The 112880-nt window shown below is 72.8% G+C and carries 105 protein-coding genes and 4 tRNA genes (2 of these 109 running past the window's edge); 53 read left to right on the top strand and 56 right to left on the bottom strand.

Features of this window, described 5'->3' with window-relative positions; genetic code table 11:
* Positions 1-1397, bottom strand: the 5' portion of a protein-coding gene (dacB, locus tag O7598_RS23910; RefSeq protein ID WP_269693522.1) for a D-alanyl-D-alanine carboxypeptidase/D-alanyl-D-alanine endopeptidase. It extends 187 nt beyond the left edge of the window; the window shows 1397 of its 1584 coding nt (coding positions 1-1397); it begins with the start codon at positions 1395-1397; its stop codon lies beyond the left edge, outside the window.
* Between the two features lie 63 nt (positions 1398-1460).
* A complete protein-coding gene (locus O7598_RS23905) occupies positions 1461-2177 on the bottom strand; it encodes an MIP/aquaporin family protein (RefSeq protein ID WP_091063435.1) in 717 nt (238 codons plus the stop codon).
* 244 nt (positions 2178-2421) lie between these two features.
* Between O7598_RS23905 and O7598_RS23900 the strand changes: the two genes are divergently transcribed.
* Complete coding sequence (locus O7598_RS23900) at positions 2422-2703, top strand: iron-sulfur cluster biosynthesis family protein (protein WP_269693521.1); 282 nt, start codon at positions 2422-2424, stop codon at positions 2701-2703.
* 1 nt (position 2704) lies between these two features.
* Here O7598_RS23900 and O7598_RS23895 read toward each other — a convergent pair whose 3' ends face one another.
* On the bottom strand, positions 2705-3808 hold the full coding sequence (locus tag O7598_RS23895; protein ID WP_269693520.1) for a beta family protein: 1104 nt from the start codon (positions 3806-3808) through the stop codon (positions 2705-2707).
* Positions 3809-3997: 189 nt separating this feature from the next.
* Between O7598_RS23895 and O7598_RS23890 the strand changes: the two genes are divergently transcribed.
* A complete protein-coding gene (locus O7598_RS23890; RefSeq protein WP_269693519.1) occupies positions 3998-5338 on the top strand; it encodes a cellulose binding domain-containing protein in 1341 nt (446 codons plus the stop codon).
* Positions 5339-5390: 52 nt separating this feature from the next.
* Here O7598_RS23890 and O7598_RS23885 read toward each other — a convergent pair whose 3' ends face one another.
* From O7598_RS23885 to O7598_RS23875, 3 genes are all read right to left on the bottom strand, one after another.
* Complete coding sequence (locus O7598_RS23885) at positions 5391-6014, bottom strand: PepSY domain-containing protein (RefSeq protein ID WP_269693518.1); 624 nt, start codon at positions 6012-6014, stop codon at positions 5391-5393.
* Between the two features lie 279 nt (positions 6015-6293).
* Positions 6294-7589, bottom strand: a complete 1296-nt coding sequence (locus O7598_RS23880; RefSeq protein WP_269693517.1) for a sensor histidine kinase — start codon at positions 7587-7589, stop codon at positions 6294-6296.
* Positions 7586-8278 (bottom strand): response regulator transcription factor, encoded by a 693-nt coding sequence (locus O7598_RS23875; protein WP_269693516.1) that lies wholly within the window; start codon positions 8276-8278, stop codon positions 7586-7588. Before O7598_RS23875 ends, O7598_RS23880 begins: the two co-directional genes overlap by 4 nt.
* A gap of 105 nt (positions 8279-8383) precedes the next feature.
* On the opposite strand from O7598_RS23875, the gene O7598_RS23870 reads away from it, so the two are divergent.
* The 3 genes from O7598_RS23870 to O7598_RS23860 all read left to right on the top strand — a co-directional run bounded on the left by O7598_RS23870 (position 8384) and on the right by O7598_RS23860 (position 10058).
* Positions 8384-8848 (top strand): septum formation initiator, encoded by a 465-nt coding sequence (locus tag O7598_RS23870; RefSeq protein WP_269693515.1) that lies wholly within the window; start codon positions 8384-8386, stop codon positions 8846-8848.
* Between the two features lie 168 nt (positions 8849-9016).
* The gene (locus O7598_RS23865) at positions 9017-9421 is read left to right on the top strand and encodes a hypothetical protein (RefSeq protein WP_269693514.1); all 405 of its coding nucleotides are present in this window, start codon (positions 9017-9019) and stop codon (positions 9419-9421) included.
* 244 nt (positions 9422-9665) lie between these two features.
* Positions 9666-10058 carry a cupin domain-containing protein gene (locus tag O7598_RS23860; protein WP_091063455.1) on the top strand — a complete coding sequence of 131 codons (393 nt, stop codon included), beginning with the start codon at positions 9666-9668 and terminating at the stop codon, positions 10056-10058.
* A 58-nt stretch (positions 10059-10116) separates the two neighbouring features.
* Here O7598_RS23860 and O7598_RS23855 read toward each other — a convergent pair whose 3' ends face one another.
* Positions 10117-11280, bottom strand: a complete 1164-nt coding sequence (locus O7598_RS23855; protein ID WP_269693513.1) for a threonine synthase — start codon at positions 11278-11280, stop codon at positions 10117-10119.
* A gap of 8 nt (positions 11281-11288) precedes the next feature.
* Positions 11289-12323, bottom strand: a complete 1035-nt coding sequence (locus O7598_RS23850) for a DNA polymerase ligase N-terminal domain-containing protein (protein WP_269693512.1) — start codon at positions 12321-12323, stop codon at positions 11289-11291.
* 70 nt (positions 12324-12393) lie between these two features.
* On the opposite strand from O7598_RS23850, the gene O7598_RS23845 reads away from it, so the two are divergent.
* Positions 12394-13176 (top strand): aldo/keto reductase, encoded by a 783-nt coding sequence (locus O7598_RS23845; RefSeq protein WP_269693511.1) that lies wholly within the window; start codon positions 12394-12396, stop codon positions 13174-13176.
* A gap of 62 nt (positions 13177-13238) precedes the next feature.
* On the opposite strand, the gene O7598_RS23840 is transcribed toward O7598_RS23845, so the two are convergent.
* Complete coding sequence (locus O7598_RS23840; protein ID WP_269693510.1) at positions 13239-14375, bottom strand: GH12 family glycosyl hydrolase domain-containing protein; 1137 nt, start codon at positions 14373-14375, stop codon at positions 13239-13241.
* Positions 14376-14597: 222 nt separating this feature from the next.
* On the opposite strand from O7598_RS23840, the gene O7598_RS23835 reads away from it, so the two are divergent.
* Positions 14598-15704, top strand: coding sequence for an FAD-dependent monooxygenase (locus tag O7598_RS23835; protein WP_269693509.1), 1107 nt, complete (start codon positions 14598-14600; stop codon positions 15702-15704).
* Between the two features lie 128 nt (positions 15705-15832).
* Entirely contained in the window at positions 15833-17590 is a 1758-nt protein-coding gene (gene ctaD, locus O7598_RS23830) for an aa3-type cytochrome oxidase subunit I (RefSeq protein ID WP_269693508.1), read from the top strand.
* Positions 17591-18016: 426 nt separating this feature from the next.
* Here ctaD and O7598_RS23825 read toward each other — a convergent pair whose 3' ends face one another.
* Genes O7598_RS23825 through O7598_RS23810 form a run of 4 tightly spaced genes read right to left on the bottom strand, consistent with a single transcriptional unit; the run spans position 18017 to position 23873 of the window.
* Positions 18017-19261, bottom strand: coding sequence for an MFS transporter (locus O7598_RS23825; RefSeq protein ID WP_269693507.1), 1245 nt, complete (start codon positions 19259-19261; stop codon positions 18017-18019).
* A 39-nt stretch (positions 19262-19300) separates the two neighbouring features.
* On the bottom strand, positions 19301-19882 hold the full coding sequence (locus O7598_RS23820) for an isochorismatase family protein (protein WP_269693506.1): 582 nt from the start codon (positions 19880-19882) through the stop codon (positions 19301-19303).
* Positions 19883-19897: 15 nt separating this feature from the next.
* Positions 19898-21184 (bottom strand): nicotinate phosphoribosyltransferase, encoded by a 1287-nt coding sequence (locus tag O7598_RS23815; protein ID WP_269693505.1) that lies wholly within the window; start codon positions 21182-21184, stop codon positions 19898-19900.
* 16 nt (positions 21185-21200) lie between these two features.
* Positions 21201-23873, bottom strand: coding sequence for a LuxR C-terminal-related transcriptional regulator (locus tag O7598_RS23810; protein ID WP_269693504.1), 2673 nt, complete (start codon positions 23871-23873; stop codon positions 21201-21203).
* A gap of 197 nt (positions 23874-24070) precedes the next feature.
* Here O7598_RS23810 and O7598_RS23805 point away from each other — a divergent pair, with 197 nt between their 5' ends.
* The 9 genes from O7598_RS23805 to rdgB all read left to right on the top strand — a co-directional run bounded on the left by O7598_RS23805 (position 24071) and on the right by rdgB (position 30866).
* On the top strand, positions 24071-25633 hold the full coding sequence (locus tag O7598_RS23805; RefSeq protein ID WP_269693503.1) for a hypothetical protein: 1563 nt from the start codon (positions 24071-24073) through the stop codon (positions 25631-25633).
* A 115-nt stretch (positions 25634-25748) separates the two neighbouring features.
* Entirely contained in the window at positions 25749-26039 is a 291-nt protein-coding gene (clpS, locus tag O7598_RS23800) for an ATP-dependent Clp protease adapter ClpS (protein WP_091063492.1), read from the top strand.
* Entirely contained in the window at positions 26036-26539 is a 504-nt protein-coding gene (locus O7598_RS23795; RefSeq protein ID WP_269693502.1) for a DUF2017 domain-containing protein, read from the top strand. Before clpS ends, O7598_RS23795 begins: the two co-directional genes overlap by 4 nt.
* A 55-nt stretch (positions 26540-26594) precedes the next feature.
* Positions 26595-27083 carry a M67 family metallopeptidase gene (locus tag O7598_RS23790; RefSeq protein WP_269693501.1) on the top strand — a complete coding sequence of 163 codons (489 nt, stop codon included), beginning with the start codon at positions 26595-26597 and terminating at the stop codon, positions 27081-27083.
* Between the two features lie 72 nt (positions 27084-27155).
* Positions 27156-27503 (top strand): MoaD/ThiS family protein, encoded by a 348-nt coding sequence (locus tag O7598_RS23785; protein ID WP_091063498.1) that lies wholly within the window; start codon positions 27156-27158, stop codon positions 27501-27503.
* 9 nt (positions 27504-27512) lie between these two features.
* Complete coding sequence (locus tag O7598_RS23780) at positions 27513-28478, top strand: PLP-dependent cysteine synthase family protein (RefSeq protein ID WP_091063502.1); 966 nt, start codon at positions 27513-27515, stop codon at positions 28476-28478.
* A gap of 226 nt (positions 28479-28704) precedes the next feature.
* Positions 28705-29451 carry an MBL fold metallo-hydrolase gene (locus tag O7598_RS23775; protein WP_269693500.1) on the top strand — a complete coding sequence of 249 codons (747 nt, stop codon included), beginning with the start codon at positions 28705-28707 and terminating at the stop codon, positions 29449-29451.
* A 66-nt stretch (positions 29452-29517) separates the two neighbouring features.
* Positions 29518-30246 carry a ribonuclease PH gene (gene rph, locus O7598_RS23770; RefSeq protein ID WP_269693499.1) on the top strand — a complete coding sequence of 243 codons (729 nt, stop codon included), beginning with the start codon at positions 29518-29520 and terminating at the stop codon, positions 30244-30246.
* On the top strand, positions 30243-30866 hold the full coding sequence (rdgB, locus tag O7598_RS23765) for an RdgB/HAM1 family non-canonical purine NTP pyrophosphatase (protein ID WP_269693498.1): 624 nt from the start codon (positions 30243-30245) through the stop codon (positions 30864-30866). The genes rph and rdgB overlap by 4 nt, the downstream gene beginning before the upstream one ends.
* Positions 30867-30868: 2 nt before the next feature.
* On the opposite strand, the gene hutH is transcribed toward rdgB, so the two are convergent.
* From hutH to O7598_RS23735, 6 genes are read right to left on the bottom strand one after another with little or no spacing between them, the layout of a single operon-like run.
* Complete coding sequence (gene hutH, locus O7598_RS23760; RefSeq protein WP_269693497.1) at positions 30869-32407, bottom strand: histidine ammonia-lyase; 1539 nt, start codon at positions 32405-32407, stop codon at positions 30869-30871.
* The gene (hutI, locus tag O7598_RS23755) at positions 32404-33567 is read right to left on the bottom strand and encodes an imidazolonepropionase (RefSeq protein ID WP_269694955.1); all 1164 of its coding nucleotides are present in this window, start codon (positions 33565-33567) and stop codon (positions 32404-32406) included. The genes hutH and hutI overlap by 4 nt, the downstream gene beginning before the upstream one ends.
* A complete protein-coding gene (locus O7598_RS23750; RefSeq protein WP_269694954.1) occupies positions 33567-34913 on the bottom strand; it encodes a formimidoylglutamate deiminase in 1347 nt (448 codons plus the stop codon). Before O7598_RS23750 ends, hutI begins: the two co-directional genes overlap by 1 nt.
* Positions 34910-36109 (bottom strand): allantoate amidohydrolase, encoded by a 1200-nt coding sequence (locus tag O7598_RS23745; protein WP_269693496.1) that lies wholly within the window; start codon positions 36107-36109, stop codon positions 34910-34912. Before O7598_RS23745 ends, O7598_RS23750 begins: the two co-directional genes overlap by 4 nt.
* Positions 36102-37766 carry a urocanate hydratase gene (hutU, locus tag O7598_RS23740; protein ID WP_269693495.1) on the bottom strand — a complete coding sequence of 555 codons (1665 nt, stop codon included), beginning with the start codon at positions 37764-37766 and terminating at the stop codon, positions 36102-36104. The genes O7598_RS23745 and hutU overlap by 8 nt, the downstream gene beginning before the upstream one ends.
* 12 nt (positions 37767-37778) lie before the next feature.
* Positions 37779-38627 carry a MurR/RpiR family transcriptional regulator gene (locus O7598_RS23735; RefSeq protein ID WP_269693494.1) on the bottom strand — a complete coding sequence of 283 codons (849 nt, stop codon included), beginning with the start codon at positions 38625-38627 and terminating at the stop codon, positions 37779-37781.
* 251 nt (positions 38628-38878) lie between these two features.
* Here O7598_RS23735 and O7598_RS23730 point away from each other — a divergent pair, with 251 nt between their 5' ends.
* From O7598_RS23730 to O7598_RS23705, 6 genes are all read left to right on the top strand, one after another.
* Entirely contained in the window at positions 38879-39289 is a 411-nt protein-coding gene (locus O7598_RS23730; RefSeq protein ID WP_269693493.1) for a VOC family protein, read from the top strand.
* Positions 39290-39348: 59 nt separating this feature from the next.
* Positions 39349-40110, top strand: coding sequence for a hypothetical protein (locus O7598_RS23725; RefSeq protein WP_269693492.1), 762 nt, complete (start codon positions 39349-39351; stop codon positions 40108-40110).
* Positions 40107-42581 (top strand): leucine-rich repeat domain-containing protein, encoded by a 2475-nt coding sequence (locus O7598_RS23720; RefSeq protein WP_269693491.1) that lies wholly within the window; start codon positions 40107-40109, stop codon positions 42579-42581. The genes O7598_RS23725 and O7598_RS23720 overlap by 4 nt, the downstream gene beginning before the upstream one ends.
* A 79-nt stretch (positions 42582-42660) precedes the next feature.
* On the top strand, positions 42661-43455 hold the full coding sequence (locus O7598_RS23715; RefSeq protein ID WP_269693490.1) for a class I SAM-dependent methyltransferase: 795 nt from the start codon (positions 42661-42663) through the stop codon (positions 43453-43455).
* Between the two features lie 20 nt (positions 43456-43475).
* Positions 43476-43685, top strand: coding sequence for a hypothetical protein (locus O7598_RS23710; RefSeq protein ID WP_269693489.1), 210 nt, complete (start codon positions 43476-43478; stop codon positions 43683-43685).
* A 290-nt stretch (positions 43686-43975) separates the two neighbouring features.
* Positions 43976-45151: a hypothetical protein gene (locus tag O7598_RS23705; protein ID WP_269693488.1), complete on the top strand. Its 1176-nt coding sequence runs from the start codon at positions 43976-43978 to the stop codon at positions 45149-45151.
* 18 nt (positions 45152-45169) lie between these two features.
* Here the strand turns inward: O7598_RS23705 and O7598_RS23700 are convergent, their stop codons facing one another.
* Positions 45170-46786, bottom strand: a complete 1617-nt coding sequence (locus tag O7598_RS23700; protein WP_269693487.1) for a hypothetical protein — start codon at positions 46784-46786, stop codon at positions 45170-45172.
* 129 nt (positions 46787-46915) lie between these two features.
* On the opposite strand from O7598_RS23700, the gene O7598_RS23695 reads away from it, so the two are divergent.
* The gene (locus O7598_RS23695) at positions 46916-48562 is read left to right on the top strand and encodes an O-antigen ligase family protein (protein ID WP_269693486.1); all 1647 of its coding nucleotides are present in this window, start codon (positions 46916-46918) and stop codon (positions 48560-48562) included.
* A gap of 137 nt (positions 48563-48699) precedes the next feature.
* Here the strand turns inward: O7598_RS23695 and O7598_RS23690 are convergent, their stop codons facing one another.
* The 8 genes from O7598_RS23690 to rfbA all read right to left on the bottom strand — a co-directional run bounded on the left by O7598_RS23690 (position 48700) and on the right by rfbA (position 56667).
* Positions 48700-50004 (bottom strand): acyltransferase family protein, encoded by a 1305-nt coding sequence (locus O7598_RS23690; protein WP_269693485.1) that lies wholly within the window; start codon positions 50002-50004, stop codon positions 48700-48702.
* A gap of 3 nt (positions 50005-50007) precedes the next feature.
* Complete coding sequence (locus tag O7598_RS23685; RefSeq protein WP_269693484.1) at positions 50008-50868, bottom strand: glycosyltransferase family 2 protein; 861 nt, start codon at positions 50866-50868, stop codon at positions 50008-50010.
* Positions 50868-51782 (bottom strand): glycosyltransferase family 2 protein, encoded by a 915-nt coding sequence (locus tag O7598_RS23680; RefSeq protein ID WP_269693483.1) that lies wholly within the window; start codon positions 51780-51782, stop codon positions 50868-50870. The genes O7598_RS23685 and O7598_RS23680 overlap by 1 nt, the downstream gene beginning before the upstream one ends.
* Positions 51779-52855 carry a glycosyltransferase family 4 protein gene (locus tag O7598_RS23675; protein WP_269693482.1) on the bottom strand — a complete coding sequence of 359 codons (1077 nt, stop codon included), beginning with the start codon at positions 52853-52855 and terminating at the stop codon, positions 51779-51781. Before O7598_RS23675 ends, O7598_RS23680 begins: the two co-directional genes overlap by 4 nt.
* Complete coding sequence (locus O7598_RS23670; RefSeq protein ID WP_269693481.1) at positions 52852-53703, bottom strand: glycosyltransferase; 852 nt, start codon at positions 53701-53703, stop codon at positions 52852-52854. Before O7598_RS23670 ends, O7598_RS23675 begins: the two co-directional genes overlap by 4 nt.
* A 1-nt stretch (position 53704) precedes the next feature.
* Positions 53705-54973, bottom strand: coding sequence for a hypothetical protein (locus O7598_RS23665; RefSeq protein WP_269693480.1), 1269 nt, complete (start codon positions 54971-54973; stop codon positions 53705-53707).
* Between the two features lie 123 nt (positions 54974-55096).
* A complete protein-coding gene (locus O7598_RS23660; protein WP_269693479.1) occupies positions 55097-55759 on the bottom strand; it encodes a dTDP-4-dehydrorhamnose 3,5-epimerase family protein in 663 nt (220 codons plus the stop codon).
* A complete protein-coding gene (rfbA, locus tag O7598_RS23655; protein WP_269693478.1) occupies positions 55756-56667 on the bottom strand; it encodes a glucose-1-phosphate thymidylyltransferase RfbA in 912 nt (303 codons plus the stop codon). Before rfbA ends, O7598_RS23660 begins: the two co-directional genes overlap by 4 nt.
* A gap of 35 nt (positions 56668-56702) precedes the next feature.
* Between rfbA and rfbB the strand changes: the two genes are divergently transcribed.
* A complete protein-coding gene (rfbB, locus tag O7598_RS23650) occupies positions 56703-57701 on the top strand; it encodes a dTDP-glucose 4,6-dehydratase (protein ID WP_269693477.1) in 999 nt (332 codons plus the stop codon).
* Complete coding sequence (rfbD, locus tag O7598_RS23645; RefSeq protein ID WP_269693476.1) at positions 57698-58594, top strand: dTDP-4-dehydrorhamnose reductase; 897 nt, start codon at positions 57698-57700, stop codon at positions 58592-58594. The genes rfbB and rfbD overlap by 4 nt, the downstream gene beginning before the upstream one ends.
* Here the strand turns inward: rfbD and O7598_RS23640 are convergent.
* The gene (locus tag O7598_RS23640; protein ID WP_269693475.1) at positions 58542-59987 is read right to left on the bottom strand and encodes a sugar transferase; all 1446 of its coding nucleotides are present in this window, start codon (positions 59985-59987) and stop codon (positions 58542-58544) included. The two genes, rfbD and O7598_RS23640, sit on opposite strands and share 53 nt — an antisense overlap.
* A gap of 26 nt (positions 59988-60013) precedes the next feature.
* Complete coding sequence (locus O7598_RS23635) at positions 60014-61081, bottom strand: LCP family protein (RefSeq protein WP_269693474.1); 1068 nt, start codon at positions 61079-61081, stop codon at positions 60014-60016.
* A gap of 159 nt (positions 61082-61240) precedes the next feature.
* Here O7598_RS23635 and O7598_RS23630 point away from each other — a divergent pair, with 159 nt between their 5' ends.
* Both O7598_RS23630 and O7598_RS23625 read left to right on the top strand, forming a co-directional pair.
* Positions 61241-61537, top strand: coding sequence for a hypothetical protein (locus O7598_RS23630; protein ID WP_269693473.1), 297 nt, complete (start codon positions 61241-61243; stop codon positions 61535-61537).
* Between the two features lie 54 nt (positions 61538-61591).
* Positions 61592-62602, top strand: a complete 1011-nt coding sequence (locus O7598_RS23625; protein WP_269693472.1) for an expansin EXLX1 family cellulose-binding protein — start codon at positions 61592-61594, stop codon at positions 62600-62602.
* Positions 62603-63005: 403 nt separating this feature from the next.
* On the opposite strand, the gene O7598_RS23620 is transcribed toward O7598_RS23625, so the two are convergent.
* The 4 genes from O7598_RS23620 to bcp all read right to left on the bottom strand — a co-directional run bounded on the left by O7598_RS23620 (position 63006) and on the right by bcp (position 64739).
* On the bottom strand, positions 63006-63545 hold the full coding sequence (locus O7598_RS23620) for a GNAT family N-acetyltransferase (RefSeq protein WP_269693471.1): 540 nt from the start codon (positions 63543-63545) through the stop codon (positions 63006-63008).
* 65 nt (positions 63546-63610) lie between these two features.
* A tRNA-Leu gene (locus O7598_RS23615) sits at positions 63611-63696 on the bottom strand.
* A 13-nt stretch (positions 63697-63709) separates the two neighbouring features.
* Positions 63710-64237 carry an HNH endonuclease signature motif containing protein gene (locus O7598_RS23610; protein WP_269693470.1) on the bottom strand — a complete coding sequence of 176 codons (528 nt, stop codon included), beginning with the start codon at positions 64235-64237 and terminating at the stop codon, positions 63710-63712.
* Between the two features lie 31 nt (positions 64238-64268).
* Entirely contained in the window at positions 64269-64739 is a 471-nt protein-coding gene (bcp, locus tag O7598_RS23605; protein ID WP_269693469.1) for a thioredoxin-dependent thiol peroxidase, read from the bottom strand.
* A 124-nt stretch (positions 64740-64863) separates the two neighbouring features.
* Here bcp and O7598_RS23600 point away from each other — a divergent pair, with 124 nt between their 5' ends.
* From O7598_RS23600 to O7598_RS23585, 4 genes are read left to right on the top strand one after another with little or no spacing between them, the layout of a single operon-like run.
* Positions 64864-65583 carry an energy-coupling factor ABC transporter permease gene (locus tag O7598_RS23600; protein ID WP_269693468.1) on the top strand — a complete coding sequence of 240 codons (720 nt, stop codon included), beginning with the start codon at positions 64864-64866 and terminating at the stop codon, positions 65581-65583.
* Positions 65580-66038 carry a PDGLE domain-containing protein gene (locus O7598_RS23595; protein ID WP_269693467.1) on the top strand — a complete coding sequence of 153 codons (459 nt, stop codon included), beginning with the start codon at positions 65580-65582 and terminating at the stop codon, positions 66036-66038. The genes O7598_RS23600 and O7598_RS23595 overlap by 4 nt, the downstream gene beginning before the upstream one ends.
* Before the next feature lie 16 nt (positions 66039-66054).
* Positions 66055-66825, top strand: a complete 771-nt coding sequence (cbiQ, locus tag O7598_RS23590; protein ID WP_269693466.1) for a cobalt ECF transporter T component CbiQ — start codon at positions 66055-66057, stop codon at positions 66823-66825.
* Positions 66822-67589, top strand: coding sequence for an energy-coupling factor ABC transporter ATP-binding protein (locus O7598_RS23585; protein WP_269693465.1), 768 nt, complete (start codon positions 66822-66824; stop codon positions 67587-67589). Before cbiQ ends, O7598_RS23585 begins: the two co-directional genes overlap by 4 nt.
* Positions 67590-67802: 213 nt before the next feature.
* Here O7598_RS23585 and O7598_RS23580 read toward each other — a convergent pair whose 3' ends face one another.
* The 4 genes from O7598_RS23580 to O7598_RS23565 are packed head-to-tail and all read right to left on the bottom strand — an operon-like array spanning position 67803 to position 70734.
* A complete protein-coding gene (locus tag O7598_RS23580; RefSeq protein WP_269693464.1) occupies positions 67803-68891 on the bottom strand; it encodes a hypothetical protein in 1089 nt (362 codons plus the stop codon).
* On the bottom strand, positions 68888-69604 hold the full coding sequence (locus tag O7598_RS23575; RefSeq protein ID WP_269693463.1) for a DsbA family protein: 717 nt from the start codon (positions 69602-69604) through the stop codon (positions 68888-68890). Before O7598_RS23575 ends, O7598_RS23580 begins: the two co-directional genes overlap by 4 nt.
* On the bottom strand, positions 69591-70115 hold the full coding sequence (locus O7598_RS23570; protein ID WP_269693462.1) for a MauE/DoxX family redox-associated membrane protein: 525 nt from the start codon (positions 70113-70115) through the stop codon (positions 69591-69593). The genes O7598_RS23575 and O7598_RS23570 overlap by 14 nt, the downstream gene beginning before the upstream one ends.
* A 31-nt stretch (positions 70116-70146) precedes the next feature.
* The gene (locus O7598_RS23565) at positions 70147-70734 is read right to left on the bottom strand and encodes a sigma-70 family RNA polymerase sigma factor (RefSeq protein WP_269693461.1); all 588 of its coding nucleotides are present in this window, start codon (positions 70732-70734) and stop codon (positions 70147-70149) included.
* A 221-nt stretch (positions 70735-70955) separates the two neighbouring features.
* Here O7598_RS23565 and O7598_RS23560 point away from each other — a divergent pair, with 221 nt between their 5' ends.
* The 3 genes from O7598_RS23560 to O7598_RS23550 all read left to right on the top strand — a co-directional run bounded on the left by O7598_RS23560 (position 70956) and on the right by O7598_RS23550 (position 73964).
* Positions 70956-72623 carry a copper resistance CopC/CopD family protein gene (locus tag O7598_RS23560; RefSeq protein WP_442929889.1) on the top strand — a complete coding sequence of 556 codons (1668 nt, stop codon included), beginning with the start codon at positions 70956-70958 and terminating at the stop codon, positions 72621-72623.
* 17 nt (positions 72624-72640) lie between these two features.
* Positions 72641-73372: a YcnI family copper-binding membrane protein gene (locus O7598_RS23555; protein ID WP_269693459.1), complete on the top strand. Its 732-nt coding sequence runs from the start codon at positions 72641-72643 to the stop codon at positions 73370-73372.
* Positions 73373-73511: 139 nt separating this feature from the next.
* Positions 73512-73964, top strand: a complete 453-nt coding sequence (locus tag O7598_RS23550; protein WP_269693458.1) for a hypothetical protein — start codon at positions 73512-73514, stop codon at positions 73962-73964.
* A gap of 103 nt (positions 73965-74067) precedes the next feature.
* On the opposite strand, the gene O7598_RS23545 is transcribed toward O7598_RS23550, so the two are convergent.
* Positions 74068-75351, bottom strand: a complete 1284-nt coding sequence (locus tag O7598_RS23545; RefSeq protein WP_269693457.1) for a glycosyltransferase 87 family protein — start codon at positions 75349-75351, stop codon at positions 74068-74070.
* Positions 75352-75424: 73 nt separating this feature from the next.
* Between O7598_RS23545 and orn the strand changes: the two genes are divergently transcribed.
* Both orn and O7598_RS23535 read left to right on the top strand, forming a co-directional pair.
* Positions 75425-76015, top strand: a complete 591-nt coding sequence (gene orn, locus O7598_RS23540; RefSeq protein WP_091063613.1) for an oligoribonuclease — start codon at positions 75425-75427, stop codon at positions 76013-76015.
* A gap of 89 nt (positions 76016-76104) precedes the next feature.
* A tRNA-His gene (locus O7598_RS23535) sits at positions 76105-76180 on the top strand.
* Positions 76181-76230: 50 nt separating this feature from the next.
* Here O7598_RS23535 and O7598_RS23530 read toward each other — a convergent pair.
* Positions 76231-77529: a L,D-transpeptidase gene (locus O7598_RS23530; RefSeq protein ID WP_269693456.1), complete on the bottom strand. Its 1299-nt coding sequence runs from the start codon at positions 77527-77529 to the stop codon at positions 76231-76233.
* 190 nt (positions 77530-77719) lie between these two features.
* Positions 77720-78991, bottom strand: coding sequence for a L,D-transpeptidase (locus tag O7598_RS23525; RefSeq protein WP_269693455.1), 1272 nt, complete (start codon positions 78989-78991; stop codon positions 77720-77722).
* 187 nt (positions 78992-79178) lie between these two features.
* On the opposite strand from O7598_RS23525, the gene O7598_RS23520 reads away from it, so the two are divergent.
* The 3 genes from O7598_RS23520 (at position 79179) to O7598_RS23510 (ending at position 82851) form a co-directional block, all read left to right on the top strand.
* Positions 79179-79254, top strand: a tRNA-Lys gene (locus O7598_RS23520).
* Between the two features lie 254 nt (positions 79255-79508).
* Positions 79509-82208, top strand: coding sequence for an RICIN domain-containing protein (locus tag O7598_RS23515; RefSeq protein ID WP_269693454.1), 2700 nt, complete (start codon positions 79509-79511; stop codon positions 82206-82208).
* Positions 82209-82233: 25 nt separating this feature from the next.
* Complete coding sequence (locus O7598_RS23510; protein ID WP_269693453.1) at positions 82234-82851, top strand: rhomboid family intramembrane serine protease; 618 nt, start codon at positions 82234-82236, stop codon at positions 82849-82851.
* A gap of 60 nt (positions 82852-82911) precedes the next feature.
* On the opposite strand, the gene O7598_RS23505 is transcribed toward O7598_RS23510, so the two are convergent.
* From O7598_RS23505 to O7598_RS23490, 4 genes are all read right to left on the bottom strand, one after another.
* Complete coding sequence (locus tag O7598_RS23505) at positions 82912-84489, bottom strand: cellulose binding domain-containing protein (protein ID WP_269693452.1); 1578 nt, start codon at positions 84487-84489, stop codon at positions 82912-82914.
* Between the two features lie 22 nt (positions 84490-84511).
* Positions 84512-85636, bottom strand: a complete 1125-nt coding sequence (locus O7598_RS23500) for a polysaccharide deacetylase family protein (protein ID WP_269693451.1) — start codon at positions 85634-85636, stop codon at positions 84512-84514.
* 150 nt (positions 85637-85786) lie between these two features.
* Positions 85787-86257 carry a DUF3291 domain-containing protein gene (locus O7598_RS23495; RefSeq protein ID WP_269693450.1) on the bottom strand — a complete coding sequence of 157 codons (471 nt, stop codon included), beginning with the start codon at positions 86255-86257 and terminating at the stop codon, positions 85787-85789.
* A 21-nt stretch (positions 86258-86278) separates the two neighbouring features.
* Positions 86279-86896, bottom strand: a complete 618-nt coding sequence (locus O7598_RS23490; protein ID WP_269693449.1) for a helix-turn-helix transcriptional regulator — start codon at positions 86894-86896, stop codon at positions 86279-86281.
* An 84-nt stretch (positions 86897-86980) separates the two neighbouring features.
* Here O7598_RS23490 and O7598_RS23485 point away from each other — a divergent pair, with 84 nt between their 5' ends.
* The 3 genes from O7598_RS23485 (at position 86981) to O7598_RS23475 (ending at position 90603) form a co-directional block, all read left to right on the top strand.
* On the top strand, positions 86981-90058 hold the full coding sequence (locus tag O7598_RS23485) for a VWD domain-containing protein (RefSeq protein ID WP_269693448.1): 3078 nt from the start codon (positions 86981-86983) through the stop codon (positions 90056-90058).
* Positions 90059-90121: 63 nt separating this feature from the next.
* A tRNA-Lys gene (locus tag O7598_RS23480) sits at positions 90122-90197 on the top strand.
* Between the two features lie 133 nt (positions 90198-90330).
* Positions 90331-90603: a DUF4326 domain-containing protein gene (locus O7598_RS23475; protein WP_269693447.1), complete on the top strand. Its 273-nt coding sequence runs from the start codon at positions 90331-90333 to the stop codon at positions 90601-90603.
* Here the strand turns inward: O7598_RS23475 and O7598_RS23470 are convergent.
* A complete protein-coding gene (locus O7598_RS23470; protein WP_332367387.1) occupies positions 90593-91483 on the bottom strand; it encodes a hypothetical protein in 891 nt (296 codons plus the stop codon). The genes O7598_RS23475 and O7598_RS23470 overlap by 11 nt on opposite strands.
* A 78-nt stretch (positions 91484-91561) precedes the next feature.
* On the opposite strand from O7598_RS23470, the gene O7598_RS23465 reads away from it, so the two are divergent.
* Complete coding sequence (locus O7598_RS23465; protein WP_269693445.1) at positions 91562-93163, top strand: DUF885 domain-containing protein; 1602 nt, start codon at positions 91562-91564, stop codon at positions 93161-93163.
* A gap of 31 nt (positions 93164-93194) precedes the next feature.
* On the opposite strand, the gene O7598_RS23460 is transcribed toward O7598_RS23465, so the two are convergent.
* Positions 93195-93551, bottom strand: a complete 357-nt coding sequence (locus tag O7598_RS23460; protein ID WP_269693444.1) for a VOC family protein — start codon at positions 93549-93551, stop codon at positions 93195-93197.
* Positions 93552-93674: 123 nt separating this feature from the next.
* Here O7598_RS23460 and O7598_RS23455 point away from each other — a divergent pair, with 123 nt between their 5' ends.
* Positions 93675-95330: a glycoside hydrolase family 44 protein gene (locus O7598_RS23455; protein WP_269693443.1), complete on the top strand. Its 1656-nt coding sequence runs from the start codon at positions 93675-93677 to the stop codon at positions 95328-95330.
* 22 nt (positions 95331-95352) lie between these two features.
* On the opposite strand, the gene O7598_RS23450 is transcribed toward O7598_RS23455, so the two are convergent.
* The gene (locus O7598_RS23450) at positions 95353-96093 is read right to left on the bottom strand and encodes an SDR family oxidoreductase (protein WP_332367386.1); all 741 of its coding nucleotides are present in this window, start codon (positions 96091-96093) and stop codon (positions 95353-95355) included.
* Between the two features lie 57 nt (positions 96094-96150).
* On the opposite strand from O7598_RS23450, the gene O7598_RS23445 reads away from it, so the two are divergent.
* Entirely contained in the window at positions 96151-96717 is a 567-nt protein-coding gene (locus O7598_RS23445) for a TetR/AcrR family transcriptional regulator (RefSeq protein ID WP_269693441.1), read from the top strand.
* A gap of 20 nt (positions 96718-96737) precedes the next feature.
* On the opposite strand, the gene O7598_RS23440 is transcribed toward O7598_RS23445, so the two are convergent.
* A complete protein-coding gene (locus tag O7598_RS23440) occupies positions 96738-96992 on the bottom strand; it encodes a hypothetical protein (RefSeq protein ID WP_269693440.1) in 255 nt (84 codons plus the stop codon).
* A 77-nt stretch (positions 96993-97069) separates the two neighbouring features.
* On the bottom strand, positions 97070-98746 hold the full coding sequence (locus O7598_RS23435) for a Na+/H+ antiporter (RefSeq protein ID WP_269693439.1): 1677 nt from the start codon (positions 98744-98746) through the stop codon (positions 97070-97072).
* Positions 98747-98797: 51 nt separating this feature from the next.
* Here O7598_RS23435 and O7598_RS23430 point away from each other — a divergent pair, with 51 nt between their 5' ends.
* Together O7598_RS23430 and O7598_RS23425 are read left to right on the top strand one after the other, a co-directional pair.
* A complete protein-coding gene (locus tag O7598_RS23430) occupies positions 98798-99700 on the top strand; it encodes a ParA family protein (protein WP_269693438.1) in 903 nt (300 codons plus the stop codon).
* A gap of 13 nt (positions 99701-99713) precedes the next feature.
* Positions 99714-100121: a Rho termination factor N-terminal domain-containing protein gene (locus tag O7598_RS23425; protein ID WP_269693437.1), complete on the top strand. Its 408-nt coding sequence runs from the start codon at positions 99714-99716 to the stop codon at positions 100119-100121.
* Here O7598_RS23425 and O7598_RS23420 read toward each other — a convergent pair.
* Positions 100093-102246: a HelD family protein gene (locus O7598_RS23420; protein WP_269693436.1), complete on the bottom strand. Its 2154-nt coding sequence runs from the start codon at positions 102244-102246 to the stop codon at positions 100093-100095. The two genes, O7598_RS23425 and O7598_RS23420, sit on opposite strands and share 29 nt — an antisense overlap.
* Positions 102247-102550: 304 nt before the next feature.
* Here O7598_RS23420 and O7598_RS23415 point away from each other — a divergent pair, with 304 nt between their 5' ends.
* The 4 genes from O7598_RS23415 to O7598_RS23400 all read left to right on the top strand — a co-directional run bounded on the left by O7598_RS23415 (position 102551) and on the right by O7598_RS23400 (position 107876).
* Positions 102551-103894, top strand: coding sequence for a ricin-type beta-trefoil lectin domain protein (locus tag O7598_RS23415; protein WP_269693435.1), 1344 nt, complete (start codon positions 102551-102553; stop codon positions 103892-103894).
* Positions 103895-104018: 124 nt separating this feature from the next.
* Entirely contained in the window at positions 104019-106379 is a 2361-nt protein-coding gene (locus O7598_RS23410; RefSeq protein ID WP_269693434.1) for a ricin-type beta-trefoil lectin domain protein, read from the top strand.
* Between the two features lie 78 nt (positions 106380-106457).
* On the top strand, positions 106458-107066 hold the full coding sequence (locus tag O7598_RS23405) for a DUF4760 domain-containing protein (RefSeq protein WP_269693433.1): 609 nt from the start codon (positions 106458-106460) through the stop codon (positions 107064-107066).
* Positions 107067-107138: 72 nt separating this feature from the next.
* Complete coding sequence (locus O7598_RS23400) at positions 107139-107876, top strand: Clp protease N-terminal domain-containing protein (protein ID WP_269693432.1); 738 nt, start codon at positions 107139-107141, stop codon at positions 107874-107876.
* A gap of 48 nt (positions 107877-107924) precedes the next feature.
* Here the strand turns inward: O7598_RS23400 and O7598_RS23395 are convergent, their stop codons facing one another.
* From O7598_RS23395 to O7598_RS23385, 3 genes are all read right to left on the bottom strand, one after another.
* Positions 107925-108443 (bottom strand): hypothetical protein, encoded by a 519-nt coding sequence (locus tag O7598_RS23395; RefSeq protein ID WP_269693431.1) that lies wholly within the window; start codon positions 108441-108443, stop codon positions 107925-107927.
* A gap of 372 nt (positions 108444-108815) precedes the next feature.
* Entirely contained in the window at positions 108816-109838 is a 1023-nt protein-coding gene (locus O7598_RS23390; RefSeq protein WP_269693430.1) for a sensor histidine kinase, read from the bottom strand.
* Entirely contained in the window at positions 109831-110526 is a 696-nt protein-coding gene (locus tag O7598_RS23385) for a response regulator transcription factor (RefSeq protein WP_269693429.1), read from the bottom strand. The genes O7598_RS23390 and O7598_RS23385 overlap by 8 nt, the downstream gene beginning before the upstream one ends.
* 106 nt (positions 110527-110632) lie before the next feature.
* Here O7598_RS23385 and O7598_RS23380 point away from each other — a divergent pair, with 106 nt between their 5' ends.
* Positions 110633-111295 (top strand): GNAT family N-acetyltransferase, encoded by a 663-nt coding sequence (locus O7598_RS23380; protein ID WP_269693428.1) that lies wholly within the window; start codon positions 110633-110635, stop codon positions 111293-111295.
* A gap of 172 nt (positions 111296-111467) precedes the next feature.
* Here the strand turns inward: O7598_RS23380 and O7598_RS23375 are convergent, their stop codons facing one another.
* Together O7598_RS23375 and O7598_RS23370 are read right to left on the bottom strand one after the other, a co-directional pair.
* Positions 111468-112142 (bottom strand): TetR/AcrR family transcriptional regulator, encoded by a 675-nt coding sequence (locus tag O7598_RS23375; RefSeq protein WP_091063731.1) that lies wholly within the window; start codon positions 112140-112142, stop codon positions 111468-111470.
* Between the two features lie 88 nt (positions 112143-112230).
* Positions 112231-112880, bottom strand: partial view of a glycoside hydrolase family 3 N-terminal domain-containing protein gene (locus O7598_RS23370; RefSeq protein ID WP_269693427.1) — the end only. The gene runs 805 nt beyond the window's last position; 650 of the gene's 1455 nt are visible here — the last part of the coding sequence; its start codon lies beyond the right edge, outside the window; its stop codon occupies positions 112231-112233.

The raw sequence follows: 112880 nt of genomic DNA, 5'->3' as shown, positions 1-112880 counted from the left end.
AAGGCCAGCAGCCGGCCGTCGGCGTCGGTGACGTAGCCGGAGAGGCCGGAGGCGCCGGTCAGGCTGCCGGTCTTGGCGTGCACGTTGTTCGCGGCGGCGGTGCCGGCCATCCGGCTGCGCAGCGTCCCGCCGACGAAGCGGTCGGCGTTGCCGGCCACCGGCAGCGCGGCGTACCAGGTGTCGAACCAGGGCTCCGCGCGGACGGCCGAGAGCAGCGTGACGAACTGGGCCGGGGGGATCAGGTTGCGGCGCGAGAGGCCGGAGCCGTCGCGCTGGCGCAGCGTGCCGGTGTCCATCCCGGCGTCGCCGACGTACTCGCCGATCGCGGTCAGGCCGGCGGACCAGGAACCGGAGCCGGAGAGCACCCGACCCAGCTCCTTGGTGAGCACCTCGGCGTGCCCGTTGTTGGACAGCTTGAGGAACGGCACCATCAGGTCGGACAGCGGCATCGAGTCGTGCCGGGCCAACGGCCGGGCGCTGTCCGGGGTCGCGGTGCCGAGCACCGTGCGGCCCAGCACCCGCACGCCGTGCCGGCGCAGCGCGGACCGGAAGACGTCGGCGGCGTACCCGGTCGGCTCCCAGACCGTCACCCAGTCGCTCTCGGTGGCCTGCCCGACGGCGATCTGGCCGGTCACCACGACGGTGTTGCCGCCGTGCTCCCGCTCGATCGAGATGGTGGTCTCGCCGCCGGCGACCGTCTCGGCCCGGTTGTCGATGCGCAGCCAGCCGTTGTCCGGGGTCATCGAGATCTTCGGTCGGGCGCCGGCCCGCGCGCCCGGCGTCGCGTTGACGATCACGGTGCCGGCGTCGTAGTCGGTGTCCGGCGCGACGGTCAGCGCGGACACCTGTGCGGCGTAGTAGTAGGGCTCGTCGTCCCAGGTCCAGTCCGGACCGAGCCGGCTGCGGTCGTAGCGGGTGTCGTCGGCGACCAGGTCACCGGTCACCACCCGTACGCCCGCCGCGGCGACCTGCCCGGCGAGCCGGTCGTAGTCCGCCGCGAGCATGGTCGGGTCACCCCCGCCGCGCAGGTAGAGGTCGCCGGAGAGCAGCCCGGCGCGGCGTGGCCCGTCGGCGCTGACGTCGGTGGTGAAGCGGTGGCCCGGACCGAGCAGTTCCATCGCCGCGGTCGAGGTGAGCAGCTTGGTGTTGGAGGCGGGGACGAGTCGCCGGTTGGAGTTGCGGTCGTAGAGCGTGCGGCCGGTGGCGGTGTCGACCACGACCACACCCGCCTGCGCCCCGTCGAGCCGGCTGTCCGCGAGGACCGCGTCGATTGTCGCGTGCAGCCGGGTCTGCGCCGGGGTGGGCGCCTCGGCCGTCGCGGTGGGGGCGCCGGCGGTGGCCGCGGTGGCGACCAGCACCAGCGCCGCGAGTGCCCGGGGAAAGAGACGACGATGCATGTGCCGATGCTGCCATGGCGCTTTCCTGCGGGATAGATCTCAGAGCGAAAGTTTTCGTCAGGCTCACGGTCGTGGCGTGGCCACCCGCTCGGCCGGCCCGCGCCCGCCCGCGCCCGGCCGCAGGATCAGCGGCGCGACCAGGGCGGCGAGCGCGCCGCCCAGCAGCGGGAAGACGATGAAGACCCAGAGTTGGCGCAGCGCGGACCCGCCCTCGAACAGGGCCGGGCCGAACGAGCGCGCCGGGTTGACCGAGGTGCCGTCCAGGGTCAGGCCGACCAGGTGCGCCGCGGCCAGGGCGAGACCGATCGGCACCCCGGCGAACGCGGCGTGCTCACCGCGACCGGTCACCACCAGCACCACCAGGACGAAGAGGAACGTCAGCACCGTCTCCAGCACGGCGGCGCCGCCCAGGTTGATGTGCGCGCCGTAGCCGTTGGTGCCGAGCGCCCCGGTCTGGTCGACCACGTCACCCCAGCGGGTGAGCGCCCAGATCACGAACGCGGCGACCGTCGCGCCGGCGAACTGCGCGATCCAGTAGGCCACCGCGCCCAGCGGGGAGATCTTCCCGGAGAGCAGCACGCCCAGCGTCACCGCCGGGTTGATGTGACTGCCGGAGAGCGGCCCCATCGTGTACACCAGGGCCAGCATGGTGAACCCGAAGGCCAGGGCGACCACCACCACGCCACCCTGGACGCGGGCGAAGACCGCGCTGCCCACCCCGAAGAAGATCAGCAGAAGCGAGCCGAGGAACTCGGCGACGTACCTGCGCGGGTCGTCCATACCCCGAGCTTAGGGAGCCGCACGCCGCCTGGAGGGGAAAACGCCTGTTCAGCCGGCCGCAGCCGATCACCTGGCTCTATTTGACGGATCCACCGGCAGCGGGCACGGTGGGTGGGGAGGGGCCGTCGACCGCCCCGCTCCCGTGCGACGAAACACCGTTTCGTCCGCTTCCCGGTCGCGAGCCGACCGCGTGGGCCGAGTCGCCCGCGATCCTTCCGAAACCCCAGCCATGAGGAGTTCCGCCATGCTGACCATGACCGACAACGCCGTTCTGGTGATCCGCGACCTCGCCGCCCAGCAGGACCTCGCCGAGGCGGGCGGGCTGCGGATCGCCGCGGACACCGACGCCGGGTCGCTCTCCATCGAGCTGGTGCCCGAGCCGGTGCAGGGTGACCAGGTGGTGGACACCCAGGGGGCCCGGATCTTCCTGGACACCGACGCCGCCGAGCTGCTCAACGACACCGCGGTCGATGCCGTCGTCGACGACGAGGGCGTCGTCCAGTTCGGGTTCACCGAGAAGGAGTGACTCAGCCGGCGCGGCGGGACTCCCCGCCGCGCTGCGGCCGGCCGGTGCGCCCCCGCTCCGGGGCGACCGGGTCGGCCCGCCAGGAGCCGCCGCGTTGTTCGCGGTCCGGTCGGGCCAGCGCGGCCAGCACGTGCGCCAGGTGGTGCGAGGTGCTCCAGGCGATCCAGTTGGCCTCCGTGCCGGCGCCGGCGCCACGCCGGGCCCGACGGAGCACCTCGTGGTCGCCCCACGAGAAGCCCGCCCCGGCCGCCGGCCAGTGCGGGGCCGCCACCAGCGTGCGGCACAGGTCGGCGAAGCGTTCGTCACCCCGCCCGCCCCGCCGGGACCAGCGGTAGATCCACCACGCGCCACCCGCCGCCCAGCGCAGCGTCGGCAGCCGGTCACCCGGCGCGTCCGCCGCGCGCACCGCGCAACCCACGCCGTAGTCGCCGTAGCCCAGCCGCAGGTCGCCCAGGCGTTGCCAGAGCAGCCAGTCGAAGCGGTCCAGGCGGACCGGTTCGTCGGTGGGGAGCCGGGACAGCGCCGGCGGCATCCCGCCCGCCGCCACCGTCACCGACCGCCAGGCGTGCCGCCGGGCCCACTCGGCCGCGCGCCGCACGCGCGGCTCGGCCAGCCGGACGTCGGCCAGGCAGCACACGTCTCCCGCGTCCAGCAGCAGGTCGCACTGTTCCGGCACCAGCCCGGTCGACCGCCACACCCGTTCCACGGCAGCGGTGGTGGCGTCCGGCCCGGCGCGGTCCGGGCCGGTCCGCAGCCGGACCACCGCCCGGCCCGCCCAGGCCCGCGCCGCCGCGCCGTGCGCCGCCAACCGTCGGTCACTCTCCGCGAGACCGATCACCGGCACCAGAGGTACGCCCCAGCGGAACGGGTCGTGTTCCGGGGTGTCCGGCAGCGCCGACACGTCGACGGCGGGCAGGATCCCGCCGGGGAGCCGCCCGAGTGCGTCCGGCGCCCCGGAGGTGGCCGAGGTGACGTCGACGATCGGCGCGATCAGGCCGACGGCGGTGTCGTCGAGGTGGGTCAGCGCCTCGAGTTCGCCCCGGCGAGCGGCCAGCACGGGACGGTAGACCGGGTCCGGCGGCCGGGCGTCGGTAACGTGCACCATACTTCAATGTAGCGACTCGATCGCTCTGCGTCACCATGGCCGTCGCCCGAGCGCTCGGCCGCACCATTGACAGCCCGCGCGTCCCGGTGGTGGCATGGTCTCCGCGGGCACGGCCGGGCATGGACGGGCAACCATGACCACCCCTGAGCCGCCCCGTGCCCGGGTCGGCCCACCCGGAAGGCCGATCCCATGACCCCGCAGTCCCGCCTCCGGCTCGTCGCGGCCCTGGCCGCCGGCGCGGCCGCGTTGCTCGTCGCCGGTCAACTGCCCGCGCTCGCGGTCGACGACCCGCCCGCGCCGGTGACCGGCAACGCCACCCACTTCGACGGTCTCGGCTCCCCGTACGGCGGCTGCGGCCTGCCGCAGTCCGAACTGGACTCACCGGACTTCGTCGCGCTCAACGTCTACGACCTGCCCGGCGACTACACGTCCTATCCGGTCCGGCCGCTGCCGCCGGCCCAGGCGGACCGGATCGGCCTGTGGAACAACGGCCTCAACTGCGGCCGGTTCGTTCGGGTGACCATCGGCGACCGCTGCACCGGCACGAACGACGGCGCGCCGGGGCAGCCGTTCTGCCGCAACGGATCGTGGGTCGCCGACGGCTACAACGGCGCCACGCTCACCATGGTGGTCGCCGACTCCTGCGGCGACGGCAACGCCTGGTGCCGGGACGACCGCAACCACCTGGACCTGTCCACCGGCTCGCTGAACCGGTTCGCGCGCGCCGGCGTCCCGGTCGGGGACCTCTACCCGAATCACTGGAACAACCGGCGGGTGTCCTGGTCGTTCGTGCCCGCGCCGGACTACTCCGGAGACATCCGGATCGCGTTCCTGCGGGGCGCGCAACGCTACTGGCCGGCCATCGCGGTCTCCCACCTGGCCAACGGCATCCACGGGGTGGAGTACCTGGCCGACGGGGTGTGGCGGGCCGCCACCATGAACAGCGACATGGGCCAGTCGTACATCCTGGGCGCCACCACCGCGGGCGGCACGGACTTCCAGATCCGGGTGCGCGACGTCACCGGCGCGCTGGTCAACGGTGGCCGGGTGTACCGGTTCGGGCTGCCGGCCTCGTGCGGCGGCACCTGCTCGGCCGCGTACACGCCGGTCACCTACACCACTGCGGACGGCTCGACGGCGTCACCGACGGCCTCGCCCAGCCCGACCGGCTCGCCCAGCCCGACGGTGTCGCCCAGCCCGACGCCCACCGGCACGCCGCCGCCGTCCGGCGCGGGCTGCACGGCGACCTGGGCGGTCACCGGCGCGTGGGCGGGCGGCTTCCAGGCCGAGGTGACCGTCCGCAACACCGGCACGGCCGCCGCCACCGGCTGGAGCAGCGAGGTCGTCTTCGCCGGCGGACAGCGGCTGGTGAACGCGTGGAACGCGGGCGCGACCCAGTCCGGCGCGCGGGTCACCGCCACGAACGCCGCCTGGAACGGGGCGCTGGCCGCCGGTGGCGTCACCAGTTGGGGCCTGGTCGCCTCCGGCGACAACCAGCCGCCGGCCGAGCTGCGCTGCACGCTGCGGTGAAAACCGGAGGGCCGGGCGCGGAGTCTCCGCACCCGGCCCTCCGGTCGCCACGTCAGTCGTCGTCGCCGCGACCGCGGCCGTGGTCGTCGCCCCGGTCGTCGCGTCCGCCCCGGTCGTCGCGTCCGCCCCGGTCGTCCGTGCCGGCCCGCTGCCGCTCGGCCTCCAGCACCGCCCCGGTGCTCCGGTCGACCTTGATCTCGTGCCGCCGTCCGTCGCGCACGACCTTGACGCTCCACGCCGGACGGCCGTGCTCGGTCTCCGCCTCGACCTCGGTGACCCTTCCGCCTCCGGCCCGGGCCAGCGCCACCTCGGCGGCCCGCTGCCGGCTCACCGTCCGGCCGGCCGGCGGGGCGGTGCCCGTGCCGTCGTCGTCTCGGCCCAGCCGGGCCGGGTTGTCCTCGCCGCTGACGGCCGCCGGAGCCGCGGCGTCGTCGGCCGTCGAACGGGCCGGGTCGTCCTCGCTGCCGTCCGCCGACCGGGCCGGGTTGTCCTCGCCGGACGTCGGCCCGGCCGAGTCGTCGCCGGCGGCCCGGGCCGGGTTGTCCTCCACCGTCACGGCGGCCGGGGCGGAACGTCCGCTCGACTGGTCCGCCGCGACCACGCCGAGCGCCGCGCCGGTCACCGCCAACACGGCCACGCCACCGGCCGCCGCCAGCATCAGGGAAGTACGTCGCATCGTCGTCACCTTTCCTCGATTCCTGTCCACGACGATGCGCGCCGGCCGGTCAGCGCCGCGCTAGCCGAACGCCAACGCCGGGTTAAGGCGGCTGCGCGAACCAGACATGCCACCCGGGAACCTGGCCGGACGCGCACCGCAGACACCCGTGGCGTTCCACCCACCCGCGACCCGGCCCGCGAGTGGAACGTCATGGGTGCGTCAGGGCACCGCAGACACCCGTGGCGTTCCACCCACGCCTCACCCGGGCGATCGCGCAGCGCAGAGGTCGCCCGGGTGTCAGGCGTTCACGGCGGGACGCGCGGGTGGGCCGGCGGCGAGCCGGAGCACCACGCGGGCCCCGCCGCCGGCACCGGTCGACAGCTCCAGCCGGCCACCGCCCGCGCCGGCCGCCCGCTCGGCGATGTCCAGGCCCAGCCCGGTCGACCCGGCCCGGCTGACGCCCCGCCGCACCGGCCCCGGCGGTAGCCCCGGGCCGGCGTCCGCCACGGTCAGCGCCACCTCGTCCGCCTCCGCCGCCAGGCGCACCGTGAACGGGGTGCCGTCCGGCGTGTGGGCGAACACGTTGCCCAGCAACGCGTCCACGGCGGCGGCCAGCTCGTCGCCGCCGAGCCGGACCGGCAGCGGGCCGGGGGCGAGGTCGAGCGTCACGGTCCGGCCGGTGTCCTCCGCGAGCACCGACCAGAACGTCACCCGCTCGCCGACGACGACGGCGGCGTCGCAACTGCCCTCGGCGGCGGCCGCGCTGCGCCACCGGGCCCGGCGGATCACGCCGGTCACCGCCCGCTCCAGGCCGTCCACCGCGGCGGTCAGGCGGGCGGCGTCGTCCGGGTCGCGCAACGACTCGGCCTCCAGCCGGAGCGCCGTCAACGGGGTACGCAGCCGGTGCGACAGGTCGGCCACCTGCTCGCGCTCCTCCCGCAGCAGGACCTGGATCCGTCCGGCGAGGTGGTTCAACGCGCCTGCGACCTCCCGCAGCTCGGCCGGGCCGGCCGGTTCGACGCGGGCGTCCAGCTCCGCGTTCGCCAGCCGGTGGGAGACCGCCGACAACGCCGCGATCGGCCGCACCAGCGCGCCGGCCAGACGGTCGGCGACCACCAGGCCGACCACCACGAGCAGCGCGCCGAGCAGCGCCAGCACCAGCCAGGCGCGGGTCACGCCGGCGCTCAGCTCGGCCGGCGGCACGACCGTGCGGATCACTCCGGTGCCCTCCGGCCGGCCCTGCACCGCCACCACCACCTCCCGCCCGGCGGCCGACTCCACGGTCAGGCTCTGCCCGCGCGCGGCCAGGACGACGGCGGGGGTACGGGCCGCCCGCGCGCCGAGCACCGTGCCGTCGGCGAGGAAGACGGTCACCTCGCGGCCGGTGTCGGTGGCGAACTGGTCCACGGTCAGCCGGACGGTCTCCGGCGCGGCGGTGCCGACCACCGCCACCAGCCGCTGCACGTCGGCGGTGGCCCGGGCGGTGGCACGGTCCGCGGCGACGGTGCGCACCAGCACGGCCAGCGGCACCAGGAACGCGACCATGACGAGCACGCCGACCGCCGCGACCAGCAGCGTCAGCCGGCCCCTCACCGGTCCCGTCCCGGCACGTCGAGCCGAACCCCGATCCCGCGTACGGTGTGCAGGTAGCGCGGCGCCTGGGCGTTCTCGCCGAGCTTGCGGCGCAGCCAGGACAGGTGCACGTCGACCGTCTTGTCGGCCCCGCCGTACGGGATCCGCCACACCTCGGTGAGCAGTTCCCGCTTGGTGACGACCTGCCCGGGGCGGCCGGCGAGGTGGTGCAACAGGTCGAACTCGCGGGGGGTCAGCTCCACCGGAACGCCGTCGAGCGTCACCTGACGGGCCCGCGGGTCGATCCGCAGTCCGCCGACGACGAGCGCGGTCTCCGTCGCGCCGCCGGCGGCCGAGCGGCGCAGCACCGCGCGGACCCGCGCGTCGAGTTGCGCGGCGGTGAACGGCTTCACCAGGTAGTCGTCGGCGCCGGCGTCGAGCAGGCGCACGATCTCGACCTCGTCGTCGCGGGCGGTCGCCACCACCACCGGTACCGCGCTCACCGCGCGCAGCATCCGCAGCAGCTCGCCACCGTCCAGATCGGGCAGTCCGAGGTCGAGCACGACGAGGTCGGGCCGGTCGTCCAGGGCGTCACGCAGCCCGTCCAGCGCGGTGGACGCCGCGGCCACCGCGTGCCCGTAATCCCGGAGGGCGCGCAGCAGTGGGGTGCGGATGGTCAGGTCGTCCTCGATGAGCAGCAGGCGCGCCACGCAAGGCACGATAGCCCCTGCCCGGACGGGTGGCCGGGTCTCTTAACCGGACCTTAGCGTCGCCCTAGGAGCCGGCCGACCCGATCGCGGGGCACACTCGGGGGCATGGACCGCCGTACCCTCCTCGCCGTCACCGGCTGGCTGGCCACGACCGCCGCGGCGACGCTCGTCGGGCTCGCCGCCGTCGACCTGGTGGGCGCGGACATCACCGGCACGGCCGGCGGGGTACGCACCGAACAGGACGTGGCACGCGCGCTCGCCGTACCCGAGCCGGGGCCGAGCGGCGCGGACGCGAGCCCGGCCGCGACGCCGACCGGCGCGGCGTCGGGCACCCCGGCGTCGACCGGCGCCCGGCGCGGCTTCGTGACGGCCGGCGGCAGCGTGCTCGCCGAGTGCGGACCCGACGGCGTGCGCGTGGTGACCTGGTCCCCGGCGCCCGGCTATCGGACGAAGGATGCCGAGCCCGGGCCCGACGATCACGTCGAGGTGCGCTTCGTCGGCGCCGTGCAGGAGTACGAGCTTCGACTGCGCTGCCGCGACGCGGTGCCGGTCAGGGACTCGAACGACTGACGTTTCCGCAGCTCAGAGGCGCTTACTGTCAGTGATCGGACAGTCCTGCCGCTGGTTGCCGGGCGGTGGCGCGGCATAGCTTCGGTAGCAAGGAGAGTGATCGCCGCTGATCGCCGGGACGCACCACGAACGCCTCCTGCCGGCGTACCGGTGGGAGAGAGGACCACCATGGCCAGCCCCAGACCGAGGAGGGGACTGACCGGCCAGCCCGCTCCGAGCGCACCCGAGGCCGCGCGCGTCGACACCGAGATCGACTCGTGTTCGGCGGCCGGGCTGCCGGCCACCGCGCGCGTGCTGTTCGCCGTGGTCGACGCGAACGGCACCCTCGTCCGTGGCCTCGGCGCCACCTCGTCCACCCGGCTCGCCGCCGGGATGTACCAGGTCGCCTTCGACCAGGACGTCGCCCGGGCGGCGTACGTCGGGACGGTGGGCCCGGCCACCGGCGGCGGGCTCGCGCAGCAGGGCGTCATCACGGTGGCGCCGCGGGCCGGGATCGCGAACGCGGTCTTCGTCGAGACGCACGCCGCCGGCGGGCACGTGGACCGCCCGTTCCACCTGGCGGTGCTCGCCTGACCGGCACACGAGCGCGCGGCGCCGCACGACCCGGAGGTCGAAGCGTCGCCGCGCTCTGGCCGTCTCCCACCGGCGCAGCCGTACGGCGGTACGTCAGCGGGGACCTGGCTCGACCGGTCCAGCCGCACCGGTCTTGTCGCCTGCAGATGCCCCTTCCGGGCGCGGTCAAACCCGGACCGGGTGGGGAATTCCACCATCTGCCACTCCCGGCGTGGCGGGCGCGCGAACGGGGTATGAGCGGGCCATGGAGCATTTCACGATCGCGACCGTCGCCGAGAAGAGTCCCGACTTCCGCCGCGTGCTCTGGACCGGTGAGCACACGCAGCTGGTCATCATGACCATTCCGCCGGGCGGCGAGATCGGCGAGGAGGTCCACGAGGGCATCGACCAGATCCTCACCTTCGTCAGCGGCACCGGCGAGGCGCGCGTGGCCGGGGAGAAGAAGGACGTCGTCGCCGGCGACCTGGTGGTCGTGCCGTCCGGCACGAAGCACAACTTCGTCAACACCGGGCCGAACCCGCTGGTGCTCTACACCGTCTACGGCCCGCCGGAGCACGCCGACGGCGCGGTGCACAAGACGAAGGAGGAGGCGGACGCCGCCGAGGAGGCCGGCGAGGACGAGCCGCCCACGTCCTGAGTGCGCGTGGTGAGAAGGGGCCCCTTCTATGCCTCAGGCGTTAAGCGGGGGCCCCTCCTTACACCAGGCCGGGGTACTTGATGCCGGCGCCGGTGTTCAGCACGACGACCCGCTCCCCGGGCCGGATCCACCCGCCGGCGCGCAGGTGCCGGGCCGCGGTCAGGCAGGCCGCGCCCTCCGGGCACAGCAGCAGCCCTTCCCGGGCGGCGAAGTCGCGCAGGTCGGCGAGGATCTCCGCGTCGTCCACCGCGATCGCGGTGCCGGAACTCTCCCGCAACGCGTCCAGGATCAGCTCGTCACCGAGCGGGGCGGGGACGGTGATGCCGAACGCGACGGTCTGCGCGTCCGCCCACGGGGTGGCCCGCGACTCCCCGGCCGCGAACGCCCGCACGATCGGCGCGCAGCCGGTCGACTGCACCGCCACCAGCCGGGGCAGCCGGTCCTCCACCCAGCCCAGCTCGCGCAGCTCGTGCAGCGCCTTGTGGATACCGATCAGCCCGACACCGCCGCCGGTCGGATAAATGATCACGTCGGGCACCTGCCAGCCGAGCTGCTCGACGATCTCGTACCCCATCGTCTTCTTGCCCTCCAGGCGGTAGGGCTCGCGCAGCGTGCCGGCGTCGAAGACCCGCCCGCCGGACGCGGCCACCAGCGCCGCGATCTCCCGGCCGGCGTCGTTGATCAAACCGTCGATCAGCCGCAGGTCCGCCCCGGCGGCGAGGCACTCCTGCCGGCAGATGGTCGGCGCGGCCAGCGGCATGGCGATCGTCGCGCCCATCCCGGCCCGGGCCGCGTACGTTGCCCAGGCCGCACCGGCGTTGCCGTTCGTCGGCATGGCGATCCGCTCGACGCCCAGCTCCCGGGCCCGGCTCACGCCGACCGCCGCGCCCCGGGCCTTGAACGACCCGGTCGGCGTCAGCCCCTCGTCCTTGACGATCAGCTCGTCCACGCCGATCTCGTGGCCGTACGCCGGGGCGTGCCACAGCGGCGTCCAGCCCTCGCCCAGCGTGGTGACGAACCGGGGATCGGCCACCGGCAGCAGCTCCCGGTAGCGCCACAGGTCGGCCGGGCGGAGCCCGAACTGCTCCGGGGTCGTCGTGGCGGCCACCGCCGCCAGGTCGTAGCGGGCCAGCAGCGGGGACCCGCACCCGCACAGGTTCTGCGGTTTGTCGGCCGGGTGGTCCAGGCCGCAGCGCGGGCACTCCAGGTGCGTCAGGTGCACGGTGGTCCTCAGCTCGCGTCGATGCTCAGCCAGTGCCGGCTGCGCCGGCCCGGTTCGTACTCCGAGTCGAGGCGCTTCGCCACCACTCCCGGGAGCCCCTGCTCACGGGCGGCCCGCAGGGCGTCCGCGCCGACTCCCGGGAACCACGGCGGAGTCTGCCAGTGCGGGCCGGCGAGCGCCAGCGAGTCGAGCAGCTCGCGGCGTTGCGCGTACGGCACGTCGAGGCTGGTCACGCCCTCCAGCCAGAGCAGGTCGACGGCGAGGAACTGGCCGTCGCGCCGGGTCGGCGGGTGGAGCCGCCCGGCCGGGTCGATCCGCACCAGCACCCCGTCCAGCACCACCTCGGTGGGCGCCAGTTCCTCGGCCATGGCCCGCAACCAGGGGTACGCCCCGGTGACGTCCGCGTCGTCGCCGTCGCGCAGCCGCAGCCGGCCGCCGGAGACGTACGCCATCGCCCGTACGCCGGTCCAGCGCGGTTCGTACCCCCAGGCGTCGGCGTCGCGCGGCAGCCGCCCGCCCTCGGCGGGCCGCATCGGGCGGATCAGCTCCGGCATGGGCGTCCAGCCCGGCGGCGCCGGGTCGGTGCGTCGGACCATCCAGTCCCGGCCCCGGCCGCCGGTGGCGAACAGGACGTAGCGGCCCTTCGTGCGCTCGCCGTCCAGCACCACGATCACCTCGTCGTCGCGCCACTTCTCCGCGCGGTAGGTGCCGGTGTCGTGGACGATCATCCGCCCGCCGCCGTACTCCCCGGCCGGGATCTCCCCGGAGAACGTCAGGTATTCCATCGGGTGGTCCTCGGTGTGCACGGCCAGGTGGTTGCGGCCCGGGTCGCGGGGCAGCCCACGGGGGACCGCCCAGGAGGCCAGCACGCCGTCGTGCTCCAGTCGCAGATCCCAGTGCAGGCTCCGAGCATGGTGCTGCTGGATCACGAAGCGGGGCGCGCGCCCCGCCGTCCGCTTCCGGCGCGGCGCCCCCGCCGGCACCGGTTCCGGGGTACGCGCCGCGTCCCGCTTGCGCCGGTAGTCCTCCAGCCGGTCCGCCACGCCCGTATTCTCCGGCATGCCCGGCCCGAGCGCCGGCATGGCGGCGGCGATCAGGGGTAGAACCGTCGGCATGGACCTCGACCAGCCCACCCTCCCGCTCACCGGCGACGTCCGGATCCCGCTGCTCGGCTTCGGCACCTGGCAGGCCACCGGCGAGGACGGCTACCAGGCCGTGCTCGCCGCGCTGGACGCCGGCTACCGCCACCTCGACACCGCCACCATGTACGGCAACGAGAAGGAGGTCGGGCGCGCGGTCAAGGAGAGCGGGCTGCGCCGGGAGGACCTCTTCATCACCACCAAGCTGCCCCCGGACCGGGTCGGCCGGGAACGGGAGACCATCGAGGCGAGCCTCGACGCGCTGGACACCGAGTACGTCGACCTGTGGCTGGTGCACTGGCCGCCGTCCGCGCCCGGCGACAGCATCCCGGTGTGGCGCGAGATGCTCGCCGCCCGGGACGAGAACCTGGCTCGCACGGTCGGCGTGAGCAACTACTCGATCGCGCAGCTCGACGAGCTGATCCAGGCCACCGAGGAGACGCCCGCGATCAACCAGATCCGGTGGAGCCCGTCGCTGTACGACCGGCAGACGCACGTCGCCCACCGGGACCGGGGGGTGGCGCTGGAGGGCTACAGCCCGTTCAAGACCAGCGACCTCTCCGACCCGGTGCTGGTCCGTATCGCCCAGGCGCACGACGTCTCGCCCGCGCAGGTGGTGCTGCGCTGGCACGTCGACCACGAGATCGTGGTGATCCCGAAGTCGGTCACGCCGGAGCGGATCCGGGCCAACGCCGACGTGTTCGGGTTCTCGCTGACCGCCGAGGAGATGCGCGACATCGACGCGCTCGGCGGCTGACGCCGCGTACGCGAAGAAGGGGCGCGGTCCGGTGCGGACCGCGCCCCTTCCCGTCCGGCTGGTCAGCCTCGGGCGCAGGTGGCGCCGTTGAGGGTGAAGCTGCTCGGCGCGGAGAAGCTGCCGTTCAGCGTGGCCTGGTAGCCGAAGTTGGTCGAGGCTCCCGGGGACAGGGTGCCGTTGTAGGCGACGTTCCGCGCGGTCACCGCCGAGCCGCTCTGCGTCACGGTGGCGTTCCACGCGCTCGTCACGTTCTGCCCGGAGGGCAGGTTGTAGTTGAGCGTCCAGCCGTTGATCGTGCTGTTGCCGGTGTTCTTCACCGTCACCTCGGCGGTGAAGCCGTTGTTCCACACGTTCGTCGCCTTGTAGGTCACGGTGCAGGCCGTGTTGCCCGAGGGCGGCGGCGTGGTGGTCGGCGGCGTGCTGGTGGGCGGCGGGTTGCTGCCGGTGTTGACGCTCTGCGAGAACGAGTTCACCGCCAGGCCGACGCCGCCCTGCCACGGCTCGAAGCCGGCCTGGATGCTGGTCAGGTACCAGTCGTTGGTGATCGCGCCCCGGTTGCGGGTGTCGTTGATGAACGCCATCGCGTCGAAGCTGAAGCTGGGGATCGCGGACGGCGCCACGTACGAGATGACGTTGTTGGAGCCGTTGCTGCCCCGCCAGACCTCCCAGGTCCGGCCGGCGATGCTGGCGTTGCCGACCGGGGAGCCGATGGGCTGGATGGAACCCTGCCGGTTGAGCCAGATCATGATCTCCATCTGGTTCACGCCGTCCTTCTTGGGCGACGGGTCGAGCCAGATGTCGTACGCGGCGTCGTAGATCGCGCCGCCGACGTAGTTGTAGCTGATGCTGGCCGGCGCGCTGCTGATGTTCTTCACCTGGACCGGCAGGTTCGTGCCGGGCGAGCAGTTGGTGTAGTGGCAGCCCACGAAGATCGACGGGTAGGAGACCGGCGCCCCGTTGGTCGGCGCGGAGCCGTCCGCCCGGGTGATGGAGAAGCCGGTCGAGGTGACGTTGATGCACTGCTGGGCGCTGGTGCCCCAGCGGTTGTTCTGCACCACGTACTTGCCGCCGATGGTGGTGGAGCCGTACTGCTCGCAGATCTGCGTGTCGGCCGAAGCGGTGCCGCCGAGCGCGACGGCGACGATGCTGCCGGCGGCCAGCAGGCCGGCCGCGGCGAGGGCTCTGAGTGAACGCTTCATGATGCTCCTTGGTTCGGCGCGGGGGCGCCGGGACTGTCGGGGGGTACGTGCGGGAGCGCTCCCAAGTTGGCCAGAACACATTTACATGTTTGAAACCATTGCGCAACTGAACCGGTTAAGGAGGGTGCGGACGGGGTCCGCGGGCACTTCCGCCGCCTGATTGCGGCGAGTAGTGTCTTGCCTCCGACGCGTTCCGACCCCCTCCCGGAGGCGTACCCCACGATGGGTGGTTCTCCCCTGCGCATCCTCGTCGTCGGCGCGGGCATCGCCGGCCTCGCCGTGGCCCGGGCGCTGCGCCTGGCGGGGTTCCGGCCCGACGTCACCGAGCGGCTGCCACCCACCGAACACACCGACAGCGGCCTCTACCTGCCCGGCAACGCGGCCCGGGCGATGCGCCGGCTCGACCTGGACGGCCCGCTGCGGCCGCTCGGCGAGGTGATCCACCGTCAGCGCTTCCTCGACGCCGCCGGTGCGCCGCTGTGCGAGGTGGACCTCGACGCGCTCTGGGCCGGCGTGGGGGAGTGCCGCGCCCTGCCCCGGGCCGAGCTGCACCGGGTCCTGCTCACCGGGGCCGGCGGCGCGGTCCGGCACGGTGCCGAGGTGAGCACCGTCGAGCCGCTGCCCGGCGGTGTCGCGGTCGGCTTCACCGACGGCACCGGCGGGGAGTACGACCTGGTCGTCGGCGCGGACGGGCCCCGCTCCGCGGTACGCACCCTGGCCGCGCTCGGTGGCCCGCCGCGCGCCGCCGGGCAGGTGGTCTACCGCGCCGTGGTGCAGGGCGGCCCGCGGGTCGCCGACTGGACCGCACTGCTCGGCCAGCGGGCCGGCTTCCTCGTGGTGCCGCTCGGCGCGGGCCGGCTCTACTGCTGTGCCGACGAGGCCGGGAGCGTCCTGCCGGCCGACCCGCTGGCCCGGCTGCACGAGCTGTTCGGCCACTACGGCGGCCCGGTGCCGGAGGTGCTCGCCGCGCTGGAGACGGTGCACGTGGAGCGCACCGAGGAGGTCGAGCTGGGGCGCTGGTTCCACGGCCGGGTGCTGCTGGTCGGTGACGCCGCTCACGCCGTCGCGCCGACCCTCTCCCAGGGCGCCGCGATGGCCCTGGAGGACGCCGTCGTGCTCGCCGAGTCGCTGCGCGCCGCCGGCAGCGTCGACGCCGCGCTGATCGCGTACGAGAGTCGCCGCCGGCCGCGTACCCGCTGGGTGCGGGACCGGACCCGGGACCGCAACCGCACCCGCGACGTGCCGCCGGCGCTGCGCGACCCGGTGCTGCGCGGGCGCGGCGGGCGGATCTTCGGGGAGCACTACCGGCTCCTCACCGGTCCGCTGTAGCGGGTCGAAGATCGTAGCCGCCCACCCCACGCGGCGGGGCCACCTACCGGGGACTATCCTCCTTGCGGATGACGGCTGCGCCGATGACCAGCGCACCGAGCGGGACAACCCAGAACCGGAGGCCACTCGTGACCACCGTCGCACCCAAGCCGGTCGTGACCCGGCCCTGGCCGGTCCGCGAGCCGGTCAAGGGGTCGGCCATCGCGCGGCTGCTGCGCACCACGGACGCGAAGCAGATCGGGATCATGTACATGGTCACCGCGTTCGCGTTCTTCATGATCGGTGGCCTGATGGCCCTGATCATGCGCGCCGAGCTGGCGCGACCGGGGCTGCAGTTCCTGTCGCCCGAGCAGTACAACCAGCTCTTCACCATGCACGGCACGATCATGCTGCTGTTCTTCGCGACGCCGATCGTGTTCGCCTTCGCGAACTACGTGGTGCCGCTGCAGATCGGCGCGCCGGACGTGTCGTTCCCCCGGCTCAACGCGTTCGCCTACTGGCTCTACCTCTTCGGTGGCACGCTCGCCGTGGCCGGCTTCATCAGCCCCGGTGGCGCGGCCGACTTCGGCTGGACGGCCTACACGCCGCTGAGCACCGTCGAGCACTCGCCGGGCGTCGGCGCCAACATGTGGGTGGTCGGCCTGGCCATCTCCGGTCTGGGCACCATCCTCGGCGCGGTCAACCTGATCACCACGATCCTGACCCTGCGCGCGCCCGGCATGACCATGTTCCGGATGCCGATCTTCACCTGGAACATGCTGGTCACCAGCCTGCTGGCGATCCTGGTCTTCCCGCTGCTGGCCGCCGCGCTGTTCGCGCTCGCCGCGGACCGCATCATCGGCGCCCACGTGTACGACCCGGCGACCGGCGGACCGATGCTGTGGCAGCACCTGTTCTGGTTCTTCGGGCACCCCGAGGTCTACATCGTGGCGCTGCCGTTCTTCGGCATCATCACCGAGATCATCCCGGTCTTCTCCCGCAAGCCGATCTTCGGCTACAAGGGTCTGGTCGCCGCCACCGTCGCCATCGCCGCGCTGTCGATGAGCGTCTGGGCGCACCACATGTTCGCCACCGGCCAGGTGCTGCTGCCGTTCTTCAGCTTCCTGAGCTACCTGATCGCCGTGCCCACCGGTATGAAGTTCTTCAACTGGATCGGCACCATGTGGCGGGGGCAGATCACCTTCGAGACGCCGATGCTGTGGGCGATCGGCTTCCTGGTGACGTTCCTCTTCGGTGGTCTCACCGGCGTGCTGCTGGCCAGCCCGCCGATCGACTTCCACCTGCACGACTCCTACTTCGTGGTGGCGCACTTCCACTACGTGCTCTTCGGCACCATCGTGTTCGCCGTCTTCGCGGGCATCTACTTCTGGTTCCCGAAGATGTTCGGCCGGATGCTCGACGAGCGACTCGGCAAGATCCACTTCTGGCTGACCATGATCGGCTTCCACACCACGTTCCTGGTCCAGCACTGGCTCGGCGCCGAGGGCATGCCCCGCCGGTACGCCGACTACCAGGCCGACGACGGCTTCACCGGGCTGAACATGGTCTCCACCATCGGGGCGTTCATCACCGGCATCTCGACCCTGCCGTTCATCTGGAACTGCTGGAAGTCGTACAAGACCGGCCCGGTGGTCGAGGTCGACGACCCGTGGGGCCACGGCAACTCGCTCGAGTGGGCCACCTCCTGCCCGCCTCCGCTGCGCAACTTCGACCGGATGCCGCGGATCCGCTCCGAGCGGCCCGCCTTCGACGCGAAGTTCCCCGATCTGGCCGCCGGGCAGAGCGTGGCCGGCCCGCCGGAGGGCGGCGCCAAGCCGCTGACCAGCGAGGTCAACGGTGGCGCCAGCTACCAGGAGGACACCGCCGGCAACCTCGACCAGCGCTGACCGAGTAGCCAGTCGGACGGGCGCCGCACCCCACCCGGGGTGCGGCGCCCGTTGCGTTCCGCCGCCGGGCCCGGCCGACGGGTCCGGGTCGCCCACGCGTTGATGGCCGAGCACGGCGTGGTGCGCAGTGCTCGGACCAGCCCGCGGCGCTCGGCGAACGCATCTGCTCGGCGCTCGCGCACGGAGCGTGACGCGACCGGAGAAGGCATTACTTTTCAGCGGTATACCCCTCGGGCATATTTATGCCTTGGAGGCATACCGCTGAAGGGCAGACCCTTCTCCGGCGTCGGCCCGCGCGCGTCGGCCCGCGCGCGTCGGCCCGCGCACGCCGGCCCGCGCACGCCGGGCGGCTCGGCGGGTACTCGGCCCCGCGCTCGCGCGACGCTGCTCCGCCCGCGCCCGCGCGGAAAGGTGGCGGGGGAGGCGTCAGGGGGTGGCGGGAGCCAGATCGGGGTCAGCGGTGACGACGGCGGGCGGCGGGGTGCGGCGGTGGCGCAGCTCGACCGGGAGCACGGCCAACGCCACCAGGCACCCGATCGCACCGGTGACCGCGAACCCCCAGGCCGGTGCCGACGCGTCGATGACCGCGCCGGCCAGCGGTGCGCCCAGGGCGATGCCGACGGTGACCGCCGAGCCGTGCAGGCCCATCGCCATCCCCCGCACGCCGGCCGGGGCGAGCCGGCTGACCGCGTCGGCGGTGGCCGCGATGGTGGGTGCGCAGAGCGCACCGGTTGGGATCAGCGCGAGGCTGAGCAACCACCAGTGCGAGCCGCCCAGCCCGACCGGGATCGTGGTGACGCTGAGCGCCGCCATCAGCGCCAGCGGCGAGAACGAACGGCGTACCGCGCCGTAGGCGAAGCCGCCCACCAGCGAGGCGACCGCCCAGGCGGCCAGCACCGCGCCGGTCCAGCCGACCTCGCCGCCGGCTCGGAGCACCGCCACCACTGCCACGTCGGTGCCGCCCAGCACCAGCGTGGCGGCCAGGCTGACCGCCAGCACGGCGAGCAGGCGCGGGGTGAGCCACTCGCGGCGCGGCACCGGGCGTTGCGGCCCGGTGGGCTCGCCGGCCGCCCGGGTCGGCGGGTTCAGCAGCCAGAAGCAGATGCCGGAGGCGACGATGCCGGCGCCGACCGCCCAGAGCGTCAGGCGCGGCGTGACGGTGGTGGCCAGGGCCACCGCGAGGGCGGGGCCGACCATGAACGACAGCTCCACCGACATCGAGTCCAGCGCGTACGCCGGGCGGCGTCGCTCCGCCGGCACCAGCGCGGCGATCGACTGGCGGACCACCGAGAAGACCGGCAGCGCGAGCAGCCCGGCCAGGAACGCGGTGGGCAGCAGCACCGGGTAGGACAGGCTGGGCGCGGCGGCCCAGAACACGCCCTCGGCGACGGTGCAGAGCAGCAGCACCGGCCGCAGCCCTCGACGATCGACCAGCCGGCCGAGCAGCGGCGCGCCGAGCGCGGCGCCGATCGTGGACGCGGCGCCGACCAGGCCGGCCGCGCCGTAGCCCCGACCGAGGTCGAGCACCACGTAGAAGGTCAGCGTCACCCCGACCGCGGTCAGCGGGACGCGGGCCAGCACCGACACCAGCAGCAGCGACCGCAGGCCGGGCAGGGCGAGCGCCTCCCGGTAGGGCTTCAGGTTCACGACGGGCCGTACCTCCCGCGCCATCCTGGGCGCAGGGTATGACAACGGCAAGCGATTACCTGGTCAAGCGGTACTGATCACAGGCTCGCCCACCAACTGCACCCCGGCACCGTCCAGCGCCCGCAGCGCCACGTCCAGCGTCTCCGGCGCGACGGCGGCGGTCAGCTCCAGCAGCACCGTGGTGCGGAAGCCCTCCCGGGCGGCGTCCAGCGCGGTCGCCCGCACGCAGTGGTCGGTGGCGATGCCGACCACGTCGACCCGGTCCACGTCGTGGCGGCGCAGCCAGTCGGCCAGGCACTCGCCGTCGGGCGCATGCCCCTCGAAGCCGGAGTATGCCGCCGCGTGCTCGCCCTTGTGGAAGATCGCCTCGACCCGGCCGGTCGCCAGCTCCGGGTGGAACTCGGAGCCGGACGTGCCGACCACGCAGTGCCGGGGCCAGGAGTCGACGTAGTCCGGCGGGTCGCCGAAGTGCGCCCCCGGGTCCACGTGGTAGTCCTTCGTCGCGACCACGTGGTCCCACCGGTCGGGCTCGGCGGCGAGCAGCCGGGAGATGCCACCGGCCACCCCGGCCCCGCCGCCGACCGCGAGGGAACCGCCCTCGCAGAAGTCGTTCTGCACGTCCACGATGATCAAGGCGTTCGCCATCTGGTCGGTCCCTTCTCAGGTCGCGGGTACGACGGTCACCGGCACGGCCGGGTCGCCGGCGGAGAGCTTGAGCCCCTCCCACGGGATGGAGATCAGGCACTCTCGCAGGTGTTCCCGGGACTCGTCCAGCGTCGGCAACGCCACCGGCTCGCCCGACACCACGTACGAATGCTGGAGCAACCGGTCGTTGGGCTGCCGGTCCGGCACGCCCTGCGGCACGATGACCTCCTCGGTGGCGGTGCCGGTCGGCTTGTGCCGCCGGACGGCCACCTTCCGGCCGCCGATGGTGGCCTTGTGCTCGGAGCGCTTGACCACCGGGCGTCCCTCCACCTCGACCAGCTTGTAGACCAGGCCGGCGGTGGGCGCGCCCGAGCCGGTGACCACGGCGGTACCGGCGCCGTACATGTCGACAGGCTCGGCGGCGAGCGACGCGATCGCGTACTCGTCCAGGTCGCCCGAGACGATGATCTTCGTCTCGGTGGCGCCGAGCGAGTCGAGCAGCTCGCGGGACTGCTGGGCGATCACCGCGAGGTCACCCGAGTCGATCCGGACCGCCCGCAGCTCCGGGCCGGCCACCGCGATGGCGTTGCGGATGCCCTGGGCGATGTCGTACGTGTCGACCAGCAGCGTGGTGTCCTTGCCCAGCGTGGCGACCTGGGACGCGAACGCCGCCCGCTCGTCGTCGTGCAGCAGGGTGAAGGCGTGCGCGGCGGTGCCCGCGGTCGGGATGCCGTAGCGCTGCCCGGCGGCCAGGTTGGAGGTGAACCGGAAGCCGGCCAGGTAGGCCGAGCGGGCGGCGGCCACCGCGGCCTCCTCGTGCGCCCGGCGCGAGCCCATCTCGATCAGCGCGCGGCCCCGGGCGGCGGTGACCATCCGGGCCGCCGCGGCGGCGACCGCGCAGTCGTGGTTGAGCACCGACAACACCAGCGTCTCCAGCAGCACGCACTCGGCGAACGTGCCGGAGACGGTGAGGATCGGCGAGCCGGGGAAGAACAGCTCGCCCTCGGCGTAGCCGTCGACGTCACCGGTGAAGCGGTAGTCGGCGAGCCACTGCGCGGCCCGGTCGTCGGCCACGCCGGTGCGGCGGAGGAAGTCGATCTCGGCCGGGTCGAACCGGAAGTCGCGGATCATGTCGACGAGTCGGCCGGTGCCGGCGACCACACCGTATCGCCGGCCGGCCGGCAGCCGCCGGCTGAACACCTCGAAGACGCAGCGGCGGTCGGCCGTGCCGTCCTGCAGCGCGGCGCTGACCATGGTCAGCTCGTATTGGTCGGTCAGCAGCGCGGGGCGAAGGGTGCTCACCGCCCCAGCCTAGAGTTCAGGCCGGATCCGTGCCGTCGTGCCCCGGCATCGACCGCAGCGCGGCCCCCAGCTCGCTACGGCGGGTGACGCCCAGCTTGCTGTAGACCCGCTGGAGGTGGTTCTCCACGGTACGGGTGGAGAGGTAGAGCCGCTCGGCGATGGCGCGGCTGGTCAGCCCCTCGGCGGCCAGGTGGGCGATCTCCCACTCCCGGTCGCTGAGCGCCGGGCGCAGCAGCCGCAGTGCCGGGGTGGAGATGTCGTCGCAACGGCGCAGCAGGTCGGCGAGGCGCTCCCGGGCCGGCCCGGTAGCGCCGGCCCGCGCGTCGCGCATCCGGCACAGCGCCATCGCGGTCGCCTCGGCCGCGTAGACGACCAGCTCCCGGTCGGCGAACCCGTCGGCCACCGCGAGCAGGTCGTCCGGTGAGCCGTCGAGCGCGGCCCGGCCGTAGCGGGCGACCAGCGGCGGCAGCACGCCGTCGACCTGCTCGGAGAGCTCCGCCAGGCGCTGCGCCACGCTGCGCCGGCCTCCGTCGGTGCAGGTCGGCCCGACCGGCGCGGCGGCCTGGTCGAGCCGGACCAGGTCGAGCAGGACGAGCAGCTCGTGGCCGGCGAGGCCGTCCTCGCGCAGCCGGTCGGCCAGCGCGCAGAGGTGCTTGGTGGCGCCCGGCAGGTCGCCGGCCGCCGCCTGCGCCGCGCCCCGGGCCTGCTCCAGCCACGGATAGAGGACGGCCATCCCGGGCGCGTGCGTCCGGTCCGCCTCGGCCATCGCCTCGGTCGCGTGGACCGCGTCGCCGCGCAGCGCGGCGGCCTGGGCGCGTTCGGCGTGGGCCAGGCCGGCGTACACCCGGCTGGTGGCGAGCACCGCGCAGGCGCCCAGGCTGGTCTTGAGCGCCTCGTCGCCGCGCCCGCGCAGCCGCGCCGCGTACGCCTGGAGGATGGCCAGGTAGCCGGTGCCGAGCCGGAAGTCGCCGGCGCCGGCGAGGTCGGCGAACTCGTCGGCGACGATCGCGTCGATGCCGGTCAGGTCGCCGGAGAGCGCCAGCCGGGTGCCCCGGGCCAGCTCCATGGCGAGCTGGAGGTAGGGCATGTCGGACCGCCAGCACGCCGCCTCGGCCTGCACCCGGGCGATCGCGGTGGCGCTGCGCCGGTATTGTCCCTGGCCGGCCTGCAGGTGGGCGAGGGTGCAGCGGGCCAGTTCCCGGGCCGCCATCGGGGCGGCCGGGCGGTCCAGCACCTCCTGGGCCAGCCGCACCGCGACGTCGACGTCCAGCCGGTGCAGCCGCATGATGGCCTCGAAGGCGCGGACCCGGGCCCGGTCGGCGGGATCGGTCAGTTCCTCGCCCCGGGCGGCGATCTCCTCCACCGTGGACTCCCGGTTGAGCCCCCAGTAGCTGACCATGCCCCGGACGGTCAGCCAGCGGCTGCGTCGCCGGTCGTCGCGGATCTCCCCGGCGACCTGGTCGAGCACGCGGAGCGCTTCCTCCGGACGATCGCCGAACATCAGGATGGTGGCGAGCAGCTCCGCCGCGTCCGTGCCGCCGCCGGCCTCCAGCGCGGCCCGGGCCAGCCGGGTGGCCAGCGGCACGTCGTACCGGCCGAACGCCTGCACGGCCGCGTCGAGCAGCAGCGCGACGTTCTGCGCCGTACCCGAGTCGAGCCGCCAGACCGCGACCCGCAGCAGGTCGTCGCGGCGGCGCTTGCCGACCTGCTCCAGCAGCCCGGCGAGGGTGGCCTGGAGCCGCCGGGTGCGGCTGACCGGGCACTGGCGGCGCATCACCTCGCCGTAGAGCGGGTGGGCCAGGCGGACGTTGAGCCGCCGGTCGTCGCGGACCATCGCGATGAGCCCGCGTTCCTCGGCGACCTCCACGTCGGTCGGCTCGACCGCCTTCTCCAGCAGTTGCAGGCCCAGCGGCTCGCCGAAGGCGACCAGCTCCACCACCGCCCGCACGCCGGGGGTGAGCTGGCCGATCCGGGTGTCGATCAGGTCGGTGAGGCTGGGTGCCAGCTCCAGCCGGCCGGTCCACTTCCAGATCCCGTACGTGCGCCGGAGCTCGCCGTCGGCGGCCAGCACCAGCTCGCGCAGCAGCAGCGGGTTGCCGGCGGAGAGCCGGAACAGCCGGTCGGAGGAGCCGGCGTCGACCGGGCCGCCGAGGATCGCGGCGAGCAGGCCGGTGGTCTCGCTGCGGCCTAGCGGTCCCAACTCGACCAGCTCGACCAGGTCGTCGGTCCACAGGGCGCGGATCGGCAGCGGGATCTGCTCGCCGTTGCGCAGCGTCCCGATGACCGTGGCGTTCTCCGAGCGGGCGATCAGGTGCACCAGCGCGGCCGACGGCGGATCGAGCAGGTGCGCGTCGTCGACGGCGAGCACGATGGGCCGACCGGCGGCCTGCTCCTGGAGCAGGTCCACCGCCCAGCGCAGGATCCCGGCGGGGGACAGGCCCTGCGGCTGCGCGGCGGGAAGCACCTGGACCAGCCCGCCGAACGGCAGGGCGGCGGTGGTGGCGCTGGCCGCGACCGACCAGATCGCGTGTCGCTCGGGGGAGAGCGCGGCCACCCCCTCCCGCAGCAGCCGGCTCTTGCCGACGCCCGCGTCGCCGCTGAAGAACAGCCCGCGCCCGTCCGGGCCACCGACCGCCGACAACAGACGGTTGAGTTCATCCGTTCGGCCGACGAACTCCCACCTGGTCATCGGTGCAGCATATCGATGGGATGCCGTCCGCGTGCGCGTCGTCACGCAGTGAAGTTGAGTAATCTGTCCCTTACTCGTGAGTACCGGATGTGTTCGTTGTCGGATGCACGACACCCGTAGGCTTCCGGCATCCCCTTTGGCCAGGGAAAATCCGCGACCGGGCTGATGCGCCGGCCGCCTGACCGGGAGGCCACCTGATGAAGCCAGGTCCACTCCCCTCGGTCGACGTGCCCGATCCGGGCGGGCGCGCCGAGCCGTCACGGTGCGCCCCGCTGCCGGCCCGGCTCGGTCTGACCGACCCGGGGCCGGGCGAGCCGCTCGCCGTCGTCGTGGCCGGCCCGGCCGGCGCGGGCCGGCGTGAGCTGATCGCCGGCCTGCTCGGGGCGGACCCCGGCACGCTCGTCGTGCCCGCCGGGAGCTACCTGCTGGTCAACCACGCCAAGGTCGCCACCCGCGCCGCGTACGTGCCCGGCTACCGCCAGCCGCACGCCTACGGCGCCGATCCGCTCGCCGCCGGCCCGGCGCTGGCCCGACCGCCGCGGCGGGTCGAACTCAGCCTGCCCGACCCGCTGCTGCGGCACTTCGCGGTGCTCGACCCGCCGGACACCGCCACCCTCGGCGTGGCCGGCGGCCTGGTGCTGCGCGACGCCGTGGGCCGGGCCGGCGCGCTGCTCTTCGTGATCTCCGCCGACCAGGCCTTCAGCGCGGCCGAGCTGCACCTGCTGGCCGAGGTGGCGCGGGCCCGCGTCGCGGTGTTCTTCGCCGTCACCCCCGGCGTGACCGGCTGGGCGGCGCCGGCGGACGGCGCGACGGCGGAGGGCACGGGGGCGTCCGTGCCGTCGCCCGCCCGATCCGGCCCGCCCGGCCCCGCCGGTCGGCTCGACCCGGTGGCGGTCTCCATCGCGGCCCACCGTGCGGCGTTGCTGGCCGCGGTTCCCGCGCTCGCCTCGGCCCGGTGGTTCGCGGCCCGGCGGGCCGAGCTGCCGAACCTGCGCCGCGCGCTGGTCGGGTGGGCCGCCGACGAAGGGCTGCGCCGGGCCAGCGCCCGGCCGCCCGAGCCGCCCGGCGCGCACGGCCGGGTGCCGGTGCTGGCCGGCGTCGACCCGGCCGACCTGGCCGACCGGATCGACCGCCAGGCCCGGTCCTGCGCCCAGCGGATCCGCCAGCACCTCGCGCTGGAGCTGGCCAACATCCACCTCCGGGTGGTGCAGGAGATCGTCTTCGGGGTCGGCTGCGCCGGCCTGCCGCAGCTGCTCGACCGCGAGCTGGAGGCAGTGTCGATGCTCGCCACCGCGCAGTGCGACGAGGCGGTCCGCGGCATCGTCGACGACGCCGCCGCGCGGGTCTTCGGAGCGCCGCTCGCCGAGGGCGTGCGCCTGCGGATCACCCGCGCGGTGCGCTTTGGCCTCGCCGACCACCCGGACGGTCAGGAGCTGGACCGCGTGCTCCTGGTCACCAGCACGGCCGGAGTCGCCGGGCTGACCGGCACCGGCGCGCTGGACGCGCTGGCCGGGCTGCCCGCCGCCGAGCGTGACGAGGCGCTCCCACCGATCGGTGTGGCGCTCAACGGCGGGTGCTGGCAGCACTGGCGGGCACCCGGCAACGACGACCCGAACGTGGCCCGGTCCTGGGCGCAGCGCGCGCTGCGCGAGGTCGAACTCGAACTGTCCCGCGAGGTGTCCCGCCGCTTCGAGGTGATCCGTCTCTCGCTGGGCGTGGTGCTCGCCGATGCTGTCGACCACGGCATCCTGCTGGCCTGAGACCGGGGCCCCCGCGCGGGGTCCCGGTCCCGCGCGGGCGGTCCGGGCGGGCGATCCCGACCGCCGCGCCGTTCCGGTTCATCGGTTCCCCGGATCCGGTGGCACGATGGGGGGCATGGCGGCTCCACAGGTTGCGCCGGTCGAGACGCCGGACACCGAAGAGGTGCCGGTCTCCGACCGGCCATGGGTGACCATCGTCTGGGACGATCCGGTTAACCTGATGACGTACGTGACCTGGGTTTTCCAGAAGCTGTTCGGATACAGCCGGGAGAAGGCGGAGCAGCTCATGCTGGACGTGCACCACAAGGGCAAGGCGGTGGTCTCCAGCGGGGCCCGGGAGCGGATGGAGCACGACGCGGCGCAGTTGCACGCGTACGGGCTGTGGGCGACCGTGGAGAGGTCATGAGCATGTTCCGCCGTCGGGGCGACCGCTACGTGGCCAGTTTCGCCGTCGACGAGGTGCGGGTGCTGCGCAAGGTCGCCACCGAGGTGGTCGGCCTGCTGACCGACGGCTTCGACCACGGCGACCCGGTGGTCGGCCGGCTCTTCCCCGAGGTCTACCCGGACGACGGCGACAGCACCGCCGAGTTCCGCCGCTACACCGAGGGCGACCTGAAGACCGCGAAGATCGACCAGGCCGGCGCGATCCTCGCCGCGCTGCCCGACGGTGACGCCGGCGGCGAGGTGCGGCTCGACGCGGAGGCGGCCGAGGCGTGGCTGCGGGCGCTCAACGACGCCCGGCTGGCGATGGGCGTCCGGCTGGAGATCAAGGACGGCACCGACCTGGGCGAGGAGCTCGACGATGCGGTCGCCAGCGACCCGGCGTCGTCCCGGGTGTTCCAACTGTCGGTCTACGCCTATCTCGGATATCTGCAGGAGTCCCTGCTCAACGCGCTCATCGACTGAGTGGTGACGGTCGCCACCTCGCCGCCCGGGACAGCCAGGCGCTAGGCTGGTCGGCGTGCTGAGCATCGACCGGTCGATCATCGACGCGATCGTCGCCCACGCGCGTCGGGACCACCCGGACGAGGCGTGCGGCGTGGTCGCCGGCCCCGCCGGCGGCAACACCCCGACCCGGCACATCCCGATGGAGAACGCCGCCCGCTCGATGACGTTCTACGAGTTCGACTCGATGGAGCAGCTGCGGGTGTGGCGCGAGATGGACGACCGCGACGAGGAACCGGTCGTCATCTACCACTCGCACACCGCGACGGAGGCCTACCCGTCCCGCACGGACATCTCCTTCGCCGGCGAGCCGGGTGCGCACTACCTGCTCGTCTCGACCCGCGAGCCCGACACCGAGGAGATCCGGTCCTTCCGGATCATCGACGGCGTCGTGGCCGAGGAGCCGGTCGAGATCGTGGACGCCGCCGTGGATCCGAACGCCGTCCAGTCCTACATGTTCGGGCAGAGCCCGGCGACGGTCGACTACGAGTGTTCCGGCCGCTGACCCCCAGCGCACCGGCACACCCTCTTCCTTCCCGTCACCCGGCACGATCCTGAACGAGGAGCACCAGACACCATGGCCATCGAGGTTCGCATCCCCACCATCCTGCGCAGCTACACCGGCGGCGCGAAGGTCGTCGAGGGCAGCGGCGACACGCTCGCCGACCTGCTCACCGACCTGGACTCCCGGCACGCCGGCCTGCGCGGCCGGCTGGTCACCGACGCCGGCGCGCTGCACCGGTTCGTCAACGTCTACGTCAACGACGAGGACGTCCGCTTCCTGGGCGCGCTCGACGCGAAGCTCAACGACGGCGACAGCGTGACCATCCTGCCGGCGGTGGCCGGCGGCGCGTTCGGCTTCGCCGCGGCAGCGGCGATCGCCTCGCACGCGGTCTCGGCGCGCGCCACCGCCGCCGCCCGCTAGGGGGCCGGCGTGGCGCGGTACGACAGCCTGCTCGACGCGTGCGGCGGCACCCCGCTGGTCGGCCTGCCCCGGCTCTCCCCGACGGTGCCCGACGGCGCGCCGCCGGTGCGGCTCTGGGCGAAGCTGGAGGACCGGAACCCGACCGGCAGCATCAAGGACCGCGCGGCCCTGTTCATGGTGCGGGCGGCCGAGGAGGCCGGCCGGCTGCGCGCGGGCGACACCATCCTGGAGCCGACCAGCGGCAACACCGGCATCTCGCTGGCCATGGTGGCGAAGCTGCGTGGCTACCGGCTGGTCTGCGTGATGCCGGAGAACGTCTCCACGGAGCGGGTGCAACTGCTCCGGATGTACGGCGCGGAGATCATTTTCTCGCCGGCCGCCGGCGGCTCGAACCAGGCCGTCGCCACCGCGAAGCAGATCGCCGCCGAGCACCCGGACTGGGTGATGCTCTACCAGTACGGCAACGAGGCGAACGCGCGGGCGCACTACGAGACGACCGGGCCGGAGCTGTTGCACGACCTGCCGGGCGTCACCCACTTCGTGGCCGGGCTGGGCACCACCGGCACGCTGATGGGCACCGGTCGTTACCTGCGCGAGAAGGTCGACGGCATCCAGATCGTGGCGGCCGAGCCGCGCTACGGCGAGCTGGTCTACGGCCTGCGCAACATCGACGAGGGCTACGTCCCCGAGCTGTACGACGCCGGGGTGCTGTCCCGGCGCTTCTCGGTGGGCACGCGGGACGCGGTGCTGCGTACCCGGCAGCTCGTCGAGGTGGAGGGGATCTTCGCCGGGTTCTCCACCGGCGCGATCCTGCACGCCGCGCTGGCCGTGGCGCACGAGGCGGTCCGCGACGGCCGGCGCGCCGACGTGGCGTTCGTGGTCTGCGACGGCGGGTGGAAATACCTGTCCACCGGGGCGTACGGCGGCACGCTCGCGGACGCCGAGGACGCGCTGGACGGTCAGCTCTGGGCCTGACGGCCCGCGGCGGTCCGGCCGGTGGGGGCGCCCCGCCGGCCGGATCGCCGCGTTGTCCCGCATCCGGACGTGTATGGGTGTCACGTTGATGACAACTTCCGGTAGATGATTCTTGCCCGACCGGGCCGCCGCGTAGGCTGCGCAGCGTGGCGAGCGCGTCGGTGGAGATCAACGGCGGGGCGGCTGCCGATGCGTCGACTACCCAGTGTGAGATCGAGGCAACCGGATGCGACTGACCGTCCTCGGCTGCGCGGGCAGCTTCCCGGGCCCTGAGTCCCCCTGCTCCGCCTACCTGCTCGAGGCGGACGGCTTCCGCCTTCTGATCGACTTCGGTCCGGGCTCGCTCTCCACGCTCCAGCGCTACGTCGGGCTGCACTCGCCCGACGCCGTGCTCCTCACCCACCTGCACTGCGACCACATGCTCGACGCGGTGTCGTACGTCGTGGTCCGCCGCTACGCGCCGGACGGCCCCTACCCGCCGCTGCCGATGTACGCGCCGTCCGGCGCGCCGGACCGGCTGGCCGCCGCGTACGGGCAGGAGGACGCCACGGTCGAGGACGTCTACCAGTTCTACGGCCTGCAGCCGGGCACGTTCCCGATCGGCCCGTTCACCGCGACCGTCGACCGGATGAACCACCCGATCGAGACGTACGGGGTGCGGCTGGAGCACGGCGGCCGGGTGTTCTGCTACTCGTCGGACACCGCGCCCTGCGAGGCGCTGCTGCGCCTGGCCCAGGGCGCCGACGCGTTCCTCTGCGAGGCCAGCTACATGGACGGCGTGGACAATCCGCCCGACCTGCACCTGACCGGCCGGGAGGCCGGCGAGGCGGCCACCAAGGCGGGCGTGGGCCGGCTGCTGCTCACCCACCTCGTCGCGGCCTGGGGCAGCGAGTCGCACACCGTCGAGTCGGCGACCGGGGCGTACGCCGGGCCGATCGAGGTGGTCCGCGCCGGCGCCGGCTACGACGTCTGACGGCACGGTCGACGCCGGGCGGGCACCGGCAGGCGGCACGATCGGCGCACCGCATAGGGTGCAGGCATGGCGCGACCTGACGGGCGGCAGCCCGACCAACTCCGACCGGTGACCCTGACCCGGGGCTGGAGCACCCACCCGGAGGGTTCGGTGCTCGTCGAGTTCGGCGCGACCCGGGTGCTGTGCACGGCGAGCGTCACCGAGGGGGTGCCGCGCTGGCGCAAGGGTTCCGGGCTGGGCTGGGTGACCGCGGAGTACGCGATGCTGCCCCGGGCCACCAACACCCGCTCCGACCGGGAGAGCGTCCGGGGCAAGGTCGGTGGCCGGACGCACGAGATCTCCCGGCTGATCGGTCGCAGCCTGCGGGCCTGCGTCGACCTCAAGGCGCTCGGCGAGAACTCGATCGTGCTCGACTGCGACGTGCTCCAGGCCGACGGCGGCACCCGCACCGCGGCCATCACCGGCGCGTACGTCGCCCTGCACGACGCGGTCACCTGGCTGGCCGAGCGCAAGTCGCTCACCGGCAGGGTGGAGAAGGTGATGCACCGGTCGGTGGCCGCGGTCAGCGTCGGCGTGATCGGCGGCGAGCCGATGCTCGACCTCTGCTACGCCGAGGACGTGACCGCCGAGGTGGACATGAACGTGGTGTGCACCGGCACCGGCGACTTCGTCGAGGTGCAGGGGACGGGCGAGGCCGGTGTCTTCGCCCGCGACCAGCTCGACGCGCTGCTCGACCTGGGCGTGGCGGGCTGCCTGGAACTGGCCGACGTGCAGCGGAAGGCGCTGAACCTGTGACCGACAACAAGGTGCTCCTGGCCACCCGCAACCGCAAGAAGCTCGTCGAGTTGCAGCGGATCCTGGACGGCGCGCTCGGTGCCCACCGGGTCGCCCTGATCGGCCTCGACGACGTCGAGGAATATCCGGAGCTGCCGGAGACCGGTCTCACCTTCGGCGAGAACGCGCTGATCAAGGCCCGGGAGGGCTGCCGGCGCACCGGCCTGCCGACCATCGCCGACGACTCCGGCATCGCGGTGGACGCGCTCAACGGGATGCCCGGCGTGTTCAGCGCCCGCTGGTCCGGCCGGCACGGCGACGACCGGGCCAACCTTCAGCTCCTGCTGGACCAGGTGGGCGACGTGCCGGACGAGCACCGCGGCGCGGCCTTCGTCTGCACGGTGGCGCTGGTGCTGCCCAACGGCAAGGAGCACCTGGTCGACGGCCGGCAGCCCGGCCGGCTGCTGCGCGCGCCGCGCGGCGAGGGCGGCTTCGGCTACGACCCGATCTTCCTGGGCGACGGGCAGGAGCGGACCAACGCCGAGCTGACGCCCGACGAGAAGGACGCGGTCAGCCACCGCGGCAAGGCGTTGCGGGAGCTGGCCAAGCTGGTCGCCAAGGTGCTCCCGCCCGCCGCCTGAGCTCAGCCCAGCGGGCCGATCTGCCGCTCGATCGCGGCCCGCAGTTCGGGGCCGCCGACGACGGCCCGCGCCGTCTCCATCAGCGGGGCGAGGAACACGTCCGGCCCCGGCTCGCCGATCGTCTCACCGAGCGCGTCCAGCGCCGCCCGGCCGGCCGGGGACGGCTCCAGCGGCGCGCGCAGCTGGAGCCCGCGTACGGCCGCCAGCAGTTCCACCGCGAGCAGGCTGGTCAGGTTGTCCAGCACGGTGCGCAGCTTCTTGGTGGCCGACCAGCCCATCGAGACGTGGTCCTCCTGCATGCCGCTGGTGGGCAGCGAGTCGACCGAGGCGGGCGCGGCCAGCCGGCGGTTCTCCGCGACGATGCCGGCGGCGGTGTACTGGGCGATCATCAGCCCGGAGTTCACCCCGGCGTCGGGGGAGAGGAACGCCGGGAGGTCCCGGTTGCGGGTGACGTCGAGCAGCCGGTCCACCCGGCGTTCCGCGATCGCGCCGACCTCCGACGCGGCGATGGCCAGGTAGTCGGCGGCGAAGCCGAGCGGCGCGCCGTGGAAGTTGCCTGTCGACTCGACCCGGCCGTCCGGCAGCACCACCGGGTTGTCCACCACCGACAGCAGTTCCCGGCCGGCCACCACCTCGACGAAGTCGAGCGTGTCCCGGGCCGCGCCGGCCACCTGCGGGGCGCAGCGCATCGAGTACGCGTCCTGCACCGCGTGGGCCAGGTCGTCGCGGTGCGAGTCCATCACCGCCGAGCGCTGGAGCAGCCGGTGGATGTTGGCGGCGGAGGCGGCCTGGCCGGGGTGCGGGCGGATGGCGTGCAGCTCGGGCAGGAACGGGCGTTCCGAGCCGAGCATCGCCTCGATGGCCAGCGCGGCGGTCACGTCGGCCATGGCGAACAGGTGCCGGGCGTCCGCCACGGCGAGCAGCAGCATGCCGAGCATGCCGTCGGTGCCGTTGATCAGCGCCAGCCCCTCCTTGGCGGCCAACTCGACCGGTGCCAGGCCGACCCGGCGCAGCGCGTCCGCGGCGGGGATCCGGTCGCCGGCCGGGCCGAGCACCCAACCCTCGCCGAGCAGCGCCAGCGCGCAGTGCGCCAGCGGCGCCAGGTCGCCGGACGCGCCGAGCGAGCCGTGTTCCGGCACCCACGGGGTGATCTCGTGGTTGAGCAGGTCCACCAGCGCCTCGGCGACCAGCGGGCGGACACCGGAGCGCCCGAGCGCGAGCGAGCGGACCCGCAGCAGCATCATGGCCCGCACCACCTCGCGAGGCATCGGCGCGCCCACCCCGGCCGCGTGCGAGCGGATCAGCGCGTGCTGCAACTCGGCCCGGCGCTCCGGTGCGACGAACGTGTTGGCCAGCGCCCCGAAGCCGGTCGAAACGCCGTACACCGGACGGCCGGCGGCCTCGATGCCGTCCACGATGGACCGGCTGGTGGCCATCGCCTCGGTGGCGGCCGGGTCGAGCACGACCTTGGCGGTGCCGCGGGCGACCGCGAGCACGTCGGCGGGGGAGACCCCGGTGGACAGGATGGTGACGGTGGTCATCGCGGCACTCCGTTGTGCAGAACCTGGCGGATCAGTGGGACACCCGGCCGGTAGGCCAGGTGCAGGTGGGTCGGTGCGTCGAGGACGACCAGGTCGGCCCGGGACCCGGGGGTCAGCCGGCCGACGTCGGTGCGGCGCAGCGCCGCCGCCCCGCCGGCGGTCGCGGCCCACACCGCCTCCGCCGGGGTCATCCGCATCTCGCGTACGGCGAGCGCGACGCAGAACGGCATCGACGAGGTGTACGACGAGCCGGGGTTGCAGTCGGTGGCCAGCGCCACGGTGACACCGGCGTCGAGCAGCCGACGGGCGTCCGGGTAGGGCGACCGGGTGGAGAACTCCGCGCCCGGCAGCAGCGTGGCGACCGTCTCCGCGCCGGCGAGCGCGTCCACGTCGGCGTCGGTCAGGTGGGTGCAGTGGTCCACGCTGGCCGCGCCGAGTTCCACCCCGAGCCGGACACCCGGGCCGGGGCCGAGCTGGTTGGCGTGCAGCCGTACGCCCAGCCCGGCGGCCTGTCCGCAGGCGAGGATCGCCCGCGCGTGGTCGGCGTCGAACGCGCCGCGCTCGCAGAACACGTCGATCCAGCGGGCGTACGGCGCGGCGGCGGTGAGCATCGGCCCGCAGACCAGACCCACGTAGTCGTCCGGGCGGTCGGCGTACTCGGCGGGGACCACGTGTGCGCCGAGGAACGTGGTGTCCGCGGTGAACTCGGCGGCGATCCGCAGCGAGCGGACCTCGTCGGCGACGTTCAGGCCGTACCCGCTCTTGATCTCGACGGTGGTGGTGCCCTGCCGCAGCATCTCGGCGCGCAGCCGGCCCACGGTGGCGCGCAGGTCGTCGTCGGAGGCGGCGCGGGTGGCGCCGACGGTGGTGCGGATGCCCCCGCCGGTGTAGGGCTCGCCGGCCATCCGGGCGGCGAACTCGGCGGCCCGGTCGCCGGCGAAGACCAGGTGGGCGTGGCTGTCCACGAAGCCGGGCAGCACCGCCGCGCCGCCGGCGTCGATGCGCCGGTCGGCGGCGGGCGCGTAGCGGGCCGGACCGACCCAGGCCACCTCACCGTCCTCGACCAGCACCGCGGCGTCGCGGCGGACGCCCAGCGGGTCGCCGCCCCGGCCGTCGTTGGTGACCAGCTCGCCGATGTTGTCCACCAGCAGGCTGCCGATCATGAGAGCACCGCCGCGATCGCGTCGCGCAGCTCGGTGGGGACGTCGACGGTCAGGTGCCGGCCGTCGGCCACCACGGTCCGGCCGTCCACCACCACCTGCGTCACGTCGGCGGCGGTGGCCGCGAAGAACACCCCGGCCGGCGGCACCCCGGCGGTGCGGGCGCTGTCCAGCCGTACCGTCACCAGGTCGGCCCGGTCGCCGACGGCGAGCCGGCCGGCGTCGCCCCAGCCCAGCGCGGCGTGGCCGGTGACGGTCGCGGCGGCGAACAGCTCGGCGGCGTCGAAGTGGCCCCGCCTGCGGGTCCGCAGCCGCTCGTCCAGCTCCACCGCGCGGGCCTCCTCGAACAGGTCCACCACGGCGTGGCTGTCGCTGCCGAGGCTGAGCGGGCTGCCCGCCTCGGCGAGCCGCCGGGCCGGGCCGATCCCGTCGGCCAGGTCCCGTTCCGTGGTGGGGCAGAGGCAGACGCCGGTGCGGCTGTCGCCGAGCAGCGCCACGTCGGCGGCGGTCGGGTGGGTGGCGTGCACCGCGGTGGTGTGCCGGCCGAGCACGCCGTGGTCGGCGAGCAGCCGGGTCGGGGTGCAGCCGTGCACGGCACGGCAGGCGTCGTTCTCGGCCGGCTGCTCGGAGAGGTGCACGTGCAGCGGCAGCCCGTGCCGGTCGGCCCAGCCGGCCACGGTGGCGAGCTGCGCGGCCGGCACGGCCCGCACCGAGTGCACGGCCGCGCCGCGCCGCACGTGCCCGTCGGCCGGGCGGAACGCGTCGACCCGCTCCGCCCAGCGCAGCGCGTCGCCGTCGCCGAACCGGCGCTGCGGCCCGGTCAGCTCCGCGCCGTCCACGCTCGCGGTCAGGTAGGCGGCGTCCAGCACTGTGAGCCGGATCCCGGCGTGCGCGGCGGCCTCCACCAGCGCGGCGGACATCGCGTTCGGATCGTCGTACCGGGTGCCGCCGGGACCGTGGTGCAGGTAGTGGAACTCGCCCACGCAGGTGATCCCGGCGAGCGCCATCTCCGCGTACGCGGCCCGGGCCAGCGCCAGGTAGGAGTCGGGGTCGAGGCGGGCGGCCACCGCGTACATCAGGTCCCGCCAGGACCAGAAGTCGCCGCGACCGTCGTGGGTACGCCCGCGCAGCGCCCGGTGGAACGCGTGCGAGTGGGCGTTGGCCAGGCCGGGCACTGTCAGCCCGGGCAGCCGGGTGGCCTCCACCTCGACCCCGGCGGCCGGGGGACCGCCCGCGGTCAGCGGCGTGACCGTGGTGAGCCGCCCGTCGGTCGCCTCGATCAGCACGTCCGCTGTCGGTTCGGCGTGCTCGGGCAGCCAGGCGTACTCGGCCAGCCAGCGGGTCAGCGGCATGCCAGCTCCTCCAGCACCCGGGCCAGGGCGGTCACCCCGGCCGCGCAGTCGGCGTCGGTGGCGGACTCGGCGGGGGAGTGCGACACCCCGGTCGGGTTGCGCACGAACAGCATCGCGGTGGGCAGGTGCGCCGCCAGCACCCCGGCGTCGTGCCCGGCGCCGGTGGGCAGCACCGGCGCGTCGAGCAGCGTGGCCAGCCGCCGCGCCAGCCCGCCGTCGAACGCGACGAGCGGGGTCGCCGACTCCTGCGTGCAGGTCAGGCCGGTGCCGTCCCGCCCGGCGCGCTCGGTGGCCTTGGCGCGTACCGCCTCGACCAGACCGTACAGCGTGTCCGCCTCGGCGGCCCGCGCGTCCAGCCAACCGGTGACCCGGGACGGGATCGCGTTCGTCGCGTTCGGCTCGACCGCCACCCGGCCCACTGTGGCGTGCGCGTCGCGCAGCCGGGCCTCCTTGTTCGCCGCGAGCACGGTGAACGCGTAGGTGAGCATCGGGTCGCGGCGGTCGGCCATCCGGGTCGTACCGGCGTGGTTGCCCTCGCCGGTGAAGTCGAACCGCCACCGGCCGTGCGGCCAGATGGCGGACGCCACCGCGACCGGCGCGTCGGAGTCGACGAGCGCGCGGCCCTGCTCGACGTGCAGCTCCACGAACGCCCCGAAGCGGCCGAGCAGCGCCGGGTCGGCGCCCGCCGGCCGCTCGCCCAGCGCGTCGGCGAAGGTCGTCCCGGCCTGGTCGCGCAGCCCGGCCGCGCGGTCGACGTCGATCTCGCCGGTGAGCAGCCGCGACCCCAGGCAGGGTACGCCGAACCGGGCGCCCTCCTCCTCCACGAACGCGGCCACCACCACCGGCCGGTCCGGCGTGACACCGGCGGCCCGCAGCTCGTCCACGGCGAGCAACGCGCTGACGATGCCGAGCGGTCCGTCGTACGCGCCGCCGTGCGGCACCGAGTCGAAGTGGCTGCCGGTGAGCACCGCGTCGCCGGCCGCCGGGTTGCCCCACCAGGCGAACAGGTTGCCGTTGCCGTCCTCGGACACCGGCATGCCCCGCCGGTCGGCCTGCTCCCGGAACCAGCCGCGCAGCCGCCGCTCCGGCTCGGTCAGCGCGTAGCGCAGGTAGCCGCCGCTGCGGGCGTCCCGCCCGACCGGGGCGATCTCGTCCCACAGCTCGCGGAACCGGTCCGCCAGGTCACTCACCGGTGGTGTCCCCCTCGGTCATCGGCACCCGCACGCCGGTGCGCTCCGCGACGTCACGGGCGTCGTCGTAGCCGGCGTCGACGTGCCGGATCACGCCCATCGCCGGGTCGTTGGTGAGCACCCGCTCGATCTTCTGCCCGGCCAGGGCGGTGCCGTCGGCGACGCAGACCTGACCGGCGTGGATGGACCGGCCGATGCCCACTCCGCCGCCGTGGTGGATCGACACCCAGGACGCGCCGCTGGCGGTGTTGACCAGCGCGTTGAGCAGCGGCCAGTCGGCGATCGCGTCGGAGCCGTCGGCCATCGACTCGGTCTCCCGGTAGGGGCTGGCCACGCTGCCGCAGTCCAGGTGGTCGCGGCCGATCACCACCGGCGCGCTCAGCTCACCGGAGGCGACCATCTCGTTGAACCGCACCCCGGCGCGGTCCCGCTCGCCGTAGCCCAGCCAGCAGATCCGCGCCGGCAGGCCCTGGAACGCCACCCGCTCGCCGGCCATCCGCATCCACCGGGCCAGCGACTCGTTCTCCGGGAACAGGTCGAGGATCGCCCGGTCGGTGGCGGCGATGTCGCGCGGGTCACCGGAGAGCGCCGCCCACCGGAACGGGCCCTTGCCCTCGCAGAACAGCGGCCGGATGTACGCCGGCACGAAGCCGGGGAAGTCGAACGCCCGCTCGTAGCCGCCGAGCTTCGCCTCGCCCCGGATCGAGTTGCCGTAGTCGAAGACCTCCGCGCCCGCGTCGAGGAAGCCGACCATCGCCTCGACGTGCTTCGCCATCGACGCCCGCGCGCGGTCGGTGAACTCGACGGGCTTCGCCGCCGCGTAGTCCCGCGCGTCCGCCACGTCCACCCCCTCCGGCAGGTACGACAGCGGGTCGTGGGCGCTGGTCTGGTCGGTGACCACGTCGATCGCGACGCCTCGGCGCAGCAGCTCGGGGAAGACGGTGGCGGCGTTGCCGACCACGCCGACGCTCAACGCCCGCCGGTCGCGCTTCGCGGCCAGCGCCCGTTCGACCGCGTCGTCGAGCGAGTCGGCGATCTCGTCGAGGTACCGGTCGTGCGCCCGCCGCTCCAGCCGGGTCCGGTCCACGTCCACGATCAGGCAGACGCCGCCGTTCATGGTGACCGCGAGCGGCTGGGCCCCGCCCATCCCGCCGCAGCCGGCGGTCAGCGTGAGGGTCCCGGCCAGCGTGCCACCGAAACGCTTGGCGGCGACCGCGGCGAACGTCTCGTAGGTGCCCTGGAGGATGCCCTGGGTGCCGATGTAGATCCACGAGCCGGCGGTCATCTGCCCGTACATGGTCAGGCCCAGCGACTCCAGCCGGCGGAACTCCGGCCAGGTGGCCCAGTCGCCGACCAGGTTGGAGTTGGCCAGCAGCACCCGGGGCGCCCACTCGTGGGTCCGCATCACCCCGACCGGCCGGCCGGACTGCACCAGCATGGTCTCGTCGTCGCGCAGCTCGGTGAGCGTACGCACCAGCGCGTGGTAGGACGGCCAGTCCCGGGCCGCCTTCCCGGTGCCGCCGTAGACCACCAGGTCCTCGGGGCGCTCGGCCACCTCCGGGTCGAGATTGTTCATCAGCATCCGCAGGGCGGCCTCCTGCGGCCACCCCTTCGCGGTGCGTACGGTGCCGCGGGCGGCGCGGACGGGCTGGTGCATCTCGTACTCCTCTCAGCCGAGGAACAACTGGCGGCGGGCGGCGGACGACTCGAACGCCTCGAGCCGGGTCTGGGTCTCGGCCGGCGCGGCGTCGCAGATCGCCTGCAACACCACCATGGCCAGGGTCATCGGCGCGGTGTGCAGGTCGAAGACCAGGTCGGTGCCGACGGCGGCGGGCAGCACCATGTCGGCGTGGTCGGCGGCCGGGCTCACCGGGGAGTCGGTGATCGCCACGACCGTCAGCCCGGCGTCCCGCGCCTCGCGCAGCGCGTCGAGCGTCTCCCGGGGGTAGCGCGGCAGCACGAACGCGAGCAGCGCGGTGGCACCGGCCGCCACCGCCTGGTCGACCCGGTCCGCGAGCAGGCTGCCGCCGTGGTCGAGGACGCGCACGTCGGGGTGCACCTTCGCGGCGAAGTACGCGAAGTACGCCGCCAGCGGCGCGGCCGCGCGCAACCCGAGCACCGGCAGTGGGCGGCTGGCGGCGAGCAGCCGGCCCACCTCGGCGATCCGTCCGGCGTCGGCGAGCTGCCCGGCGAGCCGGTCCAGGTTGTCCATCTCGGTGTGCACGGCCCGTTGCAGGGCGTTCCCGGCGTCGGCCGGGCCGGTGCCCACGGTGGTGGTCAGCTCCCGCAACCGGCGGCGCAGCGCGGGGTAGCCGTCGTGCCCGAGCGCCATCGCGAACCGGGTCACCGACGGCTGGCTGACGCCGGCCAGCTCGGCCACCTCCGCCGCCGACAGGTACGCCGCGGCGCCCGCGTGCCGCACCAGGCAGTGCGCGATGCGCCGTTGGGTCGGCGTGAGCCGGACGCCGTGGAAGAGGTCGAGCAGTTGGTCGGTGCCGGACGCACCGCATTCATTCACGGGCTGACTCTATGCATGAAAACTTTCAGGAGGCAAGTGGGTGCTGCGGCTCGCGCCCGACGTCGCAACGGCATCGAGTTCTACGTGCTGGCGCAAAGCGAGACCCCGCATCCACCTCCGAAACGGCGATTGTCTGATACCCGACAGTGTGCTGAGGGCGGTCGGAGGATCGAAACTATCTTCAGGATGAGAGCCGTCATTCGTTGGAAGACATCGACCTACACCAAGACCAGGGGCACGGAGGAGACTCGGTGAAGTTCAGCGCGCACCATACTGCCATCAGCGCCGTCGACTTGGAGGAGTCGATCTCCTTCTACGAAAAATTCGGTTTCCGGGTGGCATTGCGGTGGAAGGATCCCGAGGGCAAGTCCGAAATCGTTCACTTGAAGCTTGGCGGATACTTCCTCGAGATCTTCTGGTACCGGGACCAGGTGTCGGCGCCGGACACCGCTTCGGAGTTGAGCACGGACTTGCCGCGCATCGGCGTGAAACACTTCGCGCTCCAGGTCGAGTCCGTCGAGGACGCCCGGGACTTTGTCCGGCAGGCCGGCATTGCCTCCGATGTGGATGTACGCGAGGGAAAGACGGGCGTCGTCTACTTCTTCATCAAGGATCCGAGCGGGATTCTGGTCGAGGTACTGGAAGACAAGCGCGGCCTATAAAATCGGAGCACGCCTTCTCCTGAGCAGATCCGGAGACTGTCAAGGACGGGGTACGACTAATGGCGACCGGCGTCACTCGGCGGCTGGGCAGACTCAGGCGCAACGGGTACTACTGCATCGCGGCCCTCGACCACGGGCTTTCCTTGGGCGAGACCCAGGGTATTGCGACGCTTAGCCAATTGAGCAGCCGTAGTGTCGCGTTGCATGCGGCCGGCTTTCCGGCGGTGGTCCTCAACGCAGGCGTACTTCGACATACCAGTCTGCCGCCGGAGCTGTCGGTCGTCGCCCAGCTGGTCGGAATGCCCATGCATTCGGTAAATGCGCTGGACCGGGTTCCCCTCGCGATGCCGGCGATGGCCGTGAGTGCCGGTGCCGACGCCGTCTCGATCCAGCTCAAGGCCGACGCGATGTATGGAACGGGGATCATCGAGCGCCTGACACTGCTGTCGCACGAAGCCCATGCCCTCGGGCTGCCGGTCCTTCTCATGCTCACTGGGGACAAGTGGGAGTCGGCCCGACAGTTCATGGGTGCGGTGAGAAGTCTTTCCGAGATAGGCGTCGACCTGATCAAGGCCGCCCCGGGGTCATACCTCGACGAACTGCCGAAGGGTGCCCTGGTAGGGCTCAGTGTGCCCCTGCTCTACCCCGGTGGAGAGCTGAGCGTTGATTACCGTGAGCGAGTCGTGAGAGCCGCTACGGCCGGGTACGCCGGGGTTTGCATCGGGCGCAACCTATTTCAATCCACCGTACCCTTCCGGGATCAGATAGCCATGCTCGACTCGATCTTCGGCCGCAAGCACGCTCTCACGGTGCGATCATGACGGCAGCTTTGCGTGATTGGCTGGTGAGTGTCGGCGCGCGGGCCCGGACTGCGGCGGGTGAACCCATTGCAATATCCGATCTTGAGGCGGGGGACTACCCAACAATTCAGCAGCTCGACCTCAGCGCCTCGAACTTGGCGGAAGTTCACGAGGGCCTCGCCCAGATGTCAGGGCTGGAGATCCTCAACTTGAGCAGGAACCAGTTGACGGAGATTCCGTTAGTGGTTTTGACCTTGACCACGTTGCGGGAGTTGCAGCTCTCGAGAAATCAGCTGCGTAGTCTTGACGGCGGGATAGGGAGACTTTTTCGCCTACGCGGCTTGTACGCGAGCCGGAACCTGATCCGAGATCTGCCCGAAGACATCGGAAGTCTACAGGAACTGCGCACCTTGAATGTGCGGAACAATCGCCTTTCCCGCCTTCCTGCGGAGGTATTCTCCCTAGCTCGACTCGACGAGCTGGACGTCAGTGAGAACGGCATCTCCGAGCTGAGCGTACAGATCAGCAACTTGAGGCAGCTCCGGAACTTCTACATATCCGGTAATGATCTACACAGCCTGCCTGACGAAGTTGGGCTCTTGCCCAGCATCGAAAGTCTGGCAATAAGTGGAAATCAGTTGACTGCTCTTCCGTCAACGATCGCAAAATTGCAGAACCTGCGCTCTTTCTGGGTCTACGACAATCCGCTGAGCAGCCCGCCGTTGGAGATCGCAGTACGTGGTGTGTCGGATATTCGCGCCTATTTCTATGCTCTCGACAGTGGCGCGGCGCAGCTTCAGAGTCGAGTCAGAATTCTCATCCTCGGCCCTCCGAGGGTTGGCAAGACGTCGCTCGTGGAGCGCCTGACGCAGAACTCGTTCGGCGCGCGAAGACGGGAGACCCTCGGGGTAAAGATTTCACGCTGGCTGACCGCGAGCAGCTCAGAGATCCTGCTCTGGGACTTCGGCGGACAGGATTACATGCATGCCGCACACAGGTTCTTCATGGCTGGTGGTGAGATCTTCATCGTGGTCGTCGACGTGCGGGAATCGACTTCGTTGGAGTACTGGCTTCAGCTGGTGAAGAGTACGAACCCTGACGCGCGTGTACTGGTGGTGCTGAACAAGGTCGACCTGGAGGCACGATCCGATGTTGACCGCCGGTTCCTGTCCGAGAAGTACCGGGTCGTCGCGGACTACTTCCGGACGTCCTGCAAGTCCGGCGAAGGTACCGAGCAGTTGGCCGACCGAGTCGTCGAAATGGCCGCGCAATCTGTCCTCGACAGATCATCGGCGCGGCGTTCGGTGCCCGTAACCTGGGCTCTCGTGCACGACAGGCTCTCACATTCGCCCTCACCGACGATCAGTATCGACGGTTACCGTGAGTTGTGTCGCTCCGAGGGGTGCACAGATGCCACTGAGCAGACGGTTCTCCTCAACTTCCTTCGGGACATCGGATCAATTGTCGTTCTCGACCGAGCGAAGCCTTGGACGATCATTACGGATCCTCAGTGGATCCTGGACATGGTCTATGCCGTGATCACGTCGAAGTTCGCCCGTGAGGCAAAGGGGATAGTCCCGGAGGCGGCGGTGGGGTCAATCCTCCTTGATGCAGGGGTCTCCTCTCCGCGGGATGTCTCTCTGGTCCGAGACAGCTTGGTCGACTACGACTTCGCGCTCAGGCTTCCGGAAGGAGTCCTGGTTATTCCCGATCTCCTGCCGGAGATTGCCCCGCAAGACATCGACGTGCCCGAGACCGAGGTGGTTCGACATACGATCAGCGTTGACGGCGACCCCTCGTTCCTCCATGCGCGTTCTTTGGTGAGGCTCGCGACCGACGTCATGGCGACGAAAGCGTGGCGTAGGGGCGCGCTGCTAAGAAGTTCGGCGGTTAACGCATCTGCTCTCGTCATCGCCGATGAGCGTGACAGACAGATCCGCCTGCGATGTTGGGGTCCTGACCGGATTAGTTACCTGGGTTTCATCCGTCTCATGATCAGATCCGTCGCGAGTGCCTTCGGTGATATTTCCATTGCTGAGCACATCCCGGTGGACGACGGCCGCTCCACCGTCGAGTACGACGAGATACTCGGCCTTTACCTCATGGGCGAGAGGGAACTTGTGCTGGGTAAGGCCGGCGTCAGGCGAGATATCCAGGCACTGCTTTTCGGTGTCAACAATCAAGGAGGAAGGCTACTGATGAGCGGTCCGGTTTACAACTTCGACAGGAGCGCGGTCAGCTTCGGTGCCGGTCATGCGTTCAACATCAACTCGGGGGAGATGAAAAGTGTCGTCGCTCAGTTGGTCCGCGAGTTGGAATCGACCGACGACTCCGAAGGCCACGCGCTGGCCCAAGAAATTTCCGAGGCTGCGGTAGCTAATGATCGATCTCGCCTCGCCACGGCAGCACGCGCGGCGCTGGCAGCGTTCTCGGCGGCCGCTCCCATCGCGGAGCTGGCCAATTCGGTACTCTCCCTCATGGCTCAGTCGTAAGCTGCCGCACCATTCTGGGCGTTGTGGTCGGCGTTAACACGGACGCTGAGGTGGTGTTGCGGAAGTGAGGTCGTTTTCCATGCGCTTCGCCGACAGGCGGCACGACCGGCACGACCGGTACGACCGGTACGACCGGTACGACCGGTACGACAGGATCGGCCGATCGTACTCGGCCGCCCGGCGTGAGGATCCGGTTCTGCGGCAGCGGATATTCGCGCAGCTGGAGGGTCATTCCCTTATCCTCAACGTCGGGGCGGGCACGGGATCGTACGAGCGTTCCGACGCTCGTGTGGTGGCGGTCGAACCCAGCTGGTCGATGATTCGTCAGCGACCGTTGGGGGCGGCACCTGTCGTGCGGGCCGTGGCGGAGCGCCTACCTTTCCCCGACAACTCTTTCGATGTTGCGACCGCGCTCTGGACCATCCATCACTGGACGGATCCAGCCGCCGGCGTCAGGGAGCTCCGCCGAGTCGCGGCCAAGGTAGTGCTGGTCGTGGGGTCGTCAGCTCTCAATGCCCTCTGGCTCACCAGGGACTACTTTCCTGGAATGGCTCGCGTCCGACGGCCCGAGATCCAGCCGGAAGAGTTGGCCGGATGCCTGGGTGTAGGTTCGCGGGTTGAGACGATCGCTGTTCCGAGAGAGTGCCAGGATGGTTTCGGCGAGGCTTTCTGGGCTCGCCCGGAGGCGTACCTCGAACCTTCTGTCCGTCAGGGTACGTCAGCGTTCACGTTATTGGAAAAAGAAGAGCTGGCCGTTGGACTCCAGAAGCTTCGAAATGACTTGGCGTCGGGTGAATGGGATGCGCGCAACGGTGTTCTCCGAGAGCTCGCCGAATACGATTGCGGGCTACGTATGGTTATTGCGGAAGGGTGAGCCCGTGGTAGTGTCCGGGCATGAGATCGGGCATCTACCGTCACCGAGAACATCCGGAACTTCTCTATCTTTTCGTTGGTCTGGCCCACCACCACGACTCCATGGACGAGGTGGTCGTCTATTCGCCCCTGTTCACACGACCGGACTGGTCGGGACGGAGCATCCTGACCTACCGGACCGTCGAGGACTTCGATTCCACGTTTGAGTGGGCCGGCGACAGGCTGCCGTAGAGTTTTTCGGCATCCCGGTCTTCCAGCCACGCGGCTGCCTCCGCCCGGGCCTCGCCTGCCCTGGGACCCGGACGGAGGTGACAACTCCGGAGCGTGCAGGCCGGCACGCCTGATTTCCTCGGGAGTCATCGGCTGCGTCGTGACAGCCTCGGCGGTCGGTCCGTCGAACGGCTGCGGAAGCACGGGCTCCGGTAGGGATGTGGATCGCTTCTTCGCACGTCCCACCGGAGGGACGACCGGTGGGCGTGCTCTCTGTACTATCCGCTCGGCGGGTGAGCAGAGGAGTGGGCATGCAGCCGGAGGGTCCGTACAGGTTCACCGAGACGTTGGGCGAGTGCCAGGTCGGCAGGGCCTGGGCGGCCCTCGACGGGCAGGACCGTCCGGTGACCGTGGCCGTCCTGGAGGGTGCCGCCGCCGGCGACCAACGGTGGCGGGAGGCGTTCAGCAACGCGGCGAACATGCTGGCGCAGACGCCCGGCGGCCACCGGTACGTCAACGCCGACTTCGCCGCCGCCGAGCCCTGGATCGCGTACCCGTCCGAGGAGGAGGGTGCGGCCGAGCGGCTGTTCCGGAGCCTCGGCATGGACTACCAGCGCACCCCGACGGCCGAGATGCTCCCACCGCCGCCGGTCGCCGCCCCGGTCTCGCCCCCGCCCCAGATGCCGTGGGTCCCGCAGCCCTGGGCGATGTCGTCCCAGCCGATCTCCGGCGCGCCGATGTCCCCGGTCGCGGTCGCCGCGACGTCCGGCGTCCCGGCGACGACCGAGGCCGCCCAGGCCACCGTCACCACGGATCCGCTCGACCCCTCCGGAGGGCGACGGATCGCCCCGGTGCGGGCGGAGCCGAAGCGGCGGGACTGGATCTCGATCGTCGGTGCCCTGGTGCTCACCCTGGTCGCCGGCACGGCCGGGTTCTTCCTGGGCGGGGGTCGCGACACGGCAGCCGACAAGCCCTCGCCGTCGGCGAGCCCTTCCCTGCCGCCCTACGAGGCGACGCAGTTCTCCATCAACAAGGCCAAGTTCGAGGGTGAGCTGGCGACGCTGGCCGAGCCCTGGCTGACCCGGATCGGCGGCTGTGTGGTCTACGCCCAGCCGGGCGCGCCCAAGCTGCCGGCGGACGAGAAGGGGCACGTCTTCTGCCACTACGACGGCGCGTGGCTGCACTTCGCGCTCTATCCGGGGCAGAAGCAGAAGGACACCGCGCGGGCGTACCGTCAGCAGCTCAACCTGGCCGGCGGCGCGCTGGCGCCGGGGCTGCGCGAGGCGTCCACCACCCAGGGCGGCGTGACCGGGCGGCCCGGCAACTACGTCGAGTACGCCTTCGAGGGCGAGGACGGCCGGGCGATCTGCGGTGTCTGGTGGGACCCCGACGACACCCAGGGCGCGTTCTACATCGAGACGCTCTGCAAGGACGGCATGGCCGGCAACTGGGACGCCCTGCGGGACCTGTGGCGCCGCGGCAGCTGATCCTCGGGCGGCTCGGCGTCAACCCCTGCTGACCAGCGCGACCGGCTCGACCCCATCGGTGACCTGCTCGACGCGGTAGCCGGCGAGCGCCTGCTGCCAGGCGACCAGCTCGTCGCCGATGACGTGCGAGCGGATCAACCAGACGCGCGCCCCGTCGCCGCGTCGGGCCGCCAGCTCGACCGCCTGCCGGAGACTGGCCCGGACGGCCGCCGTGTCGTGGCCCGGAACCACCACGACGTCCGACCGCCCGGGCATAGCGACCCACCAGCCCACCGTGTTGCCGTGCGGCACGACCAGCTTGAGCGTGTCGTGCCGCGAGTAGAACGCGAATCCGTACCAGGCCGCGTTGTTCATCACGACGACGTCGTTCGGGCGGCGGTGCGCGGCCACGTAGCCGGTCGCCGAACGGACGTCGGTGACGGCGATCGCGGTGTAGTAGAGCCCCGACTCGTTCCCGTCGAACCGGTACCAGCGGCTGTTGCCGGCCGCGTAACCGCCGAGCAGGACCGCGCAGACGGCCGCGGCCAGGACGGCGGGCCGCATCCCCGGCAGCCGCCGGCAGGCCAGGTCGGCCGCGACGCCCGCCAGGCCGGCGACCCCGATGCCGGCCACGGCCGCGGCGGTGACCAGCAGGAAGTGCGAGGTACGCAGTTCCAGCAGCGGATAGATCCCGGCGACTCCCACCGTGGTCGCGACCAGGGGCAGGAGGAGCACGGCGACCGCGGCGGCGGGCCGGTCCCGCCGGGCGAGCGTCAGCGTGCCGGCCACCAGCAGGGCGACCACGACCGGTGCGGGCGCGCCGACCACCGGCATCAGGGTGTCGAGCTGCTTCCCCAGGTAGCCGGGCAGCTCGGTCACCCGAGGGAAGTTGTCGGCCCAGAACTGCTGCATGGGCGCGTTCCGGCCCTGCATCGAGATGCCGAAGTAGACGGCGGTGAGGATCAGCCCGGCGTTGAGCCCGGCCACGGCCACCTCGACGAGCCGCAGCCACTGCCGGCGGACCGCCGCGGCCAGCAACAACCCGCCGAACGCGCACGGCGCCACGATCGCGGTGACGTGACTGAACAGCATGGCCGCGGCGACGACGGCCGTGAGCACGTTCAGCCGCCGACGGGACCAGCGCTGTTCGACCCAGGTGACCAGCGCGAGCACGCCGACGGTGACGGCGGCGTCGGCCGTGTACTGCTTGAGGTCGTGACGGACCTGCTGGGCGGGCAGCAGCAGGACCGCCGCCGCGCAGGCCGCACCCGCCACCACGCCCCGGCCGGGCGTCGAGGACCGCAGCCACCTGCCGAACCCGTACGCCGCCACCACCGCGAGCCCCTGGAACAGCAGGGTGACCAGCCGCAGGTGGTCCGGGTCGGGGACCAGCCGCAGCAGGAAGCTCCACCCGAGCGGGCTGGACGACGTGGTGACCGGCAGATCGCTCAGCGGGAACCGGACGGAGAGGGCGACCCACGCCTCGTCGAGCCAGTACGGCGCGGTGAGCATGGTCTTGACGTCGTGCAGGATCGGCAGGAGGCAGAGCAGGGCGAGCAGGGCGATGCTGTCCCACAGGATCGGGCGTGGCCCCGGCGCGCGGACCGGCGTCCCGTCGGGTCGACCGACGTCGGCTGGCTCGAGCTGTGCAACCACGCAGATCCCTACCCCGACTGCCGACCGGCCGGCCGTCACCCTAACCCACCACTCAGGTGTGTCGACAGGGTCGGGTCGCACGCCCAGGGCTGCTGCGGATAGGTGCCGGCTGATACGTACGATCGTGCGGTGCGAGTGGTGGTTGACACGATCAAGGGCGGGGACCGCCGGGCGCGCTACCTCGGCGCCGGCCTCGTCGTCCTGGCGGCCGGGTTCCTGCTGACCGGCCGGTGGCAGCTCGCGCTCGGGGTGGGCGTCGGCGCCCTGCTCGGCTGGGTGCTGTCGGAGCCGGTCCGGATCACCTGGGCCGTCTTCGTCGTCGCCTTCGCCGTCCCGGTGACCATCGACCCCGGCTATCCGACCAACCCCTCGTACACGCTGCTGCTGGTGCTGTTCGTCCTCGCCGCCTGGGGGCGGGTGCTGCGCGCCGAGCGCGACGGGTGGCCGCCGAGGGCGCTCGCCGCGGTCCTCGTGCTTCCGACGTGTGCGGTGCTCGCGGGGCTGGTCCACTGGCACGGCGCGAAGCCGGTGGTCGTCGGCGTCGCGCCGCTGCTCTGCTTCGGCGTGCTGGGGTGGCACCTGGTCGAGGAGGCACGTCACGACCGGCGCACGATCCTCCGGATCGCCGAGGCACTCACCTGGTTCAGCGTCGCCGTGGCCCTGTTCGCCAAGTACCAGACCGTCTCCCGCACCTGGCCGATCTTCGACCAGTTCGCGTACGACTGGACGTACACCTCGGCGTTCGACGCGACCCGGGCGGTGGGGATCTCCGGGCATCCCATCATCTACGGCACCTTCGCCATGGCGATGGCGCTCGTCGCACTGACCGTCCGGGGCCGGTTCTGGTACGTGCCCGTCGCCGCCAACCTCGCCGGTCTGGTGCTCTCGGGCACCCGCAGCGCGTGGGTCGGGATGATCCTCGCGCTCGGGTGCTGGCTCTTCTTCCAGTGGCGCAGGGCCACCTGGCGAGGGCTGGGCGGCGCGCTCGCCATCGCCGCGGTCGCCGGTGCGCTGGTGGCGGTCGACCCGTCGGGCCTGCTGCCCACCGCCACCGACCCGACGTCGACCGCGCAGAGCACGGCGACGCCGGCCGCTCCGGCGTCGAGCCCGCCCGCTCCGGCGTCGAGCCCGACTGTTCCCGCGTCGGGTCCGGCCGCCCCTCCGTCGAGTCCGACCGCTCCCGCGTCGAGCCCGGCTGTTCCGGCGTCGAGTCCGGCCGTCCCCCCGTCGAGCCCGGCCGCTCCCACGGCCGGCTCGCCGGACTCCGTCGACGTGGCGGGATCGCGGATCTCCGACCCGGCCAGCGCCGACGCGCGCTTCACCCGCATCAGCGTGGTCTGGGCGGGCATCACCCACGACTGGTCCACCGTCGTCTTCGGCAACGGACCCGAGGCGAACGTGCGCTACCTGGAGAACGTCGGCATCGGCGACGGCCAGGCGCAGGTCTTCGACAACACCTACCTGACGTTCTGGTACAACTTCGGCCTGATCGGACTGGCCTGCCTGCTGGCGATGCTGGTGCTCCTCTACCGGCACCTCCGGTCGCTGCCGGCCCGCCTTCTGCTGGTGGCGTTCGCGGCCCAGATCTTCTTCTTCGACGTGTGGCTGTGGCTCGGCGCGGTGGCCGTGCTGCTCCTGGCGGTCGCACTGGGCGCCGCCGACGACCGGTCGCTGTCGGCGCGGACCGTGCCGGCGCCCGGTCCCCGACGCCCGGAGGCGGCAGCCGACGACGCCGTCGCCCCGGACGCCCGCGCCCTGCCGGGCCGACGGCGCTGACCAGCGGCCGGTGCGGCTGCCGGATCCGGGTCGGCGGCCTGCGCTGACCAGCGGCCGGTGCGGCAGCCGGATCCGGGTCGGCGGCCCGCGCTGACCAGCGGCCGGTGCGGCAGCCGGATCCGGGTCGGCGGCCCGCGCTAACCAGCGGCCGGTGCGGCAGCCGGATCCGGTTCGGCGGCCGGCGCGCGGAGACGTCCGGCGGGGGCCGTGTCCGGCACCTCCCCGGCCAGGCCGGCGCCGCCCGACGGGCCACCGGGTGGCTCCCGGAGCGCGGCCGGCGTCCAGTCCTTGAGCCGCAGCGCCGGCTTCTCGACCAGGTGCCAGGAGAGCATCGCCAACCCGACGCTGAGCAGCGCACTCGCCAGGAAGAAGCCGACCGGGCCGACGGCCTGCACGCCGGCCTTGGCCAGGACCTGCTGCACCAGGAACGAGTAGATGTACACCCCGTACGAGTAGTCGTGCGTGCGGCCCACGCGGTGCAGCGGCGCCGGCAGCCGCATGGCGAGCCAGAGGACGGCGTACCCGTAGGCGAGCAGCGCCGGGGCGAAGAAGGCCCGGTCGACGGCGGCCGGCCCCGGGCCGACGAAGCTGCCCCGCACGGCGAGCCAGCCGACCGCCACCAGCGCGAGCAGCCCGAGCAGGTCGTTGATCGGCAGGCGGTCGCGGTACAGCTCGGCCACGCCGCCGACCAGGAACAGGAAGCCGTACCAGAGGAGATAGGTCTTCTCCAGCGCGCCGAGCAGCGGCAGCGGACCGATCGCCCCGACGGTCCAGATCCCCTGGCGGTGGTAGTTCCAGCAGAGCACGCCGAACACGGCGATCGCGGCGAGCAGCACCAGCCACCGGAGCTGCCGGCGCAGGACGGTGAGCGCGGCCAGCACGGCCACCGCCAGGTAGCAGTAGATCTCGTAGGCGAGGGTCCACAACGACCCGTTGAGGGTGTTCCCGCCCTGCCAGTGCCAGTACGGCGTGTCACCGACGAGCAGGTCGGCGATCCCGAACTGCCGGAGGCCGCCCCACCAGTTCTGTCGCAGGTAGTCCAGCACGCCGCCCGGGCCGCGCCACAGCCCGTCGAGCGTGCCGTGCCGCTCCAGGTGCAGCAGTGGCGCGACGACCAGACCGGTGACCAGCAGGCAGGCCCACAGGCCGGGCCAGATCCGCAGGGCCCGGTGCCACAGGAAGCGGGGGACCGAGCTGCGCCGGGCGGAGCCGACGACGAGGAAGCCGGAGATCGTGAAGAACCCGGCGACCGCCAGGGCGCCCAGGTCGACACGGTGCAGCAGCGGACGCCCGAACCCGAGGGCCGCGCTGTGCGACAGCACCACGGCGAGCGCGAACGCGAGCCGGAGCGCGCCGAAACCGTTCGCCCGCCCGTGGTACGCGTCGGCCAACGGCTGCGACGCCAGCGCTCGCCGGGCGGCGGTCCGCAGGAAGCGACGCACCGGTCAGCCGGCCGCGGGTGGGCGCGGAGCGGGCACCGCCTCGCCCGCGGCCGGGGACGCGGGCACCGGCGACCCGATCAGGCGCGCGGCCCGGCGGTGCCGGCGGGCGGCCGGGGGCAGCCCGACCAGGAACTCCGGGAACATGCCGAAGAACGTCCGGGCGCTGCGCAACTCCAGGGTGTGCGCCGGCGACCACCGGACCGAGTTCGTCGCCCGGGCCCAGTGGTGGGTCCACCGGACGTCGCCGAGCAGGGCTACCGGAAAGCCGCGCCGCCACGCGCGCAGGCCCAGCTCGTGGTCCTCGTAGTAGAGGAAGAAGCGCTCGTTCCACCCACCCAGCTCGATCACGTCCGCGGTGCGTCCGGCCACCGCCGCCCCCATCAGCCAGGCCACGTAGCGGACCTCGCCCGGCTCCGCCACCATCCGGTACGACGCGTGCAGGCGCGACAGCGGCCAGAGCTTCCGGTTGCCCAGCTTCGCGGTGGCGTAGGGGAAGCCACGGCCGTTGGGCTGCGGGACCCCCTCCGAGGTGAGCAGTTGCGGCGCCACCAGGCCGCCGTGCGCGTCCAGGTGCCGGGCGAGCACGTCGAGGCCGTCCGGGCGGATTTCGAGATCCGGGTTCGCGAAGAGGAGGTAGCGGCCCGCCGCCTCGCGTACCGCGACGTTGTTGGCCCGGGAGAAGCCGACGTTCTCCGGCAGCCGGACGACCCGCGCGCCCAGCTGCTCCGCCACCGTCGCGGAGTCGTCCGAGGACGCGTTGTCCACGACGATCCACTCGTACGGCTTCTCACCCCGCCAGCAGCGGCGCAGCGTGTCCGCCGAGTTGTAGGTGACCGTCACGACGCTCCACCGGTGTCCCGTCATCACGCTCTCCGCCCCTTCCGATAGCCGAGCAGGTGGGCGAACCCGAACCGCCTGCCGGTCCACTGCCGGCGGGCGGCCGGCCCGTCCCGCAGGCCGCGTCCCACGCCGCGCAGGAACGGCCGCAGCAGGCCCTGACGGGCACGTCGAGCGGCCAGCGCGACGTGCGCCGACGCGAGTACCGGCAGCGCGACGAGCAGCAGCGGCCAGGTGAGGGTCCGCGCCGCGACCAGCAGCCGGTTGCGGGCCAGCAGGAAGGCCCGGAACCCCTGGAGCGTGTCGTCGCCGTCGACGCTGTGGCCGCCCGCGTGCGGGAGCACCACGTCCAGCGCCCGGGTGGGTACGCCGGAGGCGTAGAGCCGCAGGGCCAGGTCGGCGTCCTCACCCCAGGCGAACAGGGCCTCGTGGAACCCACCGAACCGGCGGAACAGGTCGGTCGGGAAGACCGCCGCGCCGCCCGACGGACCGAGTGGCGCCCGCGACACCCTCGCGGGCCGGTCGATGAACAGCGAGATCGGGTGCAGGTCGATGCCCACGTACTCGCCGCCGTGCATGGCCAGGCCGACCGCGATCGGGATGCCGGGGTCCTCCGCGACGGCGGCGCAGATGCGGGCCAGCGCGTCGTCGGGCAGCCACACGTCCGGGTTCAGCAGCAGGACGTGGCTCGTCGTCGCGGACGCGACCGCCCGGTTGCAGCCGGCCGCGAAGCCCGGGTTCGACGCGTCCGGGACGTAGCGGTACCGGTCGGGGTCCAGGCAGCCGGCGACGACCGTCGCGCAGCCGTCCTCGGGCCAGTTGTCGGCGAAGACGAACCGCACCGGGAGCCCTTCGGCGCTGCGTACCCAGGTGGGGAGGGTCTCGGCGAGCATGTCGGCGGACCGGTAGAGCACCGTGACGATCGTCAGCTCGATGCTCATCGCAGCGACCGGTACAGGCTCTGCCAGCGTGTCACGCACCGGTCGAAGGCGTACTCCCGGGCGTACCACTCGGCCACGCCCCGCCGCTCGGCGGCGGACGCCGCCCGGCCCACGGCCGTGCGGACGGCGGCGGCCAGCGCGGCCGGGGTGGGGTCCGCCCGAAACGCCAGGCTGCCCGTCGCGTGCCGGGTGACCTCGGCCAGGCCGCCGGCCCCGGTGTGCACCACTGGCACACCCAGGGACAGCGCCTCCAGCGCGCTGAGCCCGAACGACTCGACCCGGGACGGCACCAGCAGGCAGTCGACCCGCCGCAGGAAGTCCGCCGCGGAGACCCGGCCGACGAGTTCGAGGTTCGGCCGGCCCGCGATCGGCAGCGAGCCGGCGCCGGCGACGCGCACGTCCATCTCCGGCAGCAGGGCGGCGGTCTCGGCCAGCAGGTCCGCGCCCTTCTCCCGCTCCAGGCGGCCCAGGTAGCCGACCACCGGCCGCCGGCCGACCACCGGGGCGTCGGCCGGCTCCGGGCGGGGCCAGCCGTCCGGCAGGGGGTTCGGGATCAGGTGCACGTTGCGGACGCCACCGCGGTCGCGCAGCTCGGCGGCCTCGAACTCGGACACCGCGACCGTCGCGTGCGGCCGGACGCGGCGCATCACCAGGTCCAGCGCGATGTTGGACTGGACGGCGGTCCGCTGCCGCCACGAGCCGGCGGTGTCCCGGTACTGCCAGAGGCTGTTGTGCAGGGTGACCACGAGCGGGGTGCGGTCCAGGCTCAACGCGGCCCGCGCGTGCATGGCGGCCGACAGCAGGTGGGCACAGACCACGTCCGGCTTCACCTCGCGGACCAGCCGACGGATCCGCCGCGCGTACCCGACGTCGACGCGGCTGATCGCGCCGAGCGCGGTCCACGGCACCCCGGCCTCACGCAACGACCGGCCCACCTCGTCGTCGGAGGTCGCGGCGACCACCTCCACGCCGGTGCGGGCGTGGGCCGGCACGAGTTCCGTCAGGATCCGTTCCGCACCACCGAGCTGCCGGCGTCCGGAGCCACCCGTCGTGCAGACGAACAGCACCTTCACGACGCACGCAGTCCCGCGACGGCCCCACGCGCGACGGCGCGACGCACCGGGTTCCGGCCCACCGCCGCCCGCAGCAGGATGCCGCAGACGTACGCCGTCGTCGCCACCCGACCGCGGCGGCCACCCAGGTCCCGGCTGGCCCGGATGAACTCGCGGGTACGCCGTTCGGAGATCTCCTCCGTCGACCAACGGCGCCTGGCGGTCGCGTCGTCCTCGTGCATGATCTCGGCGTCCGCCACGTACGCCAGCCGCATGCCCTGCTGGCGGACCGCCCAGCACAACCGCATGTCCTCGGAGTAGAAGAACGACGTCTCGTCGACCCCGCCGACGGCGTCGAACGTGCTCCGCCGCAGCGCGACGAACGGCCCGGTCAGCCAGTCCGCCCGCTCGGGGGGCGCGACGATCCGCAGGCGCGGCACCACCATGCTCAGCCCGGTGGCGTGGCCGAGACCGACCCCCATGGTCAGGAACCGGCCCCCCTCCGTCTGCCGTACGCCCTCCGGCGTCACCACGGCGGGGAAGGCGGCGCCGACCCGCGGGTCCTCGAGCGCCGTCAGCAGCCGGGCCACCGCGTCGCCGTGCACGACGATGTCGTTGTTGGACAGGATGACGTTCGCCCTGCTGGTGTGCCGTACGCCGAGGTTCATCCCGCGGGCGTACCCCAGGTTCGAGCCGGACTGGACGAAGGCGACGCCCCGCTGCGCGCAGAACTCCTCCAACGCCTGGCGGATCTCCGCCGAACTGCCGTTGTCCACGACCACGATCTCGGCCTCGGCCGGCAGGGACCGGACGCAGGCGGCGGTCCGGTGGAAGTCCTCCCAGGCGAGGACCACGATCGAGACGTCCATCTCACACCGTTCCAGGATTCGGCGGCTGCGCTCGTCGCAGGCTCGCTCTCGACGCGAAGGCGTGCACGGCGTAGGCGAGCGAGGAGGCGACCGCCGCCCCGACCACACCGGCCCACGGGATGATGCCGAGGTACGCCGGTATCGCGACCGCCGACGTGACGACGGCGACGACAGTGGTCGCCCGCTCGCCCCGCCGCTTCAGCAACAGGGCGCTCCAGCTCTTGCCGGCCGCGGTGGCCAGCGAGCCCGGCAGGAGCACCAGCCCGAGGATCCACGCGTGCCGGTACTCCGGCGCCAGCAGGCCCAGCACGGCGAGCCCGACGACCGCGGCCACGGCGATCGGCAGCGCCGCCCGGACCACCGCCCGCGTCGGGTCCGGCCCGGTCCCGCCGTCGCGGTCGGCGAGGATGCGCTGCGCGCGGACCACGGCGCCGGCCTGCGCGAACTCCAGGGCGGCGACCGCCAGGGCGTAGACGCCGAGCGGGCCGGCACCGGCGAACCGGGCCACCAGGATCTGGTTGAACCGGAGCGTCATCATCTGCGCGAAGATCCCGAGGTGCAGGTTCCCGACCGCGAGCAGGTCGGCCCGGTAGTCGGAGCCCGTCGCCGTGGGCGCCGGGGCCGCCCCGGCCCGCCGGACCCGCCACAGCATCAGGCCGCACACGGCGGCCGCGCCGAGCCACTGGACCGCGAGCCACACCAGGCTCCACCGGCCGCCGTCGAGCTGCCCGGCGACGTAGAGGGCGGCGTACCCGCCGACCAGGATCGCCCCGCTCGCCGCGCGCATCGCGTAGACGAGCCGGAAGCTCCGCTGCCGCAGGGCGACCGACGAGACCGTGTTGAACACGGTCAGACCCACGGCGGACCCGACGCCGACCAGGTGGCTGCCGACTCCCGCCGCCACGGTGAGCAGCGCGGCGGCGAGACCGGAGAGGACGACGGAGACACCGATGACCGCGACGACGTACGCCCGCCCCCGGGACACGACCCAGCCGGCGGGGCGGGAGATGAGGAAGGTGTCCAGCGACAGCCCGCCGACGGCCGCGCCCAGCGTCGCGCTCACCATGTTCGCCGAGAGCTCGCCGCGCTCCGCGGCGGGCAGCGCGACCGACAGGACCGCCGCCAGACCGGTCAGGCCGAGGGCGCCGAGGTAGAGGCGTTCGGGTGCGACGAGTCGCCGGAGCAGAGCGGCCGTCCGGCGCCCGGACGGCGGGGTCGTGCCGAGGTCCGACGAGGACCGCGCAGCATCGACCAGCGATCCGCCTGTCACTCGTCTCCCCCAAACGGTGCCGCACGGGTGCGGGTGCGACGAGTTCCACGTCGCTGGGATTTTCTACCCGAACGGCTCGTCAGCTGCAATCGCCCTTCGGGCCGCACCTGGCCGGTCGGTCGCTCATTCCGAGCGGCTCGGCGCCGGTCGCGGGTGGGGGACACGGCCCTCCCGTGCGGCGGGGCCGGCATCGGCGTCCAGGCTGGACACGTACGCTCGGCAGCTCCGGTGGTCGGGCAGGAGCCCCGACGCCCGCGCCTGGGCCAGGCTCGGCGCGGCGGCGTCCCGCGCGGACAGCGTCGGCGCCTCCACCGGCCAGTCGATCGCCAGGTCGGGGTCGAGGGGGTGCACGGTGTGCTCGGCGGCCGGATCGTAGGTGCTGGAGCAGAGATAGCTCAGCGTGGCGTCGTCGGTCAGCGCGCAGAAACCGTGCCCCAGGCCCTCGCTGAGATAGACCGCCCGTCGGTCGACGTCGTCCAGCCGGACAGCCTCCCACCGGCCGAAGGTCGGCGAGCCCACCCGGACGTCCACCACCAGGTCGACGACGGCCCCGCGTACGCAGGTCACGTACTTGGCCTGGCCGGGCGGCACGTCGGCGAAGTGGATGCCACGGACGACCCCCCGCGCGGAGACGGAGAGGTTGCCCTGGGCGAGCCGCAGGGGATGCCCGACCACCTCGGCGAGGTGGTCGAACCGGTACCACTCCAGGAACAGCCCGCGGGAGTCGCCGTGCTGCCGGGGCGTGATCTCCCAGGCCCCGTCGATGCCCAGTGGCCGGATCCTCATCGCCCGTTCCCGCCCCGGTCGTTCCCGCCCTGCCCGTTCCCGGCCCGGTCGTCGAGCAGGCCGAGCAGGTATGCGCCGTAGCCGCTGCGGACCAGCGGGTGCGCCAGGGCGCGCAGCCGGTCGTCGTCGATCAGCCCGGACCGCCAGACCACCTCCTCCACGCAGCCGATCTTCATGCCCTGACGCTCCTCGATCACCCGGACGAACTCGGCGGCCTGCATCATCGAGGTGAACGTGCCGGTGTCCAACCACGCGGTGCCCCGGTCGAGCACTGTCACCGACAGCTCGCCCCACTCGCGGTAGGTCTCGTTGACCGCGGTGATCTCCAGCTCACCGCGCGCGCTCGGGGTGAGCTTGCGGGCGATGCCGACCACCCGGTTGTCGTAGAAGTAGAGGCCGGGCACCGCGTACCGGGACCGGGGCCGGGCCGGCTTCTCCTCGATCGACAGCACCTGGCCGGTCGCGTCGAACTCGACCACGCCGTACTCCGCCGGGTTGGCCACCGGGTACGCGAACACCCGGGCGCCGGTCGGGTCGCCGTGCTGGGCGAGCTGCCGGCCGAGACCGACGCCGTGGAAGATGTTGTCGCCGAGGATCAGCGCCACCGACTCGTCGCCGATGAAGTCCGCGCCGAGCCGGAACGCCTGCGCGATGCCGTCCGGGCGGGCCTGCTCGGCGTACGCCAGCCGTAGCCCCCACTGGCTGCCGTCGCCGAGCAGCCGCTCGAACTGCGGGCGGTCGTCCGGCGTGGTGACCACGAGGATCTCGCGTACCCCGGCCATCACCAGGGTGGACAGCGGGTAGTAGACCATCGGCTTGTCGAACACCGGCATCAGCTGCTTGGAGACCGCCCGGGTGATCGGCCACAGCCGGGACCCCGTGCCACCGGCGAGAAGGATTCCACGCACCCGCGGAGACTACCGTCGCGTAAACTCCAGCACCCGTGAGGATCCTCGTCACCGGCGGCGCCGGGTTCATCGGGTCGGAGTACGTACGGATGCTGCTCGGCCGGTCCGGCGCGGACGCGGCCCGGGCGCCGGAGACCGCGCCCACCGCGGTCACCGTGCTGGACAAGCTCACCTACTCCGGCAACCCGGCCAACCTCGACCCGGTGCGACACGACCCCCGGCTGCGCTTCGTGCACGGCGACATCGGTGACGCGACGCTTGTCGACGAGGTCGTGCCCGGCCACGACGTGATCGTCCACTTCGCCGCCGAGTCGCACGTGGACCGCTCCATCACCGGCGCGGCGCCGTTCGTCACCACTAACGTGCTGGGCACCCAGACGCTGCTCGACGCCGCGCTGCACCACCGCACCGGCCGGTTCGTGCACGTCTCCACCGACGAGGTCTACGGCTCGATCGAGTCCGGCTCCTGGACGGAGGACTGGCCGCTGGCGCCGAACTCCCCGTACTCGGCCTCGAAGGCCGGGTCGGACCTGCTGGCGCTGGCCTACCACCGCACCCACGGCCTGGACGTGGTGGTGACCCGCTGCTCCAACAACTACGGGCCGTACCAGTTCCCGGAGAAGGTGGTCCCGCTCTTCGTCACCAACCTGCTCGACGGCGGCACCGTCCCGCTCTACGGCGACGGCGGCAACGTCCGGGACTGGCTGCACGTGCACGACCACTGCCGGGGCATCGCGCTGGTGCAGGAGAAGGGACGCGCCGGCGAGGTCTACCACATCGGCGGCGGCACCGAGCTGACCAACCGGGAGCTGACCGGGAAGCTGCTGGCGGCCTGCGGCGCCGGCTGGGACCGGGTCGTGCCGGTCACCGACCGCAAGGGCCACGACCGCCGCTACTCGCTGGACATCACCAAGATCGAAACCGAGCTGGGGTACGCCCCGAGCATCGACCTCGACCACGGCCTGGCCGAGACCGTGCGCTGGTACCGGGAGAACCGGGCCTGGTGGGAGCCGCTCAAGGCGGCGCACGGATGAGCCGGCTGCTGGTCGCCGGCGCCGGCGGCATGCTCGGGCGGGACCTGCTGGCGGCGCTGCGCGACCGGCCGGGCGGGTCCGTCACCGCCGCCGGGCGCGCCGACCTCGACATCACCGACCCGGAGGCGGTACGCGAGGCGGTCGCCGGGCACGACGTCGTGCTCAACGCCGCCGCGTGGACCGACGTGGACGCGGCGGAGAGCCGGGAGCCCGACGCCACCGCGGTCAACGGCACGGCCGTCGCGCACCTGGCCCGGGCCTGCGCGGCGACCGGCGCCCGGCTGGTGCACGTCTCCACCGACTACGTGTTCCCCGGTGACGCCACCGAGCCGTACCCGGAGGACGCGCCGACCGGGCCGGTCAACGCGTACGGGCGCGGCAAGCTCGTGGGGGAGCGGGCGGTGGCGCGGCTGCTGCCGGAGCGCGGCTACGTCGTGCGTACCGCCTGGCTCTACGGCACCCACGGCCGCAACTTCGTCACCACCGTGCTGCGGCTGGCCGACGAGCGCGACCGGCTCGACGTGGTGGACGACCAGCGCGGCCAGCCGACCTGGTCGCGCCGGCTCGCCGAACGGCTCGTCGCGCTGGCCGACGCGGCGCTCGCCGGCGACGCGGCGCCCGGCGTCTATCACGGCACCGCGTCCGGCGAGACCACCTGGTACGGCCTCGCCCGCGCGGTGTTCGCGCTGCGTGGCCTGGACCCGGACCGGGTCCGGCCGGTCACCGGCGACCGTTTCCCGCGTCCGGCGCCTCGCCCGCGCTACAGCGTGCTGGCACACGGCCGGTGGGCCGCCGCGAAGCTGCCCCCACCGACACACTGGCACGCCGACCTGACCGCCTTCATCGACCGGCTCCCCGGAACACCTCCGTCACCGTCCGCAGCACGATCTTGATGTCCAGCCAGAGCGACCAGTTCTCCACGTAGTAGTTGTCGAACCGCGCCCGGTCCGAGATCGGCGTGTCCCCACGCAGGCCACTGACCTGCGCCAGACCGGTCAACCCGACCGGGACCCGGTGCCGCATCGCGTACGTCGGGTATTCCACCGAGAACTTCTCCACGAAGTACGGCCGCTCCGGCCGCGGCCCCACCACGCTCATCTCACCGCGCAGGATGTTCCACAACTGGGGCAGCTCGTCCAGCGAGGTGCGGCGCAGGAACCGACCGATCGGCCCGACCCGCCGGTCGTGCGCGATGGACCAGGTGGTCTGCGACTCGTGCTCGTCGGCCGGCCGCATGGTGCGGAACTTGACCACCTGGAACGGCCGGCCGTAGCGGCCGATCCGCTCCTGCCGGAAGAATACCCCCCGACCGCCGTCGAGGAGGGTGGCGATCGCGCACAGCAGCAGCACCGGGCTCAGCACGACCAGCGCGACCACGGCGAAGAGCACGTCGGAGGCGCGTTTGACCCGCCAGCGTGGACCGGTCAGCGTGGTGTCACCGATCTTCACGATCGGGAACGCTCCGATGTGGTCGGGATTGCCGCCCAGCGACCGGGACCCCCACAGGCGGGGCACCGCCCAGAGGTCGCAGCGCGCGCTGGCCGGTCGCAGCAGCGCCTCCATCAGTTCGGCCTCGGAGCAGTCCGGGTCGGCGATGACCAGGACCTCGCACTCCAGCATCCGGACGAGCTGCTCGACGTCGTCGAGCGTGCCGATGAGCGGCGACGCCCCCTGTCGCTGCCGCGACGGCACGTCCACCGTCCCCACGAAACGCAGCCCGTACTGCGGGTAGCGCCGCAGCAGCCGGGCCAGCTCGCCGCCGATCGGCCCGCCCCCGACCACTATCGCGTTGTGCTCCACCCAGCGCCGACGGCGGGCCAGCAGGACGATCCGGGTGTTGACCGCCCGGCCCACGACCACCAGGCCGGCGGAGAGCGCGACACCGCGCATGAAGTCGTTGACGTAGAGCACCGAGTCGTGCCGCAGCGCCGCGATGATCGCCACCACCGCGCCGGAGGCCAGCAGCCGACCGCCGAGGCTGGGCAGCTCGTCCAGGATGCTGATGTGCCGGCGGGGACGGTAGAGGCCGCCGGCCGCGAAGAAGCTCACCGCCAGCGCCGCGTTGAACAGCGTCCCGCGCCAGTAGGTCTGGGCCAGCAGCAGCGGAGCCAGCAGCGCCGCGACGTCGATCGGCGCGGTCACCATCCAGGCCCGCAACCGACGGGTACGCGACGACGCCCGGGACCCGGCGTACGGCAGCACCGTGGTCGTGTCCATGCTGCCGCTCGTCGACGCGGCTGTGGCCGGCTGCGCGGCCGGATGCTCGAACGCCGGTAGGCGTGGCATGGTCGATCCTCCCCCCGTGACGCCCCCTACTTCCCGCTCACCGCCAGGATGTCGGGGACCGAATCGCGGCGGACCGCCTGGAACAGCGTCCGGGCCCGCGCCGCGTCCGGGAACACCACGCTCTCGCTGCCGACCCGCCCCGTGCCCCTGGTCGGGCAGGTGAAGAACGTCAGGTTGCCGCCGCGCAGGCCCCGCAGCTCCATCGCCAGGTCCACCAGGGACAGCGACTTGTCGACCGCGACCGAGCTGGACGTGGCCCGGACGAACGAGTTCAGCTTGGCGGGGTTGGTCAGCACGCCACCGGAGGCCGCCTTGTCCAGGATCGCCTTGATCACCTGCTGCTGGTGCCGGATCCGGGCGAAGTCGCCGTCCGGGAAGGCGTGTCGCTCCCGCGCGTAGTCGAGCGCGGCGGCCCCGTCCATGGTCTGCCGGCCCTGCCGGAACGTCCGGGTGCCGATCAGCGAGTATTTCGTGGTGAAGCCCTTCTCCACGTCGATGTCGACGCCGCCCAGCGCGTCGATGATCTCCTTGAAGCCGGCGAAGTCGACCATCGCCACGTTGTCGACCCGGACGCCGCTGAACTTCTCCACCGTCCGCACCATCAGCGGCACACCGCCCCAGGCGTAGGCGGCGTTGATCTTCGCGTCCCGGCCGCCCCGCCCCTCCTTCGACCGGGGCACCGCCGTCCAGGTGTCCCGGGGGATCGAGATGAGTTGGGCGCTCGACCGGTCCTTCGGCAGGTGGGCCAGGATGATCGTGTCGCTGCGCGAACCGCCGGTGCTCTCCGGGTCGCGGGAGTCGCTGCCCAGGATCATGATGTTCATCGCGCCTTTGACCTCGACCACCGGTCGTTCCGCCTCGGGCACGTCGGTGAACGCGTCGACCCGGTCGATCGACTTGTCGACCGACCGGTAGTAGAGGCCGCCGGCCAGCGCACCGCCGCCGCCGAGCAGCGCCACCACGAGCAGCGCGATCAGCGCGATCCGCCGGCCCCGGCGACGCCGCGGCGTCGGCTGCTCCACCGGCCCGTCGGACTCCACATCGGAGACCGGCGGGTGGGTGTCGGGGTCGGCGAGCGGCTGGCGATCGGACATGCCGAGGATGCTACTGATTCGGGTTCCCGCGCGGGGACCCTCGTCCGGACGGTTCGCCCTGCCCAGCCGGTCGGCTCGTTCCGCCCGCCGTGACCCTTGCCGCGCCACCCTCCGCCGATCGATGATGGACGAAGCGACCAGGTCGACCGAGGAGTCGAGATGCAGGTGATCCACCAGCCACGGGTGGCGTGGGACACGGCCCGGGTGATCGGCGGCGCGTTCCACGACGAGGAGTTGTTCGGCTGGCTCCGGGACGAGTTGGGCAGCCTGCTCGGGCCCGCCGCCGGGACGGCCCTCACCGAGAGCCGCGACCGCGTCCGGCAGGTCGGTGACGCCCGGATGCCGGTCGAGACCGGCCTCTGGCGGGTCCGCCTCGAGGACGCGCTGCGGCAACGCCCGGAACTCGGCGGGGAACTGGCCGGGCTCGCGTCGATCGCCCGCGCCCGCCGTCCTTAGCTTTCGCTTAGCCGGCTTGTCCGGCGGCACGCCGGTCCGGCAGCATCGACCGGCGTGACCGACGGCAGCGCGCCCCACCCCCCGACCACCACCGGCGGCGAGCACCCGCCCACACCGGTCGGCCGCCGCCGCGCCCCGGTCCGGACGCGCCGCCGGCTCGCCGCCGCCGGTCTGGCCGGCCTCGCCGTCGTGGTCGCCGTGACCCTCGCGGTACGCGGCGGCGCCGCCCCCGCCTGCGCCGCCCCGCCCCGCGCCGGCCTCCCGCTCGCCGCCCCGCCGGTCGGCGGTGCCACATACACCGGCAAGGCCACCTTCTACGACTCCGAGGGCGCCGGTGGCAACTGCTCCCGGCCCGCCGCCCCCGCCAACCGGCTCTACGTGGCGCTCGGTCCGAGCGAGTACGCGGCCGGTGCGGCCTGCGGCGGCTTCCTCGACGTCACCGGCCCGCGCGGCACCGTCCGGGTGCTCGTCATGGACCAGTGCCCGGAGTGCGCGCCCGGCCACCTCGACCTCTCCGCCGAGGCGTTCGCCCGGATCGCCGACCCGGTGCAGGGCGTGGTGAAGGTCAGCTACCGGGCCGTGGTGAACCCGTCGCTGCCCGGTCCGCTCACGTTCCGCCTCAAGGAGGGCGCGTCGCAGTGGTGGTTCGCCGTCCTGGTCGGTGACCACGGCAACCCGCTGCGCTCGGTGGAGGTCCGGCAGAACGGCGCGTGGCGGGCGGCGGACCGGCAGGACTACAACTACTGGCTGATCGCCTCGGGCGCCGGCCCCGGCCCGTACTCGATCCGGGTCACCGACGTGTACGGCCACCGCGCGACCGCCACCGGCATCCGGATGCTCCCCGGCCAGGTGCAGCGCAGCACGACCCGGATGTACGGCGCCGGCGCGGCGACCACCGCTGCCCGCGCGGCGAAGCCGTCCCGCTCCCCGTCGGCGCGCGCGACGCCCAAGGCGTCCGTCTCGCCGTCCCCGACCCCGTCCGCCGCTCCGGCCGAACCCGACCCGACCCTGATCGACGCCGTCGCACCGGCCACCCCGTCCACGGTCCCCGCCGCATGCGGGTGACCCCGCCCGTCGTCATCTGCCTCCTCGATCTGTGAGTGGGATGCCGAGAGTTCGGGGCACTGTGGGCCTACGCAGCAGTTCCCCACGCGTCCGCTGGTCGCCTACCCGCTCCTGCGCGGCGGTCCAGCCGGGTGGAATTGCCCGGGTGATCAAGGAGTCCGTGTCGCCGCTGCCCGTGTCCCCGTCCAACACTCCTTGATCACGTCCGAGAAGCCCCCCGTCGGGCGGACGAGGCGCGGGAGAGGGGGTGATCATGAGGTTGGCGGCATCAATGGAGATCAACACCGCCGTCAACCTCATGATCACGGCATCGGAGGTGGAGTGCCGTCGGGCCTGGCCGCCGATCTTGGACTTTGGTGGCCCGAGTTGTCCGGTCGGTGGTTTTCGCGAGGTGCCGCAACTCCTAGATCGACCGTCTCGACGGCTCGGGGAGGTCGAGCCACATGAGGATCTCGTCGCGGGAGTCGGTGGGGGAGAGGCGGAGGGCGGCGGGGAGGCGGCCGATCTCCCGGTAGCCGAGGCGCCGATAGAAGCGGTCCAGGCCGAGGCCGTCGCGGACGGTCACGTGCAGCGCCTCCACGCCCGACGACCGGGCGACCCGCTCGGCCTCGCGCATCAGCGCCGCGCCGTAGCCGCGCCCTTGCGTGTCGGGGTGCACCATGACGCGCTTGAGCACCCGCCAGTGCGTCTTCAGGTGGAACCGGTTGTCCGCGACGACGAGGACGGCGACGAGCCGGTCGTCCTCGTAGCCGACGAGCAGCCGGTCCGGCCCCTCGGCGACCTCGGCGAGGGTCGACTCGGCGACCGGCCGCACGTCGGCGGCGGTCACCGGGGCGACGAAGCCGACCGCGCCGCCGGCGTTTGTCACGGCCACCCAGAGGTCGACGAGCTGGTCGTGCAGCTCGAGGGTGAGGTCGGGGTCGAGTACGAAGCGCAGGTCCACACCCGCCATCCTGCGGGCGGTGACCCGGCGAGGACCCGCGTTCGTGACGCGGCCGACACCCCTTGTGGTGCGGGAGGGGGGTTTCGAACCCCCACGTCCTCTCGGACACGGGCTTCTAAGGCCCGCGCGTCTGCCGTTCCGCCACTCCCGCCGGCCCGCTGAGTCTAAGGCGTCAGGCCGGGAGGGTGTGCAATCCGGTCCGCCGTGGAGTCGGTCCAGCCGCCGCCCTTGTTGCGGCCGGCGAATGTGTCGGTCTGGCTGTGGCAGTTCGGGCAGAGTATCCGCAGGTTGGGTGGCCGGTTGTCGAGGAAGTCGCCGTTGATGTGGTCGACATGCAGGGTCAGCGGGCGGCCGAACCAGACCGGACCGCAGCGGCACTCCTCACATTCCTGCGGCACGCCGATGTCGCCCAGTGCCCACTTCAGTCGAATGCCGGGAGTGCGTCGCGAGCCGGCGGGAAGTTGCATGAGCAGTTGCGACGAGGTGGTGCGACGTGCGCCACGTGTGCCCTTGTTGTGTGCGCTCCCGGTGAAGTGTGAGGTGTCGACGCCGAAGCGTTTCAGCTGCCGGCTGATGTGCGCGTGCGACCCGCCGCTGACCCGGACCCCGAGCAGCCGCATCACCTCCGTCACGCTGCGCGCCCGCGCGGCGGTCGAGGCCAGCAGCTCGGGCGAGTACTTGTAACGAACCACGAGCCGACCGTAACGACGGCCCCCGACAGATTCAGTCGAGCCCGAGGTCGCGGCGCAGCTTGGCGACGTGCCCGGTGGCCTTGACGTTGTAGAACGCCCGCTCGACCTTGCCGTCGGGGTCGATGACGAACGTCGAGCGGATCACGCCGGTGACCGTGCGGCCGTACATCTGCTTCTCGCCGTACGCGCCGTACGCGGTCAGCACCGCCTTGTCCTCGTCGCCGACGAGCGGGAACGTGATCGCGTCCCGGTCGCGGAACTTGGCCAGCTTGGCGGGCTTGTCCGGGGAGATGCCGACCACCTCGTAGCCGGCGGCCTGCAGCGAGGCGAGCGAGTCGCGGAAGTCGCACGCCTGCTTCGTGCAGCCGGGCGTCATGGCGGCCGGGTACGCGTACAGGATGACCTTGCGGCCGCGCAGGTCGGCCAGGGACAGCGTCCCGCCGTCGTCGGTGGGGAGGGTGAACTCGGGGGCGGGGTCGCCGGGGTTCAGGCGGTCGGTCATGGCGCTGACGATACCGCCGTGCCCTCGGCGGTGGCGGGTGGCGACGCGCGGTCCCGTGGTGATCAACACCATGCCTTGTTGCAAGGGATTGGCAACAACGCCGTCCGGGAAATAGGCTCACCCGGTGGAAACCCTGGCGATGCACATCTCCAACGGGATCATCGACGGTCCCGTCGCCGCGATCTTCGCGGCCTTCGCGCTCGCCGCGCTCGCGTTCTGCGTGCTGCGCGGCCGTGCCGACCTCGACGACCGGCTGGCGCCGATGGCCGGCCTGGTGGCCGCGTTCATCTTCGCCGTGCAGATGCTGAACTTCCCGATCTTCACGGCCGGCGTGAGCGGCCACCTGCTCGGCGGCGCGCTCGCCGCGCTGCTGGTGGGCCCCTGGGTGGGCGCGCTCTGCGTGGCCGTGGTGCTCGTCGTGCAGGCCCTGGTCTTCGGTGACGGCGGGGTGGCGATGCTCGGCCTGAACATCACCAACATGGCGATCCTCGGCACCGCCGCCGCCTACCTGCTGATCGCGCTGCTGCTGCGGGTGCTGCCCCGCACCCCGGCCGGGCTGGCGGTCACCGCGTTCGTCTCCGCGCTGGTCAGCGTCGTGGTCGCGTCCCAGGGCTTCGTGTTCCAGTACTGGCTGGGCGGCACCACCGACCTCGGCGGCAACCTCGGCGGGCTGGCCGGCACGATGGCCTTCGCGCACCTGCTGATCGGCATCGGCGAGGGCCTGATCACCGCGACCACGGTGGTCACCGTCGCCAAGGTCCGCCCCGACCTGGTGTACGCGCTGCGCGCCCTGAAACCGGCCGCGCCGGTTCCCGCCGTCCCGGTCGCCGGAGGTGTCCGATGAGCAGGCGTTCCTGGCCGTTCCTCCTCGGCGGCCTGCTGGTCGCCCTGGTGCTCGCCGGCGTGGTCAGCAACTATGCCTCGTCGCACCCGGACGGGTTGGACTCGTCCCTGCTCAAGGGCTGCACGGTGAACGCCGACGACGAGATCACCGGCGGCAGCTGCCCGGCCCAGCAGGCCCGGGACCACGAGCTGGCGGACAGCCCGCTGGCCGACTACGGCGTCCGGGGCGTCGGCAACGACTTCCTCTCCACCGGCCTGTCCGGGGTGCTGGGCGTGCTGCTCACGTTCACGGTCGGCGGTGGTCTGTTCTGGCTGGCCCGCCGCCGCAACCCGGCCGGCACCACCTCGACCGGCGCCGGCACCACCATCTCGACCGGCCCGGCGCACACTGCCACCACCGGCACCACCGGCGCCGCGGGTGGGACGACGGCGTCCCGGCCCACCGGCGACCGCTGAGCCGGGGAGAGCGACGATGGGCGCCGGGCACGGGCACGTGCTCTACCGCGAGTCCGGCTCGCCGGTGCACCGCCTCCCGCCGGAGGTGAAGATCACTGCCATGGTGCTGTTCACCGTGGCGGTGGTCGCCACCCCACGGGAGGCGTACTGGGCGTTCGGCGGCTACGCGCTGCTGGTCGCCGCGGTGGCGGCGCTGGCCCGGGTGGGCCCGCGCTGGCTGCTCGGCCGGGCGCTGATCGAGCTGCCGTTCGTGCTGTTCGCGTTCGCGCTGCCGTTCCTCGGTGCGGGGGAGCGGGTCGACGTGGCCGGGCTGAGCCTCTCCGTCGACGGGTTGCACGGGGCGTTCAACATCCTGGCCAAGGGCACGCTCGGCGTACTCGCGTCGCTCCTGCTGGCGGCGACCACGACGACGCGTGACCTGATCCTCGGCCTGGACCGGCTGCGGTGCCCGCAGATCCTCACCCAGATCGCCACGTTCATGCTGCGCTACCTGGAGGTGCTGGTCGGCGAGGCCCGGCGGATGCGGGTGGCCCGGGTGTCCCGGGGCGACGACCCGCGCTTCCTCTGGCAGTTGCGCGGCTTCGCGGCCGGCGTCGGCGCGCTCTTCCTGCGCGCGTTCGAGCGCGGCGAGCGGGTCTACCTGGCGATGGTCTCCCGGGGCTACACCGGCCGGATGCCTGCGGTGTGGCAGGGGGCCGGCGCGGCCACCGCCGGGCAGTGGGCGGTCGCCGCGACGGTTCCGGTGATCGCGGCCTCCATCGCCGCCGCCGCACTCGTCCTGCAATGATCGGGTACGTGCAGCAGCCGCCCTCCCTGGACGTCCGTGGCGTCCGGTACGCCTATCCGGACGGTCACGTCGCCCTGCACGGGGTGGACCTGAGCGTGCCGCGCGGTGACCGGGTGGCGTTGCTCGGGCCGAACGGCGCCGGCAAGACCACCCTCGTGCTGCACCTCAACGGCATCCTCACCCCGACCGAGGGGACGGTCGAGGTGGGCGGCCTGGCCGTGACCCGCGACCGGGACACGCTCGCCGAGGTCCGCCGCCGGGTCGGCATCGTCTTCCAGGACCCGGACGACCAGCTCTTCCTGCCCACCGTGGCGGAGGACGTCGCGTTCGGCCCGGCCAACCTGGGGTTGCGCGGGGCGGAACTGGCCGCCCGGGTCGACGAGGCGCTCGCCGCGGTGGGCATGGCCGAGCACCGGGACCGGGCACCGCACCACCTGTCGTTCGGGCAGCGCCGGCGGGTGGCGGTGGCCACCGTGCTGGCCATGCGTCCGGAGATCCTGGTACTGGACGAGCCGTCGTCGAACCTGGACCCGGCGGCCCGCCGGGAGCTGGCGGAGATCCTGCGCGGCCTGCCGGTGACGCTGCTCATGGTCACCCACGACCTGCCGTACGCGGCCGAGCTGTGCCCCCGCGCGGTGATCCTGGACGGCGGCCGGATCGTCGCCGACGCCCCCACGTCCGACCTGCTCGCCGACCCGGAGATCCTGGCAAGACACCGCCTCGAACTCCCCTACGGCTTCGCCCCACCCCTCCCCCGCCCCTGACCCCCGCCCTCCCACCTCGGCCCCGTCCTCGCCCCGCCCTCCCACCTCCGGCGATCTTGCACTTTCGGCCCCGGCATCACGGGACGAAAGCCGCATTCCAGGGGCAGTAACTGCAAGATCGCCGCCGCGAGGGCGTGAGGGCCGCGAGGGCGTGAGGGCCGCGAGGGCCGCGAGGGCCGCGAGGGCCGCGAGGGCGTGCAGGGGCGGGGTGGGTCAGGGGGTGCGGGTCGCGTAGGGGCGGGGGGCGGTGCGGGCGGCGGTGCGGAGGCGGAGCAGGCCGGCGGCGACCGCGCCGGCGCCCGTCGCCAGGGCCACGATGACCAGGACCCGGGTGAGGGTGGGTGGGCCGGCGGCGGGGGGCACCGAGCGGGACAGGACGGCGAGGTTGGACACGCCGGCGAACAGGGTGAGGCAGGCGCCGGCGAGCGCCAGCGTGAAGTCGGCGGCCGGGCGGCGGGCCAACGCGTACCCGCCGGCGGCGAGCGCGCCGAGGCCGGTCAGCAGCGTCCACACCTGACCGGTGACCAGCTCGGCCAGCAGCCCGCCGACGCCGGGGGCGCCGGTGTCGAGCGCCCGCCCGACGGTGAGCGCCACGGCGGCCGCGCCGCCCACGGCGAGCAGGGCGCCCACCGCGCGCAGCGCGCGCACCCCGGCGGCCGTCCCGCCGGGCACCAGCCCGGCCGCGCCGATCACCAGGAAACCGAGCGTGGCGACCACCCACCACGGGTACGGGTCGGGCGGCGGCACCCAGTCCAGCGTGCCGCGTACCTCGGTCGGGGTGTCGCCGACGCGCAGCGGCACCACCCAGTCGCGGACCCGCTGCTCGCGGTCGGGGTCGGCGGCCACGGCGGCGGGTGGCCCGTCCGCGCGCCAGAGCGTGCGCTGGTCGTGCCAGCGGGCGGTCGGCCCGTCGGCGATCCGTCGCCAGGCCGGCGCGGCGGCCGGGTCGGCCTCGGCCGGAAGCCGGGCCTCGCCGGCGATCGTGCGGTTCAGCCAGGTGGCGGGGGAGCGGCTGTTCTCGAACACGCCGTCGGGGCCGATCCGCAGGTACGGCTCGCCGGAGTAGCCGAGCACCGTGACGTCGACGCCGGTGCGGTTGGTCAGCTCCAGCCGCGCGCCGGCCTCCACCATCCGGGCGGTCAGCCCGGACCGCTGCGGGCCGAGGCCGGTGACCGCGCCCCGGTAGTCGGTGCCGTCGGGCGCGTCCGCGCCGTGCGCGGCGGCCGGCGCGGCGAGCGCCAGCAGGGCGGTGGTCGCGGCGGCGACCACCAGCGCGGCCCGGCGCAGCGCGGCGGGGATCACTTCCCGGCCGCCGCCACGGCCGCCCTGATCCCCTCCGGGCTCTTGTCCTGCAGCTCGGTGCCGTTGACCTTGATGGTCGGGGTGCCGGTCACGCCGGACTTGCTCGCCTCGTCGGTCACGTGCGCGGTCCACGACGTGTAGGTGCCGTCGTTCACGCAGGAGGCGAAGTCGTCGCGGTTCAGCCCGACGCCCGCGCCGATGTCGATCAACTCGTCGTTGCTGAGCCCGGCGCTGCCCTCGGCCGGCTGCCGGGCGAAGAGTTGGTCGGTGAACTCGCGGAACTTGCCGCCCTGGGCGGCGCAGCCGGAGGCGGCCGAGGAGCGGGTGGAGTATTCCGTGGTCGAGTAGCGGTTCAGGAACGCCACCGGGTGGAAGACCAGCTTCGCCTTGCCCTCGCCGACGAGCTGGTTCAGCGTCGCGCCGTTGGTCTGCTGGAACTGCTTGCAGATCGGGCAGAGGTAGTCCTCGTAGAGGTCGACGGTGACCGGTCCGCTGCCGGAGACGATGCCGGTGCCGGCGTCGTTGGCGCCGGGCGGTGCGGTGAAGTCGTCCGACTTCTGCGAGGAGTAGACGGCCCAGCCGATGCCGCCGGCGATGACCAGCACGAGCACCGCGGCGATGGTGGTCCAGAGGGTGCGCTTGCGCCGCTTCTCCCGGGCGATCTGCTCGCGCACCACCCTCGCCGCGTCCCGGCGCCCCTTACGACTGCTCATCGTCGTCCTCCACGGTGTCGCCCGCGAGCCAGCCGTCCACCGAGAACGGGGTGCGGGGCCAGATCAGCAGGAACCCGGCCAGCGCCAGGAACCCCAGGTCCCGGAGGATCTCCGGGAGATAGCTCGGGGCCTGGCCGGCGCCGAGCTGGCCGCCGCTGCCGAAGCACCCGCAGTCGATGGCCAGGCCGCGGGCCCAGGCCGAGGCGATGCCGGCGACGAAGACCACGAGCAGCGCGGCGGAGACGCCGGCGCCGACGCGGGTGGCCAGCCCGGCGAGCAGGAGCAGGCCCAGGGCCAGCTCCACGAACGGCAGCGCCGCCCCGATCACCGTGGCCAGGTCGTACGGCATCACCTGGTAGGCGTTCACGGCCCGGCCGGAGGCGGCCAGGTCACCGACCTTGGCGCCGCCGGCGATCAGCCAGACGGCGGCGAGCCCGAGGCGGGCCGCGACGCCGAGCCAGGGCCGTAGCGTCGGCCAGCGTCCGGCGGGGGTGGAGGGGTTCACAGTCATTCGTCGTCCGGCACTCACGAATGGTTCCCGCTCATCCGGCCAGCGTGTCGCCGACGGCGTCGACGAGTTCGTCGCGGGCCCGGGCGACCCGGGAGCGGATGGTGCCCACCGGCACGCCCTCCACGTCGGCCGCCTCGGCGTAGGACAGGCCGAGCAGTTGGGTGAGCACGAACGCGGAGCGTCGTTCGGCGGGCAGCCGCCGGACCAGGTCGGCGGCGCCGAGCTGGCCGGCCGGATCGGGGTGGGGCCGGTCGGTGACGGCCTGGGCGGCGAGCCGCTCGTCGAGCCGGCGGCGGCGCACCACCGTGCGCAGATGGTCGGCGCAGGTGCGCCGGGCGATGCCGAGCAGCCAGGTGCGGGCGGAGGACCGCCCCTCGAAGCCGGGCAGCGCCCGCAAGGCCCGCAGGTAGGTCTCCTGGGTCAGGTCGTCCGCGCTGTCCGGGCCGACCAGGGCGGCGGTGAAGCGCCAGACCTCGGCCTGGGTGGCCCGCACGAAGGCGGCCTGGGCCGCCGGGTCGCCGTGCCGGGCGGCGAGCGCCCAGCGGGTTGCGGTCTCGCGCGCAGCCTCAGGGCCCGCCGGAGGGCGGTCGGCGGCGGTGTCGCGCGGGGCGGGGATCACGTCAGACGAGGTTACGCGGCGTACCTGTGCGGGACAGGGTCCTTCGGCCCAATCCGTGGCGCCGCACACGCCGGGAACTTTTCCCACCCGCTCACCGACTACCCCCTCATGACCTCCGACCAGGCTCCGGTGGCGCGCGCCGCCGCGCCGACCGGCCGCCCCGGCGCGCCCGCCGGAGGTCGGCTCGCCGCCCGGGTCGCGGTTCGGGAACCATGGCGGTCATGACTGCTGCCGTACGCCGCCCGCCCGGGGCCCTCGCCGCCCGCTCCGGGACCGTCGCCGGGCTGCTGCTCCTCCTGGTCTCCCTGCTGCTCGCCCCGGCCACCCCGGCCAGCGCCCACGCGGTGCTGGTGAGCAGCAGCCCCGCCGCCTCCGCCGTGGTGCCCGAGGCGCCCGCCCAGGTGGTGATCACCTTCAGCGAGGGCGTCCGCAAGGTGCCGGACAAGGTGCGGGTGATCGCCCCCGACGGTTCCCGGGCCGACCGGGGCGAGCCGACGTTCCAGGGCGGGGAGGTCACCATCCCGGTGGACCCCTCCGCCGGGCGCGGCACCTACCTGGTGAGCTACCGGGTCATCTCGGCGGACAGTCACCCCGTCTCCGGCGCCTTCACCTACTCGGTGGGCGCGCCGTCCGAGCCGCCGACCGACAGCGGCTCGGACAACCGGGCGAACCCGGTGACCGAGAACGCGGTGAAGGTGACGAAGTACGCCGGCTACGTCGGGTTGCTGCTGCTGGTCGGCCCGGCGCTGGTGCTGGCCGCGCTCTGGCCGCGCCGGCTGTCGCGGCGAGGGCCGGGGCGGCTGGTCTGGGCCGGGCTGGGCGTGCTGGTGGCCGCCACGCTCGCCGAGCTGTGGCTCCAGGTGCCCTACACCAACGGTGGTGGCCTGTTCGACGTGACCGGGGCCGGCCTGGGCGACGTGCTGGGCAGCAGCTACGGCACCACCCACCTGGTCCGGCTGGGCCTGCTCGCGGCGGCGGCGTTCCTGCTCCGCCCGCTGCTCGCCGGGCCGATCGGTCGCACCGACGCGATCATCCTGGCCGTCCTGGGCGGGGCGGCGCTGTTCACCTGGCCGCTCGCCGGCCACCCGGCCGCGTCGCCGGCGCCGGCGGTCTCCGTGGTGGTGGACGCCATCCACCTGGGCGGGATGGCGGTCTGGCTGGGCGGGCTGGTGATGCTGGCGGCGTTCCTGCTGCCCCGGGCCGACGAGCGGGAGCTGGACGCGATCCTGCCGATCTGGTCCCGCTGGGCCGCGCTGTCGGTGGCCGCGCTGCTGCTCGCCGGCACCGTGCAGGGCCTGATCGAGGTGGCCAGCCCGAAGGCGCTCGTCGACACCACGTACGGGCGGCTGCTGCTTGCCAAGATCGTGCTGTTCGCACTGGTGATCGGCGTCGCCGCGTACTCCCGGGCGCTGGTGCGGCGGCGCGTCGCCGCCGGGCGGCCGGGCGCGATGCGGCGGGCCGTGGTGGCCGAGCTGGCGATCACCGCGGTGGTGCTGGGCCTGTCCGCGACGCTGGTGCAGACCACCCCGGCGCGCACCGCCGCCGCCGACGTGGCCGGTGCGCCGACCGGCTACTTCTCCACCACGCTGAGCAGCCCGATCTACTCGCTCCAGGTCGAGCTGGACCCGGCCGAGACCGGCAACAACTCGCTGCACCTCTACGCCTACACCACAGACAACCGGCCGCAGCCGGTGCAGGAGTGGAAGGTCACCGCGGCGCTGCCGTCGGCCGGGATCGAACCGATCACGGTGCCGCTGCTGCCGTTGAGCGACAACCACGCGACCGGCGAGGTCAACCTGCCGGCCCGGGGGGACTGGCAGCTCCGCTTCACCGTCCGCACGTCCGACATCGACCAGGCGACGGTGACCGCCACCGTGCCGATCAAGTAAATGGAAGGTCCCATCTGATGATCCGTCTCCGGCGTCCCGCGACCGCCGCCGCGCTCACCCTCGCCGCCGTCGCCGCGACCGTGCTCGGCCTGGCCGGTTCGGCCTCGGCGCACGTCACGATCAACCCGCAGGAGGGTACGCAGGGCGGCTACGGCCGGTTCGCGCTCCGGGTGCCGAACGAGAGCGACACGGCGTCGACCGTCAAGGTCGAGGTGAACCTGCCGGAGAACGCCCCGGTCGGTTCGGTCTCCACCATGCCGGTGCCGGGCTGGACGGTGGCGGTGGAGAAGCGCAAGGTCGACCCGCCGATCGAGGTGCACGGCAGCCAGCTCACCGAGGCGGTCTCCAAGCTCACCTTCACCGCGCCCCCGAACGGCGGGGTGAAGCCGGGCGAGTTCCAGGAGTTCCCGGTGTCGATGGGCCCGCTGCCGCAGGTGGACACCATGGTGTTCAAGGTGTTGCAGACCTACTCCGACGGCAACGTCTCCCGCTGGATCGAGGAGCCCACGCCGGGTGCGGAGGAGCCGGAGAACCCGGCCCCGGTGCTCAAGCTGGCAGCCAAGGCCGCGTCGCCGGGTGCCAGCGCCCCGGCCGAGGCGGTGGCCGCGGCCGACGACGACGATGACGACGCCGATTCCGGTGCCGCCACCGCGTTCGGGGTGGCGGGTCTGGTCGCCGGCCTCGCCGGCCTGGCGCTCGGCGGGCTGGCGTTCGCGCGTACCCGGCGGGAGCCCGTCGCGAAGTCCTGAGCGCCCCCGTCACCGGCCCGGCGGATCTTCCGCCGGGCCGGTGTTCGTTCCGGGACCGGGTGCCGTGGATATCCGGCGACGGGCCGACCGGCGTCGGTAAGGTCGGCCGGGTAGTTGGCTACCGAGAGGGACGACCCGAATGCGTTTCGTACGCGCGATCACCGGCATGCTGCTGCTGGCCGTGGGGGTTCCGGCGCTGCTGGCGGGTGCCGGTCTCTGCTTCGCCGCCGGGCCCGCCGATCCGGCCGGCGGCTTCGCCGCCCGCGTCGGCGGGCTGGACCTCACGCTGCGGGGCGGCTGGTCCACCGGCGCGGCGGGGGCGCTGCTGGCCGGCGTGGCGCTGCTGGTGATGTTCGCCGCGGTGCTGCTGCTGCGCCCGCACCGGCCGCGCGAGGTGGTCTTCGTGGTCGAGCCGGACCAGGTGCCGGTGCTGGCCGGGCGGCTCGGGATCAGCTCGCTGAGCGAGCTGGGCCGGCAGCCGGGCCCGGCGTCCCGGCCGGCACGGCAACTGGTCGCCGTCGGTTCGTCGCCCGGCGTCCGGACCCGCCCGGCCATCGCGCCGGCGCCGAGCCGCCGCCCGGCCGGCGAGTGACCGACGACGGCTGACGGCCCTCCGCGCTGCCGACGCGGAGGGCCGTCATCACCGGGGGTTATTCGGTGCTACCTAGGAGAGAACTGAGGTAGTTGAGACCAGATTAACGCCTAACGGCATCGTTCGCGAGATCTGTCCGTTTAACGAACGCCGGGGACCGGTGGCGGATCGGCAGCAGGACCAGCAGCAGCAGGCTGAGCAGCACATAGGCGTTGCGGACGACGAAGTCGACCGGATCGTCGGTGTGCACCGTGCCGGTGCCCCAGTCCTGGAACGTCACCACCCCGTACACGATCACCACGCCCGTGCCCGCGGCCAGCGCGAGCAGGCCGCGGCGCCGCCGGACGCCGGTCACTGTCGCCCGGTCGGCGTCCAGCGCCGCGTCCACCAGCACCACCACCGCCGGGATGAACCAGTAGAGGTGGTGCGTCCAGGTGATCGGCGAGATCAGGCCGCCCACCAGGCCGGTCAGCGTGAGGCCGACCAGCGCGTCCCCGGCCCGCGCCGCGCGGGCCGCCCGCCACAGCCCGAGACCGGCGATCGCCACCGCCAGCAGCAACCACGGCAGCCGGCCCGGCTCGTTGGGTGCGGTCATCCGGCTGAGCAGGCCGAACAGCGACTGGTTGCCGGTGTAGTCGGTGCGGCCCACCCGGTCGGTGGTCCACAGCTCGTGGGTCCAGAACCGCCACGAGTCGTCCGGCGCGACCGCCGCCGCCAGCAGCGTGGCCACCGCCGCGGTCGCCGCCGCCACGGCCGCCGCCCGCCAGCGCCGGGCGGCCAGCAGATACAGCAGGAAGATGCCGGGGAAGAGCTTGAGCGCCGCGGCCAACCCCACGCCCACGCCGGCCCACCTTCGCCCCTGGGGTACGGCGAACAGCAGGTCGGCCAGGATCAGCACCACCAGCAGCATGTTGATCTGGCCCAGCGTGATCGTCTCGCGGGTGCTCTCCACCGCCAGCACCAGCAGCACGGCCACGGTCAGCCCGAACCCGCGCGGCAGGTGGTGCCGCCGCAGCACCGGCAGCACCAGCCACCGGGTGGTCACCACCACGCCGGCCAGCGTCAGCACCACGAAGGCGGCGATGGCGACCCCGAGGGGCAGCAGCGCGAACGGCCGCAGCAGCAGCGCCGCGAACGGGGGATAGGTGAAGTAGAGCGCGCCCTGCACCCGGTCCGGTTGGACGTAGTCGTAGAGCGGGTGACCGGCCGCCCACCAGTCCATCGCCCGCATGTAGATCTTCAGGTCGTAGTAGTCGTGCCGCAGCGCGGGCAGGTAGAGCGCCGGCAGCAGGGCGGCCAGCGCCAGCACCGTGACCACCCGCCGGGCCGTACGCCCGCCCGCGTCGTCCTGGGCGACGGCGGGTGGGGCGACGGGTTCGGCTGGCACGGGGAAACCCTAGCGGTCCACCTGCCCGACCGTGCCGAGGCGCGGGCGCGTCGGCTGCGCGTAGTCTGTCCCGGTGGCTGATCTTCTCGTCTGGATCGATTGTGAGATGACCGGGCTGGACCTGCGTCGGGACGCCCTGATCGAGGTCGCCGCGCTCGTCACCGACCCCGACCTGAACGTGCTCGGGGACGGCGTGGACGTGGTGATCCACGCCGACGACGCGGCGCTGGACGGCATGCCGGAGATCGTGCGCACCATGCACGCCAAGTCCGGCCTGACCGAGGAGGTACGCCGCTCCACGGTCACCCTGGCCGAGGCCGAGGACATGGTGCTCGACTACGTCACCAGCCACGTGAAGGATCCACGCACCGCGCCGCTGTGCGGCAACTCCATCGCCACCGACCGGGGCTTCCTGGCCCGCGACATGACCCGGCTCGACGCCCACCTGCACTACCGGATGATCGACGTCTCCTCGATCAAGGAACTGTGCCGGCGCTGGTACCCGCGGGTGTACTTCGGCCAGCCGCAGAAGGGCCTGGCCCACCGGGCGCTGGCCGACATCCGGGAGAGCATCCGGGAGCTGGAGTACTACCGGCGGACGCTGTTCGTGCCGCTGCCCGGGCCGGACGTGGAGACCGCGAAGGGCATCGCCGCGCAGCTCTGACGCCCGGCCGGAACCCGGTGGACGGGGTCGGTCGGGGTGGGGCTATTATTGGTCCGCGCACCGCCCGGGCGACCGGAGCGGCGAGCATGGTGGCTGTAGCTCAGTTGGCAGAGCACCGGGTTGTGGTCCCGGTTGTCGTGGGTTCAATTCCCATCAGTCACCCCAACGACGAAGCCCCCTCCTCCGGGAGGGGGCTTCGTCGTGTGCGGGGTCGATCAGGCGGTCGGCTCGGGGCTGGGCGTCCCGTCCGCCGGGCTGGTCGCCTCGGACGGCGGCTCGTACGGCAGGGCGCTGCCCTTGACGTACTCGTCCCAGCTCATGTTCCAGTCGGTCCAGCCGTTGCCGTTCTGCAGCTTGCGCTCGGTGCCCTTGACCGTGATCGGGTCGCCCAGGCGGGTGTTGGCGAACAGCCAGTTGCCGTCCTTCATCGAGACGTTGACGCAGCCGTGCGACACGTTCGAGCGGCCCTGCACGCCCTCGGACCAGGGCGCCGCGTGGATGAACTCGCCGCCCCAGGTGAGCCGCTGGGCATAGTCGATCTCGGTGCGGTAGCCCTCCTCCGGGCCCAGCTCCTCCATGGTGTCGAAGACGGTGTGCCGGAGCTTCTCGATCACCACCATGGTGCCGCTGGACGAGGGGGTGCTCTTCTTGCCGAGGCTCACCAGGATCGTCTTGACCGTCTTGCCGTCCTTGGTGACCGTCATCCGCTTGGTGCGGTTGTCCACGGTCATCACGAACGACGGGCCGATCTTGACGTCGACGGTCAGGTCGGAGCGGCCGTACCAGCCGTCGCCGAGGGGCAGCCCGGCCGCCTGCACCTTGTAGGAGACGGTGCTGTTGGCCTTCCAGAACGTCTTCGGCCGGTAGTGCACCTCGGTGGGGCTGATCCAGCGCCAGATGCCCTCCTGGGCCGGCGTGGCGGTCACCGTCATCCGGCGCTGCATGTCGTCGCGGTAGTCCGGCGGGATGGGGCGGCCGAACTTCACGATCAACGGCATGCCCACGCCGACGACCTGGTTGTCGCCGAGGAAGCTGGTCACCCGCACCTGCTTGGCCGGCTTCGCCATGGTGGTGAACGTGCTGGTGGCGGTGGCCGGCTTGCCGTCGTCGCCGGTGGCGGTCACGGTCGCGGTGTAGGTCTGGGCGTAGGACAGCGCGCCGGCCGGCTGCCAGCTCTTCCCGTCGGCGGCCAGCGTGCCCTCGACGGCCTTGCCGGTGGAGTCCTTCAGCTCGACGGCGGTCTGCTGCGCCTCGGTCGTGGTGAAGGTGATGGCGGTGGTCGCCGGCACGTCCTTGGCGTCGGCGGCCGGCTCGCTGATGGTGGCCGCCGCCTTCGGGGCCTTCTCGCCGCCGTCGTCGCCGCCCTGCCAGCTCGACGGCTTGTCGTCGCCGCCACCGCCGGTGCAGGCGGACGTCAGAGCCATGGCGGCGGCGAGCACCGCGGCGGCGAGAGCACGGCGCCCGCCGCGGCGGGCGCTCCCGCCCCGGATCAGTTCGTCGTGGCCAGCTCGCATGATTCCCTCACAAGTGTGATGCCCGGTCCCCCTCGTCTCTGGTGAGACGCACCGGACCGGCAACCCGTTGCCGGGAGTGAAGCGGAACACCCCGGTGACGATGTAACGATTCTGTTGTCGTCCGGCGCTTGGTCGTGGGGACGAGTCCCGGCGGCTGCCGGGAGAAGCGCGTCCGACCACGTTACGCCGATCAGAACGGCGAGCCCTGCCCGCCCTTCGGCACCGGCAGGGCGCTGCCGGCGACGAACTCCGACCAGTTCATGCTCCACGCCGTCCAGCCGTTGCCCGGCACCAGGCGCCGCTCGGTGCCCTTCACCGTGATCGGGTCGCCGACCAGCGTCCTGCCGAACAGCCACCGCCCCTCGGCCATCGACACGTTGACGCAGCCGTGCGAAACGTTGCGGCGCCCCTGCACGCCCTCCGACCAGGGGGCCGCGTGGATGTACTCGCCGCCCCAGGTGATCCGCTGGGCGAAGTCGATCTTCGTCACGTACTGGTTGTCCGGGTCCGGCTCGTCGCGGGTGTCGAAGACCGTGGACTCCTTCTTCTCCATCACCACCATGGTGCCGCTGGAGGAGGGGGTGCTCTTCTTGCCGAGGCTCACCGGAAGGGTGCGGATCACCGCGCCGTTCTCCGAGACGGTCATCCGCTTGGTCGCGTTGTCCACGGTCATCTCGAACGCCCGGCCGATCTTCGCGGTGGCGCTCCGGTCCACGTTGCCGTAGCGGCCGTTGCTCAGCGGGATCCCGGCCAGCGCCAGCCGGACCGTGATCGTGGTGCCCGTCTTCCAGTACTCCGGGGCGCGGTAGTAGGCCTGGGTGCCGTTGTAGAGCCAGTGCCACGCGCCGGGCTGCGGCGGGTCGGTCTGCACGAACATCCGCTTCTGCACCGCGGCCCGGTCCTTCTTCGGGATCCCGGGCGAGAACTCGGCGACCACGGGCATGGCCACGCCGTACGTCTTGCCGCTGAACAGGTAGAGCCCGGAGCCGATCATCGACTTCGGCTTGGCCATCGTGGTGAAGGTGCTGGTGCCCTGGTGGGTGGCGCCGTCCTTGCCGGTCCCGGTGACCGTGGCGGTGTACTTCGTGCCGTACTTCAACGGTGCCGAGGGCACCCAGCCGGTGCCGTCGCGCCGCATCCGCCCGTTGACGGCGGTGCCGGCGGCGGTGGTGAGCACCACCTTCGACACCGTGCCACCGCCCGGGACCCGCGCGCTGATCTCGGTGCTCGCCGGCCGGCCGGTCGCGCCGTCGGCCGGGGTCACCGCCAGCGGCGCCGCGGCCGGAGCCGCCTCGCTCGGCGAGACGCTCGGATCCGGCGCGGTGGACGAGATGCCACCGACCTCCTGCTGGCCGGGCACGAAGGCCGGCTTCTCCTCGTCGCCGCCGCACCCGGTCAGTGCCAGCGACGCCGTGAGGACCAGGACGCCCACCATCGCCCCGGCCCGCGCGAACCTGCCCATGCCCACCCCTGTCGTAGCGTGCCTGGCGGACATCGTGCCCCATCGACGCCATGGTGCCGTGCCCCGGATCGGCGCGGCCGGGTGATTTAGATGTTTTTGTCGCTTAAGCTCGACCGAAGGGGGGAGCCCGGTATCGGATTGGAACCCGCCTCAGCGGGCATGCTAAGGTTCTTCCCGTTGTCAGCGAGCGCCGCTAGCTCAACTGGCAGAGCAGCGGACTCTTAATCCGCGGGTTCGGGGTTCGAGTCCCTGGCGGCGCACCAACGAGCAAGGCCCTGATTCGGCACCCCGTGCCGATCGGGGCCTTTTTCGTGTTCCGTGGCGCCGTTAAATCGTCAGACGTCTATGGTTGCATTCATCACATGTCTGACCTACGCTGCCGGCAGGGCATTCGTAGCGATCGGCAAGGCGTGTGGGCGACAGGGGTCCCCACGAGCCACTGGTGACGTCGCTGTTTCCGTGCTCGCCGCTCGATACGTGCGTGACCCATGTCGAGGGCAAGCGAGAGGAACAGCGCATGTCATCAATCGTGTCCAGCGCCCGCCTGGCGTTGCTGGCGGTCGCGGCGCTCGTCGCCGCCGTGCTGCCGGCGGTGCTGACGAACCAGACGCCGGCCTCGGCCGCGGTTCAGCAGACCTTTTACGTCGCCCCCGGCGGCGACGATGCCAATCCGGGAACGATCCAGTCCCCGTTCCGGACCCTGCAACGCGCGCGGGACGTCGTCCGTACCGTCAACGCGGGCATGACCGGTGACATCAACGTCTTCCTGCGCGGCGGGACCTACCCGGTCGGCAGCACGATCGAGTTCGGCCCGGGCGACTCCGGCACGAACGGGTTCCGGGTCGTCTACGCCGCCTACCCCGGTGAGAGGCCGGTCCTCGACGGTGGTGTCCAGGTGACCGGGTGGACCCCGCACAGCGGCAACATCTGGAAGGCGCCACTCGACCGGGCCAACAAACTGCGGGCGCTCTACGTCAACGACAAGCGTGCGTTCATGGCCTCGAAGACGGTCAACTCGCAGGGATGCCAGGGGACGTACACCGTCACTGCCGGCCAGGCCGACTGGGCGTGGGAATCAGGTTCGCAGTGCGACGGCGCCCGGTACGGGCTGGCCGACTTCCCCGCCATCGCCCGCAACCAGGACGACATCGAGATCGAGACGGGTACGACCTGGACCACGGCCATCGTCGGCGTCCGCCAGGTGACGACCACCTCCGACGGCGGGAGCCGGGTCGCCCTCTTCCAGCAGCCGGGTGCGGCCATCGCCCAGGGCGCCTTCAACGGCAACGCCCAGGTGGGCGGCGTCCACAAGCTCATGAACGCGTACGAGTTCCTGGACACCCCCGGTGAGTTCTACTTCGACAAGGGCAGCCGGACCTTGTACTACTACAAGGCCAGCACCGAGAACATGTCGACCGCCACGGTCTACGCGCCGAACAACGTGACCACGCTGCTGCGGGTCGCCGGCACCTCGACCGGCAGCCACGCGCGCAACATCACGTTCTCCGGCCTGACGGTGCAGCACTCCGACTGGAACCTGTTCACCGTCGCCGGCTCGTCCTTCAAGCAGGCCCAGCAGGGCAACCTCGGCGCCCAGGTGTACGCGAAGGGCAACTTCCACGTCTACTACTACCGCAACGTGGACGTCACCCCCGGCATCGTCCAGGTGCAGAACGCCGACGGGATCCTGCTGCAACGCAACCGGATCCAGCACACCGGCGCCGACGGGATCAACATGGTCAACGACGTGCAGGGCAGTCAGTTGATCGGCAACCACACCAACGACATCGCCGGGTCCGCCGTCACCGTGGGCCACCCCCAGCACGTCTACATCGGAGACGGCACCCCGACCAACCGGGAGAAGTACTCCCCGCAGGTCGAGGGCCTACCGAAGAACATCGACATCAGGAACAACTACCTGTACGACAGCGCGGTCCTGTTCAACGGGCACAGCCCCATCTCGGCCTACTTCGCCGACACCCTCACCATCGCGCACAACCGGATCGAGAAGGCGCCGTGGTCCGGCATCACCCTCGGCTGGGGCTGGTGGAACTTCGACGGGTCGTCGGGCTCGATCGCGCCGAACCGACCGACCACGACGGCGCGGAACAACACCATCAGCCACAACCACATCATCGACACGGTGCAGCGTCTCAGCGACACCGCGCCCATCTACACGCTGGGCAGCCAGCCCGGCACCAGGATCACCGACAACTATCTCCAGGGCGTGCCCGCCGGCCACAAGTACGGGCTGCACCCGGACGAGGGCTCGGCGTTCATCACGTTCCGGGACAACGTCCTGAGCATCGACAAGAACGTCACCTGGATGATCAATTCCGACGACTTCGGCCGGAAGCACGACCTGAGCATCACGCAGACCTACGGCCCGATCAACAAGGTCTCGAACAAGAACCTGCCGAACAGCACGGTCGGCGACATCATCGTCTCCTCCGACTACGTCTGGCCGGCGGCGGCGTACGGCATCGCGGTGAACTCCGGTCTGGAGGACGCCTACCGGGACGTCCTCCCGACGGGCACCTTCTCCGCACCGGACTACGTCCTGCCGGCGAGCACGTTCGTCACCGGCACGACGGCGTCGATCCCGATCCGCAGCACCGGTGACGCGACCAGGACGGTCTGGCTGGCGCCCGCCGGCACGACCACCTTCACCGCCGGCCCGACGATGACCAGGGCGGCCGGCGACGCCACCTCCATCGCCGTGCCGACCACGCAGGGGGAGTACCGCCTCTACGTCGTCGACGCCCAGGGCAACCGCTCGGCGGAGTCGACCTCGATCGTCCGGCAGCAGAGCGGCGGCGGCACCCCGTCGGGCGGGCAGCTCGTGGGCGGCCAGTCCGGCCGCTGCGTCGAGGTGCCCAACTCGTCGACCACCAACGGCACCCAGGTGCAGCTCTGGGACTGCGGCGGCGGCACCAACCAGCGTTGGACCTCCACCAGCGGCAGGCAACTGACCGTGTACGGCAACAAGTGCCTGGACGCGTCCGGCGGCGGCACGGCCAACGGGACCGCGGTCATCATCTGGGACTGCCACGGCGGGCTCAACCAGCAGTGGAACATCAACACCAACGGCACCGTCACGAACGTCCAGTCCGGACTCTGTCTCGATGCCAACGGCGCTGCCAGCGCCAACGGCACGAAGATCATCCTCTGGACCTGCAACGGTGGCGCCAACCAGAGGTGGACCCTGCGCGGCTGACCCCACGGCGGGTCAGGATGGCGGGATGACCGCCCTCGCGTACCTCGTGCTGCTCGCCACCGCCGTCCGGGCCGGCCTGGGGCTCGTCGCCGGGCCGGGCCCGGACGATCGGCGGCGCGTCCCGGTCGCGACCGTCACGGCGCTGGTCGTGGTCGGCGTGCCGACGCTGCTCCAGCTCACCGTCGTGCCGGCGTTGCTGGGGCAACTCGGACGCGACCGGGCCGCGATCGGCGACGGTCAGGTCTGGCGGCTGGTGACGTCGCTCGTCGTGCAGGACGGTGGTGTGGCCGGCTCGGTCTTCAACCTGGCCGCCCTCGCCGTGGTGGGGGTGGTCGCCGAGCGGGTCTGGGGCGCGCGGCGCTGGGCGGTGGTCGCGCTCGCCTCCGGCGTGCTCGCGCAGCTGTGGGGGCTCGTGGTGCAACCCGTCGGCGCCGGGAACTCCGTCGCGGTGTTCGGCCTGGCCGCGTCGGTCGCCGCCGTGGCGCTGCGATCCGGCGACCGGGTGAGTCGGCTGTTCGGGGCGGCGAGTCTGCTCGTCGGGGTGGCGCTGCTGGTGGCGGGCGACATCCACGGCGGCGCGGCGGTCGTCGGTGCCGCCGTGGCGGCCGCCCTCCTGGCGCTGGACCGGAGGAGCCGCCGGTGACGGGCGCACGGCCGCCGGGGCGGGCCCGGGCGCACCGGGCCCGCCCCGGCGGGGTCCACGTCACCAGGTCAGCGGCAGGGTGCCGATGAACCGGGTGAGCGCGCCGGCGAGCAGCTGGTCGTCGCGCTTGGACGGGTGCCAGTCGCAGCCGAGCTTGTCCAGGCCCAGCGCGTTGTCGTCGTAGTAGAGCGAGCGGATCCGGGTGTCGCCCGCGTCCGTGCGGGTCCGGACGACCTGCTGGACCGACGCGGCCAGCGGGGTGTTGGACAGGTCCGGGTAGGTGAGCACGATGAACGTGTTCGGGCCGTAGCGGGCGCGGAGCTTGTCGAGGAAGCCCAGGTACGCGGTCCGGAAGTCGGCGGCGAGTTGCTCGGGCGTGGTCCACCGCTCGCCGGCGTTGAGCGCGGTGGAGAAGTCGTTGATGCCCAGGCCGACCACGACCACCTGCGGTTTCCAGGTGCCCGGGTTCTGCCACACCGTGCTGTTCCACAGGGCCTGCAGGTCGGTCTCGTAGTAGGTGCGGAAGTTGTCAGTGCCCCCGCCGTTGTAGTTGCGCACCATGCCCAGGCCGGACCAGGCGATGAGCTGGTAGTCGGCGTTCAGGCTCTGTGCGGTGAGGGCGCCGAAGGTGACGTCGGCGTTGGAGTTGCGGGTGACCCCGCCGTTGCTGTTGCAGTCGCGGGTCGTCGACATGTTGCCGTAGCCGGCGGTCCAGGAGTCACCGATGAACTCGATCTGCCGGCTGCGGGCGGCCGGCTTGGCCAGGATCGCGCCACCGGGGGCGGCGACGAGACCACCGAACGCGCCCACGGCCCACGGGCTCTCGGTGCGCTTGACCAGTCGTACGGTGTGGTCGGCGTCCGCGAGGTTGCGGACCCAGTAGGTGGTCTGGCCGGGGGTGACCAGCGTGGCGACGGTCGCCCCGTCCACCTGCACGGCGTAGTCGTTCTGGCTGTCGTCGAGGACGATCCCGACGCCGGTGCCGCGGAACCGGCCCTCGAAGTAGATGCCGGGCCAGGTGTACTGGACGCTGGTGCCGGCCGCCCGCACCCGCCCCACCGTGCGCGTCTGCTCCAGCGCGCCGGACGCCGGTGGCGTGCCGGTGGGCGAGGGCGTGGGTGAGGGCGTGCCGGTGGGCGACGGCGTACTGCTGGGCGACGGCGTGCCGGTCGGTGACGGCGTGCCGGTGGGCGGCGCGCTCGTGGTGGGGGTCGGACGGCCGGTGCACGGCACGCCGTCGAGCGCGAAGTCGGTCGGCGCCGGGTTCGACGTGTTGTTCCACGAGCCGCTGAAACCGAACTGGGCGGCGGCCCCGGTGCCGAGGCTGCCGTTCCAGGCGGCGTTGGTGACGGTGACCCGGCCGGCGGACTGCGTCACCGTGCCGTTCCACGCCTGCCCGACCACCTGCCCGGCGGTGAACGACCAGGTCAGCCGCCAGCCGTTCAGCGGATCGCCGAGGTTGGTGACGTCGACGTTCGCGCCGAAGCCGCCCGGCCACTGGCTGGTCACCGTGTAGGTGACCCGGCAGCCGGCGGCGGCCTGCGCGGAGACGGCGGAGGTGAGTGCGGCGGCCACGGCGACGGCGGCGGCGGTGAGCACCGCCGCCGCCGACCGGAGCCGGGTATGCGGAAGTCGCATCTGTGCTCCTTGAAGGGATGCGCTACGAGGTGGAGCAGGTGATCCCGCTCGGTGCCGGTGAACTGCTGCCGTTCGCGAGGAAGCCGAAGGTCGTCGACCCGCCGGCGTTGAGGGTGCCGTTGTAGGCCGCGTTGCGGACGCTGACCGCGCCGGTGGTGCCGGTGACCACCCCGTTCCACACGTTGGCGATGCTCTGCCCGCCGGCCAGCGTCATCCGTACCGTCCAGCCGGTGACGGCCCTCGTGCTGCTCACGGTCACCTCGCCCTGGAAACCACCGGTCCAACTGCTGACCAGCCGGTAGCTGGCGGTGCAGGCGCCGGAGGGGTCCGGCGGCGGGGTGGTGGGCGGGGGCGTGGTGGGTGGCGGCGTGGTGGGCGGTGCGGTGGTGGGCGGTGCGGTGGTGGGTGGCGGCGTGGTGGGCGTGCCGCCGTCGGGGGCGACCGCCCGTCCGGTGGCCGGCGAGATCATGCCGGCGCACAGGCCACGGCTGGTGAGGTTGCTGACGATCCGGGGGATGGCCGCGATCGTGTTGGCCGGCCAGTCGTGCATCAGGATGGACTGCCCGGCCTGGAGCCGGCTCGCGTTCTGCACGATCTGATCGGTGCTGGCGTTGTTCCAGTCCTGCGAGTCCACGTCGGCGTTGATCTCGGTGAGCCCGAACTGGGCCTCGACCGCCCGCAGCGTCGCGTTGGACTCCAGGTAGGGCGGCCGGAACAGCTTGGGCGCCTCGCCGGTGGCCTGCTGGATCGCCTGCTGGGTCTGGGAGATCTCCGAGGTCATCTGCGCCTGGCTGAGCTGGGTCATGTGCGGGTGCGTCCAGCTGTGGTTGCCGACCCACATGCCGGCGTCCCGCTGGGCCCTGGCGAGCGCCGGATTGGCCTGCACGTTCTGGCCGACGTTGAAGAACGTCGCCCGTACGCCGGCCGCCCTGAGGGTGTTGATCAGCGTGGTGGTGTTGCCGGGGGTGGGCCCGTCGTCGAAGGTCAGCGCCACGTAGCCGGTGCAGGCGGCGGCCATCGAGGGTGCGGCGGTGACCACCAGGCCGGAGGTCACCGCGGTCAGCAGGGCGGCGGTCGCGGCCACCACCAACGGGCGACGTGCGGATCGGGTCGGGGCAGCCGTCGGTCCGGCTGGGAAGGGCGTCATCGAGGTTCTCCCGCTGGCGTTCGAGGTGCTGCTCGGCGCCCTGCGGATCGCGTTGCCCGGAGTCGGGCCGCATCGTCTCAGCGTGGCGCTGGCAGCGATGTCCTGTCGGTGGCCACGGTGCGACCCGAGGCCAGCCCGGCTCCGGTGCGATTATGCCGTTCGACTTCGACGATCGTCAATTGAGGCGGGGAACGGCTCGCGCAGCGTGAACGCCTCCGCCGACGGCCCGTCGCGCCGCAACGTCTCCAACCGCGCGGCTGCCTCCTCGATGGACGGCAGCATGCCGGCCGGGATCCACCAGAGCACCAGGTGCTCGGCGTCGAGCGGGACGAACCACTCCCGCCGTCGACGCATCGGCTCCAGGTGCGCGGTCCGGTAGACGAAGGCGCGCAACGACTCGACCGACTCCCAGACGGTCAGGTTCACGATGACGTCCGGCTCGAAGGGCCGGAACGCGGTGGCGTCGCCGGAGTCGTCCTGGAGTCGCCAGACGTAGCCGGGGGAGCGTTCGGCGAGGTCGTGGATCTCGGGGAGCCGGGCGACGAAGTCGGCCAGCACGGGGCTGTCGATCGGGGCGCGCAGCCGGGCGATGTTCAGTTGCGCGAGGTGACTGTCGGCCATGGAGCCAGACTACCGTCTATGTCAACGCTGATTGTTTTTAGAATGGATCGCCACGCAGCAGCCGGTCGGACCGGGATCGAGGCGCACCACCTGGCCGCCGTCGCCGACCACCGCCTCGATCATCGCCAGGTTCAACCCGCAGACCAGCCCGGGGTGCGAGTGCGCCAACGCGTCGAACGGGCAGTTGCGCAACCGGACCGTCCGGTCCGCGTCCTCGTACGGCTCGTAGCCCAGCGCCGCCAACCGGCCGACCGCGTCCCCGCCGGCCAGCTTCGCCCCCTGCGCGGCGGCCGCCGCGTACGCCGCCGGCTCCGCGCCCACCCGCTCGATCGCGCTCGCCAGCACCCCGGCCAGCAGCCGGTAGTCGCGCGGCGGCACCGTCACCGTGTGCTCGGCCGCCGACCGGCGGTAGAGCTTGGCCGGCCGTCCCGCCCCCGGCCCGCCCGCGCGCGGCGCGTTGGCCGCCTCCAGCAACCCCGCGTCGGTCAGCTTGTCCAGGTGGAACGCCGCCAGGGTGCGGCCGATGCCGACCCCCTCGGCCACCTCGTTGCGGCTCACCGGCTCGGCCCGCGCGGCGACGTACTCGTAGACCGTCCGGCGCACCGGCTCCCGCAACGCGGCGATGGCCTCCAGCGACATGCCCCCGACGCTACCCGGGCACCGGAACGACCGGTCCCCGACAGAGCGCGGGAATCCCGACGCCGCGCCCCTACAGTCCCCACCATGAGGTGGACCGTGCGATCCGCGACCGGGCTCGCCGTACTCGTGACCGCTCTGGCGACCGGGGCGGCGAGCGCCGCCGCGGCGCCCGCCGCCGACGGGCTCGGCCTGGCGCTGCGCCCCGGGCAGTCGGACTACCACGGCGGCGACCAGGTCCGCCTGGACCTCACCGTCACGAACGCCACCGGGGCGGCGTGCGCGCTGCCCACCACCGCCGTCGGCACCGTCCAGATCACCGGGGTACGCCGGGACGGGCGCGACCTCGCGCCCACGCTGGCCCGCAGCTTCCACGACGACGGCATCGCCGCCGCGGCCGGCGCCGGCCTGACCGCCGTCGAACCCGGCGCGACCGCGACCGTGAAGCTGACCGGCATCCGGCTGCACGACGGGGACGCACCCGGCGACGTGGTGCTCCGCTCGGTGGCCGCCACGCCGGACGGTGGCGGCCTGGACTCGCTCTGGCCGGTCGGCGAACCCGGCCGGTACGAGGTCACCGCCGGCTACGTGACGCTGCCGGTCACCGGCGCCACGAACCTCTGCCCGGGCGCGACGGCACTGCGGACCACCACGTTCACGGTCGGCGACGGCGGCCCGGCCGCCCGCCGCTGGCTCTGGCCGGTCGCCGGAGCGCTGCTGCTGCTGGTGCTGCTGGCCGCGCTCGTGGTCGTGCTGCGGGCCCGTCGCCGACGGCCGACCGCCGCCGCCGTGGCTCTGCTGCTGGTGGCGGTGGGCGCGCTGGTCGGTGGCGCTTCCCGGCCGGCCCGGGCGGACTACTCGGTCGACCCGACCGGGGGCGTGCCGGTCAGCGGCGTCGACTTCCAGGCCGCCGTCGACGGCTGTCTCAAGGGGTTCGCCGAGCCCGGCGGCGACCCGTCCGGGCTGCTGCCCCGGCTCAAGGACAAGAAGACGCCGAAGGTGCGGATCGTCCCCACCCCGGGCGGTTCGGGCGCGTTCGAGACGCCGGAGAGCGCCGACGGCAAGGGCTCGTCCTCGGTCACCTGGAACCCGACCTCCACCGACCCGTACGACGACGGGGTGGCCCGGGACCCCTGCGCCGCGCTCTACCACGAGCTGAGCCACGCCGACGACATCTCCCGCGACAAGGTCCCGCCGGGCCAGTGCGGGAGCACCGGGATCCCCACCGCCGAGGTGAAGGCGACGCTCTCGGAGAACCGCTACCGGGCGGCGAAGGGCCTGCCGCCGCGCACCCAGTACAAGGAACATCCGCTGCCGAAGAGCCTCGACGAGTGCAAGAAGCCGGCGAAGAAGACGCCCCCGCCGAAGGGGCCGGTGAAACTCTGCGAGAACGGCGCCGACTGCGGCGGCAGCAACGGCGACCCGCACCTGGTCACCTTCGACCGGGTCTACTACGACTTCCAGGCCGTCGGCGAGTTCACGCTCGTCACCGCCACCGGCGGCGACCCGCTGGAGGTGCAGGTCCGCCAGGCGCCGATGGCCGGCACCCGCACCGCCTCGGTCAACTCGGCGGTCGCGTTCCGCATCGGCGCCCACCGCGTCGCGCTCACCCTCGCCGGCGGCGCCACCCGGGTGCACGTCGACGGCGCGCCGCTGGCCGCGCCGCCGGAACGCACCGACCTGGCCGGCGGCGGCACCCTCACCCGCCGCCCCTCCGACACCGGAGCGACCGACGGGTACGACGTGACGTGGCCGGACGGCTCCGCGGCGGCGGTGGACCAGATCGGCCGCTACGGCTACCGGGTGCTGGTCCGGCTCGCCGACGGCCGGGCCGGAAAGGTACGCGGCCTGCTCGGCGACTTCGACGGCGACCCGGCCGACGACATCGCGCCCGCAGGCGGTCCCGCCCTGGCCCAGCCGGTGCCGTTCGCCGCGCTCTACCCGGCGTACGCGGACAGCTGGCGGATTCCCGCGGACCGTTCGCTGCTGCACTACGACGACGGGGAGGACACCGGCACGTTCACCGACCGCGGCTTCCCCGAGCGGGAGGTGACCGCCGGTGACCTCGACCCGGCCCGGCGCGCCGCCGCCGAACGGATCTGCCGGTGGGCCGGCGTCACCGCCCCCGGCCCGCTCGCCGAGTGCGTCTTCGACGTCGCCGTCAGCGGGCGCCCCGAGTTCGCCGTCGCAGGGGCCACCACCGAACAGGTCGTCCCGCCCACCGGCGCGCCGATCACCGCCGTGCCGGTCGCCACCGCCAGCCTCACCCCCGGCGGCGAGCCGCTGACGTTCCCCGGCCGCGCCGGGGACGCCGTCTTCGTCGACGTCACCGCCCCCGGCATCGCCGACCGCTGCTCGCCCTACGAGCTGGTCGACCCGGACGGGCGGGAGATCGCCGGCGGCTGCAACATCAACGGTGCCGGCTACGTCGACCGCGTCGACCTCACCACCACCGGCCGGTACGCGCTGCGGGTCGCCGCCGCCCCCGGCGACACCGGCCGCGCCGCCGTCCGGGTCTACGCCGCCCGGGACAGCGGCGGCACCCTGGAGCCCAACGGCCCGACCGTGACCGCGTCGATCGAGCAACCCGGTGCCCGGGGGCGCTACCGGTTCACCGGCCGCAAGGGGGAACGGGTCTTCGTCGACGTGCCGGAGAGCACGTTCACCGACCAGTGCTCCCCGCTGGAACTGCGCGACCCCGACGGACAGCTGCTGCGCAGCGGCTGCGTGATCAACGGCGTCGGCGAGGTCGACGGCACGCTCCTGCCCGCCGACGGGACGTACACCGTCGTGGTCGACCCGGTGGAACGCGGCACCGGCACGGCCACGCTGCGCCTGGTCACCAGCCGCGACCGGGAGGCGACGATCACCGTCGGCGGCCCCCCGGTCGTCGCGGACGTCGACCGGCCCGGCGCGGTCACCGGCTACCGGTTCACCGCCACCGCCGGCACGTCGGTGACGGTCACCGCCACCGCCGCGACGCTGCCCGACCAGTGCGGCGCGCTGGTGCTGCGCGCCCCCGACGGCAGCACGCTCACCACCGGCTGCGTGATCAACGGGGCCGGTGGGATCCCGGCGACCACGCTGCCGGCGACCGGGGCGTACACGCTGCTGGTCGACCCGTCGGGCGCCGCGACCGGGCGGGTCACGCTGGCTCTGCGATGAGGCCGCCCCCTGGGTGCGAGGGCCGGCGTGGGGGCTGCTAACGTTCCGTCCCGTTGTCGGTGAGCGCCGCTAGCTCAACTGGCAGAGCAGCGGACTCTTAATCCGCGGGTTCGGGGTTCGAGTCCCTGGCGGCGCACCAACGAGCAAGGCCCTGACCTGGTGGTTCTCACCGGGGCGGGGCCTTTTTCGGGTCCGCGGGCCGGTGCGGGTGCTCGGGGGAGCCGCCCGTCGACGACTAGGCTGGTGGCGTGGGGGGACAGCCTCGGGTTCGTGTGCAGGGGGACCTGTACCACCCGGTGGTGCCGTCCGGCGCCGTGTACGTCGGACGGCAGGGGTTCGGGTTGCGGCGCTCTCCCTGGGCCAATCCGTTCAGCCTGCGCAAGCATGACCGGGCGGAGGCGTTACGTCTCTATCGGCAGTGGCTCGTGGAGCAGCCCGCTCTCGTCGACCGGGCGCGGCGGGAACTCACCGGGAAACCGTTGGCGTGCTGGTGCCGTGCCGAGGACGCGTGCCATGCCGACGTGCTCGCCGAGATCATCGGTTGACGTGTAGCCGGTACCGATCGGTGGCTCGTCTCGGTGCGTAGACGCCGCCGATGCTGAAGGACTGCGGTCTTGCCGCCTGGTTGCCGACGAAGAAGGCGACCTCGCGGTCAGCGGCGCAGAGTTGGGTGAGGAACCTGTTTCTCAGCTCCTGCGCCGCCTCCGCGTCGGTGAGCCGGCGCAGGCGACGTTGGAGGGCGACGAACTCCCAGTCCCAGAGCGCCTGTTGGTGCCCACGGCACCGACGGTCCGCGCAGCGGTAGCGGTAGGCGCCGGTGAACCGGGGTGCTTCCAGCGGGCTGCGCCTGGTCGGTTCGAGCAGGTCGAGCTGGTTGAGGTAGCCGGCGATCTTCCTGCGATCCTCCGCCGACCAGCCGGGATGTCGTCTGACCTGCAGAGCCGAGACGTCGGCGACGCGGATCAGCGCGATCGATCGTGCGCTCGGGTCGGCGTGGGCCTGCTCGTTGAGTCGGCACATGGAGTCTTCGACGAGTGGATCGAGGAGGTTGCGACGCGACTGCCGACTGGCGAGGTGCCGCTCGGTGGCGAAGGTGTCCACGATCGGCTTCCAGCTCTCGCGCCGCTGGTCCTGCCGGGCCGGCAGCGCATCGACGCGGACGATGTCGTACTTGTGGAACTTGCCGTCGTCGACGAGGTCCCGGTAGTGGACCGGGTAGAGACGGATCCAGCCCGTCCAGGGCGGGTCCATGCCCAGTGCCCCGACGCAGACGGTCTCCCCGTACCGCGCGGAGGGGTTGGGTGCCGCCTTCACCGTGATCAGGAGGCGGAGTGTCGCCGGTCGCGCCAGAACCGGTTTCGGCTTCGGCTCTTCGTCGGTGCCCGGTCCCCACAACGGAAGCTGTTCCAACGGAACCACCCACATCGCTCAATGCAGCTGGCAGGACACATTCAGTTATATAGACAGTCTCACATCTGAGGGTCCCGGCGTAGCATCGCTTTCGTGATCGAGGAATTTGCCGGTCGGCTCCTGCGCGACCTGGCCCACCTCGACCCGTGCGCGGCCGCGGTCGAGGTCGGCGAGCAGGACGTCGACGAGCTCACCGACTACGGTCCCGAGGGTCATCAGGCCCGCGCCGACCTCGCCGTCTCCGCCCTGCGCGAACTGGAGACCCTGCCCGAGCAGAGTCCGTTGCGCGCCCATCTCGCCGAACGGTTGCATGCCCGTATCGCCTTCCACGAGGCCGGGGAGGACCTGCGCGAGCTGCACGCGGCGGCCACCGGCCCGCTCTCGCTCATCCGCCAGGCCGTCGAGGCCGGGGTGCCCGGCGGTGACGTCGACGGCGCGGCCCACGAGGAGGGCTGGGCGCGGGTGGGCGCGCGCCAGGCCGCGATCCCCGCGACCCTGGAGGGGTACGCCCGCAGCCTCCGGCTCGCCGCCGAGCGCGGTCACCTGCCGACCCGGCGTCAGGTGGAACTCGTGACGCGGCGCTGCCACGCCTGGGCCGACGAGGACGCCGCACTGGTGGAACGCTACGGCGGTGGAGCTCAACAGGCGTCACTGCTGGCCGCCGCGAAGGGCGCGGGCGACGCGTACCGGAAACTGGGCGCGACGCTGACCGCGGACCTGGCGCCACGGGCGCGCGGCGACGAGGCGTTCGGGCCGGAGCGGTACGCCCTCTGGGTGCGGACCTTCCTCGCCGACGACCCGGATCTCCGTGAGCTGCACGACTGGGGGTGGGACGAGTTCACCGCGACCGAGGCGGAACTCGTCGCCGAGGCGAAGGCCCTCGGCGGGAGCGTGCCCGAGGTGACCGCGCGGCTCGACCGACCCGACGCACCGGGCACGCTACCCGGCCGTGCCGCGTTCGGCGCATGGTTGCAGGAGCTGCTGGCGGCCACCACCGAGCAGTTGCACGGCGTCCACTTCGACATCCCCGCACCGCTTCGGCGCATCGAGTCCCGGGTGACCGCGTCGGCCGGCACCTCCTACACCGGGCCGTCGCGTGACCTGACGCGCCCCGGCCGGGTCTGGTGGTTCCTCCCCGAGGGCCAGGAGACGTTTCCCACCTGGTTCGCCTACAGCACCGCCTACCACGAGGGGGTCCCCGGCCATCACCTCCAGATGGGCCACGAGGCCTGCCAGGGTGGGCTCGGGCCGGAGCTGAACCTGCTCGGCGGCCTCTCCGGCTGCCGGGAGGGCTGGGCGCTGTACGCCGAGCGGTTCATGGACGAGATCGGTTACTACGAGCAGCCCGGTGCGCGCCTGGGTCACCTCCTCATGCGGCTGCTGCGGGCGGCCCGGGTGGTGCTCGACATCGGCCTGCACCTACGGCTGCCGGTGCCGTCCGGTGGCGGCGCGCGCTGGACGCCGGATGCCGCGCTACGCCTGCTGCGGGACCGCTGCCATCAGGGGCCGTACGCGTCGGGGGAACTCGCGCGTTATCTGGGCCGGCCGGGGCAGGCGCTGACGTACAGGGTCGGTGAGCGGGTGTGGTTGGCGGGCCGGTCGTCCTTCCGTGGCGACCGGCGGGCCTTCCACCGTCGGGCCCTGGAGGTGGGCTCGCGAGGGCTGGGTCAGTTGGCTGTGGCGCTGGCCGCCTGAGTGGGCTGCCGGCCGCGGCGTGGCAGCGCCGTCAGCGGCGATATTCCACGAGACAGAACTCGTGGCCCTCCGGGTCGGCCATCACGACGACGGTCCCCTCGTCGTAGTCGTGCCGCTCCCCGGTGAACGTGCCGCCGAGGCGCGCGACTGTCGACATCGCCTCGTCGAGGTCGTCGACCGAGACGTCGAGATGTATCCGAACCTTCCCGGCCCGGGGCTCGGCGACCGGCTGGAACACCAGCCGGGGCTGGGCGTCGCCGGGCTCGCCGAGGTAGACCCAGCCCTGCTCGGACGCGCCGGGCTCGCGGCCGAGCAGGGCGCTCCAGAACCGGGCGACCCGTACCGGATCGAGGCAGTCGATGGTGACACCGGACCAGACGTTTGCCATCCGCCGATCCTGACAGACGATGATTGACATAGCAGGACGTCGATGGATTGACTTGATATAGACAATCACTAATATGTATACGGGTTCGGTCCGTCCTGGGCCGATCGGCGGCGGGAGTCCCTGATGGGTGTGCAACGGTGGCGCAAGCCACGTCCGACCACGGTGATCGGGGTGGCCGGCTCTCTCGTGGCGGGGCTGTTGACCACCCAGGCGCTCGCCGCTCCGGCAGCGGCAGCCGACGGGCTGACCCTGGCCGTGGACGTGTCCGCCGCCCGGCACCCGATCAGCCCCGACATCTACGGCATGAACGGGGGCGACCCCGCACTCGTGGCGGAACTCGGCACGCCGGTGGCCCGCTGGGGCGGCAACTCGAGCAGCCGCTACAACTTCAGGAACCACACCTACAACACGGGCAGCGACTGGTACTTCGAGAACATCGTGGCCGGGCCCGACAACACACTCGAGGCGTTCGTCCAGCGCAACCGGGACCACGGCACCAAGCAGGTGGTCACCGTGCCGTTGATCGGCTGGGTGGCGAAGGACTCGCCCTCGGAGCACCCGTTCGCCTGCGGCTTCCCGGCCACCCGCTTCCCGGAGCAGGACTCGTTCGACCAGTGGGACCCCAACTGCGGCAACGGCCGGCACGCGGACGCGAACCTGACCGGGGCGGTCCCCTCGGACACCTCGATCCCGGCCGACGCGTCGTTCGCGGGCGAGATGGTGTCCCACCTCGTGAACCAGTTCGGCCCGGCGTCCCGTGGCGGCGTGCGGATCTACGAACTCGACAACGAGCCGGTGTTGTGGAACTCCACCCACCGCGACGTGCATCCCGAGCCGGTGAGCTACGACGAGCTGGGCGGCAAGGGCACGGCGACCGCCGCGGCGATCAAGGCCGCCGACCGGCATGCGAAGGTGCTCGGCCCGTCCGGCTGGGGCTACTGCGAGTGGGTGGCGTCCGGCGTGGACGGATGCGCGCCGGGTGCGGACGCGGCGGCACACGGCGGGCTCAACCTGTCCCAGTGGTACCTGAAGAACATGAAGGACTACAGCGACGCCCACGGTGGGAAGCGCTTCCTCGACTACTTCGACCAGCACTACTATCCGCAGATCGGCGGGGGCAAGGACCCGGACGCCAACGCGCTGCGGCTGCGCTCCACCCGGTCGCTCTGGGATCCGACGTACCAGGACGAGTCGTGGATCGGCGCGGGCGGGGTGAACGCGCCGCCGTTGCAGTTCATCCGTCAGATGAAGGCGTGGGTCGCGCAGTACTACCCCGGCACGAAGACCGCCATCACCGAATACAACTGGGGCGCGTTGGACGACATCAACGGCGCGCTCGCGCAGGCCGACGTGCTCGGCATCTTCGGGCGCGAAGGCCTGGACCTGGCCACCATCTGGGGCGAACCGAAACCGACCGACCCCGGGGCGTACGCGTTCCGGATGTACCGGAACTACGACGGCGCCCGGAGCCGGTTCGGGGACGTGAGCGTGTCGGCGGTCAGCAGCGACCAGGGGAAGCTGGCCGTCTACGCCGCGCAACGCTCGTCCGACAAGGCGCTCACCGTCATGGTGGTCAACAAGACCGGCGAGGACCTGACGTCGCGGCTGGCGCTCACCGGGCTCCACGGCGGTGGCAAGGCGCAGCGGTTCACCTACGGTCCGGCCGATCTCACCTCGATCGTCCGGGGCGCGGATCTGCCGGTGGTCCGTGGCGGGGTCAGCGCGACGTACCCGGCGAACTCCGTGACGCTGCTCGTCCTGCCCCAGCGCCGACACTGAGCGGTCAGAGGACGTCGAACCGTCAGCCCTGCCGGGTGGGCCGGATGGTCAGGTCACCGATCTCGACGTCGTCGGGCTGGTCGATCGCGAACGCGATCGCCCGGGCGACCGCCGTCGGGTCGATGCCGAGGCCGGCCATGTGCTGCCGCGCCTGGTCGCGCGCGGTCGGGTCGTCCACGGCGTTGTCGATCAGCTCGGTACGCACGTAGCCGGGGGAGATCGAGGTGGTGCGCAGCACGCCGTCGGTGTTCTCCTGTCGCAGCGCCTCCAGCAGCGTGCGGACCGCGTTCTTCGTCCCGGCGTACACCGCCTGGGTGGGGGTGATCTTCAGCCCCGAGGTGGACACGACGGTGACCAGGTGGCCGCTGCCCTGGCGGCGGAACGTCGGCAGCGCCGCGGCGATGCCGTGCAGGACGCCCTTGACGTTCACCTCGATCATCTCCGCCCAGCCCGCCGTGTCGAGGTCGGCCACGGGCCCGAGCCTGGCGATTCCGGCGTTGCCGACCAGCACGTCCAACCGGCCGTACCGCTCGACGGCGGTGTCGACGAGCGCGGTGAGGTCGGCCGGTTCGGTGACGTCCACGCGCACGGCGGTGGCGGTGCCGCCGGCGGCGGTGATCTCGTCCACCACCCGCTCCAGCCGGTCGGTGCGGCGGGCGCCCAGCACGACTGTCGCCCCGAGCCCGGCGAGGTGTCGGGCGGTCGCCTCGCCGATGCCGCTGCTTGCGCCGGTGACGGCGACGACCTTGCCCTGGATGGTCATGGTGGCCTCCCCTAGAATGGACACATGTCCGGTTACCCCGACCAGCATAGCGGACACGTGTCCGCTTCGCCCGGGAGCCCGCGTCGGGCCGACGCGCAGCTCAACCGGGAGCGGATCCTGGACGCCGCCCGCGCCCTGGTCCGCGAGCCGGGCGAGCTGAAGCTCAACGCGGTCGCCAAGGCGTGCGGCATCGGGCAGGGGACGCTCTACCGGCACTTCCCGACCCGCGAGGACCTGCTGGCCGAGGTATACCGCCAGGAGGTCGACGAGCTGGTCGCCGCAGCCCCACTACTGCTGGCCCGGCACCAGCCGGCCGACGCGCTCGCCGCCTGGTTCGACCGGGTGGCCGCGTACGCCCGGGTGAAGCGCGACGTGTTCGCCGCCGTGGAGGCGGCCACCTGGAGGGACCTGGCCGCGCACAGCCTCGGCCCGATCGGTGAGGCGGTCGAGCTGCTGCTGGCCGCCGGTCGCGCGGCCGGCACCATCCGGGCCGACGCGGAGGTCCGCGACGTCATCGTGCTGATCAGCTGGATGTCGCGCCTGGACGACGCCGAACTGGACGCCCGTGGTCCACGGCTGCTCGCCATCCTGATCGACGGGCTTCGCGCACACCCCCGCCCGTGACCGCTGACGCCGACCGGGCGTCAGGCGCCCCGCAGCTCACGGCCGGCCCGGTTGAGCCACGCCAGGGCCCGCACGCTCTCGTACGTACCCGCCTTCAACTGTGCCGCGGCGTCGGACGCGGTCCGGTAGAAATGCTCGGCTTCCGGCGTGCCCCTGCACTCGACGGCGAGCACAGCGAGCGCTTCCACGCTCTCCCAGGTGCCCGGCTTCAAGGACGCGGCGGCCTCCGAAGCACGTTGCAGCGGCGGGCGCTCGTCGCGTCGGTTCCCGAACATCACGGCTCCCGGTGATCGGCGGTGTGGGATCGGAACGACCATAGTTTCCTCCGGCGTGCGGCGCCCGCCGCGACCGGTCAGCTCGACCGCTTCGGGAGCAGCAGCTCCTCGTGGTCGAGTTCGCGCTCCAGGACGCGCAGCTCCTCGTCGGGCAGCCGGCCGGCGTCACGCCAGCGCACCAACTCCTCGCGCTGCGCGTCGATGGCCGCCCGGCGCACCCGCAGCGCCATCTCGTACTCGGGTGAGGTGGGCCGCTCGGACGACCCGCTCTGCTGGATCAGGTCGAGCCGCCCCCGGTAGCGGGCCAGCCGGGTCAGCAACTGGGTACGGGTGGTGTCGACCGCCACCGCGCTGTCCGGCTCCTCGGCCGCGACCTCGTCGAGGCGGGCCAGGGCGGCCTCCACCGCCGCCGAGCGGGCCTCGTTGCGTACCCGGGCCTGGTCGGCCTCGTCGGCGCGCAGGCCGAGTCGCCGCACCAGCGGCGCGAACGTCAGGCCCTGCCCGACCAGCGTGACCAGGACGACCACGAAGGTGCAGAACAGCAGCAGGTCGCGGTCGGGGAAGGGCGCGCCGCTGTCGGTGGTCAACGGCAGCGTGAAGATCGCGGCCAGGCTGATCACGCCCCGGGTGCCGGACCAGCTCAGCGCCGCCACCTCGCGGGAGGTCAGCCGATCGGCGTTGCGGTCGGCGCGCGCGGCCTGCCGGGCACTTCCCGGCTCGTCGGCGTCGTCCGGCTCGTTGACGCCGCCGAGCCGGGTGTGCAGCGACCGGGGGAGCGACTGGGTCAGGATCAGCCAGGCGGGGCGCAGGAGCAGCACCACGCCGACGGAGACCGCGACGGCGGTGACGATCGTCGACGTGTCGTACTCCCGCAGGTTCTTGACGACCTCGGGAAGCTGCTGGCCGATCAGCAGGAAGACGAAGCCTTCGAGGAGGAAGTCGACCAGCCGCCACACCGCGTTGGTCTGCAACCGGGCGGCTCCGGAGCCGAACTGGGGCGTCTGGTGGCCGACGATCAGCCCGGCGACCACCACGGCGAGCACGCCGGAGACGCCCAGCTCCTCACCCAGCAGGTAGGCCACGAACGGCGTCGCCAGCGAGATGGCGTTGGACATCAACGGGTCCGCGGTGAGCGGCCGGGCCAGCCGCTTCGCCCAGGCCACGGCCGCGCCCACCGCGACGCCGCCGGCCGCCGCGATCACGAACTGTCCGACGGCGGCGGGGAACGAGAACTGACCACCCACGGCGGCGGCCACCGCGACGCTGAGCATGGTCAGCGCGGTGGCGTCGTTCAGCAGCCCCTCGCCCTGGATGATCGTGACCATCTTCGGCGGCAGGTTGACCCGGCGGCCCACCGCCAGGGCGGCCACCGGGTCGGGCGGGGCGACGGCGGCGCCGACCGCGATGCCGGCGGCCAGGGTGGCACCGGCGACGAAGAGGTGGAAGCCGAGGCCGACGACCAGCCCGGTGAGGAGCACCAGCACCACCGACAGGCTGACCACGATGCGCAGGTTGCGGCGCAGGTCCAACAGCGAGGAGTCGAGCGCCGCGCTGTAGAGCAGCGGCGGCAGCACGACCATGAGGACGAGGTCGGGGTCGAGGCCGACGTTGGGGCCGGGGAGCAGCGCGTACGCGATGCCGATGAGTGGCAGGAGCGCGGCCGCGGGCAGCCCGGTGCGGGCGGCCACCCAGCGCACGGCGACGATCACCGCGACGGCGGCGAGCACGAACAACAACGTCGAGTGGAGGCTCACCTCGACCGACCCTACCCACGCCTGCGATCATCATGCGATGCGGGGAGCGGCATGAGCATCACCTCGGTGATCAACTACAAGGGTGGGGTCGGCAAGACCACGGTCACCGCCAACCTCGGCGCCGAGCTCGCCGCGCGTGGCCGCCGGGTCCTCCTCATCGACCTCGACCCGCAGGCCAGCCTCACCTTCTCGTTCTACCCGGCGGACGAGTGGGAGAAGGACCTCGCGTACGAGAAGACCATCCTGCAGTGGTACGGGTCGGTGCTGTCCGACGAGCCCACCGGCCCACTGCACCCGTACGTGCTCACGCCGGGACCGGCCAACGCGTTGCTGCCCGAGGGCGGCCGACTCGACCTCGTCGCCTCCCACCTGGGCCTGGTCGACGTGGACCTGGACATCGCCGCGGCGCTCGGCGGGTCACGCTTCCAGCACGGCAGCCCGCACTTCCTGCCGTTGCACCGGGCGTTGGCCGACGCGCTCGCCGCCGAGGAGTTCGCCGGGTACGACGACGTGCTGATCGACTGCGCGCCGAACTTCACCATGGTCACCCGGACCGGCATCGTGGCCAGCGAGCACATCCTGACCCCGGCCCGGCCGGACTACCTGTCCACGCTCGGCATCGACTACCTGCGCAGCAAGGTCTCCGAGCTGGTCCGCGACTTCAACCGGGTGGCCGCGCCCGGACCGACCATCGACCCGCAGTACCTGGGCGTGGTGTTCACTATGATCCAGTACGCCGCGGGCGGGCCGATCAACGCGTCCCGCAACTACATGAAGTTCACCGACAGCCTGGAGGTCCCGGTGTTCCGCCAGACCGTCCGGGAGAACAAGACCCTGTTCGGCACGGCCGGTGAACGGCGGCTGCCCGCCGTGCTGGTGCCGAACGCCAACGAGACGGTGCAGCACGAGCTGCGGCAGCTGGCCAGCGAGTTCCTGGCCCGTACCCGCCTGTAGTGAGGAGAACCCGGTGTCCGATCCCGCCGACCTGGCCCACGCCGTCCTGCTGCGGGTGGCGGAGTTCGTCCGCGCGCTGCCCGCCGACCAGCTCGCCGCGCTGGCCGACGGCACCGCGAAGCTGGCCGTGGTCGACAAGACCCGGCCCGCCGCCCGGAAGGCCGCCGCGGCCTCGGCCGGCGTCGACACCGACCGGGTCCGCGCCGACCTCGCGGCGATCGGTGACCGTGCGGCCGGCGTACGCTATCTCGCCGACCTGAAGCTCACCGTGGCGAAGCTGCGGGCGCTGGCCAAGGAGCTGGGCATCACGGTGCCCGGCAAGGCCAGGAAGGCCGACATCGAGCACGACATCGTGCAGTGGACGGTGGGCCGACGACTGGACTCGGCCGCGGTCAGCCGTCCGCCGGCCACTCGACACTGACCGCGCCGTCCGGCAGGAGGGTCGCCCGCACCTCGGTGAGCACGTCGGACCAGAACGCCGGAGGCGCCGCGCCGCGCAGCTGGCCGGCCAGGTGCTCGGCCAGCCGGTGCGCCTCCCGCCGGGTGAACGGCGCGTCGGTCTCGCCGTCCACCCGCGGGCGGGGTAGGACCGGCGCGTCCAGCGGCACCGGATCGCCGGTGCAGACGATGTCGAGGTGCCCGGTGGTGCGGGTCAACGCCACGTAGAGCAGGCGGTGACCACGTTCGTCGCTGGCCACGATCTCCACCGGCTCGACCACCACCACCGCGTCGAACTCCAGGCCCTTGGCCTCCTGCGGGCTGATCAGGTTGACCGACCCGCCCAGCTCGCCCCGGTCGGCGCTGCTCCAGGCGATGCCGTTCGACGCCAACGCCGCCTCGACCGGGCGTCGCTGCCGGGGCGGGCAGACGATGCCGACGAATCGGCCGGCCTCGGCGTGCTCCCGCGCCACCGCGACCGCCCGGGCGGCCAGTTCGGACAGGCCGACCCGGTGCACGCCGGTGTCCGCCGGCCCGTCCCGGACCACCTCCACCGGCGTCACCCCCGGCGCGGCCACCGGCAGCAACGCCGCCGCCGTGGCATAGGGCTGCCGGGGTACGCGGTAGCCGTACCGCAGCGGGGTGATCTTCGCCGGGTGCACGGCCGGCAGGTGGACGAGCACCTCGTCCCACGAGTCGCGAGCCCAGCGGCCGGTCGACTGGGCCAGGTCGCCGACCACTGTCAGCGACCCGGTGGCGCTGCGTCGGGCGACCGCGCGCAGCTGCATCGGTGACAGGTCCTGCGCCTCGTCGACCACCACGTGCGCGTACCGCCGCCCCGGACCGTCGATCAGGTGCGCCAGCTCGTCCAGCAGCGGCAGGTCCGCCGCCGACCAGGTCTCCCGGGACAGCCGGTCCGCGCCGCGCCGGTGCAGCGCCGCCACCTCGGCCGGGGTGAACGCGTCGCCGGCGGCGGCGCGCAGCCGCGCGGTGGAGCCGAGCAGGTCACGCAGCAGACCGGTCGGGGTCTGCTGCGGCCAGAGCCGTTCGGCGAGGTTGCCGACCTCGTCGGCCCGACCCGGGTCGGTGCCGGTGCGGGTCGCCACCAGGGCGGCGAGCCGGTCGCGCAGCAGCCGGCGCCGGCCCGCGTACGGCAGGGCGGCGGCCCGCGCCGCGGCGAGCGCCTCGGCCACCTCGGCACCGGGCAGCGTGACGAACCGGCCACCGACCAACAGCCGCTCGGCCGGGTCGGGAACGCCGATCCTGGCGTCCAGCGCGCGGGCCAGCAGGCCGGCCATCCGAGCCTCGCCCTTGATCCGGGCGACCTCGTCCGGCTCGACGCGACCGCGCGGCACGTCCGGGGCGAGCCGGCCGACGTCGCGCAACTCCACCCCGTCGTCGCCGAGGGCGGGCAGGATCTGACCGATGTAGCGCACGAAGGTCGGGTGCGGCCCGACCACCAGCACGTCCGCGGCCGACCAGTCGGCGCGGTGCTGGAACAGCAGCCAGGACACCCGGTGCAGCGCCACGGCGGTCTTGCCGGTGCCGGGACCGCCCTCGATCACCAGCACCTGGTCGCGCGGGGCGCGGATCAGCGCGAACTGGGCGGCCTGGATGGTGGCCACGATGTCCCGCATGGTGCCGGTGCGGCCGCGGCTCAGCTCGGCCAGCAGGTGCGCGTCCACCGCCTCGGCGATCTCGGCGAGGATGGTGTCGGTGAGGTCGTCGATGGTGTTGCCGGTGCAGGTGAAGGCGCGCTTGCGGCGGACTCCGGCGGGGTTCTCCGCGGTGGCCTCGAACCAGCCGGCGGCGGCCGGGGCGTGCCAGTTGACCACCAGCACCTCGCCGTCGGCGTCCCGGATCAGGTGGCGTCCGATGTAGCGGGTCTCGCCCGCCTCGTCGTCGATCCGGCCGAACGCCACCGCCTCGTCCGCCGCGCCGAGCGCCCGCCCGGCGGCGTCGGCGTACCGGCGCAGGTGGGCGGCGGCCGCGGTGTGGGCGGCGGCGGACGGCAGCCGGGCGAGGGTGTCGCGGCGCCGGTCGCGATGCTCCGCCGCCGCGTCGAAGTATGCCTGCTCGGCGGCGATGTCGGCTTCCCTGGACACCACGCGGCCCTCCCTCGCACCGGCCCGGTCCGGCCGGCGGGACTCGGTCGGGACACCGTACCGGCTCGATCCGACGCGAGCACCTCACCCGCCGGACACGGCATTGACATATTTCACTGCCCCGCCTAGGGTCGGCCCGAATCGATTCGACTCGTCGCTGTGGCGTTCCAGCGTCGGCGTCGGACGGTTCGAGTCCGGGCAGCCGAGTCGACCATGCCGTGCGTCCGTCGTGCCCGTATCCCGCCGCCGGCATGGTGCAACCCCCGTACCCGAATCGGTCACCCCCGTTTGGTGAAGGAGCCGCATCATGGCAAGACGCAGAACTCTGTTCGGGCCCCTCGCGGCCGCCGCGATCCTGGTCGTGGCGGCGGCCGGAGCCACAGTGGCCGGCGCCGTGGGCGGCGCCGCGCCCGCCGCCGCCGCGGTGACCGCGGGGTGCGGCAAGGCGCCCACGTTGACCAGCGGTTCCCGGACCATCCAGAGCGGCGGCCAGAACCGCAGCTTCATCCTCCGGATCCCGGACAACTACGACCGCAACCACGGCTACCGACTGATCTTCGGATTCCACTGGAACGGTGGCACCGCGGGCGACGTCGACTCCGGCGGGGCGGACCGGGAGGCCTGGTCCTACTACGGCCTGCGGCAGCAGGCGAACAACAGCGCCATCTTCGTCGCGCCCCAGGGCAACGGCAACGGCTGGGCCAACCCGGGCGGCCAGGACACCACCTTCGTCGACGACATGATCCGGCTGATCGAGGCGGACCTCTGCGTCGACACGACGCAGCGATTCGCGCTCGGCTTCAGCTACGGCGGCGGCATGAGCTACGCCCTGGCCTGCGCTCGGGCCAACGTCTTCCGGGCCGTCGCGGTCTATTCCGGCGGTCAGCTCAGCGGGTGCTCCGGCGGCACGCAGCCCATCGCCTACATGGGGATCCACGGCATCGGCGACCCGGTGCTCAACATCTCCGCCGGTCGGTCGCTGCGGGACACGTTCGTGCGCGCCAACGGGTGCACCGCGCAGAGCCCGCCCGAGCCGAGGGCGGGCAGCCTGACGCACGTCACCACCACCTACTCCGGCTGCCGGGCCGGCTATCCGGTCGTCTGGGCCGCGTTCGACGGCGGCCACACCCCGGGGCCGGTGGACGGCGGTGGCGACAGCGGCGTCCGAACCTGGACGAAGACCGAGGTGTGGCGGTTCTTCACCCAGTTCGACGGCGCCGGCCCGACGCCCACGCCGACGGCCAGCCCGACCACCCCGCCGCCGGGCGGCACCTCGGCCCTGCGCAACGTCGCCTCCGGCCGCTGCCTGGACGTCAACGGCGCCGCGCAGACCAACGGCGCCGCCGCGATCATCTGGGACTGTCACGGCCAGAGCAACCAGTCCTGGACCGTGACCGCGGCGCAGGAGCTGCGCGTCTTCGGCGGCAAGTGCCTCGACGTCAACGGCGCCGCGACCGCGAACGGCAGCTCGGTGATCATCTGGGACTGCAACGGCCAGTCCAACCAGAAGTGGCGGTTCAACGCCGACGGCACGATCACCGGCGTCGGTTCGGGCCGGTGCCTGGACGTGGTCGGTGACGGTACGGCCAACGGCACGCGGACCCAGATCCGGGACTGCGCCGGTTCGGCGGGCCAGCGGTGGAGTCGTTGACGGCCGTGTTGTGTGAACGTTAACATGTGATGTCTTATCATTGACAAACATCAATCAAAGCGCTCGGGAGGCGGATCGGATGTTCAGTACAGTGAGTCGTCCACGGCGATCGTGGCGGGCGGTGATGTCCGCTGCGGCGGCATCGGTCCTGGCGGCGGCAGCCGTACTGACCGCGTCCGCCTCCCCGGCGCAGGCCGCAACCGCCATCACCATCAACGGCGGGTCCGGTGGGCGGGCGTTCGACGGTGTCGGCGCGGTCAGCGGTGGCGGTGGAAACAGCAGACTACTGATCGACTATCCGGAGCCGCAGCGCAGCGACCTGCTCGACTACCTCTTCAAGCCGGGCTACGGCGCCGCCATGCAACTGCTCAAGGCGGAGATCGGCGGCGACACCAACTCCACCTCCGGCGCGGAGCCCAGCCACGAGCACACGCGGGGCGCGGTGAACTGCAACCGGGGCTACGAGTGGTGGCTGATGGAGCAGGCCAGGATGCGCAACCCCAACATCGCGCTGGTCGGCCTGGCCTGGGGCGCACCCGGCTGGATCGGCAACGGCAACTTCTGGTCCACCGACTCGATCAACTACCTGGTGGGCTGGCTGGACTGCGCCGCCACCCACGGGCTGACCATCAACTACCTCGGCGGGTGGAACGAGAAGGGCTACAACACCACCTGGTACAAGAACCTGCGCTCCACCCTCAACTCCCGCGGCTACGGCAACGTGAAGATCGTCGCCTCGGACGACTTCGGGTGGGGCGCCGCCGACGAATCGCTCCGTGACCCGGCCTTCGCCAACGCCGTGCAGGTCTTCGGCAGCCACTACGTCTGCGGCTACCGCAGCGCCCAGACCAGCTGCCCCAGCTCCGCCAACGCGGTGTCCACCGGCAAGCAGCTCTGGGCCAGCGAGAACGGGTCCGACGACTACAACGCCGGCGCGCCGGCCCTCGCCCGGGGCATCAACCGCGGCTACATCGACGGCAAGATGACCGGCTACATCAACTGGCCCGCCATCGCCGCCATCACCCCCAACATCCCCTGGGCGACCACCGGCGTGGCGGTGGCCCAGCAGCCGTGGTCCGGCGCGTACTCGATCGGCAAGAGCACCTGGGTGATGGCGCACACCACCCAGTTCACCGCGCCCGGCTGGCGCTACCTCGACGCGTCGAGCGGATACCTCGGCGGCAACCGCAACAACGGCAGCTACGTCTCGCTCAAGTCCACGAACAACAGCGACTACAGCACCGTCATCGAGACGCAGGACGCCGGCTCGGCCCAACAGCTCGACTTCACCGTCACCGGCGGGCTGTCCACCGGCACCGTCCGCGTCTGGGCGACGAACCTCAGGTCCAACAACAGCGCCGACCACTTCGTCCGGGGCGCCGACATCACCCCGAACGGTGGGCGCTTCTCGCTCACCGTCCAGCCCGGCTACGTCTACAGCATCACCACCACGACCGGGCAGGGCAAGGGGACGGCGGTCAGCCCCGCGCAGGGCAACCTGAAGCTGCCGTACGCGGACAACTTCGACAGCTACGCCACCGGTCGCGAGGCCAGGTACCTGATGGACCAGCAGGGCTCGTTCGAGATCGCCGGGTGCGGCGCCGGCCGGGCCGGGCAGTGCGTCCGCCAGATGTCCGACCAGGCGCCGATCTACTGGACCTCCGGCCAGGCCGAGCCGTACACCCTGCTGGGTGACCTGACCTGGCGCAACTACACCGTCACCTCGGACGTGCTGCTGGAGAAGCCCGGCTACGTGCAGCTCATCGGGCGCGGCAACACCTACAACCACCAGGGGCCGCAGAACCTGAACGGCTACTACTTCCGGGTCACCGACGGTGGGGCCTGGTCCATCCGGAGCAACAACACCAGCGGCAACTGGCGCACCCTGGCCAGTGGCAACACCGCGGCGCTGGGCACCGGGCGGTGGCACAACCTCTCGTTGAAGCTGAACGGCAGCACCCTCACCGCGGCCGTCGACGGCACCACCGTCGGCACCGTGTCGGACTCCACCTGGGTCGCCGGCCAGATCGGGTACGGCACCGGGCAGGGCGTCACCGCCCAGTTCGACAACCTCTCGATCACGCCGGGCGACGGTTCCAGCAGTCCGACCGGAGAGCTGCGCAGCGCGAGCGCCAACCGCTGCCTGGACGTCAACGGCGCCAGTCAGGCCGACGGCGCGGTCGTGCAGATCTGGGACTGCAACGGCGGAGCCAACCAGCAGTGGACGGTCGGCTCGAACAACCAGCTCACCGTCTACGGCAACAAGTGCCTCGACGTGCCGGGCACCGCATCCGGCAGCCGCGCCCGGATCATGACCTGTAACGGTGGCAGCAACCAGCAGTGGCGGCTCAACGCCGACGGCACCATCGTCGGGGTCGGCTCGGGGCTCTGCCTGGACGTCAACGGCGCCGGCACCGCCAACGGCACCGCCGTCCAGATCTGGACCTGCAACGGTGGCAGCAACCAGCAGTGGGTACGCGGCTGAGCCGCTACCGGTGTCCCGCCGCCAACCCGGCCGCTCTGCTCGCGGCCGGGTTGGCGCGCCCTTTCTACGATGACGGTCATGGATGCCGCAGTCGTGACCAATGCGGTCGTGGCCGCGATCTCGGTGATCACCGTCGTCGTCTCGGCGTTCTTCGCGCTCCGGCAGCTCCGGCTGTCGCAGCACGCGAACCACACCCTGGTCGCGATCGAGCTGCTCACCCGCGACCGGATGAGCGACGCGTTCCTGGACAGCCAGCAGTTCGTGCTCACCGAGCTGAGGACCGCCTGCCCGCCGGGCGTGCCGGTCAGTCGACTGCCGGCCGAGGCCCGCAAGCACGTGAACCGGATCGCGCTCTACTACAACGGGCTGGGCCAGATGCTGGCCTTCAAGGTGGTCGAGCCGGCGCTGCTGCTCGGCACCGGTGGGTACCGCGCGCGCGAGGCGTGGACCGTGCTGGAGCCGTACATCCTCGCCGAGCGGGTGGCGCGTGGCGAGTCGTACCTGTCGAACTTCGAGCATCTCGCGGTGCTGGCGACCGAGACGCCGTGGCCGATGGCGGTGCGCAGGCTGGGCCTGCGCCGGTTCGGCAGCTATCCGGCAGAGGTGGGCCCGGTGGCCGACGCGCCGACATGGGCGAACGTCGATCATGAGGTTGGCGGCACGATTGGAGATCCGCACCGCCGCTAACCTCATGATCGACAAAGATGGGGGCGTCAACCTGGGGTTGACGGGGGAAGGGTGTCAACCTAGGGTTGACGCATGACTGAGATTGAGCCGCTCAAGATGAGCCAACCGGTGCGCCTCGACGAGCTGATCGAGGGCATCAAGAAGGGGCGCACCGACGCGCTCGACCAGCTCTCCGACGCGGTCCTCGTCGCCGACCACCTGGGCGACGTCGCCGACCACCTGATCGGCCACTTCGTCGACCAGGCGCGCCGCTCGGGCGCCTCGTGGACGGAGATCGGCCGCAGCATGGGGGTGAGCAAGCAGGCCGCCCAGAAGCGCTCCGCGGCCAAGGCGGAGACCGCCGCCGCGCTCGACCCGAACGCCGGGTTCGGCCGGTTCACCCCGCGCGCCCGCAACGTGGTGGTGGCCTCGCAGGAGGAGGCGCGGGGCGCCGGCCACGCCGAGATCACCCCCGGGCACATCGCGCTGGGGCTGCTCGCCGAGCCGGACGGGCTGGCCGCCGCGTTGATCAAGGCCAGGGGCGTACCCCTGGAGATGTTCCGGGAGGCCGTCACCGCGAGCCTGCCGGCGAAGGCCGACCAGGTCCCGGACCTCATCCCCTACGACGCGCGGGCCAAGAAGGTCCTGGAACTGACGTTCCGGGAGGCGCTGCGGATGGGCCACAACTACATCGGTACGGAGCACATCCTGCTCGCCCTGCTGGAGGAGGAGGGCGGCGACGGCGTGCTCGCCGGACTCGGCCTGACCAAGGAGGCGACGGAGGCCGCGGTCGAGGGCGCGCTCGCCGAACTCACGCGCAAGCGGGCCTGACCCGGTGCCGGGCACGCGTCACGGGGGCGCGTGCCCGGCACCGGGTGGTCAGCCGGCGGTCGGGAAGCCGTAGCGGGCGGCGTGCTCCGGGTCGGCCGGGTCGACCTGCCGGATGCCGGCGTCGGCGAGGCGCTTGTTCACATCGTCGAGGCGGTCTCGTACCAGCCGGGCCTCCTCCTCGGTGACCCGGCCGCGGTGCGGCCGACCGGCGTGCTCGATCGTGCCGTAGTCGATCTTTTCGGCGGTACGCCGGGCCTTCGGCGGCTTCACCCGCTCGGCGGTGCGCAGCAGTTGCGCCATCGGCACGTCGGTGGCCATCGCGTCGAACTCGCTGGCGGTGAGCACCACCCGGCGCGGCTCACCGCCGCCGTGCCGGTCGTGGATCTCCACCACGGCCACGTCCAGCGTCGCGTCGTCGATGCTCTCCACGTCGACCGGGGTGGCGTCCAGTTGCACGGGCCCGGCGACCAGGTCCGGGTGCTCCAGCACGACGACCCGGACCACCTCGTCGTCGGGGGACAGCGCCTGGCCGGTGAAGTCGGAGACGTGGATCGTCTTCTTGCCCATGCGCGGAGCTTCTCCTGTCGTAGGCCGAAAATCGGACCACAGGACGCTACCGCACAGGCGTACGAAGGTCGGTACGCCCGCCGGCCGGTGTGTCGCCGCCCGCCCTATCCGGTCGTGAGGCCGCGCCAGGCGGAGGTGCCGGCGGGCTGTGCGTTCAGCTCGGACCAGGAGGCGCCCCGGTGGCGGGCCTCGCGGTACTCCGGCTGGGCAGGGAAGCGCCCGCCGGAGTCGGCCGCCCGCCAGCTCCGCTCGGCGTCCTGCTGGAATCGGTCATTCGGGTTCTGAGGCATGACCACTACCGTCCCAGAGAAACTTGTCCATGTATGGAAATGAATATGACGCAGGATCTATGCGTCAGGTTCCCTGGACGCGTCAGATTCCGGCGGCCGGCAGGCGGACCACGAATCGGCATCCGTCGCTGACGTTCTGGACCTCTACCCGTCCGCCGTGTGCCTCAACCAGCCCACGCACGATGGCCAGCCCCAGCCCACCGGAGCCGCCCGGTTCGGCCGCCGCCGGGGTCCGGGCCGGTTCGCCGCGGAACGCCACGTCGAAGACCCGGGGCAGGTCGTCCTCCGGGATGCCGCCGCAGGTGTCCGCGACGGCCAGCCAGGCGGTGTCGACGTCCTGCCCGGCGTCCACCGACACCGTGCCGTCTGCCGGGGTGTAGCGGATCGCGTTCAACAGCAGGTTGCCCACCACCCGGGACAGCTCCCGCTCGCTGGCGGTCACCGCCGGCCAGCCCGCCTCGGCCGCGACCAGCCGGATCCGGCGGGCGGCGGCCAGCGGCGCGGCGCCGGCCAGCGCGTCGGAGACCACGTCGCCGAGCGCCACCGTGGACAGCGACAGTCGCAGCGCGCCGGCGTTGATGCGGGACAGCTCGAACAGGTCGTCGACCAGCCGGGTCATCCGGTCGGTCTCCACCCGGATCCGGCGGTGGTACTCGGCCACCGTCGCCGGGTCGTCGACCACGCCGTCCTCCAGCGCCTCGGCCATCGCCCGCAGCCCGGCCAGCGGCGTACGCAGGTCGTGCGAGACCCAGGCGACCAGGTCCCGGCGGCCCTTCTCGATCCGCCGCTCCCGGGCCCGCGCCTGGTCGGCCCAGACCGCGGCGGCGGCCAGCCGGCGGCCGAACAGCCAGCCCACCGCCAGGCTCACCACGGCGGCGGCGGAGACCGTGATCAGCACCACCTGGAGGTCGTGCGGGGAGAGGAACATCGCCTGCGCGACCCCCGCCACCCCGGCGGCCACCGCGGCCACGGTCATCGCCAGCAGCACCGAGATGTGCACGGTGATCGACCGGCCGCGCAGCAGGCGCAGCGCGACCGCGCCGGCCAGCCCGACCGCGAGCGCGGCGGCCAGCGCCACGCCGAAGATCAGCGCGAGATCACGCATCGGCCGGCTCGTAGCGGTAGCCGACGCCCCACACGGTGACGATGCGGCGGGGTCGGGCCGGGTCGTCCTCGATCTTCTCCCGCAGCCGACGCACGTGCACCGTCACCGTCGACTGGTCGCCGAAGCTCCACCCCCACACCCGTTCCAGCAGCTCGGCCCGGCGGAACGCCCGCGCCGGATGCCGCATCAGGTGCGCCAGCAGGTCGAACTCGCGCAGCGTCAGGGTCAGCTCCCGGCCGCGCAGGCGGGCCACCCGGGGGCCGGTCTCCACCTCCAGACCGTCGTCGGCGAGGCGCACCGGCGGCGCGGCGGCCGGCTCGCCGCCGGCCCTCCGCAGCACCGAGCGGACCCGCAGCACCAGCTCGCGCGGGGAGAACGGCTTGCTCAGGTAGTCGTCCGCGCCCAGTTGCAGGCCGAGGATCCGGTCGGCCTCGTCGCCGCGCGCGGTGAGCATGACGATGGGTACGCCGTCCGGCCGCTCCCGCAGCCGCCGGCACACCTCCAGCCCGTCGAGCACGGGCAGCATCAGGTCCAGCACCACCAGGTGCGGCGGCCGGCGGGACACGGTGTCCAACGCGGCCGCCCCGTCACCGACGTGCTCGACCTCGTAGCCGGCGTGCTCCAGGTAGCGGCAGACCACGTCGGCGACCGTCCGGTCGTCGTCCACCACCAGCACCCGCTGCGCCACCCCGCACCTCCCGCGTAGCGAGAGGTCAGCGTAGCCACGGGGAAACACGTGATCCATTGCCAGGTTCTTACGGTCGGTGCGGGCCTGCGGGGCGTACCATGATCATGTGCTCGACCGGCGGCTCTTCCTGCACCTGGCGACCTGGTTGGGGCAGTGGCCGGCCGGTCCCGGGCTGCACGTGGTCCGGTCCTGGCGCCGCGCCCGCCCGGCCTGGGACGGGCGGCCACGCCCGGCCGTCGCGGTCTCGGTGCGCGACAGCACGGTGCTCTCGGTGCCGCCGCAGCGGGTCGAAGCGGTGCGGGCCCTGGTCCGGGGGCGGCCGATCGAGGAATGGCTGCCGGCGCTGCCGACGACGGTCGGCGCGCCGGAACTCACCACGAACCGCGGGGTCTTCCGCTGGTGCACCGACCCGGCGCCGCTGCCCGACGTGGGGGAGTGGCTGCCGCCGGAGATGCCCGGCGCCCCGCCCTGGCTGGGCCTGTTCCGCGAGGTGCTGGTGGTCCGGGACGCCGACGGCGCGTACCTGGCCGGGGTGGGGATCAAGCGGCACGACGCCTACGGCCACGAGCTGGCGGTGGGCACGTCCCCGACGGCCCGGGGGCGCGGCCTGGCCCGGCGGTTGGTGGCGCAGGCGGCCCGGCGGGTGCTCGCCGAGGGGGCGATCCCGACCTACATCCACGGCCCGGGCAACCACGCCTCCGCCCGGGTCGCCGAGGCAGCGGGGTTCCCGGACCGGGGCTGGACCTCGTTCGGCGTCTTCCCGCACTGACCGCCGGCGTGGGCGCGGACCGTGGATCCCGGGCCGGATCCACGGTCCGCGGCCTCTCCCCCCAGGTCCCGATGCCGTAACGCTAGGTGAACGCAGCTGCGCTGGGCAAGATGCAGGTCTTGTCTGGTTGCGGACTTGACCTGCGGAATTGCCGCCACGATCGATCGGTCGGTCAGTGACGCAACGTGTGGATCAGGGTGAGTGCCTGCCGGGTGGCCGGGCGCAGCACCCGCAGCCGGGACAGCCCCACGAGCCGGTCGACCAGCGGCACCACGCCGTCCACCAACTGCCGGGTCCGGGCCTGCCCAGGGGAGCGGTCGTGCACCCAGTAGAGAACCACGCCCAGGTAGCCCAGCCAGAGCAGTTCCGGCAGCGCCTCCCGCAGCTCGTCGTCGAGCTTCGCGGTCGAGCCGGCGAGCACCTCGCGGAACAGCGACACCGACGCCTCCCGGGCCGGCGACGACTCGGCCGAGAACGGGCTCAGCGGCGAGGTCGGCTCGGCCGCCGTCTTGAAGAACGTCCCGGCGAACGAGTGGTAGGGACTCAGCACGTCCACGCCCGCGTGCAGCACCCCGGCCAGCCGCGCCGCGAAGTCCCGTTCCCGGGCGAGCACCGGCGCGGCGGCGGCACGGTGCTCGCGCTGGGTGTCCGCGTAGAACTCCTGGATCAGGTGTTCCTTCGAACCGAAGTAGTAGTAGGCGTTGCCCACCGAGACGCCGGCCTCCTCGGCGACGGCCCGCATGGTGGTGCGCGCGTACCCCCGTTCCCGGAACAGCCGCATGGCGGTGTCCAGGATCAGCCGGCGGGTCTGCTCACCCCGGGCGGTCGGCGTGCTCTGCTCGGTCATCGGGGTCACCGTATCCCGGCTCCCGGACGCGATCGCGGACCGCGCCGGCCCGCCGCCGGGTGACGGCGGGCCGGTGGGCGCGGGCCGGTCAGTCGGTCAGGCCGAGCACCCGCGCCGCCGCGCGACCGTTGGCGTGGCTGGCGCCGTAGGTGGCGACGAAGGCGCGCGCCCCGGCCGGCCGCCAGTCACCCGGCCAGCCCATCTCGACCACGGTCACCGGGTGCGTGGCGGCCAGCGCCTCGACCAGCTCCCGCGCGCCGGGCAGCCGGTGCAGGTGCCGTCCGACCAGCACCACCGGTCGCTGGCCGGCGAGCCGGCGCAGCGCGGCCGGGTCGGTCTCGCCGGCCACCGCGCGGGCCTGTTCGACCCCGGCGGCCAGGTGCGGGCCCAGCCCCCACGGCACCCGCCCCTCGGCGACGGTGGAGGCGGCGTGCACCTGCACCACCAGCGCGGGAGCCGGGCCGGGAAGGTCGCCCTCGACGTGCACCGCCCGCAGCGCGGCCGCGTAGCCGAGGTCGTCGGCGGCCGGGGCCGGGGCGTCGGCCGGCCCGCTCCAGCCGGCGAGCGCGGCGGTCCGGCCGGCGGCCTCCTCCACCCGGGCGCGCGCCAGCCGGCCGTCGCCGAGCGCGCCGACGATCTCCGCGGCGACCAGCTCCACCAGGTCGGCGTCGACCTGGGCGCCGATGCAGAGCAGGTCGGCGCCGGCGGCCAGCGCGCGTACCGCGGCCGGGCCCACCC

The organism is Micromonospora sp. WMMC241 (assembly GCF_027460165.1).
Taxonomy (GTDB): domain Bacteria; phylum Actinomycetota; class Actinomycetes; order Mycobacteriales; family Micromonosporaceae; genus Micromonospora; species Micromonospora humi.
The sequence above is the reverse complement of the archived record's forward strand: the minus strand, read 5'-3'. Positions and strand labels throughout refer to the sequence as shown.

Bases quoted from the DNA above. Each gene is read 5' to 3' on its own strand.
- O7598_RS23905 (WP_091063435.1), bottom strand. From the start codon at position 2,177: ATGGACGACCCGCGCAGGTACGTCGCCGAGTTCCTCGGCTCGCTTCTG.
- O7598_RS23900 (WP_269693521.1), top strand. From the start codon at position 2,422: ATGCTGACCATGACCGACAACGCCGTTCTGGTGATCCGCGACCTCGCC.
- O7598_RS23895 (WP_269693520.1), bottom strand. From the start codon at position 3,808: ATGGTGCACGTTACCGACGCCCGGCCGCCGGACCCGGTCTACCGTCCC.
- O7598_RS23890 (WP_269693519.1), top strand. From the start codon at position 3,998: ATGACCCCGCAGTCCCGCCTCCGGCTCGTCGCGGCCCTGGCCGCCGGC.
- O7598_RS23885 (WP_269693518.1), bottom strand. From the start codon at position 6,014: ATGCGACGTACTTCCCTGATGCTGGCGGCGGCCGGTGGCGTGGCCGTG.
- O7598_RS23870 (WP_269693515.1), top strand. From the start codon at position 8,384: ATGGACCGCCGTACCCTCCTCGCCGTCACCGGCTGGCTGGCCACGACC.
- O7598_RS23865 (WP_269693514.1), top strand. From the start codon at position 9,017: ATGGCCAGCCCCAGACCGAGGAGGGGACTGACCGGCCAGCCCGCTCCG.
- O7598_RS23860 (WP_091063455.1), top strand. From the start codon at position 9,666: ATGGAGCATTTCACGATCGCGACCGTCGCCGAGAAGAGTCCCGACTTC.
- O7598_RS23845 (WP_269693511.1), top strand. From the start codon at position 12,394: ATGGACCTCGACCAGCCCACCCTCCCGCTCACCGGCGACGTCCGGATC.
- O7598_RS23840 (WP_269693510.1), bottom strand. From the start codon at position 14,375: ATGAAGCGTTCACTCAGAGCCCTCGCCGCGGCCGGCCTGCTGGCCGCC.
- O7598_RS23835 (WP_269693509.1), top strand. From the start codon at position 14,598: ATGGGTGGTTCTCCCCTGCGCATCCTCGTCGTCGGCGCGGGCATCGCC.
- O7598_RS23825 (WP_269693507.1), bottom strand. From the start codon at position 19,261: ATGGCGCGGGAGGTACGGCCCGTCGTGAACCTGAAGCCCTACCGGGAG.
- O7598_RS23820 (WP_269693506.1), bottom strand. From the start codon at position 19,882: ATGGCGAACGCCTTGATCATCGTGGACGTGCAGAACGACTTCTGCGAG.
- O7598_RS23810 (WP_269693504.1), bottom strand. From the start codon at position 23,873: ATGACCAGGTGGGAGTTCGTCGGCCGAACGGATGAACTCAACCGTCTG.
- O7598_RS23805 (WP_269693503.1), top strand. From the start codon at position 24,071: ATGAAGCCAGGTCCACTCCCCTCGGTCGACGTGCCCGATCCGGGCGGG.
- clpS (WP_091063492.1), top strand. From the start codon at position 25,749: ATGGCGGCTCCACAGGTTGCGCCGGTCGAGACGCCGGACACCGAAGAG.
- O7598_RS23795 (WP_269693502.1), top strand. From the start codon at position 26,036: ATGAGCATGTTCCGCCGTCGGGGCGACCGCTACGTGGCCAGTTTCGCC.
- O7598_RS23785 (WP_091063498.1), top strand. From the start codon at position 27,156: ATGGCCATCGAGGTTCGCATCCCCACCATCCTGCGCAGCTACACCGGC.
- O7598_RS23775 (WP_269693500.1), top strand. From the start codon at position 28,705: ATGCGACTGACCGTCCTCGGCTGCGCGGGCAGCTTCCCGGGCCCTGAG.
- rph (WP_269693499.1), top strand. From the start codon at position 29,518: ATGGCGCGACCTGACGGGCGGCAGCCCGACCAACTCCGACCGGTGACC.
- hutH (WP_269693497.1), bottom strand. From the start codon at position 32,407: ATGACCACCGTCACCATCCTGTCCACCGGGGTCTCCCCCGCCGACGTG.
- hutU (WP_269693495.1), bottom strand. From the start codon at position 37,766: ATGCACCAGCCCGTCCGCGCCGCCCGCGGCACCGTACGCACCGCGAAG.
- O7598_RS23725 (WP_269693492.1), top strand. From the start codon at position 39,349: ATGGCGACCGGCGTCACTCGGCGGCTGGGCAGACTCAGGCGCAACGGG.
- O7598_RS23720 (WP_269693491.1), top strand. From the start codon at position 40,107: ATGACGGCAGCTTTGCGTGATTGGCTGGTGAGTGTCGGCGCGCGGGCC.
- O7598_RS23715 (WP_269693490.1), top strand. From the start codon at position 42,661: ATGCGCTTCGCCGACAGGCGGCACGACCGGCACGACCGGTACGACCGG.
- O7598_RS23710 (WP_269693489.1), top strand. From the start codon at position 43,476: ATGAGATCGGGCATCTACCGTCACCGAGAACATCCGGAACTTCTCTAT.
- O7598_RS23705 (WP_269693488.1), top strand. From the start codon at position 43,976: ATGCAGCCGGAGGGTCCGTACAGGTTCACCGAGACGTTGGGCGAGTGC.
- O7598_RS23685 (WP_269693484.1), bottom strand. From the start codon at position 50,868: ATGACGGGACACCGGTGGAGCGTCGTGACGGTCACCTACAACTCGGCG.
- O7598_RS23680 (WP_269693483.1), bottom strand. From the start codon at position 51,782: ATGAGCATCGAGCTGACGATCGTCACGGTGCTCTACCGGTCCGCCGAC.
- O7598_RS23670 (WP_269693481.1), bottom strand. From the start codon at position 53,703: ATGGACGTCTCGATCGTGGTCCTCGCCTGGGAGGACTTCCACCGGACC.
- O7598_RS23660 (WP_269693479.1), bottom strand. From the start codon at position 55,759: ATGAGGATCCGGCCACTGGGCATCGACGGGGCCTGGGAGATCACGCCC.
- rfbD (WP_269693476.1), top strand. From the start codon at position 57,698: ATGAGCCGGCTGCTGGTCGCCGGCGCCGGCGGCATGCTCGGGCGGGAC.
- O7598_RS23640 (WP_269693475.1), bottom strand. From the start codon at position 59,987: ATGCCACGCCTACCGGCGTTCGAGCATCCGGCCGCGCAGCCGGCCACA.
- O7598_RS23635 (WP_269693474.1), bottom strand. From the start codon at position 61,081: ATGTCCGATCGCCAGCCGCTCGCCGACCCCGACACCCACCCGCCGGTC.
- O7598_RS23630 (WP_269693473.1), top strand. From the start codon at position 61,241: ATGCAGGTGATCCACCAGCCACGGGTGGCGTGGGACACGGCCCGGGTG.
- bcp (WP_269693469.1), bottom strand. From the start codon at position 64,739: ATGACCGACCGCCTGAACCCCGGCGACCCCGCCCCCGAGTTCACCCTC.
- O7598_RS23595 (WP_269693467.1), top strand. From the start codon at position 65,580: ATGAGCAGGCGTTCCTGGCCGTTCCTCCTCGGCGGCCTGCTGGTCGCC.
- cbiQ (WP_269693466.1), top strand. From the start codon at position 66,055: ATGGGCGCCGGGCACGGGCACGTGCTCTACCGCGAGTCCGGCTCGCCG.
- O7598_RS23585 (WP_269693465.1), top strand. From the start codon at position 66,822: ATGATCGGGTACGTGCAGCAGCCGCCCTCCCTGGACGTCCGTGGCGTC.
- O7598_RS23575 (WP_269693463.1), bottom strand. From the start codon at position 69,604: ATGAGCAGTCGTAAGGGGCGCCGGGACGCGGCGAGGGTGGTGCGCGAG.
- O7598_RS23570 (WP_269693462.1), bottom strand. From the start codon at position 70,115: ATGACTGTGAACCCCTCCACCCCCGCCGGACGCTGGCCGACGCTACGG.
- O7598_RS23560 (WP_442929889.1), top strand. From the start codon at position 70,956: ATGACTGCTGCCGTACGCCGCCCGCCCGGGGCCCTCGCCGCCCGCTCC.
- O7598_RS23555 (WP_269693459.1), top strand. From the start codon at position 72,641: ATGATCCGTCTCCGGCGTCCCGCGACCGCCGCCGCGCTCACCCTCGCC.
- O7598_RS23550 (WP_269693458.1), top strand. From the start codon at position 73,512: ATGCGTTTCGTACGCGCGATCACCGGCATGCTGCTGCTGGCCGTGGGG.
- O7598_RS23530 (WP_269693456.1), bottom strand. From the start codon at position 77,529: ATGCGAGCTGGCCACGACGAACTGATCCGGGGCGGGAGCGCCCGCCGC.
- O7598_RS23525 (WP_269693455.1), bottom strand. From the start codon at position 78,991: ATGGGCAGGTTCGCGCGGGCCGGGGCGATGGTGGGCGTCCTGGTCCTC.
- O7598_RS23515 (WP_269693454.1), top strand. From the start codon at position 79,509: ATGTCATCAATCGTGTCCAGCGCCCGCCTGGCGTTGCTGGCGGTCGCG.
- O7598_RS23510 (WP_269693453.1), top strand. From the start codon at position 82,234: ATGACCGCCCTCGCGTACCTCGTGCTGCTCGCCACCGCCGTCCGGGCC.
- O7598_RS23505 (WP_269693452.1), bottom strand. From the start codon at position 84,489: ATGCGACTTCCGCATACCCGGCTCCGGTCGGCGGCGGCGGTGCTCACC.
- O7598_RS23500 (WP_269693451.1), bottom strand. From the start codon at position 85,636: ATGACGCCCTTCCCAGCCGGACCGACGGCTGCCCCGACCCGATCCGCA.
- O7598_RS23495 (WP_269693450.1), bottom strand. From the start codon at position 86,257: ATGGCCGACAGTCACCTCGCGCAACTGAACATCGCCCGGCTGCGCGCC.
- O7598_RS23490 (WP_269693449.1), bottom strand. From the start codon at position 86,896: ATGTCGCTGGAGGCCATCGCCGCGTTGCGGGAGCCGGTGCGCCGGACG.
- O7598_RS23485 (WP_269693448.1), top strand. From the start codon at position 86,981: ATGAGGTGGACCGTGCGATCCGCGACCGGGCTCGCCGTACTCGTGACC.
- O7598_RS23470 (WP_332367387.1), bottom strand. From the start codon at position 91,483: ATGTGGGTGGTTCCGTTGGAACAGCTTCCGTTGTGGGGACCGGGCACC.
- O7598_RS23460 (WP_269693444.1), bottom strand. From the start codon at position 93,551: ATGGCAAACGTCTGGTCCGGTGTCACCATCGACTGCCTCGATCCGGTA.
- O7598_RS23455 (WP_269693443.1), top strand. From the start codon at position 93,675: ATGGGTGTGCAACGGTGGCGCAAGCCACGTCCGACCACGGTGATCGGG.
- O7598_RS23450 (WP_332367386.1), bottom strand. From the start codon at position 96,093: ATGACCATCCAGGGCAAGGTCGTCGCCGTCACCGGCGCAAGCAGCGGC.
- O7598_RS23440 (WP_269693440.1), bottom strand. From the start codon at position 96,992: ATGTTCGGGAACCGACGCGACGAGCGCCCGCCGCTGCAACGTGCTTCG.
- O7598_RS23430 (WP_269693438.1), top strand. From the start codon at position 98,798: ATGAGCATCACCTCGGTGATCAACTACAAGGGTGGGGTCGGCAAGACC.
- O7598_RS23415 (WP_269693435.1), top strand. From the start codon at position 102,551: ATGGCAAGACGCAGAACTCTGTTCGGGCCCCTCGCGGCCGCCGCGATC.
- O7598_RS23410 (WP_269693434.1), top strand. From the start codon at position 104,019: ATGTCCGCTGCGGCGGCATCGGTCCTGGCGGCGGCAGCCGTACTGACC.
- O7598_RS23405 (WP_269693433.1), top strand. From the start codon at position 106,458: ATGGATGCCGCAGTCGTGACCAATGCGGTCGTGGCCGCGATCTCGGTG.
- O7598_RS23400 (WP_269693432.1), top strand. From the start codon at position 107,139: ATGACTGAGATTGAGCCGCTCAAGATGAGCCAACCGGTGCGCCTCGAC.
- O7598_RS23395 (WP_269693431.1), bottom strand. From the start codon at position 108,443: ATGGGCAAGAAGACGATCCACGTCTCCGACTTCACCGGCCAGGCGCTG.
- O7598_RS23390 (WP_269693430.1), bottom strand. From the start codon at position 109,838: ATGCGTGATCTCGCGCTGATCTTCGGCGTGGCGCTGGCCGCCGCGCTC.
- O7598_RS23375 (WP_091063731.1), bottom strand. From the start codon at position 112,142: ATGACCGAGCAGAGCACGCCGACCGCCCGGGGTGAGCAGACCCGCCGG.